The sequence below is a fragment of the Peribacillus sp. FSL E2-0218 genome (assembly GCF_037992945.1).
GTDB lineage: Bacteria > Bacillota > Bacilli > Bacillales > DSM-1321 > Peribacillus > Peribacillus simplex_B.
In genome coordinates this window covers 4,413,207-4,528,549 of the sequence record NZ_CP150304.1, presented here as the reverse complement: position 1 = coordinate 4,528,549, position 115,343 = coordinate 4,413,207, and the positions used below count along the sequence as shown (strand labels likewise).

Below are 115,343 nucleotides of genomic sequence, written 5' to 3'. Positions count from 1 at the left end.
TTTGTTATGAATACAGAGGAAGAAATCGTTCAGGCCTTTGATGATTACCGCAACGGTAAATTTTGAGGATTCACGGCGCCTGGGGCCACAACTTTAAGCACAGAAAGCAATCCTTCCATTGCCGAAGGATTGCTTTTTTTGTCTTATTTCAGCCGGGCGATGAGATCGTTCATTTTATCTAAGGTGGTTATGTTTTGGTTGCACTTCATGCTATCGAGGCAAATGTAGTTGCCTTTTTTAATGAATGTTCCCTGGATCGTTCCTTTTGTTTCGGACATGAACATCCCTATTTCCTCAAAACGGCTGCAGATGGCACAAATCCCTTTCTTGTTGGCCGGTTTGATCGTACCGTGCAGACCGGTGAAAGTATCATGATGAGGGACAATGATGAATTTCTTACCGGAGCCGCCATCATCCCAGCCCAAGTATGACAGCTCCCTTAAGTCGATATTCTCCAGCAAGGGGGCTTTTAGCTTCTTTGCTTTTGGAAATAGTTTCTTCACCGTTTTTTCGGTAACTTCTTTAAAGGGAATGACATACGGCTTGATTTGTAAGAGATAGTCCTCCGCCTGTGCGGGGTCTTTAATGGTCTCAACGGGGGCCAAAAGCTGATTTTGCTCTTCATTTATGTCGCTGAACAACTGCAATACACGCTCTTTTGAAACAGTTTTCAGAGTATTGATCACATCTCTATCGTTTGCAGTCGCGTGCCCATTGATGAGAATCTGTGTTTGTAATTTAATGAAGTTATATTGCTCGCTTCTGATAAAAGGTTCCATTGTCTCACTCTCCTGTTTCTGATGATTCCGTTGCTATTACTTTACAGAAATCGCATCCGCATGAAAAGGGGGAGAATGGCTAAGAAATATTCTCGACATATGAAAAGCACTGATATCATCATCAGTGCTAGCTTGTGACCTTATTTGGAATACACGATTTTCTTGATGGTCTCCATGGAGAGAAAATGTTCTTCGGCCAATTCAAGGATGGTACGGCCGGTTTTATATGCAGATCTAATGGCAGCATTTCGGTCATCGATCAGTTCCCTTGATCCCGAGCACGTTCCCCATTTGCGATGGGTCTTTTCGGGTTTGGGAATATATAGGGTTTCACCTTGTACGTACTTTTGAATTTCAACAATTAGCCTTTCAGGCAAAACGGCCGTTGCTTTTACATATTTCATTTCTGCCAGCCCCTTATTCTTTTTTAAGAATGAAATAAGGTGCAAAGCCAAATATCGGAAATGATTGTTGGGCGATTAGTTTAAAATGATTGAACCCCATGCAAAGTATCGCCTCCAATACTAGGCTTTGCATGAGACGTTGCAGAAGGTGGCATTAAGGTACGTATTGCCAATCTTTACACCTCCCCGTTGTTTTATTGTCATTATTATAAGATAGATAAGGTGGATTGCCAAACTTTTTCCATTGTGTAACGGGCTGATTGTTTGATAATGAGCTTCGTCCATGAAATAATTTGTACGGAAACCAAACTAACCATTATGGGGGCTGACTTTAATGAAAGTATTCGTAGTTGGGGCAAATGGGCAGATCGGTAAACACTTGGTGGACCTGTTGAATGAAAGCAGGGAGCATCGTGTACGGGCAATGATCCGGAAGGAAGAACAGAGGAAGTACTTTGAGAAAAGTGGAATCGAATCCGTGGTGGTCAGTTTGACCGGGTCGGTGGAAGAGATTGCAAATGCGGCTAAAGGCTGTGATGTTATCGTCTTTACAGCTGGATCCGGGGGAAGCACGGGGGCAGATCAAACGCTGCTGATCGATCTGGATGGTGCCGTTAAAACGATTGAGGCTGCAGAGAATTTGGGCATCAAGCGATTCATCATGGTAAGTGCTTTTCAAGCGAATAATCGGGATAACTGGAATGATGCCATCAAACCGTATTATGTCGCCAAGCATTATGCGGATCGAGCCCTGCTGCAAAGCGATTTAGTGTATACGATCATTCGGCCGGGCGGACTTGTGAACGAACCGGGAACGGGCAAAGTGACCGCAGCTGAAGGGGTGGAACGTGGGTCGATTTCACGGGAAGATGTCGCCCGGACAATTGTGGCAGCATTGACTGAAGAAAATACCTACAAGCGTTCCTTTGACTTGGTCGCCGGGGATACGGCGATCTCGGATGCATTGAGGGGAATTTAAGGGGAAAAGTGGCAGCATCTCTCAGTTGAATGATATCACTGAAAAGCAGCTTCCACATATCAGGCTGTTGACAATATAATATATTTCTTAAACCTGCATGGAATTCGTCCATGCAGGTTTTTTTATTATCGAAGGGTTCTTATTCGGTCATCATAGTGGCTTAAGAAGTAGCGATGGAACTACTTCCTTTTAGAGGGATTCAAAATTGAAACGCTCCATGCTAAAAAAGGGACGTGCCCCCACTGGTTTAAATGGTAAATTTATTATCTGAGAATGGATGATGACGAAATATAGCTATAGAGGAGGTGGATAAGTGAAAATTCTTTATTTGCATCAATATTTCAATACTGATAAAGGCAGTACTCGATCATATGAAATTGCCAAATATATGGTATCCAAAAATAATAAAGTCACCATTATTACCGGAAATGACACAGATTCTTGTGCGGGAATAAAGATCAAAACAACCAAAACCAAATATAAACAAGAATATGGGTATGGGAAAAGAATACTTTCCTTTATTCATTATATGTACAAGAGTTTTTTTATTGGGCTGAAGGAAAAGGAAGTGGATGTCGTTTTCGCATCGTCCACTCCTTTGACAATTGGATTGATAGGGATGCTGCTTGCAAAGGTGAAACGCTGCAAATTTGTTTTTGAAGTAAGGGATTTATGGCCAGATATACCCATCGAGATGGGGATCATAAAAAACAAAGGGCTGAAGAAGATTTTATTTGCGTTGGAAAGCATGATTTACTCTGCTGCCGATAAAATCATCGTGCTTTCGCCGGGCATGAAAAAAGATTTATTGAGTAAAGGGGTCAAATGGGAAAAAATTGCTACAATCACTAACTTTGCGGATATAAACTATTTTTCTCGAATTCGTTCCGAAGATAAAGAAGGAGCATTGGCTAAGTTAGGTTTGAAGGAGAAGTTCATTTGCTTATATGCAGGCACATTAGGATTCATCAATCATATCGATTATATTTTACAGCTTGCCGAAGAGACCGATGACCCCGATATTGTCTATCTAATTGTAGGGGATGGAAAGGAAAAAGAACGCTTGATTCAAGTGAAGGAGAGCAAAAAATTAAACAACGTCATTTTCTTGGATCAGGTTTCTAAACAAGAAGCGTACTTATTAATGGCCGTATCTCATATAGGTCTGTGTTTTGTACGTGATCATGAAATATTGAATAGGAACAGTCAAAATAAACTTTTTGATTTTTGGGCAGCCGGAAAACCAACATTAATAAACTATAAAGGCTGGCAGGATGAGGTCATGACAAAATATGAAGCTGGTCATGGTTTTGAATATAGTGAAAAATCAAAGATGATAGAGTATGTAAAATCAATGAAAAGTGACAAACGGATGTATCTGAAAATACAAGGGAATATCGAGCGTTTAGCCCTGAATTATGAGAAAACCAGATTGATTGCGAAACTGGAGAGAACACTGTCGGAATTGGTTGATCCTAGTCATTGAATATATTTGTCTGCTTTCACTAACGTCCATTGAAAGATCGAATTTTGGAAAAAGGAGGGTGTTCCATGGAGACTATCATAAATACAAAGCCAGTGATAACAGATTGGGTAAAACGGGAATATCTTACGAACGTTGAGCGAATTTTGGATTCTGGCAGGTTGATTTTAGGTGAGTATACTCGGAAATTCGAAGAAAGTGTCAGACAATACAGTGATTCTAAGTATGCTGTCGCAATTTCCAGTGCAACGGCAGCCATTGAAATTATTTTAAAGCATCTGGATGTTGAGGGCAAAGAAGTGATCATGCCGAGCAATACATTCATTTCTCCAGTATATGCGGTGAAAAATGCGAAAGGAAGGGTCGTTCTTTGTGACATTAATTTAGAGGATTTCAATATGGATTTAACTAGCCTGAAGAACGCCGTGACTCCTAGCACAAAAGTTGTCCTGATTACGTATATTGCCGGACGAATCCCTGATAACATCTTTGAGATTAAAGCATTTTGTGATGAGAATGATCTTTATCTGATCGAAGATGCTTCACATGCTTTTGGGGCAACCGTGAATGGATACAAGGCTGGTGCGATTGGATATGCCGGGGTGTTTTCCATGTATCCCACTAAAATTGTAACCAGTGCGACAGGCGGTGTCATTACATCGGATGATATAGATTTAATTAAATACTGTGAGCTATCAAGGCATCATGGGAATGAAAATGGTGCAGTCAATCAAGTGTTATCAGGTGACCTGCTTCTTAGTGAATTCAATGCATTGCTTGGTTATCTGCAAGTTCAGGAAGCTTTTGGGATGATCCAGGTCAGGCAGGAAATCTTTAGTTTCTATCAAGAACATTTGAAAGAGGTTTTCGGTGAACACGGTCTTTACTTCCAAGTTTCATCTGACAACGCTACATCTTCATTTTATAAAATCATCGTCATGTGCAAAAGCAAAGAGCAATGCGAAACATTTAAAAAGCATTTAAACGCGTGTCATATAAGCACAGGGCATTGTTATGGGACCCCATTACATTTACAGCCCACCTTGCTAGAAGAATATCCGCAGGCATCTCTCCCGAATGCCGATAGATTTCGTGAATCTCATTTCACGTTGCCATGCCACTTGGATTTGTCAGATGGGGATCTGAAATACATTGTAGCGAAATGTAAACAGGCAGTGGAACATGGCGGTTAAAAATAGGATTGGGGTGGTGGGGTCAGGCGCAATAAGCTGTGCCATGATCGATGCCATTAATGAAAGTTCAAATGGAGAGTTGACGGGAATATGGGGGAGGAGAGTTCATTTTGCCAAGGAGCTTGCAAAAGGAAAAGGAATTGCTAAAGTTTATGGGTCCCTGAATGAAGTGCTTGAAGATGATGAGTTGGATACTGTGTATATAGCCACTCCAAATGCTTCCCATTATGATCATGCGCTAGCAGCCATTGGGCATGGAAAGAACGTCATTGTGGAGAAGACGGCGTTCATGACAACCGATCAGGCCAATCGGGTTTTCGATGCTGCAGAAAAACAAAATGTTTTTGTGTTTGAGGCAGTAAGAACGATTTATGAACCCAACTTTCAAATTGTAAAGAATGCTATTGAAAAGTTAGGGAAAATCCATGGAGCAACCCTAAAATACCAAAACTACTCCAAGCAGTATTCGGCCTTATTAAAGGGAGAGAGAGCTCCACTTTTTGATGAAAATCATGGTGGCGGGACATTGAGGACAATTGGAATTTACCCTATTTATGCGGCAATCCAATTATTTGGTGTTCCCGTTAAAAGTTATTATTTTAAACAGCCGATCGTAAAAAATATCGATTTAGGCGGTACGTGCATTTTTGAATATGAAGATTTTAAAATAACGATGTTGATTTCAAAAATTAACTTAACGAATGATACAATATCGGAAATTTATGGAGAGAACGGAACCTTGCGTTTTCACTCGTTGTACGATATCCGCACAATAAGTTATCGCAGTATCACTAATGACATGGAAGAAACGATAAGTGAGCCCATCAGTGATAATAGTTTGCTTTATGAAATGAATCAATTTTCGGAATTCATTTTAATGAAAAATGTAGCCGCCTACATGGAAAAAAAGAAGATGACGCTTCAAGCGATATCCATTATTGAACAAGCTTTAAATGGAGGAACATGATGAAAAAAATATTGCTAGTAACAGCACACCCGGATGATGCGGAAATTAGTATGGGAGGCACCATTCGTAAGCTGTTGAACCAAGGACATCACATTATCAACATGATATTTTCCATCCCCTCGAATATCGAGGTAAGGAAACAAGAGGCAATACTGTCAGCAAGGGAATTCGGTTATGAGGTACGGTTTTCCGAGCATTGCGAGGGTAATAACGTTGAAGATATCCCTCTTCATAAATTAATAAAAGAACTCGACGATATCATCGAAAAGGTGGATCCAGACGAAGTATACACACATTGGATGAAGGACAGTCATCAAGATCATCAAAAGCTTTCAAAGGTGGTAAGAAGCTGTTTCAGGAAAAAACAATTCACCATATATGAATTCGAACAAATCAACCAGAATAATAACATCGCTGCCAATCAATTTCACCCGAATATTTATAGTGATATTACGGAATTCATGGAAGATAAAAAACGTATGATCACCATATTCCAATCACAGCTTACCGGTTATATGGGGCATTATTTAGTGAATGCGGAGCATATCGGCAGTTGGAGGGGGTCCCAAGTGAATAGTAAATACGCGGAGACCTTCCTATTAATCTTTTCAAAAGAGGTTTTATAGGTGGAAAAAAAGAAGATCGTCACCATTCACCAGCCCAATTTCCTGCCCTGGATCGGATTGATCCATAAGATATTCCAATCGGATGTTTTCATCTATTTGATAGATGTGAAATACTCCGCAAGTAATTTTCAAAATAAAACGTATATACAAGGTGCCGATGGTAAAGGGTCCAGGTTAACGGTGCCCATTCAAAAGAAGCCTGACATGTTACATGAAAAGCTAATTAGCTACCATCCGCCCAACCAAAAATGGCAAAGGAATCACTTGCAGCAAATTTCGGACGTTTATAAAAAGGCTCCGTACTTCCACGATTTTTTCCCGCTGTTGGAGGAAGCCTATCAAAAAGAACACGCTATGCTGGTCGATTTAAACGTTCAGTTACTAGAATTGATTTTACAGTATTTAACTTATGAAGGTGAAACGCACCTTTCCACTGATTTTGATACAACCGCCGGGAAAACCGAGAGATTGGTCAGCTTACTTCAGCAAACTGGAGGTACATGCTATTTGAGCGGAAAAAGCGGTAGAGCTTATCTTGACGAGGAGCTATTTCAAGCAAAAGGTATCGAAGTCATCTATCAAAACTTCAGTCATCCCGTATATGAGACCAGAAATGGGAAAGAGTGTATACAAAATTTATCGATCCTTGACTGGATGATGTACCATCCGGCCGATGAAATAAAAGAAACGTTAACGAAATGGAAACCAAGCTGATCTGAACAAGGTATCCAAGTCTATAAACTAGAGATGTGGCGTGATATGAGAATATGAAAATTAAAAATGAATTCATGAATAAGTTACTTGTATTATTAACGGGGAATTCCCTTGCACAGCTGATCATCGTTGCAAGTTCGCCCATATTAACAAGAATATATAAACCAGCAGATTTTGGGGTGTTTGCAACCTATTCATCCCTTTTGGCCATTCTCATGTCATTTGCCTCTCTTTGTTTGGAGAAGGCGATTCCTTTAGAAAAAAACCATAAGAATACGGTTCATTTAATGTACATGAGCATGTTTACGATTGCCATCGTTTGTATCTTCAATCTAGGTTTAGGCTTCCTTGATCTATCGCTATTTCGCTTATATGGTATAGAAAATTCGATCATGAATGACCTTTTGCTTTCATTTGGGCTGTTTTCTGCAGGGGTCTATCAGGTGATGACTTACTGGCTGTTAAAGGAAGATAAGTTTAAAGGGTTAACCCATTCTAAGCTGCTTCAATCGATTAGTAATGTGATCAGTCAGTTCTCACTTATTTCCATTAATCATGTGACGCCAGGCATCGGTTTAATCGCGGGAGATATGATTGGACGCGGAATTTCCCTTGCGTATATATGGAGATTATTCTTGGAAAAGATGCATTGGCCGAAAGTGGATTTTAGAAGAATGCGTTATTTGCTTAAAAAATATGAGAAATTCGCCAAATACTCCACATGGTCAACTCTCTTAAGTTCTTTATCTCTGCAAATCATCATTTTGTTATTGATGCGTTTATACGGACCTGACGTGACAGGCCATTTTTCCATGGCTATAAAAACGGTCGGTTTACCCATCAGTTTACTGGGAGCGAGTATTTCGACAGTATTCTATGCCGAAGTGTCAAAAAGCATTCCAAATGAACCAGGAAGGGTTTTGCATTTGTATAAGAGCATCATTACTAAAACGGCGATGGTCGGTTTGCCCTCAATGGCACTTTTAGCAGTGATGGCACCCGGTCTCTTTAGTTTTGTTTTTGGAGAAGAATGGCGTGTTTCTGGACAATATGTGAGGTTGTTGTCAATTATGTTGTTAGCTCAAGTGAACATTATGCCAGTTTCGCAAATCTTGTTTTTAGTCAATAAACAAAAGACTCAGCTTGTATGGGAGATTTCACGGCTGTTGTTATTATGTATTGGAGTCGTGTTCCTTTTCACTTTAGGGAAATCGGCTGAAACGGCGATACTTTATTTTAGCATTTGTATGGGGGCCAGCTACTACCTTCTTGCTCTCCTCGGCTATAGGGCGATACATTCCATAGAAGGAGAGGAAAACGCAAAAAAATGAAGCTTATCCAAATCATTTTAGTGGGATTGTACGTTTTGTTACTTGATATTTCCTACGTTCATTTCATTTCTCCTGAATATGGGTATATGGGCTTCGTTTTCCGGGGACCTCCGACCGCAGGGATGATAGCCTATTCAATGTTTTTTATCCTATTGCCTGTCCTATTCACCAAAAATGATCTGCAAAAGCCTTCAGAACTCGTTTTTTGGATTTTATATTTCATTGTGTATATACCGGTAGCTTGGGTTCCGAATTATTTATTTAGTGATATACAGCCTAAATTTATCTATACGAATACGATGTTATTTCTATGTTTACTGATCATTGGAAACGTAAATCACCTGCCGGCGTTGAAGTTTACACCCGCGCATATGAAAATGGGCCTATTAAAAGTCGTTTTCATTGTTTCACTGCTGATTTTTTTCCTTTATACCTTCATGGTTTCGGGTGGAATCAGCCTGAAGCCTCCGATAGATGCCGAGGATATTTATGATAAACGAATGATTTCACGAGTCAAGCTAACGCCTGCTGGAGGATATATCATCCAGTGGCTCGCAAAAGTATGGAACCCCCTTATCGTGGCCTTCGGTTTATGCCGGAAGAAATATAGCTATGTGTTTCTCGGCCTGGCCCTGCAATACCTTTTGTACACCACAAACGGGTTGAAATCGACGCTATTATCGACGTTTTTGTTAATTATGGTATTTATTGCGTCCCATGATAAAGGGCGGAATTTCGCCATATATTTTTGCTTGAGCCTGTGCTCGCTGCTGGGCATCAGCATTCTCCTGGATTTCATCCTTGATCAGGCTTATTTATCCAATTTATTCGCCAGAAGGATGATCATCACACCGGGTTTGCTGACAACCTATTATATCGACTTTTTTTCAACCCATCCAAAAGCGTTGCTATCGTATAACATTTTAGAAAGATTCATTGATCCTGTCTATGACAGGAGTCCGCCCTATATTATCGGTACAGAGTACTTTGGCCGGCCGCAAATGGCCGCTAATGCGAATATGTTCGCCGATGCTTTTGCTAATTTTGGTTATATTGGTTTGTTCATGTATACAGGGATTTTGTCGGTTTTATTATGGATTTATGACAGTCTTACCGAGGATGTAAAGTGGCGGCGGTTTGGAATCATCCTGTTTGTCATACCTGCCTGGTGTTTAGCGGATACTTCGCTTACCACTACGTTTGTTACAGGCGGGATGGTATTTACCTTCCTTATCATGTATGCATTGCCAGGGGCGGATACACAAAAAGGAGTTAACAAATGAAGTTATTTTATAATATTAGTTCGGTTCATCCATGGAGTGATACGAGAATATATTTTCGGCAAGCATTCACTCATGGAGGAACAGGAAAATACAAGGTCAAGCATATAGCGGTTGAAAATAATCTAATCCCGGGTAACATCCCGCCCAATATAGAGGTGGAATTGTTACCTAAACGGCCAAAGAAAAAAAGGGCGTTAAACTGGATACCATTATATAAGAAGATTAAGAAAGAGAAACCTGATGTGATTCAGTTTCACGATCCAGAGCTGCTCATTTTAATGAAAATCATAAGATGGATTCCTCACTATCGGCCCGTCATCGTATATGACATGCATGAAAATGTACCAAAGGTTCTCATGAGGAAAAAGATCCCTGGTTTTGCATTGAATATGTATCGGCAGTTGGAAAGGAAATTGCTAAAATCCTGCAGCGGCGTCGTGTTCGCAGAAAGTACGTATAAAGATGACTATCGATTCCTGACTTGTCCAACGGTCGATGTGTATAATTACCCGAAGGTCCCTTTTATGAAAGAAAATGTCACGAAAGAAGATGTGTTCACTTTCATTTATCTAGGGAGCATTTCAGCTATTCGTGGCGGGGAAACGATGCTCCATCTCGCTAAAAGGTTAGTGGAAGTAAAGAAAACATTTCACATGAAGATCATCGGAACGGGCAGTGAAGAGTATATTGGACAATTGAAAACCTTCATTCTTGATAACGACTTGGGCGAATATGTCAGTCTTGAGGGTGGAATGGCCTTTGATAAAGCGTTTGAAGCGATTCAGAGGGCACATGTAGGAATGGCATTTTTAGTTCCCAATCCGAATTTCATCGGCGGTAAAACGACAAAATGCTTTGAATATATGGCGGCAGGCATTCCCTTCCTGGTTTCTGATTTTCTGATTCAAGATGAACTGGAAAAATGGAACTGTGGCATGTCGGTCGATGTATCCGATATCGATGATGTCGTTCAAAAAGCGGTTGATTTACTGGATTCCCCTGGCATGGCAGCACACATGGGGGAACGAGGCAAGACTGCCTATAAACAAGAATACAACTGGGAAAAAGAAGAAGGAAAATTACGAACTCTGTTTGATAAATTAGAGTCATGCTCCTAGGAGGTTTAGTATGGGGTTATTTAAATGGTTAAATAAATTGAGGTTGTTTAATAACTGGGGGAGGCTCGGCGGAATTCACGGAGTGATGGTCATGTTTGTTTATCGAATAGGCAATATCATTTACTATAAAGTGAAGATTCCTGTCTTAAAGCAACTATTATGGATTTTGTACCGCATGATTGATTTGTTGATCATAAGACTGTTCATGAACTGTGAATTTCCTGCGCAATGTCGAATTGGAAAGGATTTACGATTGCCTCATGGAGCTAAAGGTATTATCATCAATCCGTTTACTAAAATAGGCGACCATGTTACAATCTTTCATCAAGTAACATTCGGCCAAAATAAAGAAAGCAGACAAGCACCTGAGGTTTGTAATCATGCCTATATTGGAGTAGGCGCTAAATTATTGGGTGGCATCCGAATTGGCACGAAATCGAAAGTGGGGGCAAATGCAGTCGTTTTGAAATCCGTTCCCGATCATTGCACGGCAGTCGGAGTACCCAGTGTAAATATAGAAAAGTAAAAGAAAAAAACCGATTTCCATAGCATATGGGGAATCGGTTTTTTTCTTTCTTGCGCTTTTTATGACTGGTCTTTTTCTTCGTGTTTGTTTTTAATAGGAAAGAGCCTTAAAATGTACAAAAAGGGGTGTAGGAACATAATGATCAATGAATTGCCAAAAGAAATCGCTAATATATTAGAAGTAAACAAGATAAATCCTGCTCAATTTGAGGAATTGATTCGGCCGGGCGGCTATTTGCCTCCGGAGATGGACTTGATGGTGGATGCCATCAGCGCCTTGAGCATGGGGAAGAACATTCTCTTGAAAGGGCCGACAGGGGCGGGGAAAACAAAGTTTGCCGAGACATTATCACATCTATTCAACCAGCCGATGTTCAGTGTCAACTGCTCGGTCGATTTGGATGCCGAAAGCTTATTGGGCTTCAAGACATTATCCTATAAAGAGGAAAAACAGGTGATAGAATTCGTTCCCGGACCTGTGATCAATTCGATGAATTACGGGCATTTTTTATACATAGATGAAATCAACATGGCGAAACCGGAAACACTGCCGCTGATCAATGGAGTGCTCGATTACAGGCGGACGATAACGAACCCCTTCACGAACGAGGTCATCACCGCAAAAGATGGCTTTAATGTGATTGCGGCGATCAATGAAGGATACGTAGGGACGGTTCCGCTGAATGAAGCGCTGAAAAATAGGTTTGTCGTCATAGAGGTTCCCTACATTGAAGGGGAACAGCTAAAGCAATTGATCGAGACCAATACAAAGCTGCAGGATCCAAGAAATATAGACTTGTTCGTCAAGCTGTCGAGTGATTTGATAAACGCTGTCAATCAAGGAAAGGTTGCCGAAGATGCCGCGTCGATCCGGGCGTTGCTTGATGCTTGTGATCTGAGTGTTCTAATCCCGCCGAAACGGGCGATCCTCCGTTCGATCGTCGATAAATTGGACGAGGAGCGGGAGCGTGAGTTTGTGAAGAATCTGGCGGACACATTATTCTAACTAGGAGAATGCCTCATGAAGTATATCCGGTTCAATGATTCAATAATCGATACGGCTCTATTTTTGCAGCTGCAGGATCTTTCGACAGTCTTATCCGGTATTCCGGATCTTGAATTCGAATACAATTATGGCTCCTTCATCGACTTGATCGAGAATAAGGTCACAGCCAGCCATTTTTGGGAAAATGGCAATAAGGAAGTGAAGGAAGCGGGCTTAAAAACGGACGTCCTCCTAAGAACGATAGGGACGCTGCATTATTCAGCCATTAAAAGCATGAAGGATTATCAGGACATGATGGCAGAAACCTCGATTCCGAAGTTTGCTGCCCAATTGTTCGCTTTATTGGAAGACATGCGCTTGGAAGAGCTGGTGAAGAAAGAAAGGCCGGGCACGAAAAGCTGGTTTTCGGTAAGGGGCACATACCTTAAACAATATTTCGAAAGTCAATTAGCGACGAATGTCACAAGAAGCTTTGCCCTGGATGAATTATACTGCCTCATCTATTTGCTGCTTCAATCAGACCGGCCAGATCCGATTTTTCCGAGAGCCAACATCCGGCAGCTGGAAGAGCTGGAGAAAATCAAACCGTACATCCATTCCGTTTTCGAAGCGAGGAAAACGGATGATATCACAAGAATTTGCGAGCAAATCATTTTTCGGGTGAACGATGAGTATCAGGATACGATGAATGAATATTTCATCTTCCCGATCGCCCATGTCGATAAGTACAAAGCGAACTCCTTATTTGATGAGCTGACGAGGAATGATGAACTGAACAACGATGATACGGAAGATGTGGATGAAGAGAAGAGCGAGTTCATTGATGAAAAATTCTCGACATGGCATCGGGAAAACAAGAATGGCGAGAGTAACTCGACCTTCCTGCAATTTGAATTGGAGCAAGGTACGAAAACAAGCCTGATGGGCGGGGGGGCACGTGAAGCGGAAGATGCCGATCAAGCATTGGCATCGATTCAAGGTTCGTCAGGGGAAAGTCAGCAAAAGGAATACAATCAGCAGGAAACGCTTGAGAAGAAGCAAACGAACGTCGGAAAAAGTGGTGAACACCCATTTGGTGAAGACAATAAAGACGTCGTCCAAGTCATCAAAGAAGCAAAAGTGCCCACTCCTGCCGAAGAAAAACGGTACCGTGAGTTTGTCGCGGATATTGAGCCATTCAAGCGGAAACTTTCGAGCACGATTGAAAAGACACTTGAAAATAAAAAGAATGCACCTAGAAAAGATTTGCTTTTTGGTCGTTTATCGCAGAAGCTGCTGCCGCTTGTACTCGATGAAAATCCAAGGGTTTTCTACAAAAAGAACCAAGATTCCAATGAATTGGATGCCGTATTTACACTACTAATCGATTGCTCGGCTTCGATGCACAACAAAATGGATGAAACGAAACGGGGCGTCGCCCTGTTCCATGAAGTGCTGAAAAAGCTAAGGATCGCCCACTCGATCGTTGGTTTTTGGGAAGACGCAAATGAGGTGAGGGAGGGCTATCAGCCGAATTACTTCCACGTGATCCAGTCCCATTCCGATTCGTTCCATTTGAACTTGGGAGCAAAAATCATGCAGCTTGAACCGGAGGAAGACAACCGTGACGGATACAGTATCAGGGTTGCGGCAATGGAATTGGAAAAAAGACGAGAAAAAAACCGTTTCTTGCTCGTGTTTTCCGACGGTGAGCCGGCAGCTAGCGATTATGACCAAAATGGAATTGTCGATACGCATCTTGCCGTATCCGAAGCCAGAAAAAAAGGAATAGAGGTCATTGGCCTGTTTTTAGCCGACGGAACGATTGAAGAAAGCGAAGAGATGACGATGAAAAACATCTATGGCAAGGAGCGCCTGATGGTTCCGAGTGTAGCTGAGTTGCCGGAACAATTTACACCGCTTTTGAAAAAACTATTACTGAAGACGATTTAATGGAAAGCTGAACGAATATCAAAACACAGTATGCCTTTTACTGTGTTTTTTTATGCGAGGAAAGTTGTGGGCAACAAGCGAATATATAGAGGGAAAACATACGAAAACGAAGGGGATTGCTTTTAGCTTGGTTTGGGTAAACCATAGGAGAGGAAGTGATCGTTTTGACGAATGTATTGTTTATGCTGCTTTATATGATAATTATTGCTCTGGTTATTGAAATATCGGTTACGCTGTTGAAGATGACTGGATTGAAGTCAAAGGTAGCCAGATTCCAAGTGATTTCCATGCTGACAGGGACTGGGTTCACAACGGACGAATCAAAATCCATCATTGATCACCCTGTGCGAAGAAAAATAAGCATGTTTTTAATTTTATTTGGTGTTTTCTCCCTTGCAGTCATTATTTCATCAATCAGTACATTACTTAGTGATGACCTGCGCTTGACTGAATTGAGCATCATCATTGGAATATTGATTGTATTGACCGTTCTTATCAAATCAAGGTTCATGAATAACCGACTTTCGGCTAAAATGAAAAGTGAAATGTACAATCACTATGAATTATGGGAACATCCGATAGAAGACATCCTATTTTTGGAAGATGATGATGTACTCATGAAGATTGATATATATGAAAAGTCTGAGTACATCGACGTCAAGGTGGCTGATATCCTATCGCAAGAAGCCGATATCAATATTTTATTTATTGAAAGCGGAGAAGTGAAACATCGGAAAGAGCTATGTGAATATAAAATTAAAATGGGCGATAATTTGTTTTTATATGGAAATAAAAAAGAAATCGAAGAAACATTTTCAAATGAAATCGAAGTGATGAAGAAGAAAAGTGCAGAGGAATGAAAATCATCCCCTTCCTTATCAGGAGGGGATTTAGTCCGTCTTCGGAGATCATCCGACCACCATCGAGCGAAATCCGTCCGTCCCCGTGCATAATCCGTCCACCATCGAGCGAAATTCGTCCGTCCGTGTGGATAATCCGCCCACCATCGAGCGAAATCCGTCCGTCCCCGTGCATAATCCGTCCACCATCGAGCGAAATTCGTCCGTCCATGTGGATAATCCGCCCACCATCGAGCGAAATTCGTCCGTCCGTGTGGATAATCCGACCACCATCGAGCGAAATTCGTCCCCGTGGATCATCCGACCACGATTAACCATTCCATTGAATGGTTTGGGCGATGATTAAAAAAGTGCCAGATAGGAGGAACCAGATAAAAAACAACGGGAGGTAGAAGCGAACCCATTTTTGCCAGGCAACTCCCGATAAGGCAAGGGTCGCCATGAAATAGCCTGATGTGGGATATAATATGTTGCCAATTCCATCTGCCAACTGATAGGCTAACACGGCTGTTTGTCTTGTAACGCCGATGATATCGGCCAATGGTGCCATGATGGGCATGGTAACCAGAGCTTGACCGCTTCCGGATGGGATTAAAAGGCTGAATAACATCTGGACAATGAACATGCCGATGGCGCTGAATACAGCGGGGAAGTCCCCTACAAGATTACCGAGGCCATGAACGATCGTGTCCATTACTTGGCCGTCCTCCATAACAACTGCGACAGCCCTTGCCACACCTACAATCATGGCGCCGACCAAGACTTCCCGGAATCCTTCGTTAAATCCTTCACAAATTTCGTTGATGTTTAACCCGGCAATCAGACCAACCACGATTCCCATTATGATGAAAAGCCCCGCCATTTCCAACATGAACCAACCTTTTGCTAAAGCGCCATATACGAGGAGAATCAAAAAGCCAAACAAGGTAATTGAAGCAATTTTCTGTTTATTATTCGCCTTATATTTTTCAGATTCGGGTTTATTCAGAAATTGCCTCCGTTTGTCCTTGTCTTCTTCCCATACAAAACTGTACACGGGATTGCCTTTAACCTTTTTAGCATAGCGCATGATGTAAGCCGTCCCCGCGCAAAGGAAAAGGATAAAAGCGATGATCCTGAGTTCGATGCCAGAATATACGGGGAGTCCTGCTATTTTCTGGCTTAAACCGGTGTTGACGGGATTAAGGAAACCTGTCATGAATCCAGCGGTCGTTGCTACTAAGGCTACTGAGACGGCAACCATGGAATCAAATCCTAAGGCAATCATAAGAGGGAGGATGACGGGAACATACACTAAGCATAATTCCTGTGTGCCGATCAAACTGCAAATAATCGAAAATACGAAAGTGAGGATGGGGATCAGCATCATGCTTTTTGATGAAAATCGCCTGGCCAATCGATCGACTCCCATTTCAATCAAACCTGTTTTACGAAGTACAGAGAAAATTCCTCCGATGATGAAGGTGAAAAAAACAACCTCTCCGGCAGCTATCAAGCCCTTTGGTATAGCTGTCATGAAATCAACAGGCGTAATAGGTGTTTGTTCAACGGTTTGATAGGAATGTGGGTTGATCGTAAGCCTGCCCTCCGGACCTGGAATTCGCTCATAAACCCCTGCTGGAATGAAATAAGTGGCGATGGCGGCAAGTGAGATAAATGCGAATAAAATGACATAAATATGCGGCATATTAAACTTCTTTTTTTTAGAATGATTGATTTCATCCATGCTGACCATTTTTTTTGTGTTTTCTAAGGCCATTCTTATTCCCCCATTATCTTTAGTGAGTGCTCGCGGATTACTGAATTCCGATGCGATGTTATATTAAGTAACGTCTTATGTAACTTTTTATTTCATAATAAATGAATGCTATAGGATTGTCATTGTTCATAGTCACTAAAATTAAGAGGGTGAATTAGATGATGTGAATAATGGGGAACAATGATGCTAGTTGTTGAAAGGATTATAGGCGATTCAATTTAAATGAACTTCATTCAACCATTCCTTTGTATAAAACAAAAAAACTGTGGATAAGCTCGAGTGTCATCGAGTTTATCCACAGTTGAATAGGAGCTATTTACTGATGCCCAAATTCCATAATCCGTATGGGTTGTAGAAGGGGTGGTCCTGCTCGTACCTGAAATCCTGAAGGCTCGTTAAGGTGAAGTCCGGTGCGTCCTGCTGGATGCTGAAGGTTTCACCGTTCGTAAAGACAGGCCGTTCACCGACATGGTAGTAATTGAAGGTGTTGAGCAGGGAAGCGGCTTCTTTCGGACTCATCGTGTTAAGTGTCACGGCATCTGGAAGTCCAAAAGATTTCATTCCGAACGAACAGTAATAATCTTCCTCGCCTATGATCGTGACGAAATGGGCATAAACCGAGAGAATATCAGGGCTTTGCTGAAGCTTTAGCCAATCTTCCTTCGAATGGGCAATGCCAGTCGTTTCAATTTTCACGGCCATTCCGCCTGCCCTCAGGATGGCAGCTCCGGCATCAATCAAATCCGCAACAGAATCAGTATCGGATGCATCGGCTAGTATATAAACGGTAAGGGTGTGTTCATTGATTTCCGCTAGTAAGCCTTCAGGGAAATTTCCTTTACTGGCATACGAAAAAGTCTCTTTTAAAGCTGGCTCATAATCCTGGATCTCCGCCTGAAACGTAATGTTTTTATCGTTATTGTGAAAAATATTCCCGGTTAACAGGTACCCTTCGCTTTTTGAAGCGACCGCCTGAATCAATTCCGCCCGGTTCTTCCATTTACCGGGTATCCCGATGATGATTTTGCTTTCCGTCATGAATATCTCTCCTTTCCAATCACTTCATACTATACCAATCTTGATAGTTTCCAAAGTATTTTATTAAGGAAGCATCAGCCAATCCAGTTACGCCCATTGATGGGGGTATCAGGACTTTTTCAAATTTATACAATTGATGTATAATATAATCTAGTAAATGTATGGTCGACCTCGATCGGGATTCTCATGGCGGATGTCCCAGCAGGCCAGATATCATCATAAGCTATTCGTATCTATTCAATGATGAAAGAGAGTGAAATATAATGGGTCGTAAATGGAATAATATTAAAGAAAAAAAAGCGTCAAAAGATGCTAATACAAGCAGGATTTATGCTAAGTTCGGCAGGGAAATTTATGTAGTGGCGAAACAAGGCGAACCTGATCCGGAATCGAATCAAGCATTGAGGGTCGTGCTTGAGCGTGCCAAAACATACAATGTCCCAAGAGCGATCATCGACCGTGCGATTGAAAAGGCAAAAGGCGGTTCGGAAGAGAGCTATGATGAACTTCGTTATGAAGGGTTCGGACCGAATGGATCGATGGTCATCGTGGACGCATTGACAAATAATGTGAACCGGACGGCATCCGATGTACGTGCCGCATTCGGGAAAAACGGCGGGAATATGGGTGTCAGCGGATCTGTTGCTTATATGTTCGATGCAACGGCAGTGATCGGGATCGAAGGTAAAACGGCCGATGATGTACTGGAATTATTGATGGAAGCGGATGTTGATGTACGCGACATCATCGAAGAAGAAGAATCGGTCATCGTTTATGCCGAGCCTGAACAATTCCATGCTGTGCAACAGGCATTCAAAGAAGCCGGCATCACGGATTTTACAGTGGCGGAGCTGACGATGCTTGCTCAAAATGACCTATCCCTTCCAGAAGATGCACAAGCGCAATTCGAAAAAATGGTCGATGCATTGGAAGATTTGGAAGATGTTCAACAAGTTTATCATAACGTAGACCTTGGGTAATGAAAGAACGGAGAGGACCTTTGCCATATGAACAAAGGTCTGCTTATTTTATATGGATGCAAAAGAGCCTGTCTCGAAAGGACAGGCTCTCAGTTTGTAGACAAAAGGGGTTCGGAATTAAAAAATTCCGAACCCCTTTTGAAATTCCTTTGAAATTTTAACCAAAGGTTACGAGATTTGGGCTCTTCGAGCCGCTATGTTAAGCCGTTTTAGGACCTTGCCATGTCCAAGTGGCCATCTTCTTTACATTCATGGCAGCGAAAGTAAGCATCGCCTGCATCGACAATTTTTTAAGTCCCCTTAAAGTAGTCCAACGCATACCATGCTTTTCTTTTGCATCTGCGAATACACGCTCAATCGTTTCTTTGCGTTTCGCATATATAGGTTTTACCTCTTGATGATGACGCAGATGATCTGCTTCTTCCACATATGCTTGCCAGATATGCCGTGTCACTACTTTTTGATGGTCTTTGCTTTCCGTACACCGTGATAAAAATGAGCATGTTGCACAAATTTGTTTGGGCGATTTGTACTCGCGATAGCCCTCTTTATTTGTTGTTGAGTACTTTAAAGTTTCTCCCGAAGGGCAAAGGTAACAATCAAAGTGTTCATCGTAAACATAGTCATGTTTGCGAAAGAATCCTTCTTTTGTACGAGGACGTGTATAGGGTAAAGCAGGTGTGATTTCTTTGTTAAATAGGTAGCTTGTAATCGCTGGTGTTTTATAAGCTGCATCTGCGGCAACTGCTTCTGGTTTTCCAACTTTCTCAATCACTTGCTCAACAAGTGGCTCCAAAATATGACTGTCATGTGTATTACCAGGTGTTACAATCGTTCCCAATACAAAACCGTTGCCGTCTGCGGCCGCATGGAATGAATAGGCAAACTGTTTTGTTCGTTCATCTTTCACATAGTAGCCACTCTCAGGATCCGTAGTACTTTCTTTAATTGCTTTGGTTTCTTCCTTATCAAATTTATCTGGTGGAAAAGGCTTCTTTCCATGGTTTTCACGATCTTGATTGATTTCTTCTTGAAGACGTCCTTGATACGCTCGTGTTTCTTTACGAACGATTTTCTTTTCAAATTTCCGTTTATTCGCACTGGCTTTCACATGTGTGGAATTCACGAAAACGTGTTCTACACTTATTACCTTTTTATTAGCAGCTGTCATTAAAATGCGACAGAAAATCTGTTCAAACAGGTCTGTATCTTTAAAGCGTCGCTCATAATTTTTTCCGAACGTAGAGAAATGAGGTACTTTATCATGGAAACCATAGCCTAAGAACCAACGGTAAGCCATATTGGTTTCAACTTCTTCAATCGTTTTACGCATGGAACGAATACCGAAGGTATATTGAATGAAAGTCAGTTTAACTAAAATAACTGGATCAATACTTGGGCGTCCTACCTCTGAGTACATATCTTTCACCAAGTCATAAATGAAAGTGAAGTCAATGGCAGCCTCCATTTTACGAACCAAATGGTTCGGTGGCACCAGTTGATCTAAAGTAATCATTTCAAGTTGATCTCGCTGAATAGAATCATGTTTAGAAAGCATCCTCATCACCTCAAGTTTTAATCCTTCAATTTTAAAACAAAAATGACTCCAGTCAAAAGTGTTCTATCTAAATGGTAAGACAAAGTTGATTGGAACGGAAGGTACGAGACTCCTGCGGGAAAAGCGCGTCTAGGGGAGACCCCGCAGGCAAAGCCGAGGAGGCTCCCCGACCGCCCGCGGAAAGCGAGTGCCTGGAGTGGAAATCAACGTCTAAATTGTACAGGCCATAAAAATAGACAAACTCGATTTTCATCGAGTTTGTCTACAGTCTGAGAGCCTGTCTCGAAAGGACAGGCTCTTTTTTTCGTTTATTCATTTACGACGATTCCGGAAAGTTCACGGTCCTTCTGTACCTTCTCCAACTCCGAAATAGTGACCATTTGATAGTCTTTGTCATGAAGCTGCTTAATGATTTTGCCGGCAGCTTCTGCGCTTGTTTGGTAAATATCATGCATCAATACGATTTTGCCATCACTGACTTTGTCCATCACTTTGTTGACGATTTTCTTTTCATCGCGGTATTTCCAATCCTCGGGATCGACATCCCAAAGTACGACCTTCAAATCATCCATGTAATCACGTACGTTGTCGTTGATCGCTCCATATGGGGGGCGGATCAGGCTTGGCTCCATGCCAGTGGCTTTATCAACAGCTTCCTGGGTGCTTTTGATTTGATCCTTGATCTTCCCCTTGTCTAAGCGTGTCAGCTGTGGATGATCCCATGAATGGTTGCCGATTTCGTTACCTTGTTCCAGCATTTTTTGCAGAACCTGTGGATAATGCTGTACACGGTTTCCGAGCACGAAAAAGGTTGCATGTGCATCATACCTGTCCAAATCATTTAAGATGGACATGGTATGACTTGGGTGCGGACCATCATCGAACGTTAAGGCAATGACCTTCTTGGCTGGATCAATCCATTCGTTTTGCACAGGCAGCTTGGCGACAATATGCTCAGGCTGCCATTCCTTTACACGATCCTCATTCAAATCTTTACTTTGATAGGAATCTAGCAAACTATCTTTGAAAAGATCCTTATTGATGGCAATCGTATGAACCTTGGTTGAGTCGTCAGTCTTAACATAGAAAACGAGCGTATCTTTCAAAATTGAAAAAGAATCAAAATTGGCTGCTGTCAGTTGGTTTTCCTTTTTAATGAGACCCTTTGAAATTCCCTCTTTTTCCCTGGAAGTCAACTCTTCAAAAACAATTTCGGATAAGACGGATAAATAATCACTATCCTTGGCAAAAATGTCTTCTATGGAGAGTTTCTTCTGGGAGGGGATATCATAAGTGAAGATTCGCGATTCGCTATACTTCTTACCTTCCACCTGTTCATATTTATCGAAGGAAATGGTAAAGGTTTGCTTACTGAAATGGAGGATCGTATAAGTGAGGTTAAGCTCTGACGCCTTTACGTCGGAGGACTTCCATTTCAATTCATAGTCCTTGATTTCGTTCTTTATGTAAGCTTCTAGTTGCTTGTCGATATTTTCTACATGTATAACGGGCCTGCTCACCGAATATCCGCCTTTCGTATCGTCCTTCACATACGTTTGGATATCCGCTTCTGGGTAATTTTTATCGTTGGTATAGGCCGAAACGGTTTTCTTTTTATCAAAAGCAAGGCTTTTGATGGCTAACCCCATCGTACCGACTACCGCTATTAAACAAAATAGAAAAATAAAGACTTTTTTATAATTTAATCTCCTCATGACGCACTCCACCTCGTTTATCATTCTACTATATAGACGCGCCAAAAGCCTTAAAAGTTTGTAAAAAATTGCATTAATTTGTATGAAAATATTTCCTTGTGAAATTTCAAACTTTTTCTACTTCATAGGCGTCTATTCTTTGTACCTAGGATACGTAATTTAAAGGTAAGGAGCTCTTTCATGCAATGAAGAATCTAGATATGAATCAATTATTAGCGGCCAGGATTACCGAACGGCAAGAAAATTTGTACAGACTTGCTTTTTACTATGTTAAGAATCAGGAGGATGCACTGGATATCGTTCAAGAATCGATCAGGAAGGCGCTTACCTCCAGCAATAAAATCAAAGACCCGGCATCCATAGATAGCTGGCTATATAAAATCATCGTCAGAACGGCATATGATCTCCTGCGGAAGAAAAAGAAGCTGACCGTCGCCGATGATGAAACGATCGAATATTTGCGCAGCGGCGAGGAAGATCACTACCCTGACCTTGATTTGCAAAAGGCGCTGGAAGGTCTTTCGCTCAAATACCGAACGATAATCGTCCTTCGTTTTTTTGAAGACCTGAAATTGGAGCAAATAGCGGAGGTTCTGGAAGAGAATGTGAGCACAATCAAAACGAGGCTGTATAAAGCACTGCAACTATTGCGGGCCAACATGACTGAACAGGGGGAAACGAAAAGATGGAAAAAGAATTAAAGGATCTGCGTGACGAGTATCTTCATATACCGATTCCCAAGGAATTGAAAGATGTCGTCCAAGCTGCCCTGAATGAAAAGCCAAGGAGGAAGCCGAGGGTTGGCAGGAACATCTTGGTTACGGCGGCTGCAGCACTTCTGATTATGACGGCATCCGTGAATATAAGTCCGGCAGCGGCGAAAGCGATGAGTGATATTCCTTATATGGAAAAAATCATTAAAGTGATTACATTCGTCGAATGGAAGGAAGAAGTCAATAATTCCTCGGCCGTCATCAGGACGCCAGCCATTTCCGGTCTGGAGAATAAAAGGCTTGAACAAAGCTTGAATGATAAATACTTATCTGAGAGCAAGGAGCTCTACAAGGAGTTCACCGATTCGATGTCAAAACTGAAGGAAGGCGAAAAGGGAAATCTTTCGGTTGAAAGCGGGTATGAAATATTGACCGACAATGAAACGATCTTATCCGTACAGCGTTATACCGATACGACCGCTGCGTCCAGTTCCACTGAAAGTCAGTTCGATACAGTCGACAAGAAAAACGAAGTGCTGCTGACATTGAACAGCCTATTCAAAGACGATCGCTATCTGCAGGTGATCAGCGAGAACCTCAAGGAACAGATGAGGCAGCAAATGGCAGCCGATCCGGATAAGGTATATTGGGTCGAAGAAGAAGAGGATCTTCCGGAATTTAAAGGCATTGATGAAAAGCAAAGCTTCTATATAAACAAGGACGGCAAACTTGTCATCGCCTTCGATAGCTTCGAAGTTGCCCCGGGATATATGGGGGCGGTCGAGTTCGTCATCCCGACCAAGGTCATATCGGAGCTGCTTGTCGGCGATCAATACATTCATTAAACTTAAGCTGAGTGTTAATATACCCATAAAAAAACGAACCAACGTTACCTGATTACAGTAACCTTGGCTCGTCTTTTTTTTGGTCGAAGTTCATCTGATCCAGTTCCAGTCTCATCTTTTCCGTCTCCAAAAGGAAGTTTTCATGTTTAAGTTTTTCGAGCTCCAATTGGTCCTTGAGCATAGACTGCTTCATTTCGGTTTGTTTTTGGAAGTGGCTTGTAATGATGGCGATTATGGGAATGGAAAAAATCATCACAACGGATATGGTACCGGTCATTTTTTTGCCTCCTCATGTTTTGATTATTTCCATTATACGGGGTAACTAGCGATTTTGGTTCAGATTTTTTTCGATCGGCCCCTTTCATTTTTGGGAGTGCAGGATAACGGTAAGCAGCTATATATGGTAATAGAGGAACGAAGTTAGGGCAATATATCATTGATGGGAGAAGTGCCTTTGTTGAAAAGGCTTACAATTTTTAGGAAGTTTGTATATAAGGGAATGGCACTACATAATTGTTTAGAAATTAATTATTTAAATATACTAAATATTTGTTTACAAAGATGAAAATAAAAGTTATTATACAATAATATAAGGGGGGCTAGGTATGGCAACGATTAATAAACAGAAAATTGTGGATAGTGTACCTCAAAAAGGTTTTTTTGGAAATCCTAAAGGATTATTCACACTTTTCTTTACTGAGTTCTGGGAGCGATTCTCCTATTATGGCATGAAGGCCATTCTTGTTTACTATATGTATTATGAAGTTTCCAAAGGGGGACTAGGCCTTGATGAAACCACGGCCCTTGCCCTTGTTTCCATATACGGGTCTTTAGTGTACATGTCCGGCATCATTGGCGGCTGGTTCGCCGATAGGATTTTCGGGACCTCGAAAGCGGTATTCTACGGGGGAATCCTGATCATGCTCGGGCATATCGTCCTTGCTGTACCAGGCAGTCTTTCCATGTTCTTTGTATCCATGGTACTTATCGTACTAGGTACTGGTTTATTGAAACCAAACGTCTCCAGCATTGTCGGTGAAATCTACGCAGAAAATGACGAACGCCGGGATTCCGGTTTCAGCATCTTCTATATGGGTATCAACATGGGTGCATTCCTTTCGCCGTTCGTTGTCGGTACGGTTGGAATGAACTACAGTTTCCACCTAGGTTTTGGACTGGCGGCAATTGGTATGCTGATCGGGCTTATCGTCTTTGTTGCCACAAAGAAAAAGAACCTTGGACTTGCTGGAACGGTTCCTGCAAATCCTTTATCACAAGATGAAAAGAAAGCGACCTTCACTAAAATTGGAATAGGTGCCTTGATCGTAGCTGTTCTCATTGGCATCAGTGCCTATGCAGGGATCTTGACGATTAAAACCTTTATTAGTCTTGTTGGTATCCTAGGAATCGTTATTCCGACGCTTTACTTCATTTTCATGTATCGCAGCCCGAAAACGACTTCCGTCGAACGGTCCCGCTTGATCGCCTATATTCCTTTGTTTATCGCAGCGGTCATGTTCTGGGCGATTCAAGAGCAAGGAGCAACCATCTTGGCAAGCTATGCAGACAAACGCACACAGCTTAATTTTGCCGGAATTGAAATAAACCCGGCCTGGTTCCAATCATTGAATCCTTTGTTCATCATTACCCTTGCACCAGTATTCGCCTGGTTATGGATTAAACTAGGAAAGCGCCAGCCGACCATTCCGCAAAAATTCTCAATAGGCTTGCTGTTCGCCGGGTTATCCTTCCTGGTGATCCTGCTTCCAGTTTATTTCAGCGGATCAGAGTCATTGGTCAACCCATTATGGCTTGTACTTAGCTATTTCCTAGTCGTGCTGGGCGAGCTTTGTTTATCGCCGGTTGGACTTTCAGCAACGACTAAATTGGCTCCGGCTGCCTTCTCGGCACAAACGATGAGCCTGTGGTTCCTGGCAAGTGCAGCAGCGCAAGCATTGAACGCGCAAATCGTCAGATTCTACACGCCGCAAACCGAAATGGCATACTTTGGCGTGATCGGTGTTGCTTCCATCATCCTTGGACTGGCCCTTCTGGCCTTATCACCAAAAATTCAAGGATACATGAAAGGCATTCGCTAATCCGATGCCAGTCGGTTTATAGGAATGAAATATGAAAAGGATGACCCTTAATCGGGTCATCTTTTTTTGTTATGAACGAACCTAGCATCCAGCTTTACGATGCAATCCGGTCTGTCTTCCTCGTTTTCCCTCAATCATCCCTATGTATACTCCCAACAATTGCGATGGCCACCATTTTCTCTTTGATATTTTCATCATGTCTTTCTCTTCCCGCGTAGCAAACACTCCAAATTCCTCATTTTACAAAAATATATAGATTTTTCCATTTATTTGTAATATTATCTTCTTTATTAAAAGGCAGTCTTTAGGAAATGGAGGCGGGCGAAATAACGAAACGAATCGTGCACATTGAAGATTCAGATGTTGCGCTGGATCAGGGGGTACTTATAGGCGGTTTTCCAGTCGATTCTGTGATATTCAGTAACATCCTTTCTGATAGATCGAAAAGAGCTTCCCGAATGATATATTCCCAGTTTGGAATCAAGACTACGATAGCATTGCCATATACCGACAAAGATTCTAAATTATTAGCCGATTATGTAAGCTTGTTATCGGAATTGAATATTGATCAAGTAATACTGAAGGTTGGAACGTGGGGGATCAATCATTCGTTCATGGATCCCGGTGGCTTCCAGCATCAGGATCAACAATCAATCGAGGGTTTACAATCATGGATTTCCGAATTCAAAGAATATCATGACATTCCGATTTATTTACATCCCATTAGACAATTATCACTGCCCCCCCAGTCATTTTATAAAAAGGTAATCACGGAGTTAAGCGGTTTACATGTTCCTTTATCCATCGATATGGGACTGGTATTATCGGATTGTAAAAATTGGGGAATGAAGTATAAAAAAGAAATCCTCGCATTGCTGAGGAGTAACCCTTCCATATCAATGTTTTGGTTAAGCGCTGTCAGGAAAGCTGGTGATGCTTTCATCCCGTGTGCTTGTGAAAGTGTGGATGATCAAATATGGGAGATGGTTGATCTTTTGATAGGTGAAGATGCTTCACTGATCTTAATGACCGACAGACTGTCCAGTGAAACCCAAATCACTTCGGATGTAGAAAAACTAATGAATGCAAAGGGAGCTGTGCCTAAACATGAATACTACGGTTAAGCCTGAGCTGGCGTTACAGGATTTGCTGGTGAAAATGAGCATCGATCCTAAGTGGAGTCCAGAAATCAAGGATGGGAAATTCCAGCGAACAGTAAAAAAAATGAATAAGGAAGAACTTCTTCAATTAAATGTAAGTGCGTTCCACTCAGAAAGAAAAGGAAGATGGTTACAGATTCTAGCCCACTTGATACCGATGTTTTCCATGGGCATTCCCTTGTTGAAGGATGAATTAAAATGCTCCAGTGACAATGAATTGATGGAAACGGATGTATTTAACGAATTCTTTTCATCTCCTTTTTTATGGAATATCGAATTCAGCATTCCTCATCCATTGGGCTATGGCAAAGGTATAGAAAAGGCGACTGCTTTCATTTACTTTCTTAGATCTTATAAGGAGATGCTTCCACTAAAACTAGTGGAACTTTTCGAATTGGAATATGCCATATTCAAAGCTTCTTATAAATTGCCTAGCAAAAATACTTCCTTTTTGGTTGGAAAGCTCTATAAGAATACTTCAGCGACTATCATGAAAACGAAATACGATGTCTTGAGTGTAATTGAGGGCTGTGCCGACTTTCATGAACTATTGCCATGCGAATCTTTTTATATCATCTCGCCATTAAATAAGACTTATAGAATAAATTCAGATTACTATCATCTTTTAGCTTCTTTTGAGGAAGGTCATGAAACGGATGACCTTACTGATGGTGAGCGGAATATAATAACTTCCGCTTTAAAACTCAGAATACTATGCGCAAACCCAGTGGATATTGAAGAACAGCTGATTGCCCCTAAACGATAGGCATCATTTGTTTAGTACATGGATATGATTTGGCGCACCAATCTATAATAAATGTTACTACATAGTGGAAAGGAGGAATATTTATGGATAAATCAATCAAAAACCAAGACTTACAAACTGATAAAAAAGAACTTTCATTGAATGAATTGCAAGAGCTTGTTGCTCCCGGTTTTCTTGAGGCGAACCCAAATGGCGGCTTGACGGATGCCGTGCTTGGCCAGTTGCTTGGACCACGTACTGATAACTAATTCAAAAGGAGGCAAGGATCATATGAAAAATACGAAGAAGAATCCCGAACTTAATTCAGATAATAAAGAACTTTCATTGAATGAATTGCAAGAACTTGTCGCTCCTGGTTTTCTTGAAGCGAATCCGAACGGCGGCTTGACGGATGCCGTATTAGGTCAGCTGCTTGGACCGCGTGTAGATAATTAAACAGTATGAAAACTAGTATGTAAATTTATTATTTTGGTGCGCCATATCATATCCATGTATGCATTTGCGTATTATCATGTTCGATTTGGAGGTATAACATGTGCGGAATATCGGGTTTTTTTGGAAGGGAAGATAATAAACCTATCTATGTAAAGACTTGTTTAAATGAAATGGAGCATCGAGGACCTGATGATTGCAGCATTGTGGAATTAGATGAAATCGTCATGGGAACAGTTAGATTGTCGATTAGGGATTCAAGTGAAAAAGCGAATCAGCCATTCGTAAGTTCCTCTGGCCGGTGGATTATCACTTTCAATGGGGAGCTAAATAATTTTCAACAATTGAGGCATGAGCTGAACCGTTGTTGGGTGACGGAATGCGATACAGAAGTCCTGGCAGAGCTTTTTGAAACGTATGGGAAAGAAGGGGTGCGGAAATTAAAGGGGATGTATGCCATCGCCGCTTTCGATACGTATACGGACAAGCTTTTCTTAGCACGTGATTTCCCTGGAATCAAGCCGTTATATTGGACAAAAACGGAAATTGGCGCATATATCTATGCTTCGGAATTCCCTGCGCTCCTTAATACGTTGAAAGCCTTGGATGAAGATTGCAATATGACGGAAGCACAAGTGTATGAATATCTCATGTACCGGGATACCCTGCTTGAACCCAATACCTTGATAAATTCCATTAAAAAGGTCTCTCCAGGGGAAATTCTCGAATTAAGTCTTGATAAAGAGGCCCTTTCAGATAAGGTGTCAGGTGTCCATGAAAAAAACGAGCCCTTAGATTTAGAAAGGCTTTTCACGAAGGCCATTACCAGCGTAATTGAACCGAAACAAAAAATGGGGATGTTTCTTTCAGGAGGAGTGGATTCTAGTACCGTATTATCAGAAATGGTATCGCAAGGAGCCGAGGTGGAGGCATTTACTCTAAGGTATGAAAAAACAGGTGAATTCTCTTATTCCGAAGTGCCCTTTAGTAAGTATGTCTGTGAATTTTTGAATGTACCCTTGCATGAAGTGATTCTAACGGAAAAAGATTTTATTGAATTGTTGCCCCAAGCGTTAGCCAACCAAGACGGATTATCGATGGATCCAACGATAGTCGCTTATTATGCTTTAGGCGAAGCGGCAGAAAAAAGAGGTCTGAAGGTTGTTATTACCGGCACCGGAAGCGATGAAATATTCGGAAGCTATGATTGGCTGCATTCCGATTCAATAGAACGGTTCGATCATTGGATGAAATCGGCCACAACCAAAAGTCTTTTAAGGATGGATGAACAAGTCTGGAAAAATATAAGTGATTCAAGTTTTCTGGAAAGAAAACATAAAATTGAAACATTTATGTCTGTTGGAGGAAATTTAGGCGATGCGATCCGGCTCTTCGGCTTTTATCATTTAGAAGCTGATGCACTGCCGCGGGTCGATCTTGGGACCATGAATTCCTCAGTGGAGTGCAGAGTGCCTTTGCTTGACCAAGATTTTGTCCAGGCTGCCCTATCCATGCCGCCCGATAAGGAAAAAAGCCTTTTTCGCAGTCTCAGTAAGAATAGAATTCCCATTGAAATACAGCAAAGGCCAAAATGCGGGTTTCCGCATCCTGTATTTATATGGATGAAGCATGGCGAATTAGGACGGGTTGCTTATGACTTTTTAAAAATAAGTCAGCTGAAAGACGTGATCAATTTTGAGGAATTAGATAAATTCCTGAATGATGGCTCAAGCCTTTTAGGTAGGAATCCTTCTGCCCGCTTATATGATGTGGGGAGCTCGTTCTGGTATATATATAGTTTTGCACTATGGTGTGAGATACATAAGGTAAGATTACCTAATTTGAAGAAGTGTAAGGAGGTATATTATGAAAACTGAAACACAACTGGAGAATGAAGTGATTTCAGGGAAAAGATTAGGGATCGGAGTGGCTTGGATAGATTCTCCGGAATATTTGGACTTTATAAATAAAGAGTTGGATCCTTCCTTCCACTATATTGAGGTGCACCTCCCATCGAATATTGATAACGTGCCATCGAATTTCGAGAAGATCGCTCATTGCAGCACGCTGCCATTGGCCGATTTACATGAACCGACAAGAAAGATAATAAAGGATGTTTTCCATCAAGCCAAGGAAATTGAAGCCCATTGGATAGGTGAGCACCTTTCAATCTTGGGAACGACGGATGGGCTTCAATTCGGTTATATTTTTGCTCCGATAAAAGATGAAGACCTGAAGGATAGAGTGATAAGAAGGATAAAAAGATATCAAGAAACCTATGGAATTCCATTTGTCATTGAATTAGGCCCCCGCTATCATGATTGGGGCGGAGTCGATGTTCTGGAGGACTATACCTTACTGAAAGAGATTTCCATTGAAGCCAATATTCCAATCATTCTCGATATTCCTCATACATGGGCAACAGCCAAAGCCTTTAATAAATCATTCGAGGAATTGTTAAGCCTCTTAAAAGGGGCCCATATTGCCGAAATTCATATCGGGGCAAGTGGCGTATCCAAAAAAGGGCAAATCTCATTTGAACAAAGTTGGAATCAGTTGGTCATTTGCCTTGAAATGTTCCCTGAAGTTAGGGGAATTACAGTCGAGCTGGGAAAAAATACGAAAACGGAAGACTATTGCAATACAATAAGGGAAGTATCTAAACGGTTCCAAAGCAGTAAATGGAGGATAAATGATGAAAACAATTGATTTTAAGAATTTATTGACTCCGGCTCCTTCGAATATTGGAAGGGATGTTCATAAACAATTACTTTCTCTCAGAAATATTAAAGCGTTAGAGCTAATCCTTCAATCAAACAAGGAGGAAAATCTAAATTGGCTGGGAAAGGCAATCGACCTGCTCAAGACCTGCGATGCAGCGGAAAGGGATCATGTCCTTAATAAGCCATATGTTTATTTATGGATTGAAAAGTATAAAAATTTCACTTCCATGGGCGAAACCGAAAAGCAAACTTGGATTTGGAAAGGATTTGTGCACATATTCTTACAATTGAACAAAAGGGTAAATCCTGTGCTGGAAAGTTTAAGGCTCAGATTTACCGTGAAACCAAAGGATATTTTTTTCTTGAAGGACATGACAGAAAATCAAGCTGCTAAAGAAATCTTGGTAATAAGCGAAAATAACGACATCACTTTTGAAGTGGAACATGTCCTGTACAGTTTCGATGTTCATACCTTTCATAAAGCATTTACCCTTCCATTCATTACGAACGAAGTTTTTTGGTTTGAGGAATATGTGAACATTGCATCCTCTGCGGAATTGCGCATGAATATGGAAATAACTGAAGTAGTGTCCGAAGACATTAATAACTCCTTTGAAGAAGCGTTGCAATTAATCAAGATCAGCTGGCCAGAAATGTTTGCCGAGATTGATGGAAACATAGAGAATATCGTATTCTTCAACCCGCCTGGTCTGCCGTTCTTTTCCGATTTTCGAGTGCATGGAACCATCTTTGCCTGCCATGTTGCAAGACCTGTGGTGAAAATTGCTGAATGGTTAATTCATGAAGCAAGCCATAATAGATTGAATACAATCATGTGCGCTAGGCCCCACATTTTTAACGATATGAAGCCAATTTACACTTCACCATGGAGAGATGAATTAAGGCCGTTATACGGTATTTATCATGGATGTTTCGTCCATTGCAGAGTATTGCATTTCTATCGGCTATTGAAGAAAAAACGGGCCACTTACAAGGGAGTATCAATGGAATCGGAAATAGAGAGAATCAGCGAAGAGCTGCAATTGGGTTTATCAACGATTGAAGAACATGCATCATTGTCTCCTGATGGTGAAGCGCTTGTACATGATATGCAAAACTTGGTTATAGCTGATTCCAAGTAAAGATTGAAACTTGAAAGTGATCGATGGTCATTACGGCATCCAAATTAGTTGGGGGTATCTTATTGCATTTATTTCATCCATTTAAGAAATACACACCATTATTAAATGAAAAAAGGTTTACTTATTTATGCTTATCGGAGTCTTTTTCTACCCTTGGGAATATGGCCCAAGGGATAGCTCTAGCAGCATATATTTTCACCTTATCACAGTCGATATTCATCTTTGGTCTATATCTCATCATTCGTTTCGCCCCGCAATTCTTACTATTTTCCATAGCTGGGAATATAGTCGATAAATATTCAAGACGGTTCACCTTAACGATCATCAATCTCTTGTTGGCTCTTTTGACATGTGTAATGGCTTTTAATGCTCATAGTACAACCATCATCCTTATTATCACGCTTCTGATTGGGATCATCGAGCTGCCTTATCATCCTGCACTGTCCTCAAGCATTCCAGCATTGGTGAAGAAAGACCAGCTAGGGCTAGCTAATGGTCTAATCGGGATATTGACAAGTATAGCCAGAGTGATCGGTTCAGCTATTGCCGCTTTCGGATTATTAAATGACACTGTAATCGGTTTATTGATTTTCAATGCGGTTACATTTTTCATTGCCGGAATGATAACATGGACGAAGCTCCCCACTGCCAATGAAGATAGTGACCGAGCCCAAATGAAGGGGACTGAGGAAAGTGACGATCTTGAGCAAAGCGGGTTAAGCACTAGCATTACCTATATCCAAAAACACTCGGTTCTAAAAAACCTGATTTTCGGCTCTTTTTTGGTTTGGGGATGTCTAAGTATCACAGATGTTTTGTTAGTGCCCTTATTGAATTCCACGATTCAAGGCGGAGAGAAGTATTACGGGATTTATCGGTTCATTGCAGCCTTAGGTATGTTAATTGGGAATTACTTGGCTGTTCCTTGGAGAGAACGATATTTATCCTTGAAAAGAACTAAATATGGATTTGTAGTCCCGTTAGTCATTTTATCATTCAGCAGTATCGGCATTGCTTTCTCCCCACTCATATTAGGTCCGATATTATATTTGTTTTTATGGATAGCGATGTTTTTGCCTTCCAATCTCTTGAATGTTGAACTTCAATCCACCCCTAATAACATTAGGGGCAAGGTCATTTCGATAGCGGATGCATTGGATGGAATTCTCTTTATCTTGTTAACGGGTCTTTTACCTTATTTATCTCATTTCATAAGCGTGAAAAAATTGCTGATAGCCGCATCGATACCCTTCGTGGTGATAAGCTTGATTTTAACCTATAGGTTTATAAAATCGGTTTATATCAATAAAAAGAATAAAGGCTTGGAGTTAACATGAGAAATGATTTTGTCACAAGGGAGCAAGGGAATTTCAGTTTTCATCTTTTGCCTTCGGAGAAGTATGTTCAAACGACGATCGCCGTGAGAATCCATTTGGATCTGGATGAGAAAATGACTACGGGTGCTGCATTACTGCCCTACATATTGCTTCATGGAAGTGAACGATTTAGAAATGACTTTATCATCCAATCAAAGCTGGATGAAGAGTATGGAGCGAAACTAGGAGTCTCCATTGATAAAAAAGGCGATAAGCAGGTTTTATGTTTATCGCTAAAGTTTTATAATCAAAAGCATAAGATGATCAAACCGGAAATTTTGACAGTGTTACTTGATTTATTAACCCAGCCATTAATTACTAAAAAATCCGTTGAACTTGAAAAAAAGCTCCACTCACGAAGAATCCAAAATGAGATTTTTAATGCGTATCATTATTCGTATAAAAAGAGTTTTCTATATTTACAAGGAAATCAACAAAAATTGTATCTCGATCAGGTAGGTTCGATAGGTGATATCGAAACGTGGAATGAGTCAAAGTTGCGGAATCTCCACCAAAAGATACTTCAAACAGCCCCCATACATGTATACGTTATCGGTGACATTGATGAAGAAGAGGTGTTGGAACAATTAAGCAGCTGTTTATGCGGAGGAGTCGAAGCATCGGAGCGTTCCATGATACCTCCAACACCCGTGCAAAGCCCTGTAAAAACATATCATTGTGAAAAATTCCAGTCCAAACATGCCATAATCACAGCATGTTCCAGTACTGGTGGGATAACCTTGAAAAGCGAAAAATACCCGGCATTGGTGGTGTTCAACCGCCTTTTAGGCGGGTTCCCACACTCGAGGTTATTCATGAATGTAAGGAACCAGCTCCAAGCAGCTTATTCGATCATAAGCATATTGGATGCAATCAATGGCCTTCTGTTCATCCAAACGGCCATTGATCCGGCTTCTGAAGAATTGGTCCTTAGGAAAATGTTTGGTGAAATGAAGTCGATAAAAGAAGGAGGCTGCACCCAAGAGGAATTGGAGGCGACAATCAAAACATTGAAAAATAGTTACAAGCTTTCTCAAGACTCCCCCGTAAGTTTAATTGATTTTCATCAAAATGGGATAATCAGCGGAAAAGTTAGGACCATGACTGAAATGATAGATTGCATCGATCGCATCGAATTACAGGACATCCAGGAAGTGGCGCAAGTTTTTAAAGGCTATTCCATTTTCACTTTAGGAGAGGGATAGGGATGAACCATGGTTATTGGTAGTCATATCGAAAAAAAGAACATAAGCGGATTGGACACTCTGTTGGTCAATAAAAAAGGTTTTCTCGAAAACTATATTCTCCTATCGGTCGGATTTGGAGGGATGGATAGCCATTTTCAGGATGGATGGAATAGGAAAATCCCCTATGGAACTGCACATTTTTTAGAGCATCTCATTATACAAAATGTGCAGTTCGACGCCATATATAGATTTGGTGAAATAGGGGCTTCTCTAAATGCCAGTACGAATTTCGAACGTACATCATTTTCCATATCCTGTACGGAACAGCTTGGATTAAATATTCAAATGATTCTAAAACTTGTCCAGTCGATTTCCATAACAAAGGACATCGTGGAAAAAGAAAAAAAAATCATCAAGCAGGAGTTTATGCAATTACATAGTAATAGAAAAAACAGCTGTTACACCCATCTATTGTCTGATTTATATGGGGGAGAAAGCGGGTTGGCACAGCCGATCATTGGCAATTCAGGAAGTATAGAATCAATGGATGCCTGCATGCTGCAGAAGTGTTTTCAAAAATTCTATTCAATAGAGAATATGAAAATCATCATCATAGGAGAATTAAATCCTGAAGAGGTCTATGACGTCATCGAACGTGCGCTTGCAAATTCCCCAGTAAAAGAAAAAGAACGTTTTTCGCCATTCATACCAGTCAAAAGAGAGAGCCTGAAAATCGAACAGATTAATAGCACTCAATCTGTCCTCTTCTGGGGGAATGCAATCACTTATGGAAATGATGCTGGGAATCCTTATAACGATATCCGTAAGGAATTCAGCATTAGAGTCGGGTTGGAAATTCTTTTCGGCAGGACCTCCGAATTTCAGCGGAAAATCCATGGCCAGGGTTTAATAGATGGAAGCATCGATGTCAAATGCGAATTTTCAAATAGATATTGCTTTTCGTTATTAAACACAATCACAAACAAGCCATCAGACGTGATGGAAGAAATCGATAAAACAAAAAAAGATATACGGAAGAGGAGTATCGGTGATGTTGAATTTCTAATTTCGAAACGAAGGATTATCGGAAGGATAATCGATGTATATGATCACCCAGCAAAGTTAGCCAATTCGATCCTCCATTATTCCATTAGAGGGATGGATTTTTCCGATGTTCTTGACGTAATGAATCTAATTACAAAAAAAGAGGTCATGGATGCCATGCATTCCCATCTGTTATAAGGAAAGGCGAGCGACAATAAATTCCTTTAAATTTGTTTAATGAGTCACTTGGAGAAGTACTGTTCATGTTGTTGGCAGTAGCCAGTTTGAATTTACCTTAGAATGAAAAAAAAAGGCTCCGTAATATAGTCATGGAAAATATATAAAGAAGTTAAGACAAATCATTCCATATAAAATCGTCAGGAGATACACATGAAACGACTGCTTGCTCTATGCATATCGCTGCAAATTGCCTTCGTCCTGCTTTACATCACGGGAATTCTTCCTGAGTTGAACGCTTATGCCGGTGCCATCGTTTGCTTGATCATTGGGTTTGCAAGTATGGTGCTCAGCTTATATTCGGCAGGCAAGAAATTCAGCTTGGGCGTTTCGTTCTTGGCATTCATCTTTTCCTTATTCATCATTTGTTTCACCATTTTCATTTATTTCCTGCCAGAAGCGGGGATGCCTCCGGTAATTCCTTTGTTTGATTGAAGCTTAATCAAGGCATAGGGAGCAGGATGGGGAATCACAAAAAACCGGAACGATGGACTTGTTCCGGTTCTTTATGGTTTTTCAATGAGTGGCTGGGAGCCATCCTTTTTCGATGGCCACTTCTTGTATCGAGCGGTAAACCGTGTCGACCATGGCATTCAATTCTTCTTCCGACATGGCCAGGATCGGCATCATCGTGATGACGGGGCCAAGTTCGCGGATGATCAGGCCATTTCCCCGTGCCTTATTGATGATTCCGGAAACGACGTTCTCTTGAAGCGAGAACGTTTCTTTCGTATGGCGGTCTTTGACGATTTCCACTCCTATCATCAGCCCGCGCTGGCGGATATCGCCGACGATGGGAAGTTCGTATAGCGCCTGCAGTTTTTTTGTAAGCTGCCTGGCTTTCTTCTGGATGTCATGTATGAGTCCGCGCTCCTCCATCAGTTCGATGTTCTTCAGCGCCAGTGCGCAGGCTAGCTGGTTACCTGTATAGGTATGGCCGTGATAAAAGGTTTTATGCTCCTCACGCTCCCCCAGGAAGGATTGGAAAATCCGATCATTCATGATGGTCGCCGCAAGCGGCATATAGCCGCCAGTGATCCCTTTGCCCATGCACATGATATCCGGGACGACATCTTCTTGCTCGCAGGCGAACATCGTACCGGTACGCCCGAATCCTACGGCCACTTCGTCACAAATCAAAAGGACATCATACTGCTTGCATAACATTTCGACTTCCTTCAAAAAGCCATCTGGATGGGTGATGATGCCTGCCGCTCCTTGAACTAACGGCTCGATGATCAATCCGGCAATTTGTGCGGCTTGCTGCTGCAGCAGCTTCTCCAGTTCATTCAGACAATGGTTTTTCACCGCTTCTTGATCTCCGTATTCGGTCATGTGATAGGCATGTGGCGAAGGGACGGAGATGCGTTCGAATAAGAGGGGCTTGAAGATCCTATGATACAGGTCCATGCCGCCCACGCTTACAGCTCCAACGGTATCTCCGTGGTATGCTTCGTCGAGGGAGACGAATTTGTTTTTATGCCGATGCTTGTTTGGATCGATATTCTGCCAATATTGATAGGCGACTTTAAGGGCGATTTCGACAGCCGCAGATCCCGTGTCAGAGTAGAAGACCTTGGATAAATGTCCGGGTGTGATCTCCGCCAGTTTTTTTGCCAGCAAGATCGAAGGAACATTGGCAGATCCGAGCAGCGTCGAGTGCGCGATTTTGTTCACTTGTGCAATAAGGGCGCCATTGAGCTCCGGCTCATTATGGCCGTGGACATTCACCCATAGGGATGCATAGCCGTCGAGATAGCGATTGCCATCCACATCAATCAGGTAGCTGCCCTCACCGCGCTCGATGATTAATGGCTTGCTTTCGCGATACGTTTTCATTTGGGTGAATGGGTGCCAGACATACTCCTTATCCCATTGCTCTAATTCGATATGGTTCATGCATGGAACACCTCTTTCAGTTGTTGGATATATCCTTGGTCGCCAAGGAGTTCAAGGATTTGGGTCCTCAAGTCTTTTCTGACATCGGCAAAAGTGGGCAGGCAGGCAAGCCGCTTGAGACCTGTCAGTTTTTCAATCGTTTCGATATTGTCGCGATGAATCAGATTCTCAGGCCGGTAATGGTTATAAGCAATCGCTTTAACGGTAACATCATGGGTGCGGGCATAGGATTGCGTCGTCACGACTTGATGAATCGCACCTAATCCACATGTCGATACGAATAGGACAGGCATCTCGCAATCCTTGATGAAATCCTTCGTCATATAGAAATCATCCTCCCGTTCAATGAGCGGTACTGCCAATCCACCTGCACCTTCGACGAGAACGATGTCATACAGGCCCTCAAGCTCACGGACCCTTTCCACGGCTTTTTTCTCATCGATTGGACTTCCCGTCAATTTAATCGCCAAATGCGGTGAGGTTTCAGGCTCAAGGGTGTAGAATCCTGGATTTTTAACACCGAGTTCTTGCTCGAACCAGGAAATGTCCGGGTATGTATGATTTTCAACATTGATTCCGGTTTGGAAAGGCTTGAAAATCGTGACGCTTATCCCCAATGTTTGAAGGGATAGGTAAAGGGCACTGGTGATGATCGTTTTCCCGATATCCGTTCCGGTTCCGGTTATAAAGTAGGCTTGGCCCATGGATGATTCAGCTCCTTAACGTTGATATATCTTGATAGGCGCGGACGTACTTGCTTGATGATGACGGCACATAGTATGCACAGCAATAAATCACCGGGTGCCGGTATGAAGAAACCATAAAGCAACGTTTGGTAAAGGGATAGCGGCGCTTCGGCCATCCACTTCATTGCTCCAAACAGCCAGACGCAGCCGACTAAGTAAATGGTCAGCAATGTCGCAACATTGGCAAGGAAAATGGAACGGATCGCCGAGAGATTGAAGCGGTTGATCAGCCATCCGTTGACATAGGCGCCAAGGATATATCCGAGCAAATAGCCGAAAGTGGGCTTGAATAGATACCCCAATCCCCCGCCCTCCGCGAACACCGGCACCCCGAGGAGTCCGATCCCGACGTAGCATAATATACTGAGTGACCCAAGCCGGGGCCCAAGCAATGCGCCTGCCAAGTAGACCGCCAGAATCTGCAGTGTGAATGGTATGTAAGGGACAGGTATTTTAACGGCGGCGCCAATTGCCGTTAACGCAGTAAAGAGGGCTACATAAGAAATCGATCTTGCTTTCAAGTCAATCATCTCCTTTTTTAAATAATGGGCAGGCAAAATGCCCACTACTAGTTTGCCTGATTGATATTTTATATGTCAACTAATTTATTATTTAGTTAACATATAAAACCTTGATGCGTAGCGATTAAAAAGGGGATAAAGGAAAATAGTGAGAATTTGTGCTTGGAAAATATAGTGGTTGTATGATATTATTCGTAAATGTGTTAACTATATTATATTTAGGTTAACATATAACCAGATTGGGAGGTTCGTTTATGATTGGACGATCGGTGAGTGATGAGGAGCATGCAGGATGATTTGGGATCAGGAACTGGCAGCATTAAAAGAAAAGGGACTATATCGGCAATTACAATCGGTTGAAACGCTGAAAGAAGATGGACAGGCTTTGGTGAATGGACGGAAAATGTTGATGTTCGCTTCCAATAATTACTTAGGACTTGCCCAAGATCAACGAGTGATGGAGGCGTCGGTACAGGCGACCGCAAGATTCGGGGCAGGCTCGACAGGCTCAAGATTGACCACTGGCCATTCCATCATCCATGGGAACCTCGAAAGAAAACTGGCACAATTCAAGCAAACGGAAGCGGCGATCGTGATGAATACGGGATATATGGCGAATATGGCCGTATTGACGACCATAGTAGGCAAGGGCGATCTCATTTTATCGGATGAAAGGAATCATGCGAGCATCATCGATGGCTGCCGTCTATCACGTGCGGAAACGGTGATATACAGCCACGCTGATTTAGCCGATTTGGAAATGAAGCTGCAGAGCAATCGGGGCTTCAAGAAAACCTTGATCGTGACCGATGGCGTCTTCTCGATGGATGGCGATATCGCTCCACTTCCTGGCATCATTGATCTTGCCGAACGTTATGGCTCCTTACTCATGGTGGATGATGCACACGCGACTGGTGTGCTGGGCAAGGATGGCAGGGGAACGTCCGAGCATTTTGGATTGAAGGGGAAGGTGGATATCGAGATGGGGACACTATCCAAAGCGATCGGAGCGGAGGGTGGGTTCATTGCCGGAAGCAAGTCGTTGATAGACTATCTCTTAAATGAAGCCAGACCATTCATTTTCTCTACCGCATTATCGCCAGGTGTAGTGGCCAGTGCATTGGCTGCGGTCGATATCATCCTGACCGAACCTGAACGCAGAGTGCGCCTTCAAAACATGAGTCGGCGGCTTTATGACGAATTAACCTCCTTAGGGTACACGGTGACAGGGGGGGATACGCCAATTATCGGCATTATTTGCGGGGAACCGGAACAAGCCACACTCCTTTCGCAGGAATTACATACGTACGGAATTTATGCACCAGCGATTCGCCCCCCGACAGTGCCGGTTGGAACTTCCCGCATTCGGCTCACCTTAATGGCCGAACACCGGGAGCCACATATCGATCACGTGATATCTGCGTTCAAAGCAATCCGCTCCACTATAAAGAGGATAGGGACATGATGGCTGCCCGCTATAAAAGTTAACGAAATGAGGAATTGGATATGGAAACATTAGCAATTGATTGGAAGGTGCTCGCCGAAAGCGTGATCAAGGGGTACAAAGTGACGGCCGAAGAGGCTTTAACCATCGTACAAGCCCCAGATGAAGAAATTCTGGAAATCTTGAATGCTGCTTACCTCATCCGCAGGCATCATTATGGGAATAAGGTCAAATTGAATATGATCATCAACACGAAATCGGGCTTATGTCCCGAAGATTGCGGCTATTGCTCACAGTCGATCGTCTCCGAGGCACCAATCGAGAAATATGCGTGGCTGACGAAAGAGAAGATTGTCGAGGGTGCGCAAGAATCAATCCGCCGTAAAGCGGGTACGTATTGCATCGTTGCTTCAGGGCGGCGTCCAACCAACAGGGAAATAGATCATGTCATTGAAGCCGTGAAGGAAATCCGCGGAACGACCGATCTTAAGATTTGCTGCTGCCTTGGCTTCCTGAATGAGGAGCATGCCGGGAAGCTGGCAGCTGCCGGGGTTCATCGCTATAATCACAACCTGAATACATCACAGGAAAACTACGGCAAAATTACATCGACGCACACCTATGAGGACAGGGTGGATACAGTCGAAGCTGTGAAGGAAGCAGGCATGTCACCATGCTCGGGTGCCATTTTCGGTATGGGGGAATCCGAAAAGGAGGCCGTGGAGATCGCCCTTTCCCTCCGCGGTCTGGATGCGGACTCGATTCCTTGTAATTTCCTCAATGCCATTGACGGTACGCCGCTTGAGGGAACGTCCGAGCTGACCCCCACTACATGCTTGAAATTGATTTCAATGATGAGATTCGTTAATCCAAGTAAAGAAATCCGTCTCGCCGGCGGTCGTGAAATCAACCTCCGTTCGATGCAGCCCATGGCCCTTTACGCGGCCAATTCCATTTTTGTCGGTGATTATTTAACGACAGCTGGTCAAGAACCGACTGCAGATTGGGGCATCATCGAAGATCTGGGGTTTGAAATTGAAGAATGTGCCCTTTAATATCGGATGATCTCACGGATAGAAAAAAGGAAGGCCGCTGATGCAGTAGCCTTCCTCTTTAAAATGTCTCGTGAATGACGGAGCCTGTCCGCGAAATATCATAATCACCTAAAGCATCGATTTCCGCTTGAAACGGAATCGAGTTTACTATCGTTTTGACGGCAGTGATGAGATCCTCGTTTGTTGACGTTTTTAATATAACAAGGTCGTAGCGTTCCGTTATCAATGGAACGAAGTCGACGCCAACCAGTTTAGCCGCTTTTTCGATTCCAACACCCACGTCCGCAGCCCCGGATGAAACGGCCGATGCGACACTTAAATGGTTGGTTTCCTCGTTTTCATAGCCTTTAAGGCTTTTAGCAGAAATCTTGTTGATCCGTAACTGCTCATCAAGGAGGATTCTTGCGCCAGACCCCCTCTCCCTATTGATGAAGGTCAGCTTGTCATGGGTTAAATCCGTCCACGAGGCGAGGTTGAAGGGATTCCCTTTTTTTACGTATAAGCCTGCCTTCCTTGAAAGGAGGTTAAGCAAAATGTAGGGATAACCAACCAAGATTTTTTTTATATAAGGAAGATTGTATTCTCCTGTATCACCATCGAACATATGCAAGCTCACGATATCGGCTTCGCCATTGTACATGGAAATCAGTCCGTTTAAGCTTCCTTTATGGGACCGCAATGCCTTATGGCCGGAATTTTTTTCGATGTACTGCCCAAGTAAATCCAGCACCATGTCCTGCCCGCTGATGACAAGGGGGGAGGCATCTTTTGCCTCGGGCGCTGAATAGGCTGGGGACTTGCTGTCGGCGATATATTTCTCCAAGTCCTTGGCATCCATCCTCATTTGCCTGCCAACGCGGAATACAGGCAGTTCCCCTTTTTTAACAAGATCATAGATCGTCAATTTAGATACTTTCAATAGCTGTGCGACTTCTTCGATTGTATAGGATAGCTCTTTGTGCATGTGCATCCCTCCCTCCACATTGTAGCTTAGTGACCTTTCAAAAGTAAATTGTCAAAGAAAGGGGGATTGATTAAAAGCCTAAATCCGTTTTATACTATTTATAACCAGTTATAATTAGATATAACTAGTTATAAATAGGGTGAAAGGAAGATTGGTTTTGAAAAAATTACATTTCTTGATTTTTGCCATCATGCTGCTTGTGCTGATCGGTACAGGCTGTTCGAATGATGAAGGGAAAAACAAGCCGCAAAAAGACGGCGATCAAGTCGAATTGACGGTTTCCGCAGCTGTTAGCTTGCAGGATGCTTTAACGGATATAAAGGCAGCTTTTGAAAAGGACCACCCAAATGTGAAGGTCCATTATAACTTTGGGGCCTCAGGAGCGCTTCAGCAACAAATTTCCCAAGGGGCACCTGTGGACCTGTTCTTCTCGGCCGCGGAAGATAAATTCGAAAAATTAGTCGATGAAGATCTGATCGATGAGAAAAATGGGATCGACTTAGTCGGCAATAAGCTGGTGCTCGTCGTTCCGAAGGATTCCGATAAGCAATTGGGATCGATCGAAGACCTCACCAAGGCAGATAAAATATCCATCGGTACGCCCGAGTCTGTACCGGCTGGGCAGTATGCCAAACAAACATTGGAAAACATGAAACTCTGGAAAGAAATTGAAGGCAAAGTCGTATACGGCAAGGATGTCAGACAAGTGCTCACATATGTGGAAACGGGAAATGTCGATGCTGGTCTCGTTTATAAAACGGATGCACTTAGCTCATCTAAAGTTAAGATGGTCGCAACGGCCAAGGAAGATCTGCACGATCCAATCATCTATCCGGCAGGATTGATCAATGACCAAAAACATGCCAAAGAAGCAAAACAATTCTATGACTACCTCCAAACGCCGGCAGCCATGAAAACCTTTGAAAAATACGGATTTGAAGATTTGAATCGATGAGCAGGTAGCCGGAAAAATCCACTCCTTCTCTAATAAGAGCCGCCAATTTGGGGGCTTTTTATTATGGCTTTTTCGTCAAAGCCGATTGGAACGGAGTATGAAACACCGCTGGAAGAACCCGCCCAAGGGAAACACTCGAGGGGGCACCGTCCCTGGGTAACTTCATCGAAACGAAACGTCTAAGACCGAACCGTCCAAACCTGTCGGCGATCAGTCGTTCTTTTTTCGAAGCTTTGAAGTGCTCTTTCAGGGCCATTTTTTTATTTTTTGGCTCGTTTATAGGAAACGGGGGATGTTTGATACGTCCCTCCTTACTTGTTATAATTAAATGAGAACGGATATTCGAGTTCGGTAAGTGTGCAGCTCATTCAATGGGGCAGATGAAGCGATATCTGAATGACAAAAGGAGGAAGAATGATGTCCAATGACGGGAAACGAAGAAGAGTGATTTTAGATTTAGCCGTTACCTTAGATGGTTTTATCGAAGGGAAAAATGGCGAAGTCGACTGGTGCATCATGGACCCTGATATGGGGTTCACGAATTTCCTGAATCAAATCGATGCCATTTTATATGGCAGGAAAAGCTACGATTTATGGGGACAGTATATTCCTGAGACGCAAGACGCTGAGGCGGAAAAAGAAATTTGGGATTTGATTCATCGGAAAGAGAAATATGTGTTTTCCAGAACACAAATGAAGTCGGATGATCAAGCAATATTCATTAATGAAAATATTTTGGAAAAAGTAAATGAATTGAAGAATAAGCCTGGTAAAGACATCTGGCTGTATGGCGGAGCCAGCCTCATTACAACCTTCATGAATTTAGGGCTTGTGGATGAGTTCAGATTATCGATCCACCCTGTTATTTTGGGAGAAGGAAAACCGATGTTCATTGATATAAAACAGAGGGTGGATTTGAAATGGGTCAATACAAGAACGTTCGCATCCGGTGTCGTGCAACTCATTTACCAGGGGAATGGCCATTAAAATAAGGATAAAGTTATTTCAAGAAGAAAGGGAAACCGTCACATAGTGGGTTTCCCATCTTTCTTATAAAAATGGATAGTGGAGGAGTCTTGAAAATCAATAGGCAACCATTCATTTTCCTGGGGCATGGTCGCGAATGGGCCGGTTGTTTTTCGTTTTGATGAAGATGTGAACCAGCTTAATCGGCAAGTATCCGATAACCCCGCCAAGCGTATTCAGGATTAAATCATCGATATCAAAACTGCCTAATACAAATAAAAGCTGAAGAACCTCATAGGTGAAACTTAAACCGAATGTGGCAAAAACGATTGATCGAAGCCGCGATATCCTTTTCGATAGTAAAGGCAGCAGGAAGCCAAAAGGTATGAACCCAACGATATTGCCGGCTATGTTTTCAATCCGGATGGATGTGTTGATATTCTCTACGAAGATGTACTGGAAAATGGTTTTAAAAGGGATGAAGTTATGGGAACCCCAATAGCGCCCATTGAAATTGATTCGAATATGATCATTGATATCGATGATCGAGATGTATTTGAACAGAATTAGCTTTGTCAGGATCAATAGATAAAGAAACATACATAATGATAAGACTGCTTTAACCAATATTTTCATGCTGGACCCCTAGAGTAATATGATTTAATACAATTCTACCCTTTATTTCAAAAAATGAAAATATAACTAGATAAAGAGATATGAGACTTTTATTTACTTAAATCAATCGTTCAAAAAGATTCAATTGAAATATTTTCCAATGATTGTTAATATTTTTATTAAGATCGACCCTTTTATTAAGGAGGGATAAAGTGGAGGAAGCGATCATGGACTATCTGCTTGCGTTTTTTTTGGTGGTTGGTTTCACATATGGTCTTTTTAGACAAATGGGGCAATGCGTCAGAATCAGGGGCGGAAAGGGCAACGGACATGCTTCTTACAGGAGAATCGTCATCGGAAACGATTTGGCATGCCTATCTTATGCGGGTTTCCTTGTTTTCTATATGTTGAATCTATTATTAGGATTACGGATGATGCCGGCTGGAATCTTCACAAGCGAGAATACTAGTTTTAGCTGTTTTAGCTTCCTAGCCCTTTTTTTAATCGCTAAATTTGGGGTTATTCCAAAAGAAGTGAAACAGGTTGAATGAAGAAGTTGGGTAACAAATACATAGTCGAGAAAAGGGGATATATGAAGAAAATTTCGCTTACCCTGCTAATGGCATGCATATCGCTCAGCTTTCTTATGAGTTTTGCCGTGCCTGGTTTCGCCAGCAAAATGAAAGGCAATATTAGCTCGATGAAAATCATGTATTCTTATAGCATCACGAAGTCATTTTCTGAAAGAACCCACGAAACGATCCAAATAACATCCGTCCCATCAGGAGAGGTAGAGACAAAGGATATCCACGTCCGCATGGATGCCAAGCTTGAGAATACTCCGCTTAATATTCAAGCGGTAGTGAGGGAGAGCCTGAATAAGCCGGAGGAATCCAACTATACATCCACATTTGCGGGACCCGCAAAAGGATTTTCTCAGAGGCATTATTATCTTACGAAGAATTATGATAAAGGAAGATACACCGTCATTCGAACGAATAAAATGACCGGAGCGGAAAAAATATATGACGGCACTTACTATGAACCAAGTGCTCAGGATCCACTCGTCAACTGGTCGCGTGATGAAAAGTGATGGGAGATTAATAAAACTCGCCCATGCCTATGAACAGGCTACCAAGCACAGACGAAAGCCAAACCTATGACCAGCATCGTTGGACGGAAAGGGAGGTTTCTATGAGAAAAGTCGAGGTCGTTGCACATAAGCAGGAGTGGGGGGGATTATTCCAGGATGAATGCGTACGTTTAAGGGACATATTCGGCGCTGAAATGATGGAAGTATCTCATATTGGCAGTACGGCCATTCCGGCCATCCACGCCAAGCCTGTCATAGATATGTTGGCAGTGGTTCGGAACATCGATCATGTCGCTGGATTTAATGAAGCGATGGGAAGGATTGGCTATAAGGCAAGGGGAGAGAATGGCATCGCTGGGCGAAGGTTTTTCAGTAAAGGCGGGGATGAGCGGTCACATCATGTGCATATGTTTCAAGCGGGTCATGAGGATGTTGCCAGGCATCTTGCTTTTCGGGATTATATGCTGGCGCACCAGGATGAAGCCGAAGCGTATAGTCAGCTCAAGCGACAGTTGGCTGCCGAATTCCCGGAGGATATCATGGGATACGTCAACGGGAAGAATGCGTTCATCAAGATGATTGATGAAAGGGCGAAACGTTGGGGATGTGACTGAGAAGTTTTTTGAAAAAGATTTTTGGAATAGGAGGTGACTGAGATGAAGTTACATCATGATACACAATACATCAGGGGCATGTACCTGAATCGGGAGTGCATTTCTTCTTATGACTTTTTCCCGCTTAATCTGCCGGTTATTAAGCATCTTCGAGAATTGGCTTTCCATCCGAATGTAACCTATGTTGTCGGGGAAAATGGCATGGGGAAGTCGACTTTGCTTGAAGGAATTGCGATTGCGTATGGCTTCAATCCAGAGGGCGGGACGTTGAATTTCAATTTTTCCAATTATGATTCGCACTCCAACTTGGACGAATACCTCCGTTTGAAAAAGGGCGTGTATAAACCGCAGGACCATTTTTTCTTTAGGGCAGAAACCTTTTATAATTTAGCCACGAATATAGAAGAACTGGACAGGGAGTCGCTTGGGCCGAAAATCATTGATTCCTACGGTGGAAAGTCGCTGCATCAACAATCACACGGTGAATCGTTTTTCGCGGCTTTCGTAGAGCGGTTTCAAGGCAATGGGGTGTATATCCTTGATGAGCCTGAGGCTGCTTTGTCACCATTAAGGCAAATGTCGATGCTCGCCAGGATCAACGAGCTTGTCAATCAAGGGTCCCAGTTCATCATTTCCACCCATTCCCCGGTCCTCATGGCGTATCCAGATGCAAACATCCTCCAAATTACAGAGTCTGGAATAAATGAAGTGGCACTGGAGGAAACAGAGCACTATTTGTTAATGAAACAGTTTTTTGAAGATAAAGATCGGCTGCTGCATCACCTGTTTCAATAAATATCGTCACATATTTTAGTCCGTCCATGGAAAATCTAGCACCATGATACCCATTTTTGCCGATCATAGGAAGGGTGAAACACATGATTTTAATTACAGGTTCGACCGGCAACGTAGGAAAGGAAGTAGTGAGGGAGCTGCAATCCGAAGGTATTCCGTTCGTAACGGCAAGCCATCGGAGCGGTCACGGTGACCGTTATTTGAACTTTGAGGATGCCTCTTCGTTTACCGGGGCTTTACAGGGAATCGACTCCGTCTTTTTGATGCGCCCTCCGCATCTTGCTGATGTTAATAAGTATTTTCGTCCGTTCATAGAAGAGGCGGTCAAGCAGAATGTGAAACACATCGTATTTCTTTCCGTGCTCGGGGCGGACAAAAACAAAATCGTCCCTCATGCCAAAATTGAAAAAGTCATCTTGGAATCCAATATCCCCTATACATTTCTGCGCCCGAGTTTCTTTATGCAGAACCTGCTTACGGAGCATGGTGAAGAATTAAGGGAGAAACATGATATATATGTTCCGGCGGGCAAAGGGAAAACGAGCTTCATTGATGTCCGTGATATAGGTGTCGCCGCCATGAAGACGTTGATACAGGAAGAGCATCGAGGGAAAGCTTATGACTTAACTGGAAACGAAGCCTTGTCGTATCAAGAGGTAGCCGAAATATTCAGTGAGATAACAGGGGAAAGCTTCACTTATTCCAATCCAAGCATTCTTGAATTCTGGAAAACATACCGAAAAAAAGGAATGAGTAATGACAAAATCGTCGTAATGGTGGGGATTTACACGACCGCGAAAATCGGTTTCGCGAAGCGGGTGACAAAAGATTTACATACTATATTGGGACATGCCCCCATTACCTTTGAACAATTTGTCAAGGATAGTGCAGACACACTGAAATAGCAGCAAAAACCCCGAGTGCCTGGCATTCGGGGTTTTTGCTGAAAAAAATAATGTTGACAGGGAAGGTGTATTACGAGTATAGTACATCTATAAAGTGTATGAACTACATAGTACATACACGCATCGCAGCTAATAAGACTTTACACAAATAGGAGGTGGTTTTATGAACGTTAATACCCGGGAACCGGTATATTTACAAGTCGTTCGTCATTTTAAAGAGCAAATAGCCATCGGCAACTTCGTGGCTGGACAGGAGATTCCCTCCCGAAGAGAGCTGGCTGCTACATTGAACATAAATCCTAATACTGCACAAAAAGCGTATAAAGAAATGGAGGAACAGGGCTTGATTCATACTGAACGTAATTTTCCCAGTCAAATCACTACGAATGAAACCGTATTACAGGCTGTGAGGCAGGAACTAATCTTGGAAGCCGTCGATTCTTTTGTCGATGCGATCCGTCCGATTAATGTGCCAGTCGATGAGTTGCTTCGTGTCGTGAAAGAAAAATACTCGGAAGAAATCAGGGAGGAGGAAGGGAAATGATCGAGGTAAAACGAGTTTCCAAAAAATATGGCCGCAAAAAAATATTGGATGGTGTGTCCTTTACCGCCAATAAAGGCGAAGTCACCTGTCTGATCGGGATAAATGGTGTCGGAAAAACGACTACACTCAAAGCGATCATGGGCTTGACACCTTATAAAGGGGAAATCCTGATCGATGGTCAACAAATGACAAAGGACAGCTATGAAAAAATCACCTTCATTCCGGACGCTCCGACGATGCTTCCGCAAATGACGGTCAAACAGGCAATGGTGTTCATGGAGGATTTCTATCATTCATGGAATCAGGAAAGGGCCCTGCAATTACTTGAATTCTTCAAGCTGAAAGAAGAAAGCCGCATTTCGGAATTGTCCAAAGGAAATACAGCTAAGCTTAACTTGATGCTCGGGCTGTCCCTTGACGTGGATTATGTCCTGATGGATGAACCGTTTTCGGGAATCGATATATTCAGCCGCGAGCAGATCGCCAATGTTTTTGCGAGCCATCTCATTGAGGACAGGGGCGTCATCATCACGACCCATGAAATCGGTGATATCGAGCATCTGATCGACAAGGTCATCTTATTGGATAACGGGACGGTGCTTAAGGAATTCAATACGGAAGAAATGCGTGAAGAAGAAGGGAAATCGGTAGTCGACGTAATGAGAGAGGTGTATCAAGCATGATGCGTTATATAAAGCTAGTCAATTTCGAAATCAACCGTTTTAGTAAAATTTATCTTACTCTATTGCTGATCACCGTCCTTTCGCAGTTTGCCGGGGTGCTGATCGTAACCAAGAGCCTTATTAATGATGCCAAGGAAACCATGCTGCAGGAAAAGCTAACGGAAGCCGCTTACCTTAGTCAATATGGCGGCATTGATTTTACCCATATCGCCAATACCCTTTGGTTTCTAGGCCCGATCGCGTTAAGCGCCGTTGCTCTTATTTTTTACATTTTTTTAATCTGGTATCGTGATTGGTTTGGCAAGAATACGTTCATCTATCGCCTCTTGATGTTACCGACATCCAGATTATCACTCTATCTTTCCAAAGCTACGGCCATCTTCCTGATGGTATTGGGACTGATCGCCTGGCAGATGATCCTTTTACCGCTGGAAAATGCGCTATTCAATTCAAGCGTGCCAGAATCGTTGTTAGTCATGGAAAGGTCAATCTTCTCCATAGCGAAGGCAAATGAGGTATTGACGCTGATCATGCCAACCACCTTCAAAGATTTCCTGTTTTCCTATTGCATTGGCCTTATGGTCATGTCGGTGCTATTCACCGCAATCATGTTTGAACGAAGCTTCCGCATGAAAGGCATTCTATTAGGTCTGGTGTATGGCGGTGTTGCCGCTGTGCTGTTTTTAACTCCTGTTTTCATACATGAAAGTGGAACCTTCCATTTCTATTCGAATGAATTATTCGGTCTTCTGCTCACATTGGGAATCATCGTGACAGGGTTATCGATTTGGCTTGGTTCATGGTTATTGAAGAACCGCGTAACCGTATAAAAACAAACAAAAAAGGAGAGTGAACAAGGTGAAACGTTATTTATGCAGCATCATCATCAGCTTGGTTGTCCTCTTAAGCATCGGGACTTATTATGTGAAAGTAGCTTCCTCCGCTTCAAGCTTGCCGACGTATACATTCAAGACAAGTGAAGGCAGCGTTAAAGAGCTTGCTCCGGTTAGAGTAAATGCTTCACTTGGAAATGGAGGATTTTATGAACCATTGAGCATTGAATCCAATCGAACCATATATGACAGTGATAGGTCCTTCTGGTCTGACAGAAATGATGCTCAAATTGAACGATTGATAAAGGAACATCGTTCATTCATGCGCGGGAAGGACATCATCGATTCCTTTTATGAAGACGATGATTTCCTCGCTTACGCATCCGTGAATAGCGAATATACGAAGAGCGGGAAAATGAAAGCGGAGTTCGATATCGGTTTATTGGAGAAGAAAGGCGAAGATGAAACGACCTTCCGCATCGACGTTCTCGATCAAGAGAGAGTAATGAATACCGAAGTCAGGGATGTGCAGCTGATCCATTCGAAGCTGCAGGTATTGACGATGAATGATATGAACTCGAACGATGATAAGCAAACGAAAGAGATTCATCTGTATACAATCGATTTAGCCAAGAAAAAGGTTGTGAGCGACAGAACCCTTGCCTCCGAAACCTTTACGTACCCAAATCAAGTGGACTTTGAAATGCCGGTGAATACATCACCTTCAAAGCCAAGTAATATGGTATTATTTTCTCTCATTAAAGGCGTAAATCATGAGGAACGTGATTATGAGGTTAAACTAAAGGAAAGCAAGCTGTACTCTTACCAGTATGATACGGAAAAATTAACAACGATTAAGGGTGCCAAGAAAGAATCGCTCAATTTTGACATCGCAAGATCCGGTTATACCGATGGAAAAAACCTATACACACTTGATGCCACATCCGGCAAGTATCATCTGAAGACATTTAACTTAAGCAGTGAAGCGTTAACGAATGACATGGAACTGGATTTAGCGGTTAATAAAAAAGCACAAAGCTACGTTGAAGTTAAGAACGGGCGTGTGTACATCCTATTAGGCAACGAAGTGGATCAATACGTTATAACAAATAAACCTGCCCAGCTGCTGATTGCCGATTTAAAGACCGGAAAGACTTTATATGAAGGTGAAACGGTCAGGCATGCAGCCGATAAAAAGAACGAACAAAAAATTGGGTTTTCCATAAATAACCTGGAAGTTAAATGATGAAGCGAAAGGTCCCCTCATTAATGAAGGGACCTTTACTTTTGGACTCGATCTGATCAGGCAAAATGGATGTACCCCGCTTACCCAGAGGCGGTCCGTGAACATTCTCTGCATCTAAGATGAACGTATAAAAAAGGGCTGGGAATGAAATCATTCCCAGCCCTTTAGTCTTAAGCTGAAGCGATTGTTGCTCTTGCTGCACGTTCTTTCCGGCCATGCAGGAAGAAGTACAGGACGGAAGTGGCGATGACCGCGACGCCTAGAATGACATAGAGCGTGCTGTAGCCTGTGATTGGAATGATGAAACCAAGAATATATGGGCCGAACCCAAGACCTGCATCAAGCATGATAAAGAAGGTCGAGGTCGCCATTCCCATACGGTGAGGCGGTGTCAGTTTAACCGCAATCGCCTGCGAGCTTGATTGCATATTACCGAAGCCAAGTCCGATGAGGAAGCCAGCCGCCAATAAAGTGAAGCTATTGGTCGTAATGCTTAGAAGCAGCAAACCTGCACCAAATATCATGAAAGCCGGATACATGATGAAGTTCGCTCCTCTCCGGTCCATTAACGGTCCAGAGAAAGGACGTGATACTAATACAGCCACAGCATAAATGACAAAGAAGAAGCTTGCCGTATTGACCAGGTCGATTTCAATGGCGTAAAAACTGATGAAAGAAAGGACGCTGGAATAGCAGAATGCCAATATTAAAGTGATCAATGAGATGGGCAGTGCTTTTGGTTCGATAAAGTTGGAGAGCTTGAACCCTTTGCTTTCTGCCGCTTTTGCAGTTCCTTTCAAAGCCGGTACATACAGGAAGAATGCTGTGACCAGACTGATAAGCCCTAAGGCCAGGCAGAAACTGAAAATCACTTGGAAGCTTGTGTGCTGAGCCATATATAGACCGATGAAGGGTCCGATTGCCGTTGCAAGTGTCGCGCTCATGCTGTAATAGCCGATGCCCTCGCCTTTACGTGTTGCCGGAATGATTTGGGCGACGATCGTTCCCGTCGCGGTACTGGCCATGCCCATCGCCATCCCATGGATCAGGCGGTTAACAAGCAGGAAGCCGATTCCGAGATCGACAAAATATAGAATGGTCGTCAACGTAAAAAAGATCAACCCGATGAATAACGTTTTCTTACGGCCGATTGAATCGATGAAACGGCCAATGAACAAGCGTCCGATCAATGTCCCGATTATGAAGATACCTGATATGAGTCCAGCTTGGCTTGTAGATGCATTCAATTCATTTACAGCATAGATGGCAAGTGTCACCATCAATAAATAAAAGATTAATGTTATGAAAAAATTAATGGATGAGACGATGATGAAATCTTTCGTCCATAGGTTTGGTCTGGATTGTTCCATTTTATGATCTCCTTACTTTAAGATGTTATTTCTTATTTCACCCATGATGCGTATCGCTGCGAGTTGTTCCTCTTCAGTGATTCCTTCCAGGATGTCCTGTTCATATTGGTCGATCGTTACACGGACTTCGTTGTATATCTTTGTGCCGAGCTCCGTAAGCCGCATCCTTTTCTCGCGCCGATCCTTGCTTGGTACATGCTCGACATACCCCAATTCCTCCAAGCGGGTGATGGTCCTCGTAATCGTGGGCTTTTCAACGCTTTGATAATTGGCAAGCTCCACAAGCGTTGCCGATTCATAATTGAATAAGAAATGTAATATGGACCATTGCGCCCTGTGTAAATCATGCTTGCCCAGCTGGATATTAAGATTATTTTCAAACGGACGGTACAGCAGTAAAAGTTGCTGGAAGAATTTTTGGTAAGTCTTTATAGGAAACACCTCTTTTATCATTATATAGTTACCTTGAGTAATTGTTACCCTGAGTAACTATAATAGCAGAATTAATCTATTATGTCCAATCGGATTGGTATTATTTAAGCAAACAGGGTTATTTATCAGGGAAAGAGGGAAAATAGGAACGGGAGTTGATATGGGACATGTATAAATCGATCATTGCACTGGTTGCCTCAGCAACCATGCTGACTGCTTGCAATAGTGACCTGGCGAATGACCAGGAGAAACCAAAGGAAAATGAACAGCAAAAGGAAACGAAAGCGGGCCCTGAAAAAAATAAATGGTCCTCCTTGCCCGAATACGACGAAATCATCGAGCAGATCGGCGATAAAGACTATACACTCAATAAGGAAACGGATAACGATGATAAACGTGTATTCCTGATTGAACTAAACGGGGAAAAACAATATAAAACCATTTTTATCAAAAGAACCAATCGACTGAAAATCATCGAAATAAATGGCAACGGTGAAGTCTATGATAAAATCATCCAATAAAAACCATTCCGACTTTAAAAAAAGGCCACATTAAATCAATTCAACCGGAAATAAATGGTCCATCTATGCGTATAAATCGACCGAATGTGAAGATAATCCGTCCGTTAGGGGGAAGAATTCGACCCAACTGGAAATTTTACCTAGTCGGCGCGACCGGATTCGAGTATAGTGAATGCAACCGACTAGAGGGGAGTGGTACGAGTCACTCCTCTTTTTGATGGTTTAATGGGAGGGATGACATTGTCGGAGGGGTTCATTCATCATATTGAGCTTTACGTTTCAGATTTGAGACGGTCCATTGGTTTCTGGGGCTGGTTTTTGGAGGAAATGGGTTATGAGCCATATCAGGAGTGGGAGAGCGGGAAGAGCTGGCGATTAGCGGACATGTATATTGTTTTTGTTCAAGCGAAGGAGAGGTATTTGGATGTTCCCTATCATAGGGGAAGGGTCGGTCTTAACCATCTTGCCTTTCATGCTTCGTCTCGTCAGCAGGTTGATGAGATGACGATGAAATTGAGGGAGAGGGGAGTACCCGTCCTGTATGCGGACAAGCATCCGTTTGCCGGCGGAGGGGATCATTATGCGGTATATTTCGAAGATCCTGATAGGATGAAGGTCGAACTCGTCGGCCCTTGACTGCTTTGAACGGCGGCGGGAAGCAGGTTATCCATCAAAAATTGGCATAGCTGTACCGGGATAGATGCTCATCACCTTCGGGTTCAGGACGATAAAAGGCGTCGATTAAGATAAAGGCACCGGCGACCTGGGCCCAGCTGCCAAGCAAGAGGATTTGCTCCCCTATCCGGCGTTTTTCATTTAGAATGAAGATGTTTCCGATCGACTCAAAAAAAGAACCTGCTGCAATCAAGGCATTTCCTTTCAATTCAAGGGAACGTGAAATGGAATCCTCCGAAAGAAAGGCACCGAACGCTTCAAAAGCGGCTCCTAGACCTTGGATGCCGCTGCCGAGAGCATCCGTTTTCGTCCCCTCCTCATCAGAGCCATTCAGCTGCATATTGATTCCCACTGCATTTGCGGTGTTACCCGCAGCCTCAAGCCAAGCGCCTAAAATGAAATAGGTTTCGGAAATTTCATTTTCCGGCTCCAACATTTTCGTTCGTCCGATGGCTTGCAGGGAATTTGCGAAGGCTTCAATGCCATTCCCTTTTAATACCAAGTCCTTTCCAAGGTTTGTTCCGGTTAACGTTTGCTGGGTTTGCCCGATTGCACCAGTGAGTGTGCCGATGCCCAGTAACCATGCTCCTGAAATAAGGAGGTCATCTCCATGAGTGATCATATCTCTAACGCTCCTTAAAAGTGGTTACATTATAATATTCAGGAGGCAGTGTTTGTTTACATATTGCTTGAACACACGATGCGGGCTCCGATTATATGAAAATGAACCAATTATTGGTATAATGTCAGCTGGAGGAGATGGAATTGACTATTAACTATTTTACACAAATGATAATTGCTGCATTTTTCTTTATGCTTTTTTCATTTTGTGCCTGGTATGAGGGCAGCGAAATACTGGATAACTCATGGGAATGGAAGCATTCAACGTATTTTTCGGAACACGTAATCGATGCCGATGATATTTCGGATTTGGACCATTTCGTTTATGCCGCTAAATTCAGGCCGTTATTTCCGGTGCTTATGATTTTGACCGCTTCGTACATCATCATCCTGACGGGCCATCGTCTTTTCAAAAAAAGCATAACAAAAAAAGCTGTATTTCTGTCCGGCTTCGGAGCTCTATTTTTGTTTGCAAGCGGTATTGTTTCCAATTCGCCGACCATAGGGGGGGGTATCTTTCAAGCCATATTTTTGATAGGCGGAATGCTCTTGATTCTTGCGGCGGCCCTATGTTACTTTTGGTTGCCAAGAGGGTTCAAGACAGAAAGATAAGGTTTCCTGGCTGCCAAGAGAGGCAGCTTTTTATTTGCCAGCAAACGAGTGGGATGGACACAAATTAACGGAAAATAATAGCCCTTCACGCGAAATTCTTAGTTTGAACTCCACGTACATCTCAATTATAGTTAAGTCTGAATGAAGGGGATGGGTGGTCCTTTCCTCGTCATTCATGAAAAAAGTGAAAAGGTGATACTATGCCAGGCAAATTCAAAATTGAACAGCCCAAGATCGAAAAAGAGTTACCCCAAGGAAACTTTCAGGAAATCTATTATAAAGATGATCCATATCTTGATGCCTGTATCATCACCAATTGTACGATTGATCGCGAAAAAATCGACAAAATCGTATTATCACAGGTGGTTTTTAAAAATGTGACATTCAGTGATGTATCGTTCAGGAATATTGAGCTGACGGATGTAATTTTTGATCATTGCGACTTGACCAATGCCGATTTCATGGCTGGTTCGATTCATCGTGTCGAATTCAAGGATTCGAAATTACTGGGAATAAACCTGTCCGATGCCAGTTTAGGAAATGTCCAATTCGATAGCTGCAACTTGAATTTAAGTGCCTTCGGTTATGCATCATTAAAACAAGTGAAATTCGATCATTGCTCATTGGAAAGCGCAGATTTTTACGAGTGTAAATTCAAGAAAGTGATGTTCGATGCCTGCAGTTTAAATGAAGTGAATTTTTCCCGGACGCCACTTAAAGGAATCGACCTTAGCAGTTCCACCTTCCAAAGGCTGACCGTATCCTTGGAGGATCTAAACGGCTGCGAGGTTTCCCCGGATCAAGCGATAGGCTTTGCTTCCATGCTCGGACTGAAAATCAAAGAGTGACCTATAATGGGGCATTTATATGAAATCAGAGGATCGCCAATTTGGTGGTCTTTTTTTTGCGGGGTGCGGCCATATATATATTATTTATGTAAATAAATCATGCAGAATGTTTCCGCAAATCAAGGTTTGCTTTACAATATTTGTTAGGTGGGTTGAAGGGGGTCAACGATGATTATCAATAAGGTCACTTTATACAGTCATGTCTTGGATGAAATGCGGGATTTTTATGTAGGTGAGTTAGGGTTCGAGTTACACTCACAAACCGATGATGGTTTTGCCATTAAGGTGGGGGAGAGTGTGCTGGAGATGAAAAACTATCATCTCCAAGATAAGCCCTTCTATCATTTTGCCATAAACATTCCGACGAATTTATTTACCTCGGCAAAAAAATGGGCAAAGTCCAAGGTAGAGTTAATGAAGGAAGATGGTGTGGACGAAGTTCATTTTAGCCTTTCAGATGCCCATGCCTTTTATTTTTTGGACCCATCAGGCAACATCGTCGAGTTCATATCCCGGTATGCCGTATCACCTGAATCCCAGTCAAAGACTTTCTGCGCACGAGAATCTTTGTGCATTAGCGAAATAAACCTTACGACAGATGAAGTGGGGGGATATCGGGAATAAGTTGATGGGCTTAGGGCTTCCGGTAAGGAAGGGTGAATCGATAAATGAAGGCGGATTGAATTTTATAGGGCAGCATGAGGAAGGTTCGTTTTTACTGTTGGGTCCTAGGAATAGGCGCTGGTTTTTTTCGGATAGGGTGTCGGAATCCTTTCCGCTTTCGGTGGTCATTGATGATCAGCTGACCATTTCATTGGATGATGAAGGAAAGATGAAGGTTGAATCAGGTGTAACCGGCCAAGGAGGGCGATCGTTATATGTCAGAAAAGATTTGGAATGAGGTAGATTTATATTTTAGTAATAAGCTCCATACGACGGATCAGATCATGGATTCGATATTGAAAGCGAATGCTGAAGCGGGGCTGCCAGCGATCGATGTATCTCCAAACCAAGGGAAATTCCTTCATCTGTTAGCGAGACTCACTGGAGCGAAAAGCATCTTGGAAATCGGGACCCTTGGCGGCTATAGCAGTGTGTGGCTCGCTCGTGCTTTGCCGGAAAATGGCCGGTTGATAACGCTGGAATATGAGGCGAGGCACGCAAAAGTGGCTGAAGCGAATATCAAGCATGCAGGATTGGCCGATAAAATCAAGATTATCGTGGGGGCGGCGCTGGATACCTTGCCAAAGCTTAAAGAAAAGGGATTATCCAGCTTTGACCTCATTTTTATCGATGCCGATAAGTCCAATAATCCCGAGTATCTTAAATGGGCGCTGGAACTTTCCCGGCCGGGGACCGTGATCATCACCGATAATGTCATCCGTGATGGAAAAGTGCTCGCCCCGGATAGCGATGATCCGAATGTGAGGGGAATCCGTACATTCGTAGATAAGCTATCACAAGAACCAAGAATTGATTCCACGGTGATGCAAACGGTCGGAATGAAGGGGTATGATGGGTTTGTGATCGGGGTTGTAAAAGAGTGAAATGCATGCACAGGGGAAATGAGAAAAGGAAATCACATGTGTGAAACGTACATCATAATTCAGGGAGCCGGCCATGAAAAAATGAGTAAGCATAGTGATCGGAATCGGAGTGATCATCATCGGGATCATCTTCTTGGCAGCGGGGGTGTCTCAAACCACTCAGACGCCAAAGGAAGAGATGGCCGCTAAAAGGGCATTTCCGCAGCATGCAATTTATCAATCAGGAACGATAAAACCTGACCATATATCACAAGAGGAGCTGGACGATGCGGTCGGGGATTTTTATGAAACTTGGAAAAATCACTATCTCAAACAGCCAGCCGATAAACAAGATGAATATTATATCTATTACAACGATAAAGGATATGCAGAACCCAAAAACGCCGTGACCGTTTCGGAGGCCCATGGCTATGGAATGATGATGACGGCCATCATGGCAGGCAACGAGGATAAGCGGTATTTCGATGGACTTTACCGATTTTATAAAGCGCATAAAAGCGATAATGACCCTTCGTTGATGGCGTGGCAGCAAGTGAAAGATAAAACCGGGAAAATCATCAATACGCCAGGAGATGCCGACTCGGCAACCGATGGCGATATGGATATCGCTTATTCGCTGCTGTTGGCTGATCGTCAGTGGGGAAGCGATGGGAACATCGACTATCTTGCCCAGGCAAAAGACATCATGGAGGCGATCATGGCGCATGAAATCAACCGGTCGAAGTCGCTGATCAAATTGGGCGACTGGGCCGGGGATGATGATGAGGTATACGGAAAAGCCACACGTTCTTCCGATTTTCTTCTCAATCACTTGAAGGTATTCGAGGAGGAAACAGGGAATCATGACTGGGCGGCTGTAACGAATAAGGCGCATGAGATCATGCATACGATTTATGAAGAACAAAGTCGCGATACGGGTCTGATGCCGGATTTCATTGTCCTATCCACAGATGGATATCAGCCTGCACAAGCGGACTTTTTAGAAGGGGAGAATGATGGCGATTACAGCTGGAATAGCAGCAGGACTCCATGGCGCTATACGGTTGATTATTTGCTGACCGGCGATGATAGGTCGCTGCCGCAATTAAAGAAGATGAATGAATGGATCAGAGCGGAAACGGAGGGAGACCCTAACAATATTCAATCCGGCTATACGCTAAGCGGAAAAACAGTGGAGGAAGGCAATAGTACAAGCTTCGTTGCCCCACTCATGGTGAGTGCCATGATCGATTCGTCCAACCAGCAATGGATCAACGATTTGTGGGATCGGACCATACAGTCAAAAGAAGACGATGACTATTTTGCCAATACGATAAAATTACAGGCAATGATTGTGGTGTCAGGGAACTGGTGGGCACCATAATCGGGCAATTGATGAAAAGGGAGTTGGATGACCAATGGAAAAAGTGACACCATTCTTGATGTTCCAGGGAAATGCGGAAGAAGCGATGAATTATTACACCGCTTTGATCGAAGAGTCCGAAATAACAAGCATGACGCGGTATGGAGCCAATGAGCCAGGTGCAGAGGGAAGCGTCACGCAAGCCACCTTCACCTTAAAGGGTCAGGAGTTCATGTGCATCGATAGTAATGTGGAGCATCAATTTACGTTTACACCTTCGTTTTCAATCTTCCTTACATGTGATGGTGAAGAAGAAATAGACAGGCTTTATTCGGGTTTATCCGAAGGCGGACAAGTGCTGATGCCATTGGGTGATTATTCCTTTAGCAAGAAGTTCGGATGGATATCCGATAAATTTGGTGTCTCCTGGCAGCTGACCCTTCCTTTGGAATGAACAGGAAACCACCACTAACGGCAGCGTGTAGAAATTTTCCGAGTGTAGGCCGAATTATATGAAATGTAGGACGAAATAATTGGGTGTGGGACGAATTATATGTAGTGTGGGCCGAATTAATGGGCGTGCAGGCCGAATTATATGAGATGAAGGTCGAATTATATAAGTTGAAGGCTGAATGAATGGGCATGCAGGCCGAATTATATGGGTTGCATGCCTTACGCATATAGGCCGGATTATCAACGCCGTGACACAGGTGGGAGCATTTGATTGATGGTTCAGGAGAAACCGTTTGTGCTCCGGAGGAATTAATTATATAGTAATCGTTGAGTACATTCGTCTTGGAGTAAAAACGGTGATAAGAAAAGGCGCGGAGGAGAAATCATGAAAACTATTGGCACAGAACAAGAATACCGTGAACAAATCAAACAAGAGGGGCTGACGGTCGGAATTTTTACGACTACGTGGTGTCCAGATTGTAAACGCTTGGATATGTTCATCGATGAAATCACACAAGAACATCAAGACAAACAGTGGTTCACGATCGACCGTGACGAGTTCCCCGAGATTTCCGAGGAGCAAACGGTGATGGGAATTCCATCGCTATTAGTGTTTAAAAATGGTGAGAAGGTTGCACATCTGCACAGTGCAAATGCAAAAACTCCAGAGGCGGTCAACGAGTTTTTAAATGAACTGTAAATGTCTCTGACAAAGGAAACCCCGCGTGATATCGTCATGCGGGGTTTCCTTTTGCCTTTCTGTATTTCCTCGGTACTGTCCAAAAAGAAAAGACTTGTAAATTTTTCTATAAAATATCTTGATTTTTAAGTTGAAACGCGGTTTAATAATAGATACGAAATATCCATTATGGATATTGGATGTCCACTTATGTATAAAGAGGTGAAAGGAATTGCAATTAACAAAAGGGGTGGAGCAAGCGATATGCATCATTGTCATACTCTCGACTCAGGATAAAAGAGTGCCACTTTCATCTAATGAGATCAGCAGAAGGTTAGAAGTTTCGCCTTCGTATTTGAAAAAGATCATCCGGAAATTGGTCGTGAAGCAAATCATCACTTCCGTACCAGGAAATAATGGCGGTCTCTCTCTTGCCAAAAGTGTAGATGAGATAAAAAACATCGAAATAATTGAAGCGATGGAAGGCCCGATCGCGATGTTTCCGGATACAGGACTTATTGAAAAAGCGTTTAAAGACGGCGAGTATGCGGAAAAGGGAGTGGATGTTCTTCGCCGGATGTTTACTCAGGCGGATGAACTTCTGATGGAGTTCTTTTCTAGTCAAACGGTGGCAGATCTGTTAAGAGAAAGCTTTGGTACAAAAGAACTTCCGACCCTGAATTGGAACTCGGCGTCATTGAATGAATTAAAGTGTGAAGAGACAGGTGATAAAAATTGAATATGCTTAAACAAGAATGGAAGCTTTTCCTAACGAATAAAAAACTGGTGGGTGTCGCCATTGTTTTACTATTCGTTCCGATTATTTATGGAGGATTATTTCTTAGTTCCGCCTGGAACCCGTACGGCAAAACAGGTAATTTGCCTGTAGCCGTCGTGAATAATGATGTGAAGGCAGAATATGAAGGGAAGACCTTGACGGTCGGCGATGAGCTTGTCGATCGGTTAAAGGACAACGACGATCTGGAATGGCATTTCGTTTCGGAAGAACAGGCGAAAAAAGGATTCAAGGATGGTACGTATTATATGGTCGTGACGATTCCGCGTGATTTTTCGAAAAATGCGTCAACCGTTATGGATAAGAAGCCTAAGAAAATGAATTTAACGTATGATGCGAATCCTGGACGCAGTTTCGTTTCTGAAACGGTCGGGACTAAGGCAACGAATAATTTGAAAACGGAGATTGCTGAAAGTGTCACAAAAGAATATGCGGAAGCGATTTTCTCGCAGCTCGGAGAAATCGGGGATGGTTTCAGTGAAGCAGCGGATGGGGCATCGAAATTGGATGACGGCGCCGAAAAGCTTCATGATGGAAACAAAGCAGTGACAGACAATCTGAATAAATTAGCGTCCAGTACATTAACGTTCAAGGACGGGGCGAATAAGCTTCAAATTGGCGTTGGCAAGTTTTTGGACGGTGTTCATAAACTGGAAGGCGGCGCAACGGAATTAAACAAAGGGATAGCCCAATATACGAATGGAGTCGGGCAGCTCCAAACAGGTGTTAATGAACTAGCATCGGGTACAGGAGAGTTAACGAACAACAGTGAGGCGTTGATGCAAGGCTCTTCACAGCTTTCGAATGGATTGGCCAAAGTGGTCCCGGGAGCCCAAAGCTTGAATAATGGCTTAGCGGAAGCACAAACCGGCAGTGCCAGTCTGAATGATGGCTTGAATCTATTATCGGAAAATGCAAGTCAACTGACGGATCAATCGACAGGCATTCCAAAGTTGGCGGAAGGCCAAAGGAGCTTGAATGATGGAATTACCAAGCTGTCGGAGGGAAGTCAGGCGTTGAATGATGGTTTGAAAAAACTGGATGGCCAATTGCCTGCTCGTGAACAGCTAAGTCAGCTTACACAAGGACTGGCAATCATCCAAAGCGGCGTCAATAAATTGCAAGAAGCGATCCCGGCAGGAAGCAGCACGTCCGGCACCGTTTCAAGCATCAAGAAGGATCTTGAGAACAGCCAAGCAGCACTAACGCAGCTTCAATCATCCATTGCGAGCAACGGACAAAGCACAATCGATGCCGTCAAAGGAACGGAAGCTTACAAAGGCATGACAAGTGAACAGCAATCCGAATTACTCGGGGCGATTCAAAACGAAGCGCAGATCCAAGCAGGATCCCAAAAGGAAATTGCATCGGCGCTTGCAGGCAGCATATCCGATTTATCTGCACAATTAACGAACCATGTGATGCCAGTTTTGAATGGTTTAGGTCAGCTGCCGGAACAAGTGGCAGCCTTGAATAGTGCTGTGAATAAAGTCAATCCGAACGCGGTTTCAGCGTTGAATGGATACACGGCCATAAAGGATTCACTGGAAAATCAGTTCATTCCGGGTGCATCGCAATTAAATACAGGTCTGTCGGAAGCGGTTAATGGCAGCAATCAATTAACGGAAGCAACCGATAGCCTAAATGAACGAACACCGGAACTGGTGAATGGCATCAATCAGCTGGCACAAGGCGGTTCGTCGTTGAATAATGGCCTCTCGAAACTAACTGAGGGTTCTGGTCAATTGGTAAATGGCGTCTCCCAGCTCCAAACAGGCTCGGCAGCCTTTGGAAGTGGTTTAGAAAAGTATACGTTCGGCGTTAAAAAGGTAGGCGAAGGGGCGAGCAAACTGGCCGATGGCGCCAACGAACTGAATGCCAACTCAGCCGCCTTGAACAATGGTTCATCTGCACTTGTTGAAGGTACGGAACAATTGGCAAGCAATCTGCCGACATTAAGCAATGGTGTCATCCAGCTTGCTGATGGTGCAGGTAAGATTAATGAAGGTTCATCGAAACTAGCAAAAGGGTCAAATAAACTGGGAGATGGCATCTCCTCACTGAAAGATGGAACGAAAGAGCTTTCGCAAAAATTAAGCGATGGTGCGGAAGAAATAAACAGTAATGAAACATCAGAAGCTAATTACAGCATGATTGCTGAACCAACAAAGGTTAAAGAACAAAAAATCAGCAAGGTACCGAATTATGGCCATGCCCTGGCTCCTTATGTATTGTCTTTAGGATTATTCGTAGGTGCGATTGCCTTCAACATGGGCTTCCCGACAGGCATGCCGTCCACACGGCCTACATCGGGGGTGGCATGGTGGTTCAGTAAATTCACCGTGCTATTCATTCAAGCAACGATTTCGGCATTAGTTCTTGATGCAATCATGATCTGGGGAATGGATTTACAGGTCGAGAGCTTGGGGCAATTCATCATCGTTTCAATCTTGACCTCCCTGACCTACATGTTCCTTGTAACCTTCCTGACCGTAGCCTTTGGAAATCCTGGTCGCTTACTAGCGATGATTTTCCTTGTATTACAGATAGGTGCAAGCGGGGGAATGTTCCCTGTCGAGCTAATGAATAACTTCTACAGGGCGGTTCATCCGTTCATTCCGATGACGTATTCCGTCATGGGCTTCCGTCAATCGATGAGCGCGAGCCTTGGAGCGGATGCATTGACCTCCAGTTATCTTTTCCTTACTGGGTGCATCATTGTATTTAACCTGCTCTTGTTGCTCACTTTGGTTATTCGCAAGCGCAAAGAACAAACGATCGAAGTTGAAGCATAATAATAAATGAGAAAGCCCCCGGAGCCATTGTGCCGGGGGCTTTAATTTCCTATCTATTCTTCGACCTTCAGTCCCTTTTCCTCGGGATTTTCAACCACATGCTTAAGGATGGAGAGTTTGTTATCCCAGAATCGGTCATAAAATGAAAGCCATTCCTTCAATTCGTTTAAGGGCTCGGGCTGAAGCCGAAAGCGTTTCTCTCTTCCTACCTTCCGCCCGCTGACCAATTCAGCTTCGGATAGAATATGAAGATGCTTGGCAATCGCCGTACGGCTCATCGGAAAATGAGAGGTGATGGCCGAAATGGGTAATTCCCCTCCAGCAAGCAATTGCAGGACTTTTCTGCGGGTGGGGTCGGCCACAGCTTGGAATACATCATATTTTTCTGCGGAAGAGGTCACTTAGCCCTCAACAGCCTTTTTAAGTCGTTCATTAACGATTTGATCCCACCCATGCGCCATTCTATCGCGGACAACCGAGCTTTTTTCATTCGCTTTCGGAAGAATCGATCCAGGCTGCTTCCACCCGCCATGGATCAGGGTGAATTCAGTTTTGCCATCCTGCTCTTTTAAATGGAATGAAACGATCCAACCGTCAGTATCCCACGAGAAAGAGAGGCGATGTGGGGCATCTATCTCCAATACCTTACATGGAGAGGGGCCAAACGGTGATTGTACATGGAACTCATGTCCCACTTTCGGCTGAAAATCATTCGGCATGAACCATGAAGCGATCCCCTCGGCAGTCGATACTGTATCCCAAACCTTTTGGATCGGTGCTTCAATAATGACGGTCTTCTTGACATCCTCTAAAGTATGCTGCTTTTCCATAGTGACTCTCCCTTTTAACTGTAATGTGAAACCATTTGGTTTTTCTTTAATGATTATATAAAACCATTTGGTTTCATGTCAACGGTTTTCACTGGAGCGATCTTTCCTGGTTTTATTCATTCCCTATTTTTTCAATTTGTTCCGATAAGCTCGTTATTTGATCGATGGTTTGCATGATTTCCGATTCTTCCAATGCTTTAGGATCGATTTGTCCTTTTTCAATATTATTCAGGTATAATTCAATGCCATCTGACAGCTGCTGATTTGAAGCAACGATTTTTTCATGGATGGTTTCGGCGATTTGAGGCGGCTCAATTGCATTGAATTCTTCAATCTCCGTTTGCAGCTGCTGCAGCTCTTTTTCAAGGCTTTGCCTTGCTTCGGTATTCGTGACGGCATCTTGGGCCAATGCAGGTAGCTCATTGGCAAATCCCTTAACGGTATTCACATACTCCGTCGCATTATCTGCATATTCCAAGGATGAATGGACTTCCCCCAAAAGCGAGCACCCGCTTAAGGCAAGGATGGAAAGAAAAGCGATCGCGATTATTTTTTTCATAAGTGCCTCCTGTGTGATTTTATTCGGATTGATTAAATGGGTAAGAATCTTTTTTTATAAATCGCTGCAATCGAATTCAATATGAAACCGGGAATTCGTTTCGGGAAAAATGACTTTGAATAGAAAAGGTGAAAGGCGCTTTTCAAATCATGCCACTGATTGCAGGATTTAACCTGCTTGAACCTTGCTACATCGATGATTTTCACCTTTTTTTCGGAAGTGATGAAGATGTTCCTTAAATGGATATCCGAAGGGTTCAATCCTTCTTTTCTTGCTAATTGCAAAGCATGGTCAATTTCCTCGATATTTTCTTCTGTTATCGGGATCCCTAACGTCAAACATTCAAAAAGGGTGTTGCCTTCGATATGATCGATGACCAGAAAATTCAGTCCGGCAGCATATAGAGTTGGGTAATAATCAATGGATTGAACGGTTCGATATATTTCGGCTTCCACTTTAGCTGTTTGAATTTGGTCCGGGAAAAAAACCTTTAGCGCTTTATTGGTGGAATGTATCCGGAATACATAAGCGCTGCGGCCCTTGCCGATAAGAGTTAGGGATGGGTCGGCATCAAGCAATGAATACTTCTTATCATCGGAAATCTTGACGCTTGCTGCTAAATCATTATAGTTCTGCATACTGTTCACCTCTAATGTGCAAATTTCAAATCAAAAAAGACGGTATGACCGATTATTGGTCATACCGTCTTTTAAAAACCAAAAGACCTCACCAAATAATCGGCAAGGTCTTGCAAACAACTGGAATCAGTTGCCAATAAAGCCGAGGATAAAATCCTGTATTGACGACTTTATTGTATAGCTACTCCCCTTAACAGAAGGATTCTTATAAATTTATTTATAGTAATTATATAGTTTATGGGCTTCACCCGTCAAATATGAGGAATGATGGGGTGACCTCGCAACTTTATTCAATGCATATGGCCTATCACGTAATTAATTATTCTAGTATATCATTATGCGCGGCATTAAGCCACGGGTTACCTTTTGTAACATCAATATATTTCAAATATTACTGGAAAGTTACTTAAATGTCTTTTAGTTTACTAATATGTTAAAACCTAAGCAATTACCCGGTGGTTCCAAAGAATTGTGTTATATTTTCAATGAATAAGTACATATACCTATATTATTATATCAGTATTAACCGATATTTAAATAAATGTTAAAAATATAATGCTTTAGTAGGGAGAATGATATGAAGAAATTAATTATACCAACTTTCTGTTTTGCAGTATTGTCGACAGTTGCATTCGAAGAAAAAATATCTGCAGCTCCACTACATGCAGAACAGACCAATGTAGATACAGGCGTCATGTATGTAAATGTAAATTCCGGTTCACTCAATATGAGGAAATCGGGAGCGGAAAGTGCGAGTATAGTTGCCAAGCTTTCAAAAGGCACGCCGGTAACGATTTATTCGGAATCCAAGGGTTGGACGAAGATCAAAGCCAATGGTAAGGAGGGGTATGTCAGTACTAAGTATTTATCGGCAACGAAGCCAGGGGCTTTAACTAGGACCACCGTAACGGTAAAGACGGTGACGAAATATGTGAATGTCAGCACGGGTTCCCTCCATATGCGGAAAAGCGGGACCGAAAGCGCAGCCGTAGTTACGAAGCTGACGCGTGGCACCCAGGTTACGGTTTATTCGGAATCCAAGGGTTGGGCGAAAGTAAAAGCTAATGGTAAAGAGGGTTACGTCAATGCCAAGTATCTCTCGGCAACGAAACCGAACCAGGCAGCCCAATCTTCCGTCACAAGTAAGACGGCAACAAAATATGTGAATGTCAGCACGGGTTCCCTCCATATGCGGAAAAGCGGGACCGAAAGTGCAGCCGTAGTAGCGAAGCTGACCAGGGGCACCCAGGTAACGGTCTATTCGGAATCCAAAGGATGGGCAAAGATCAAAGCCAATGGAAAAGATGGTTATGTCAATGCCAAGTATCTTTCGGCAACGAAGCCAGATCAGGTAACCAAAGCCGCCGTAACTGGAAAAACGGCGACGAAATATGTGACGGCAAGCACGCTCAATATGCGAAAAGGCGGTAACGTGAGCTCCAGCATCGTCACCATGCTTTCAAAAGGGACACAGGTGACGGTTTATTCGGAATCGAAAGGTTGGGCCAAGGTCAAGGTCAATGGAAAAGACGGGTATGTCAGCACCAAATATTTGTCGGCAACGAAGCCAGCGACAGGATCGGCAGAAACCACCCAAAAAACGACGACGAAATACGTGACGGCAAGCACGCTCAATATGCGTAAAAGCGGGTCGGATAGTTCAAGCATTGTCGCGAGGCTTTCAAAAGGGACGAAAGTGACCGTTTATTCGGAATCGAAAGGTTGGGCGAAGGTCAAAGCCAATGGAAAGGACGGGTATGTCAACACCAAATATGTATCCGCGACAAAGCCGGGAACCGCTCCCAAACCGACTGCCCCTGAAAAAACGACGACGAAATACGTGACGGCAAGCACGCTCAATATGCGTAAAAGCGGGTCGGATAGTTCAAGCATTGTCGCGAGGCTTTCAAAAGGGACGAAAGTGACCGTTTATTCGGAATCCAAAGGATGGGCCAAGGTCAAAGCCAATGGAAAGGACGGATATGTCAGCACCAAATATGTATCGGCGACAAAACCGGCAACCGCTCCCAAACCGACTGCCCCTGAAAAAACGACGACGAAATACGTGACGGCAAGCACGCTGAATATGCGAAAAAGCGGCAGTGAAACCGCAAGCATCATCGCCAAGCTCTCAAAGGGAACCGAGGTAAAGGTCTATTCGGAATCCAAAGGATGGGCGAAGGTCAAGGCCAATGGAAAGGACGGCCATGTCAGCACCAAATATTTAACGGCGACAAAACCGGTAACGGACTCCAAGCCGGCGGTCCCTGAAAAAACGACGACGAAATATGTAAACGTGAACTCAGGGACACTCAATATGCGGAATAAGCCATCAGAAGACGCTTCGGTCATCGTGAAATTGGCAAGGGGTGTAGAGGTGGAAGTCATCTCGGAAGCAGATGGCTGGTCCAAGGTTAAAGCGTATGGCGGAGAAGGTTACGTCAGCACGCAATATCTATCAACAACGAAACCTGGTTCCACACCGGAAAAACCCGGACAGAATCCAGGCGGTGAAGTAACGACCATCACCAAATATGTAAATGTGAATGATGGCTCCAGTTTGAATATGCGTTCAAGCGCATCGACGTCCGCTTCTATCATAGCTACGCTAGTAGATAAAACGGCCGTAACCGTGTATTCGGAAGCAGATGGCTGGTCAAGGATCACGGCTAACGGAAAAACGGGTTATGTGAGCACGAAATATTTAACTGAAAAGGCACCGGATGTTCCAGGGAATCCGAATGACTCGGTCATCAAGATCGAAAAAGAGTACAATCTTACAATGGATAAGATGGTGCAAATTCAAATGGCGGCAAATGCGCAAACAGATAAAGCGTACAAAACCTACATACGTGAGGATGGCTTGTCTCTCGTAAATTCAACCAAAGGCACCGTCAAAGGCTCCGGTTGGCGCGTAAGGGGCGGAGCTGGCCCCAATTATTGGGTGGTCGGGGATGTAAGCAATAATCAATCGCTGACGATTAAATCAAAAGTCAAAGGCTCTGACGGGTACTACTGGTATGAGGTGAGCTATAACAAGACATGGGTGAATGCTAGTCCGGAAGACATAGAATATAACCTGAATCCCAAAAATTTCGTCAATGACCCAGTTCATTCTTACCAGTTCGTCAAGCTCTCCCAAGTTACCAATATGAATGTCTCCGAAGTGAATGATAGAATCCTTTCAGGCAAAGGCATACTGCAAGGACAAGCTGCGACCTTCACTTCCGCAGGGGTAAAGTATGGAGTCAATGAGATTTATTTGATTTCGCATGCCTTGCTGGAGACAGGGAATGGCACGTCACCGTTGGCAACAGGAGTGAAGGTGAACGGGAAAACGGTCTATAATATGTATGGAGTGGGAGCTTATGACGGTACAGCTGTCAGCAGCGGTGCTCAATATGCCTATAATGCCGGCTGGTTCACGCCGGAAGCGGCCATTATCGGCGGCGCCGAATTCATCGCCAAAGGCTACATCTCCGCAGGGCAGGATACGCTTTACAAAATGAGGTGGAACCCTACGGCAGCAGAGAAGTATGGCTATGCGTCACACCAGTATGCCACTGATATTGGCTGGGCAACCAAGCAAGTGAAACAGATTTATAATCTATATAGTTTATTAGATTCCTATAAATTGACGATTGAAATTCCTAAATATAAATAAACGATCTTCATAAAAAAACACATGAGTCGACCTCATGTGTTTTTGCTTTTAAATTGAAAGCCCGGAAATCCTCATTTGGAATTGCTTTGCTTATCCTTTTCGATGATCTCCTTGACGACATCCTCGATCGTGACCGCGCCCAATGCTTTTTCCAAGGCAAGTTCAGCGACTGAAAAGAGCGGCTCTATCGCGTCCTGTATATTTCTTCCAACAGGGCATGCCGGGTTAGGTTTTTCATGAATGCCAAATAGTTCTTTATCCTGCATCACATTAACGGCATGATAAACATTGAGCAAAGTAATCTCGGACAGCTCCTTTGCCAATGTAGCTCCCGCGATGCCAGGCCTGACATTCACCAAGCCTGCAGTCTTGAGCATGCCGGTAATTTTCCTGATTAAGGCGGGGTTCGTGTTGACACTCTTTGCAATATAATCAGATGTGTTAACGCATTCCTTGTTTATTTCTAAAAGAGATAATATATGGATTCCTACGGAAAAGCGGGTACTGATGGACATCTGGTTCTCTCCTTTAAAATCTCGATTCCTATATAGTATAAATTATTTAACATGTAATTCAAGTAGTTACAAGTTATAATGATATTCAATCACGTCCGCTGCCATAAATAAAAGGTATGTTAAATTGACAAACCATCATGGTGAAACTTATATTATACCGTGTAAATCAATCAGTTACAGGTACGCGGCAAATGGAAAGGGGGAACTGAAATCAGCCTTAATGGAGTCCAAGGGACCTGTATAAGGAATTTTAAACAACTATAATAGCTATGGAGGTTCATGATGTCTAATAAAAAAAATAAGAAACAAAAACAATCATCTGCATTCACGTTTTGGATCATTGGGTTGGTGGCTGTAATCATTATCGGGTTCATATTCTTGGCTAACGGGAAAGAAGAGGATACGGCCGCTTATGAAATCGATTATAAATCACAGCCTTATTTAGGAGATAAATCAGCCCCTGTGCAAATTGTTGAATTTGGTGATTATAAATGTCCAGTGTGTAAAACATTCGAGGAGAAATTCTTTCCATCGATCAAAAGTGAGTTGGTCGATACAGGAAAAGCGCAATTTTATTTCATGAATTATTCGTTCATTAATGTCGATTCCACTAGATCCGCTAAATTTGCGGAGAGCGTTTATCAGGAATTAGGAAATGAAACCTTCTGGAAGTTCCATGAGCTATTATTCAGTAAGCAGCCCGATGATCATAAATATGAAAAAGAAGACATATTCACCGATGAATTCTTAGAAGATACATTGAAGGAAATCGCAAATGAAGCTGATGTGAAAAAAGTGGTCACCTCCTTTAAAGCAGGCAAATCCGAAGATCACTGGAACAAAGATATGAAGACTGCCGAAGAATTAGCCGTAACCGGCACACCTTCCCTATTCGTCAATGGCAAGAAGTTTGAGGGGAACACGATAGATGATCTAAAGAAAATGGTTGATGAAGCTGCGAAGGAGAAATAGTCGATGAACAAATCGCTATTATTTGCTTGGATAGTATCCATCATGGCCACTGCGGGAAGTCTCTACTTTAGTGAAATCCTGCATTATGTACCTTGTACCTTTTGCTGGTACCAACGAATCTTGATGTACCCACTCGTCCTATTATTAGGCCGGGCCTTTTATGAACAAGACCTGAAAATCCACCGATACATCCTCCCCCTGTCCATCTTGGGGATGCTGGTATCGGGGTATCACTATTGCCTGCAAAAGATCCCCGCCCTGCAGCAATTCGAAATGTGCCAAAGCGGTGTCCCATGCTCAGTCGACTATATAAATTGGCTAGGGTTCATCACGATTCCATTTTTGGCCTTTATCGCATTCACGCTCATCACCATATGTATGGGAGTGCTAATGAACACAAATCGGAAAAACGAAACAGCAGCATGAAAACCGCACCATTCCTTGTGGAAATATCTCCACAGGAAATGGTGTTTTTTTATTGAGAAAATACGAACCGGAATAACCATAAATCGCCGAAACTGGCGAGTATATCAACGGAATCCGCAATTATATTGCCGAACATATTTCAAACTAGCATTTGACAAAGGAGTAACCTGTAACTTATATTATTACTTGTAACAAAAATGATTACATTTAAATTATTTCAACCAATCATAGGAGGAATCTACATTGAAAATAGCGATCATAGGTGCAAGCGGAAAAGCAGGAAGCATGATTTTAAATGAGGCGAAGACTAGAGGACATGAAGTTACGGCGGTGGTCAGGGATGAAGCCAAAGTTCAGGATCAAACGGTATCCATTTTGGTCAAAGACATACTCGACATCCAAGCGGACGATTTGAAGCAGTTCGATGTGGTTGTGAATGCTTTTGGTGCAGCTCCAGGGAAAGAACATTTGCATGTGGAGGCAGGGAACATCCTGATCGATGCCCTCAAAGGCGCGCCTAAAACTAAATTGATCGTTGTCGGCGGTGCTGGAAGCCTTTTCGTCGACGAGGAGAAAACGACACGTGTTCTGGATACGCCTGAATTTCCTAAAGAGTACTTTGCCACGGCGTATAATCAATCCAAGAACCTGGAAAGATTGCAGCAGGCAAGCGGCATCCAGTGGACATTCATCAGTCCTTCCGCCTTCTTCGATCCGCAAGGGACGAGAACAGGTCAGTATGAACTTGGCAAAGACAACCTGCTCGTAAACTCAAAAGGCGAGAGTTATGTAAGTTATGCCGACTTCGCCATTGCGGTACTTGACGAAATGGAAACTCCGCAGCACACCAATCAACGCTTCACCGTTGTCGGCGAAGCGAAATAATATAAAACGGACTTGGCGTCGCGTCCCTGTCTCCCGATATATGCTTGACATGAGACAGAGGCGATGCCCAAGTTCACCCTAACCATTGATGGAACCTCCCCATTTCAAGCTTTCATTTCATGAACAAAGTAGACGTAAGAATCCGAACTAGACTTCCGTTAATTCGTCCCGCACCCCCACAACAATTCGTCCTATATCACACGAATTCTTCCTTTTCTCCTGGCCGTCCGCAGTTTTTATGTTGAAAATATTGACTGTTGTCCATTTATTGCTGATAATATAGCGAAGAAAGTCCTATGTACGGCTTTTTTTTATGTGGTGGTTTTTAGTAGAATTATCTGGTTTTTCCAATAGGAAACTAGAAAGAAAGAAGGACTGTGTGAAGATGGATTGGAAACGTTCCTACAACTCATGGGTGAATTTCGAAGGCCTTGATGAGGAAATGAAGTCATTACTTACAATGATTAAAGATGATGAGAAGAAAGTTGAAGATGCGTTTTATAAGAACTTGGAATTCGGCACAGGCGGCATGCGCGGGGAAATCGGTGCAGGCACGAATCGGATGAATTTATATACGGTTCGCAAAGCGACATTGGGATTGGCGCATTATCTCCTGGAAATCGGAGATGAAGCAAAAGACAGGGGCGTGGCAATCGCGTATGATTCACGCTTTAAATCGCCTGAATTTGCCATGGAGGCAGCGAAGACCTTGGCTACTGCAGGGATAAAGGCGTATCTATTTGATGAGCTAAGACCGACTCCAGAGCTATCCTTTGCCGTTCGTGAGCTGAATGCTTATGCTGGGATCGTGATCACGGCTAGCCATAATCCACCCGAATACAATGGCTATAAGGTATATGGGCCAGATGGCGCGCAACTTCCGCCGGCCACGGCTGATAAAGTCATTGGATTCGTCAATGCGATCGAAGATGAATTGACGATATCGGTGAAGGATGAAGAGACCTTAAAAGCGCAGGGGCTGATCGAGATGATCGGTGAAGAAATCGATGCCGCTTATAATGAAAATTTACTTACTGTCCCGGAAAACAAGGACATAAGTGAGCAAGTCGATGTGACGGTCGTATTCACGCCGCTTCATGGGACGGCAAATAAATCGGTGAGGCGGGCTTTGCAGGATCTGGGATACGACAAGGTACATGTCGTAAAAGAGCAGGAATTGCCTGATCCCAATTTCTCGACAGTCAAATCTCCGAATCCTGAAGAGCATGCCGCATTTGAAATGGCGATCGATTTGGGCAATAAGGTATCTGCCGACCTGTTGATCGCTACCGATCCCGATGCAGATCGACTCGGAATCGCAGTTAAAAATAAAGCTGGCGAATATGTGGTGCTTACAGGCAATCAAACGGGTGCGCTCATATTGGATTACCTCTTAAGGGAAAAGCAAGCAAAAGGGACGTTACCCGAAAATGGCGTGGTCTTAAAAACGATCGTGACTTCGGAAATCGGCCGTACGATCGCAAAGGAATATGGGTTGGAGACCGTAGATGTATTGACCGGTTTTAAATTCATCGCCGAAAAAATCAACGATTATCGGGAAAACGGCCAGCATACCTTCCTATTCGGTTATGAAGAAAGCTATGGCTATTTAATCAAGGATTTTGCTAGGGATAAAGATGCGATCCAGGCAGCCATCCTTGCGGTTGAGGTTTGTGCTTACTATAAAAAGCAGGGCATGGATGTATATGAAGGGCTGATCCAAATCTTTGAAAAGTACGGATATTACTTGGAGGGGCTTCAATCGTTGACCTTAAAGGGAATCGAAGGCGCCGGGCAAATCCAGGGGATTCTCGATCAATTCCGTCAAGATCCTCCCAAGCACATTGCCGGAAAAGCGGTAGTGGTCCAGGAGGATTATCAAAGCGGCTTGAAGCTGACGATGGACGCTGATACCGAGGAAGTGATTGATTTACCCAAATCAAATGTAATCAAGTATTTCCTTGAGGATGGTACATGGGTTTGCCTACGTCCTTCCGGGACGGAACCGAAAATCAAATTCTACTTCGGCATCCAAGGAGAAAAAATGGAAGAAGCCGAGTTGAAACTGAAGCAGGTAATGAATGCCTTCATGGCGAAAATTAACGGAATCATTAACGGAGCGTAATGCAGCCATATTACTGAACAAAATGAGGCCTTTTCCCGATATCCGTTCGGGGAAAGGCCATTTGGCATGCTGGAGCAAACCCGACCGGATCGGGATATTATTGTAAAGACGGATGTTAATTTTGAAGAAATTGGTATATAATAGGTTGATGTGAAAGTGGTTATATTTGACTGAAACATTTACAAAAAGCGAGACTATGTTACTATGAATAATGTATATGGTAAACTAGTTATCATATGGACTGGTGAAAAAGTTATTACGAAGGAGTTACAAAAGAATGAAAAAAGTTAAAAAGGCGATAATACCTGCAGCGGGATTGGGAACTAGATTCTTGCCAGCTACGAAGGCGATGCCTAAAGAAATGCTTCCGATAGTGGACAAGCCAACTATTCAATATATCATAGAAGAAGCCGTGAAATCGGGAATCGAAGATATTATCATTGTTACAGGGAAGAACAAACGGGCGATTGAAGACCACTTCGATAATGCCTACGAACTAGAGAACAACCTGCGCGAAAAAGGAAAATTCGATTTATTGGAGAAAGTGCAATATCCCTCCAATCTAGCCAATATCCATTACATTAGGCAAAAAGAACCTAAAGGGCTTGGGCATGCTGTATGGTGCGCACGTAACTTTATTGGCGATGAACCATTCGCCGTCCTTTTAGGTGATGACATCGTACAAAGTGAAGTGCCTTCATTGCGTCAATTAATCAATGAATATGATGCAACGGGCTCGTCCATCATTGGCGTTCAGCCCGTGGATGAGAAAGAAACGCATAGGTATGGCGTCATTGACCCGGTTACCCAGGAAGGCAGAAGGTACGAAGTGAATCGTTTCGTTGAAAAACCGAAACAAGGAACGGCGCCTTCCAATTTAGCGATCATGGGAAGATATATTTTAACCCCGGAAATATTCGATTTCTTGGAAACGCAAGAAACAGGAGCTGGCGGCGAAATCCAGTTGACGGATGCGATCCAAAAATTGAATGAAATCCAAAAAGTATTCGCCTACGATTTCGAGGGTAAACGCTATGATGTCGGAGTGGTGGATGGCTTTGTGAAAACGACCATCGAATTTGCGCTGCAACGCCCTGAATTGAGAGATGACATCATCAAGGAAATGGAAAATATACTAAAAATGCATAAGGCAGCAACCAAATAAATTTATTTATATGGATCCAGGAGGGAAAAGCCAGCTATGATAGGCTTTTTCCCCTTGTCCATAAAAGCCCTTGGGATTACTATACATTGAGTATACAGAATAATCAGTTATATGGTAGCTTACCATGAAGAAGAATCGAACCGGTCCATTGGGAATCCGTGGGCAGTTTGGTTTGCTATGGAATGCCTCACCTCACCTTTTATTGAAGAGGCAGTCCGTACAAGATTCAGTCAATCGGTTGCGGATCTTTATTATTTTTTGAAAATTTAGTTTATTAATTCGGATGTTGAATGACAATTCATAAAAGGGGTTGCCTGTTTAGTGAATAAGAAGGTATGGAAAAGAAAAGCTGACTTCCTTATACAACCTGTTACGAATTTCTTCTTAAGGGAAAATCATAAGCGTGTCATCAGATATGCGAATTATTATGAACAATTGCCTGTGAAAAAGAACACCATTTTATACGAGAGTCGCGATGGAAATAGTATAACCGACAGTCCGTATGCGATGTTTGCCTTTATGATAGCGAACCAAGACTTCAAGGATTATAGGCATATATGGTCGATTCAGGATTTTGACGCCCTCTCTGATGTGATTGCGAAATATAAGGATATGCCTAACGTTACATTTGTCCGGCGGAATTCAAAGGAATATTTAAAATGCCTGGCGACAAGTGAGTATTTAATCAATAATTCGACATTCCAATCTTTTTTCATTCCGAAAAAAGATCAAGTTTATATTAACACCTGGCACGGCACCCCTCTTAAGAGTATGGGCTTCGATATACCGGGTAACCCCTCCGCTTCTCAAAACGTTGTCAGGAATTTCTTAAGTGCGGATTACCTTTTAAGCCCCAATCCCCATACGACGAACATGTATACGAAAAGCTATAAGCTGAACGGCTTGTACAAAGGGGAAATCATCGAAGAAGGGTATCCGCGGATAGATTTGACCCTGAATACGGATCCGGAAGAGTATAAGGAATATGTAAGGACACTTGGTCTGGCCCTCCATGATGGCAAGGAGACTATTTTATATGCACCTACATGGAAGGGAACGAACCTTGCCAAAGTGGATAACGATATCCTCCAGATCATTGCCGATATGCATCATCTAGGAACTCAAGTCGGCGAACAATATAATATTTTGATCAAGGTGCACCCTTTTCTTTATAAAGAAGCCGCCAAGCGTGCGGATATCAAGGACAGATTAGTTCCAGATCATGTTGATACGAATGAACTGCTCGCTGCAGTCGACCTGCTTATCACGGATTACTCCAGCATTTTCTTCGATTACCTTGTAACCAACAAGCCGATTCTTTTCTACACCTGGGATATGGACGTATATTCAGAGCAAAGGGGACAGTATCTGAAAAATGACGAACTTCCTGGACCGATGCTTTTCAACGCAAAGGAATTGGCGCAGGCCATCAAGGATATTGAACAGGTGAAAAAGAGCTATGCGGATAAATATCTTAAAATGCAGCAGCAATTCACGAATCATGAGGATGGCCACGTAACGGAGAGAATTGTCCGTCATATATTCAATCACTCTACGAAACACCTAAACACCATTGCCGGTCTAGATTCCTCAAAGGAAAAAATCCTGATCTATCCAGGTGGTATGAGAGATAACGGGATCACATCCTCCTTCATCAATTTAATGAACAATATTGATTATGATAAATATGATGTCACCTGCTTTACCGCGACTCCCCACTCCCAGGAAGCTTTGAAAAACTTGAATAAAGTAAATAAGAATGTGCGTTTTCTCTTTAAACCTGGCTTGCCTGTATATAAATTGGGGGAAGTGTACAAGGATAAATTCATTCATAACAGGGGGGAAAGAGGGGCACTGGGGAAAAAGCTATATCCAGAAGCTGCATATATCAGGGAACATGCCCGTCTATTCGGGAAAACCCAGTTTGATTATGTCATTGATTTTAGTGGATATAGCCATTATTGGGCAAAGCTCCTTCTTGCGGCAGATTCAAAAAAGAAAGTTTGTTATATGCATAATGACTTGCTCTCCGATAGTGAGCGGGTAATCAATGGGCGGAGGCCACACCGGATTAACCTCAGAGGGCTATTTTCCGTCTATCACCGGTTCGATAAGCTCGTCAGCGTATCGGAAGGGACCATGGAATTGAACCGAAAGAACCTACTGCAGTATGCAGACTATGATACATTCGATTATGTCATGAATTCCATCAATCCTGAGAAAATCCTTCAAATCACTCCCGAAGAAACGGAGTCTGTCATAAATGACGAAGGTTCTTCGATTACGACAGAGAATTTCAAGGCAAGAGCGATATTGAGGGGTATCCGGACTCATCATGCCTGGAATACCCTCCCCGGAAGTGCGAAGGCGTTTCAATTTCCTTTGGAAGAGCGACTTGAAGATGCCGAAATCATGATTTCGAGAAAGGCCAACGGTAATGAAGCTACCTTTTATAAATTCAGCTTCAATAATCAAATCATTGGCTGGATCAACGAAGAGGCTGTAGAGTTTTTGCCTGACAGCATCATTTACGAAAAGGAACTCGATAAAATCGCGAAGCTTGTAAGGCCAGGAGGAAACTTCATCTGGTCGCTGCCATACAAGGTTGAAGGGACCTACAAAGTCTCGGGCAGCCATGATTTTAAAGGGATACTCGTAAATATCGATAAGGAAGTAAAAACCCAACATTCGATTTATAGCAGAATATCAATAAACCAGACGGAAATCGGCTGGGTGGATAATTCAGCCTTATCGATACTGGAACAGTGCACGATCACTGGAAACACGAGTGAAAGGGATAAACTGCAAATCATGTTGAAACGAAAGTATATGCAGGGGAAAAACTATAAAAAACATAAAAAATTCCTTGATAAGATTGATGATCGGACGCTCAAGGAAGTAAATACGAGTGCATACAAGTATGGAAAAATAACGAAACCGGAGGACCACACCATCTGGACGAAGGCTTATCCGAATTACAAGACCAAAAGGGTAGCCAAGGCAATCGAATTCGAGGGGCAAACCGTGAAAATCACCAAATATAACCGAACAAGAAAAGGGGGCTATTACCTTTTCGAGATGGATCATAAGAAAATTGGCTGGTTAAATACCAGTGCCTTTGAAATGATAGACGAGCCCGTCGTATTAAAGGAACGGGAAGTGCATGGTACGGCGGAAATCAAGCTAGGAAATTATCATATCTTTGATAAACCGTATGGATTATTGGACGCCATGGTCGTTCCAGCAGGGCCGACCTTAAATGGGTGCCTCGTTGAATTCGATAAAGAAGCGGTAACCCAGCTTGGGACGTATAAACACTTGGTGAAGGACGGGAAATCGCTGGGCTGGCTGGATAAACAGGCGTTAATCGTGCAGGAAGTCCATGGATTGGAAGTGAATGATCACTTCGTCCCTTATCCTGATGAAAAGGATTATAATTTTGTCAATATGGGGAGGCTGTCTCCTGAAAAAGGACAGGATAACTTGATTCGTGCCTTCGCGAGTTTCCATGAGAAGCACAAAAACAGCAAGCTGTATATTTTAGGTCAAGGTCCTTTAAGGGGAGATTTACAGTTCATCATTGATGAACTGGGGCTGAATCATTCGATCCATCTATTAGGTCAGCTCGAAAATCCCTTTTCATTCATGGAAAAATGTGATTGCTTCGTTCTGTCATCACATTATGAAGGCCAGCCTATGGTTTTACTCGAGGCAATGACGTTAGGGATGAAGATCCTGGCTACAGATATAGTCGCGAACCGTACCGTTCTGGAAAACGGTAAATATGGAGTGCTTGTTGAAAATAGCATAAGTGGACTTGAAAAAGGGTTATCGATGATGGCTAATGATGCGGATTCCGGAATGGAAAAATTTGATTATCACCAATATAATGAATTAGCCATGGAAACCTTCAAGAAATGCCTATAAAATATAAGCAGGTACTTCTCGCCAATTCAGGCAGATAAATCCTAACCAGATGTAAGTGCAAAGAAGGCAGTTCGAAAGGGGAAATGTAATGTGATTTTGGTCGTTGGCGGTGCAGGTTATATCGGAAGTCATCTTGTAAAGGAATTAGTAAATGAAAAAGAGGTTGTCATCCTCGATAATCTTTCAACAGGTTTCCGTTCATTGGTTGATTCGAAGGCCATTTTGGTGGAAGGGAATTTAGGGGACGAAACGGTATTGAATGAAATATTCAATACATATCCCATAGAAGCGGTCATGCATTTTGCAGCCAATAGCTTGGTGGGAGAATCGGTTCAAGACCCATATAAATACTATGAAAATAATGTGGGGGCAACCCTTACATTATTGCATACCATGCTCAAGCATGATGTGAAGAATTTCATTTTTTCATCCACTGCCGCTACTTATGGGATACCAAATGTAGATATGATCGATGAGGATCAGCCAACTGATCCCATCAACCCATACGGCCGCTCGAAATTGATGGTGGAGCAAATCTTGGGGGACTTTGCACAAGCATATGGCCTGCGCTATGTTGTTTTGCGATATTTCAATGCAGCCGGGGCCCATGAATCGGCGGAAATCGGTGAGAGCCATGATCCGGAAACACATCTGATTCCGATCATTCTGCAGCATTTATTAGGTCAGCGTGAGAAGATTTCCGTGTTTGGTACGGACTATGATACACAGGATGGTACATGCATTCGCGACTATATTCATGTAACCGATTTAGCTAAAGCCCATATTATTGCGCTTCAAGCTCTTTTGTCGGGAAAAAAGAATACGGCCACCTATAACCTGGGGAACGGAAAAGGGTTTTCGGTTAAAGATGTGATCGACACATGCGAAAAAGTCACAGGCGTGAAACCGAACATTGAATATGCAGACCGCCGCCCTGGAGACCCAGCCCGACTCGTCGCTTCCGCTGCTAAAATATATGAAGACCTAGGCTGGAAAGCAGCCATAGATTTGGAAGAAATCATTGAAAGTGCGTGGAAATGGCATAAATCCCAAGTGAACTAAACGATTAAAGGGTTTCGGATCGCATTCCGAAACCCTTTTGCTTTTAGATTTGAGGTTTTGTCTTTTGTCCGTTCCTTTCCACTCCAGGCTCTTAGCTTTCCAGAGACGGTCCGTGAGCCTCCCGGGCTTCCGGCTTGCCCGATCTTACGGCATTTTAGCTATATGGAAGGGAATGATCGTTCATGTAGCCGCCCTCGCGATGATGTTGTTTTTCCTTGGTCAAAACAACACATTTGGGTACTCTCCCTTACGATTGGTTATTTATCGAAGCGATGAAGAACATGATGTCTCCTGAAATCTCTCAAATCGTAAAACCCCTGTGCCAAGAAGATTCAAGTCCTGGTACAGGGGTATAATCAATCAGTCACCCATGCTCATCCCTTTTAACACGACCGCAGTCAGAAACACGGTCACGCAAATGATTGAGGTGGATACGACAATCGCAATCGGTAAAGTCATTGTAAATCGCTCCTTCCAATGATGGTTGCCCCGCTAAGATCAACCTTTGCCCCGTATAAAAAGTTGTAAGTAAGTTTGTCCATGGAGGCTCCAGTAAAGTCGATTTTCTTTAAATCGGACATTCTGAATTGAACACTGATGAGAGTGGCATCGCGAAATGATGCTTTTTTCAATGAAGAGCCCTCGAAAATGGTTTGGTTGAATGATTCGCCATCAAAAATGAGCCCCGATAGGTTGCAGCCTTTAAAATGGGTTTTATTATAAGTATTGTTTTTGAAGGTGACGCCTTTTAAATTGGCACTTTTAAATAAGGTACTTGTTAAGTTGACGTTTTCAAAGATGCAATGACTTAAGTTACTGCCTTTGAATGTACTGCCTGTCAGATCGGAATGGCTGAAATCAGAGCGGCTTAAATCGCAGGAATTGAATTTTCCATCATGGACGGAAACGGAGCGAAAGTCGGAATCCAATAAGCGTTGTTTAGAATAATCCATCTTTATCGCCTCTTCAAGCTCATTATATTGAAGGTTGAGGGCATCGACGAGCTCCGATACCTCACCTATGGAGTCAACGGTTAACTCATACGCCTCATCTTCGCTTGCGCCCTTCCTTTTATGATCATTATATTTTTCGAGCAGGTTTTGCAGCAGTTCTTCTTCCAACTCTTTAGCCGTTCTGGCGTTTTGATACGGTGCGAAAATGCCATGAACATGTGCATGCAGTTTTTCAATCACATTTACTCATCCTTTCTTACAGCAGGCTTTCAAGGATTCGCTTAGCCTGCTCCCAGTCATTTTTATTTTGCCGATATGTGTCTTCCCCGAGAGGAGTGATTTTATAATATTTCCTTCTGCCGCCTTGGGTGGCGTCTCCCCAATAAGAGAGGATGCATCCGTCTTTTTCCAGACGTTTTAAGCTGGAATACATCGTTGCTTCCTTTATTTCATATTGCTCATTTGAACTCACATATATCAGTTTGCTGATCTCGTAACCATACTTATCGCCACTTTGCAGGAGTTTTAGAATCATTGTATCCACATGTCCGCGAAGCAGGTCTGAGGAAAGTTTGCGTTGAATCAAATCCTCACCTCCTTTTGTATATCCTATAGCATATTACTATGACAGTCAAGGTACTTTGCGCAAAAGGCAATCCTGCATGATGGGACGCTTACAAATTAATGGAAAGGAGATGTATTGATAGGTGAAAATTATTAGGAAAAATACTATAATTGGAAAAAGATACCTAATTTAAAAATGAAGGCTAACTTGCATTTGATTTCAGAGGAGTGAAGTTCATGAAATACCCATCAAAAAAGGATTGGTGGATGTACGTCGTTTTTCTCGGGATCTTCCTGGCCATTCTTTCACCGGTGGTCATGGCTGAAGATTTTTCCAGTCTATGGGCGGCCATTCCCATCATCTGTTTACTGCTATGGATTTGGTTCACAACGTATTATGTCATTGAGGATAAGACCTTGCTCGTTCGGTCGGCATTCATCCGGAAGACGATATCCATCGATGATATCCAGGCGATTGATAGGTCGTTCAATCCGTTATCGTCACCGGCGCTTTCACTGGATCGTATAAAAATATCCTATGGCCCCCATCAGTACATTCTCATTTCCCCCTTGCATCGTGAAATGTTCATTGAAGAATTGTTGAAGCGGAATCCTTCTATACGAACCAGTCTGAAGAGGTAATCGTGAACGGATTGATCCAAGGGGAAAAGCTGGTTAGGGTTATGGAAAACGGAAGAAGTGAACCTCCATCAGCATGTCGCCCTGCAGGTCGTTAGGGTTGATATGGAGGATGCTCGAAGAAAAGGGAATGCAGATAAAAACCGCTTTTGGATTTCCACCTGTTTGCCTCATGCACCACCCGCACACGGAGCGGTTTATTTCCAAGCCCTGATGGAGTTTGATGAAGAATTCGAAAGGATGACTTTGGAAGCTTGGAAGGACCGTACGCTGCATCCATATCAAAAAAAAATATGGAGTTAACCGGGAGGAGAGCTGAAGTTGTCTGAGACGATTACAAACTATGAAGATATATTGAATATGCTCGACTCGCTTTTACGGGAGCCAACTGCATTTTGGAATGGTTTTTACGAAGATCGTGAAAAGGGAATCCCTTTTTTCGAAAACCTTCCTGATGAAAATCTAGTAACGTATTTTGATGAGGGTCTGCTTGGTCCAGGGCAGGTTCTTGAGCTAGGCTGCGGCCCTGGAAGAAATGCCATTTACCTGGCTGAAAGGGGCTGTTCCGTCGATGCGGTGGACTTGTCACAAGAAGCCCTGAAATGGGGGATGGAACGAGCGGCAGAAAAGGATGTGCATGTGAACTTCATTCAAAGGAACCTATTCGACATCGAGATCGTGGAAGGAAAATATGATATCGTGTATGATTCTGGCTGTTTTCACCATATAGCCCCGCACCGAAGGCTGAAATATCTGGAGATGGTCAAGAAAGCGCTAAAACCTAAAGGGGCCTATTCGATTACCTGTTTTGTAGAAGGCGGCGAATTGGGTGGTGCCGCCATTTCGGATTGGGAGGTTTATAGGCAACGAAGCCTTATGGGAGGATTGGGCTTTACGGAAGAAAAGCTTAGGACCATTTTCAAGGATTTCGAAGTTGCGGAAATACGTAAAATGAAGAAAACGGATGAAGCATTTGGAATGCAAGGCCTCTGGACGGGTTTGTTCATGAAAAGGTGATGTTCTAAAAGAAATGGCTGCGAAAGCGGGATCTGGGAGCAGATCCTTTTTTTGAGTGCAAGTGGATTTGTTAACTAAAAATAAAAATGGTAAACTATTAAAATGAATTGATGCGAACGAATAATGTCCCAAACAATAGAAAAAATTTCAATGTTCATCCTTTTTTCGAAAAAATCAGTAGTTGTATGGTTTCAAAAACAGCAGGGAAGGTATAGGGGAAGAGGACTGCCAACTCGCGGTACCAGCAGACTTGAGACCAATTGAAATGAGTTCTTATAATAAATAAATAGGTGGAGACGTTTATGCATAGAAATAGAGAACTATATTCCTTTTTATTAAATAAAGCAAAGCAACTGACTGAAGATTGGTATGCAACCTTGAATAAAAACGATACGGCGGGGGTATACAGTTCTCCTGATCCCCAAGTTATCGAAAAACTGAAGCAGCAAAACTATCAATTTCATTTACATTTCTTTCAAATCTTCACGTTAGAAGAAAGCCAGTTCTTTAATGAGCTAGACGAATGGATTGAAGATATCGGTCAGGATGAGGAACATTTAAATACGCCCATCTATTACATATTGAGGGAATTTTTCCGGACACAAAAACAATATTTGGATTATATCGAGCAGTTTGCGGCATTGCATGAAGAGGAATATACCCAAGCGGAAATCAACTCCTGGTATAAGATCGTGGTTAGGGTGTTCAGTGAAGTGATGGAAAGGTTCACTGAGGCAAACCATAGATATGCCAACAAAATCATGAAAGCCCAGCAGCAAATGATCGATGAATTGAGCTCGCCCATCATTTCTCTTAATGATCATACAGCGTTACTCCCGCTGATTGGTGATATCGACACAGCGAGGGGCATGTCCTTGCTAGAGACCACGTTACAACAGTGTGCCGAAAAAAATGTCTCAAGACTGTTCCTTGATTTATCAGGCGTCCATTCCATAGATGGTGCATCCGCACATCAGCTGTCACAATTGATCGAATCCTTGCATCTCATCGGCATCCATACGACCCTTTCAGGACTTAGGCCGGAAATAGCGATGAAAGCAGTCAAGCTTCAACTGCCTTTTGAAAAGGTGACGGTCAAATCGACTTTAGCCCAAGCGATCCATACGATAAAATGATACATACATAAGCGCGGGGATGCTAGCTTTTAAAGAAACTTCGGAGTGCCGCCAAATGGCGGTCTTTTTGAATGATAGGATGTTAATACTGAAACCACATTTGATAGATACGCGCAAGATGGGAAACAATAATAGAGGGTGAAAGCTATCATTCCTCATGGATTCCATGACATAAACAGTCAGTGGATCATTCAATATTGGCAAAGACGGCTAGATCTTCTTTATTGCCAACGACTAGAAGCATATCTTTTTCATGAATATCCTGATCCGGTGATGGTGCTATGATGATTTCTCCATTACTGACGATGGCAATGACGCTGATATTATATGTTGCACGTAAATCGAGCTCTCTGAGGCTTTTTCCCTTCATGCTCATGGGGAGGATGATTTCCTCGATATTGTATTCTTTAGAGAGCTCTATATAGTTCAGCATGTTAGGGGAGAGAAGCTGATTCGCGACCCGTTCCCCCATATCCCTCTCAGGATAGATGACCCAGTCGGCACCGATTTTCGAGAGCACCTGGCCGTGATTTTTATTAAGGGCTTTGGCAATGACTTTTTTGACCCCAAGCTCTTTTAAAAGCAAGGTAGTTAAAATGCTCGATTGCATGTCATTTCCGATGGCTACGATGACACAATCGAAATTACGGATTCCGATCGATTTCAATGTCTCTGCTTCGGTTGTATCCGCAATGACTGCATGGGTAACGCTCAATTCCGCATTCTCGACACTTTCCTCATTGATATCAATCCCCAAAACCTCTTGGCCGGCCGTATATAATCTATGTGCCACACTGGTTCCGAATCTGCCTAATCCGATTACGGCATATTGTCGTTTGCCCATCTTCTACACGCCTCCTTTTATGATTAACCAATCATGATTTTCCCTTTTGGCCGACGGAACGGATCTGGTTTGCGCCGCATGGCGATAGCAAAGGCCAAAGTCAAAGGGCCCACACGGCCTGCAAACATCGTAAAAATGATGAGCATCCGGCCAAGCGGTGATAATTCTGGGGTCAAGCCCATTGAAAGTCCCACGGTGGCGAATGCTGAAGTGGCTTCGAACAAAATCATCAAGAAGTCACTTCCGCTTTCCGTGATGGCCAGCAGAATGGAGATGCTTGAAACCATGAATACGCCAATGAATGAAACGGATAATGCTTTGAAAATCGTTTCACTCACAATACGGTGACGGAATAAGACCACATCATCCTTTCCTTTAATCTGTGACCAAACCGTTCCGATAAGCGTCGCCAATGTAGTTGTTTTAATCCCGCCGCCAGTCGATCCGGGAGAAGCCCCAACGAACATCAAGAAAATGATGAGCAGCAAGGTAGGCTGAGTCAAATCAGGAATATCCAACGTATTAGAGCCTGCCGTCCTTGGTGAAACCGACTGAAATAAAGACGATAGCGTTTTACCCATCAAGGATAAAGGCTGCAATGTTTTGGCGTTGCCGAACTCGAATATAAAGATTAAAATTGCGCCGGCAATCGTAAGGATCAAGCTTGTCGTTAGAACGACCTTCGTATGTACGGATAAACGCTGGATATCACGATATTCGTATAGTTCATTCATCACGATGAAACCTATTCCGCCAAACGTGATGAGGAAGACGACCGTAAGGGTTATGAATGGATCCGATACATAGGGGGTTAAACTCCTGAATTCCCCCATTAAATCAAAGCCGGCATTATTGAAATTCGATATGGAATGAAAAACCCCATAATAAATCGCTTTGCCGATTGGCATGTCAAATGAGAAGCGAATCGATAAGATAAGGGCGCCCATGCCTTCAATGATGGCGGTGAAAATCAAAAGTCGTCTCACTAACCTGACTACACCTGCCATGGATAGATTATTTAAGGACTCCTGCAAAAGTAACCTGCCTTTTAAGGAAATTTTCTTGCCTAAAAGGAAAAAGAAAAACGTCGCAAATGACATGAATCCTAAGCCGCCTATTTGAATCAGTGTCAAGATGACCAACTCGCCAAAAGTGGTGAAAGTCGATCCCGTATCCACTACGACAAGCCCTGTTACACAAGTAGCGGATGTTGCGGTGAAAAGAGCATCCAGAAAAGAAAGACCATGCCCGCTTTCAGTGGAAATCGGCAAGGTCAATAAATAGGACCCGATCAGTATCAGGATGCCAAACCCGAGTACAAGTATTTTTGGCGGATCCAATAAATTTTTTGCTTTTATCAAATTGATCATCCCTGCCTATGATAATGTAATGTGTAACATTATATGAATATATGAACCATCAATCTTTCATTCCGAAGCTTTTAGAGCATAATAAAAAGACCTGCGAAAAACCTCGAACGGCTAATTTGACACAAATAACGTGCAAAAAAGCTTCCGAATTAGGCGGTCTTATGACCTCCTTCGCTTTAGCCGACGAAGTTAGCTGACGGGTAGGATGGCGAAAGAGCTGATCTCATCCCTTCTGCAAGGCAGAATTAACCCCAAATGATTGGGTCCTCCGTACTCAAATCCTTTGAGTTTTGGCCGAATTATATTAAATGGATAAAACGTATTCTACTCCCATCATTTAGCAGTTGTAAACCCCTAAATTGTAAAAAAATATTTCTTTAACAAAACTGAAAATTAACATTTCATTTACATTTTGAAAACGTATTGACAAATATTAGTTAGCACATTATGATAGGTTCGATTCATTCAAAAAATAAAATTCAGACAATATATATAATCGTTATTTTGGGGAAATCCTAAATAAAATCAAACACACTTTACAAAGAAGGCGGGCAAGGCAATTATGGAGAAGACGTTCAATCGATATGTTATCAATGCTACAGGCAAGGGCGGCCAGACATACTTAACACAATGCCAGGATAAAGATGCACTAAGGAAATGGATAGCCGATCATGAGGATCAAATCATCATGAATGAATTAAGAATAACCGACAAGAAAAAGAATCCTTTGTTAAAATTCTTTTCCCAAAGGTGAAAATCGTCCATTTCTTCTGCGGCAATATAACTTGAACGAGCCGAAAAATCCATATCTTGTTTCGCTTTCAAACTCATTGCCGATCAATGGGTTTTTTTGCGTTGGAATCATTTACATGTCGGAATGGATAATGTTAAAATTTAGGGAAAAAGGACTTCGTTGTAATACCGGATAGGGAGGCCATTCAGCCGGGCATGACAACCAGGGGTGGGGAATAGATGAGATTCAAACATGTAATGTCATCATGGAAGTATCCTTCCATTTTATTGTGCGGAATCGGGATTTCGAACTTCGGCGCATGGGTGTATTTCATCGCCCTCAATTTAATCGTTCTTGATTTGACCAAGTCTCCCTTAGCAGTCGCTGGTTTATATATGGTGAAACCGTTGGCGGTATTGTTGACCAATGTTTGGGCTGGCAGCGTCATCGATCGGAGAAATAAGCGGAATATGATGGTCACACTTGATCTATTCCGGGCGACATTCATCGCTTTGCTGGCATTGACTTCCTCCATTTGGGCGATCTATTCGCTCGTATTGGTGATCAATATGGCAGAGGCCGTGTTTGGTACAACATCAAGGACGTATATAACAAAATTAATACCAATCGAACAAAGAAAACGATTCAACTCATTGCGAAGCTTGATCGATTCAGGGGCTTTTTTGATTGGACCAGCGATAGCGGGTCTCCTTTTCATAATCGGCACCCCCGTCGCTGCCATCTATATCAATGCTCTAGCCTTAGTATTATCAGGCGTGATCACGCTATTCATGCCAGATCTTGAAAAGGATGATTCCTTTAGCCTTATCGATCGCCACCTATCCTGGGCCATCGTGAAAAAGGATTGGGGCATCGTCCTCGATTACAGCCGGAAAGCCTCATATGTGATGCTCATATATTTCTTGTTCAGCTGCATGGTCGTAATGGAAACGGCCATGGACTCCCAAGAAGCAGCATTTGCCAAAAGCGTGCTTTCTTTGTCGGACAGCGATTACGGATTCCTCGTAAGCATCGCCGGGGCGGGTATCATTGCCGGAGCAATCATAAATGCATTATTCATCAGTAAAGTGCGGATATCCTATCTGATTGGCCTGGGTTCCGTATGTGTTTCGATCGGTTATATGATTTATGCCGTGTCGACTTCGTTTTCAATCGCGGCCACGGGATTTTTCCTTATTGCCTTTTCATTGGCTTTTGCTAATACTGGCTTTCAAACTTTTTATCAGAATAATATCCCGGCGGACATCATGGGGAGGGTGGGCAGCATGTTCGGTTTGTTGGAAGCATTATTGATCATTATGACAACAGTGATTGTCGGTGCTTCTGCCCATTTCCTTTCGATTCGGTTCGTCGTGATTGCAGGTTCCGTGATGCTTCTTGCGTTTTCGATTTTATTATGTGTACTCAGTATGAAGCCAGTGAAAAGCAGGTATTATTCCAGTGAAGGGGGAATGGCGGAGAAAAAGGTGTAAGCGACCTTTCCGAAAAGGCATGCGGTGAACATGCCTTATATCCATTTCATTTAATGAATGTGCGTAATTGGCTGATGAAATTCAAGATTTGAAAATGTATCTTTGCCATTTCCTCCACTGGCTGTTCCTCGCAATTTTCCAGCCATTCCTGGATCACCCCTAAAATCGCCGATGTCAAAAAGGCGTGCATATATGTTCGAAATGCTTCATTGAGAGCCGCAGGATGCTGGCTGATCAATCGATCCAAAAGGACATCACCGAAAACACGCTTTATTTTTTTCGCAAAAGAAGGATCGCCCTGATCACCAAGAATCGCCCTCAAGGGTTGGGCATGCTCACCGATGAATTGGAAAATCGCGACGAAAGGCGGATATAGCTGTTGCTGATGAAGGGCAAGGAGTGCCTCTTTCGGTAAAATCGCCGTAATGCGTGCTTGAAGTTCATCCAGCAAGTCTTGCTGTAATTGATCCATCAACGCATATTTATCTGCATAATGAAGATAGAAGGTGCCTCGATTGATGTTCGCACGCTCTGCAATCTTCTTTACCGACACATGCGTAAATCCTTCTGCTTCAACGAGTGCAATGAAGTGATGCTGGATATGCGCCTTCGTTTTTTGTATCATTTCCTCATGAATCGATGCCATCTGAATATCTCCCTCACTTCACTGAACATTTTTCAAAATCTGTTCATTGTATTGAAACTCATGCTACCTTAGAATGATGATACATTCAACACCGTGTTAATTAAAGTGGAAGGGAGTGCGTCCAATGAAACATGCGATTATCATGGAAGGTATTGCCAAAGGCTTTCAACATAAAAGGGTCATTCAGCCCTTGGACCTCACGATAGAAAAAAGTGGAATATTCGGCTTGTTAGGTCCTTCAGGATGCGGTAAGACGACCTTGATCAAAATGATTGTCGGCCTGATTAAGCCGGATGCCGGGAGCGTCACGGTTCTCGATCATAAGGTGCCAAATGAAACATTGTTGATGGAAATCGGCTATATGGCACAATCCGATGCTTTGTATACTGAGCTGACTGGTGCTGAAAACCTTGAGTTTTTTGCGAAGCTATATCGGTTATCGAAAAAGGAAAGAAGCGAGCGGATCCGATATGCAGCTGAAATCGTCGGATTAACGAATGATTTGAACACTCGGATTGCCCATTATTCCGGGGGGATGAAGCGCCGTTTGTCCTTGGCGATCGCCCTCATCCAAAATCCCGAAATCCTCATTTTGGATGAACCGACGGTGGGGATCGATCCTATGCTAAAACGAAACATTTGGCAGGAGCTGGAGCGGTTAAGAGATGAAGAGCACAAGACGATCGTGATAACGACGCATGTCATGGATGAGGCAGAACGATGCGATGAACTGGCGATGCTGCGTGAGGGAGCTATCATTGCATCGGGAACGCCTGCCGCATTAAAAGGACAATTTGCGGCGGAAACGCTTGATGATGTATTTTTAAAGATTGGAGGCGGACGGTAATGCGGATTTCCTCTCTCGTGACGCGAATCATCCAGCAGCTGCGCCGTGATCGAAGGACCCTAGCTTTATTTTTCCTCGCCCCCTTGCTCATCTTAACGCTCATGTACTTCATTTTTGGCACAGAAGCGAGTGAGTTGAAAATCGTCGTAACCGGCAGTGATCAAAGCACGGTCGCTGGATTGGGACAGGCCGATTTTCAAGTAAAGGCAGCTGAGGAGTTTTCAAGGAAACGAATGATTGAAACCAAAACGGATGGCTGGTTACACGTTGAACATGGAAAAATGGAGCTTACGCTGTTGAACGACGAACCAGCACGGGCAAAAGCCGTCCAAATGCAGCTGATGCTGGGACTGCAAGGACATACAAGCAAAATGCCTTCCATTGAATCGCAATATGTGTACGGAGATGAAAATACAAAGGGCTTTGACACCTTCAGTCCGATGCTCGTGAGCTTTTTCGTTTTTTTCTTCGTGTTTTTGATAGCGGGAATCGCGCTTTTGAAGGAGCGAACAAGCGGAACGCTGGAGCGGCTGCTGGCCACGCCGATCAAGCGGCATGAAATCGTCGCCGGCTATGTGATCGGCTATGGTTCATTTGCCCTCATTCAGACGATCATCGTCGTCCTCTATGCCGTCAACGTACTGGATATCGTGCTCGTGGGCTCCATATGGCTCGTGTTATTGACGAATATACTTGTCGCACTCGTGGCCTTATCGCTTGGCACGCTGCTGTCCAGTTTCGCCACCTCCGAATTCCAAATGGTGCAATTCATCCCGCTCGTCATCGTGCCGCAGATTTTCTTCACAGGGATATTCCCCTTGGATGGCATGGCGGACTGGCTGCAAAAAATCGGCAAAATCATGCCGCTTTATTACGCATCGGATGCCATGAACGGCATCATGTATAAAGGTTTTTCTTTCGCTGATGTATTCCTGGATCTTATCGTACTCGTGGCATTTTCGGCCGTGTTCATAACGATCAATATCATTAGCTTGAAAAGATACCGTTCCTTATGAATGAGTGCAATGGTTGTCCCGAAAGGATAAAATCAGCCAAAAGAAGCAAAAAAAATTCAAGAATGCATTTAAATCAGCATTCTTGATTTTAAAGAAGGGGCGTCAAAAAGTCGAAATCGGCCTAATTGACGCCCTTTTTAGCCTAAACATTTTTATTTTCTTTCAGTCTTTGTTGTTGTTTACCATCAATGACACAAAACAAAATAAGGCTATAAAAAATAGAAGTGCGGGAAAAGTATAAAATGTTGCATTGTATTTAATAGAAGAATCAACCTTTAAACCATATAAATAAATAAATAGTATAAAAGAAACGGATAATGCTAGAGTACCGGTTAATAATTTCATTATTTTACCTCCACTTGGTTAATTTGTATTATTTTTTAAAAAATGTATAATGATATTATACAGAAAATATAGGAAAAAAGGGGAGATTTAAAAATGAGAATTTATAACCAAAAGTTTTACATTCGACTTCTTAGTCTTTTCAGTCTATTTATTTTATTAATCGGATCTTTGAACCTATCAAAAGTTTCTGCAGATAAAGGAGCCGATTCTGTTTTTGATATTGAAGAAGCCAATGTAGGATTAACAGTTGATACTCCGTATAGGTTAACAAAAGACGATGGGACTTTAGTGTTTTTTGATACAGTAGAAGATTATAATGCCTATTTAGATAACCAAATGATTAAAATTGTTCCTAGATGCGCAACGTGCAATAAAACTACAACTACTACTATTACTACTAATACAACAAAAGAAAAATGGGTGAACTATCATCCTCTTACAAATGCTTGGATTAAAGCTAGCAGTTATACTATTTCTCGTGGGAAATCTTATACTATTTCAGGTTCTTATAGTTATAGTGGTTATAATGTGGGGGTTAGTGTATCTCATAATACATCAGTTTCTGCTACCATCCCAGCTAATTCAAAAAAATATAGTAGATTAGGTGTTTGGTCAGACATTACTTTCAAAAGATTTAAGCATGTAGTAAAAAGCCCTACTGGAAAGGTTATAAATACGTATTATTCAAATACCGCATATGCTGTAGGTGCTCCTTATATTAAAGTGAAATATAAATAAAACACGATATATTTTTATTAATCAATGGAAAATAAAACAGTATATCTATTCAGGGGCTGTCCCAAAAGTCAGGAATAAGACTTCTAGGGGGCAACCTTTTTCATTTAAGGACTTTTTTCGCATGTTTCCTCCATGCTCATATTTTCTTGACCATGACTCTTTCATTGTTGAAATCTGCTTCGCCATTGAAGGCAAAGCCGAATTTCCTATACAAGTGAGAAGCAGCCTGATTCTCTTCGACTATGCTCAAATAGACCTCGGGGCAATCATACTCCATGGTTAACCGTTCGATCAAAGCCTCGAGCAGGATTGTTCCAAGGCCCTGGCCCTGATGCTTTGCGTCAATGAAAAAACGGTCGAGCCAAACTCGGCCATGCTCCCCTTCGCCAGGGAAAAAACCATACATCGCAAAACCGACCAAGGTATCTTCCGTATAAAGACCGACTGGCCTGTAATATTTACATTCCCGTGCATCTTTCAAACATTGCTCGGTCGTTTCGATAAATGTTCTTTGCTTTTCATGGATGTGCAGCTTCAAAATCTCCGCTCTATTTTCGTTCGTGACTTCTTTAATATGGACTGTCATATAATTTCCTTCCTCAATTCGCTCCGGTTTATCCGTTTTGTTATGATGATATACTAATACCCTAAGGTATCTGGTTACCATATAGTCAAGAGGAGAGATCAAAATGTCCGAGTTAAATATAGGAAAATATTTCACAACCGGTGAATTCGCCAAATTATGCAATGTAAAGAAACAAACGCTCATCCATTATGATGAAATTGGGCTTCTGACTCCCGACATTAAAAACGACAAAGGGTATCGATATTATTCCTATCAACAATTTGAAGTTTTTTCTGTCATTTCATTATTAAAGGAATTCAATATGCCATTGAAGGAGATTAAGTGGTTTCTTACCAACCGGTCACCTCTGGAACTGATCGAGCTTTTCAAAGAAAAGTCGCTGGAATTGGAAAAAAAGATAAGAAATCTTCATCGTATGCAGAAAATCATCGAAACGAAAATCTCTCTCACTGAAAAAGCGCTATGTATGGATGACTCGCAAATCACCTTGAGACTCGAGGAGGAAGAACAGCTTTTTCTCAGTGAATCCATCCTGAACTCTTCTGATGCCGAATTCTTGAAAGCGACTTCGGACTTCATCGATTTCTGCAATGACAATGAATTTTACACCGGATTCCCTATCGGGGCGATGATAAGCAGAGAAAGAATCCTCGACGGAGATCATGATAATTATTCGTTTCTTTACACGAAAGTAAATGATGCACATCATACCCCTGCCTTCCATGCCAAACCGAAGGGACTTTATATCGTTGCCTACCATAAGGGAAGCTATGAAAATATTTCCGAAACTTATAAAAGAATCGTCCGCTTCATGGAACATGAAAACTTGAACATCAAATCGTTTGCCTACGAAGAATACATCCTGGATGAAGTCTCGGTAAAGGGATATGAAAATTACCTGACCCAGATCATGGTGGAAGTCGAATAAGGGAGCGCTTTTAACCCGGCATCACACGATTGAGACGTTTGTTGACGGTTTGTGGAAGATGCCCTAGGATAAAAAGATAGGTATGATTTGGAAGGAGGATGAACGCATATGTCGCTAAAATCGGTCCTGCTTTCCTTGTTTCTGTCGCAAGCGTTATTTTTTTGCGGTCTGCCTTTGTTTCTTAAGCTTTCCTTATATTTGAATCCTTTGGCAATCCTGGTTGTCTGGTTTTGTATCCTCATGCTCGTTTCGTTCGCCGTTGTTTATTTTCGCAGAGAAGTGATCACCGTCCGGCGTTTTTTATGGCAGGCCGCATTTGTCGGCTACAGTACATCACTATCGGTTTTGCTGTTTTTTCGGCCAACAGGTCAGGTCTATTCCTATAATATGATTCCATTTTCCACCATTCTATCTTATGCATCGAACAAAATGGATGGGTTTGTGTCATTTTATAACCTTAGTGCCAATGTGGGACTCTTCATTCCGTTTGGGCTGTATTTGTTGTCCAGGGAAGGGAAAGAGCCGACCGCCTTAACGAAATTCCTTTATCCGTTCACCTTGATTTTCATCATCGAGATCAGTCAGTTCGTTCTGCGGCGCGGAAGCTTGGATGTGGATGACCTTATCCTGAACATGAGCGGTGTTTACTTGGGATACCTCCTATATCCCCTTTTCTCCAGGGTGGTTAAGATCCTGCCTGGGAAGGGAAGATGCTGGTGACGAAGTGTTCCAAGTTATATAAATAGGTTGTATGAAAGGGTGTTTTTCATGTATCGCACGTTGGAAGAATTAACGGACCATCCCGTGTTTCATTATTTTGCAGAGATTTCGAAAATCCCGAGAGGTTCGGGAAATGAAAAAGCGATCAGTGATTATCTGGTTCGTTTTGCGAAGGAAAGGGGCCTAGAGGCAATCCAGGATGAAGCCCTGAATGTCATCATTAAAAAGCCGGCGGCACCTGGGTATGAAAGCGCTCCTGCCATCATCATCCAGGGACATATGGATATGGTATGCGAAAAGAATAAGGGGACCCTTCACGATTTTGAGAACGATCCCCTCCAATTACGGATTATCGGCGACATGCTCTATGCGACGGATACCACTCTAGGTGCTGATAACGGCATTGCGGTTGCTTATGCATTAGCTCTTCTGGATGCGAATGATATCCCGCATCCTGCGCTTGAAATCGTGATAACGACCGAAGAAGAAACGACGATGAACGGGGCCCTTGCCGTTGATGCAGCTCACTTCAAGGGAAAAATGCTGATCAATATCGATTCGGAGGAAGACGGAAAGCTGCTCGTCAGCAGTGCAGGGGGAATCCGCGTCAGACAGATCCTCCCGATCACATGGGAAGCCGCCCCTAACGATGCAGTTCCCTATAGTATCAGGATTAAAGGGCTGAAGGGCGGACATTCAGGTATATCGATCGATAAGGAAAGAGGCAATGCCAATAAACTGTTGGGAAGAATATTACAGGATTTAATGATGGAATTCCCATGCTTTATTGAGCAAATGAGCGGGGGGCTAAAAGGGAATGCGATCCCTCGTGAAGCAGAGGCAATGGTACGGTTTCATGTTGAGGATGAGCAGAAGGTAAAGGAGAAAATCCAGCAATGGGACGAAACGTTTAAAAATGAAAGGCAATCCTCCGATCCTGAAGTGTCGATAAAGTTTGACCGGAGCTTCTCCGTTTCTGACACCGTTTTTTCCAAGGAGACGGCGGCTAAAGCCATTTCCTCCCTATTGATCATCCCCCATGGCGTACAAGGAATGAGCATGGGCATAAAGGGATTGGTCGAGAGCTCGACGAATCTAGGGGTCGTTACTGCCAATGAGGCCGAATTGACATTCGAAAGTGAAATCAGAAGCTCGATCAAAAGCATCAAATACCATATGGTCACCCAGGCAAAGGCCATCGCGGACATGCTCGGCTGCGACCTACTGATTGATGCGGATTATCCGGAATGGCCTTATAATCCTGATTCGAAACTCAAGAAATTATTTGAAGCAGCATATCAAGACAAGTATGATGCGGAGATTGAAATCATCGCTGTCCATGCAGGAATTGAATGCGGGGTGTTCATCGATAAGATACCAGGATTGGATGCCGTTGCGATCGGGCCGGATATATTTTCCGTCCATACACCTGATGAACATCTCAGCATCCCCTCGACGATAAATAACTGGGAATACTTCCTATACACATTAAAAAGGATGAAGGACCTTTAGGCTTGTATATAAAAAAAGGAATGGAGATCTGGTTATGAATCTGAAGATATTCATGATAGCGGCGGTAGCCATCATCTTATGGGGATCTGCTTTTGCGGCCATTCGTGCAAGCCTCCATGGCGGTTACTCCGCAGGGCATTTAGTGCTGATTCGTTTTCTTATAGCATCAGGCGTTTTCATCCTTTATGCTCTATGGCCTGCGAGCAAATTCCGTTTACCGCGAAAAGAGGACGCGATAAAAATAGTGATCTTGGGCTGGATCGGCATCAGTCTCTATCAATTGGGTGTAACATTCGGTGAAGAAACCGTTTCAGCGGGGACGGCAGCGATGCTCGTTGCCTCTGCCCCCATTTTTACGGCGGTAATCGCTGCCATGGTCTTAAAGGAGCGTCTAGGTTTGTTTGGCTGGGCCGGGTTAGTGATAGGTTTTGTCGGAATCTTCCTTATTACGTTGGGAACGGCCCGTTCAAGCTTCCATATTTCTAACGGAGCTTTTTTAGTATTATTCGCATCCGTTGCCACTTCGGTTTTTTTTGTTTTTCAAAAACCATTATTGCTTCGTTACAAGCCGATTGAATTGACGGCGTATTTTACATGGGCAGGTACATTGCCTTTTTTCATCTTTTCTCCAGGCCTTATACATACAGTTCAAGAAGCGACACTGGAAGCGAATGTCTCTGCTCTCTATATCGGCATTTTTCCGGGAGCCGTCGCTTATGTCTCTTGGGCCATCGCCCTATCATTAGGGAAAGCCAGCTCCGTTTCGAGCATGATGTATATTGAACCGGCATTTGCTATTATCGTTGCTTGGATCTGGCTCCAGGAGCTTCCGAGTGTCCTTTCCACAATAGGCGGACTGGTTGCGGTTTCGAGTGTCGTCATCATCAATGGATTTGGAAAAAAGACAGACCAAGCACTAAAAAATAGTGCCTGAAAAACAGGTCATGGATTTTTGGAAACATGTACGGTGTGAATATTCACACCGTTTTTTTGACTTTCATGAAAATCCTGAAGATTTTGAGAGGTAATGGTAGAATGGAACAATAAACATATTATTCAGACAATGGGTGTTCCGATAAGGAGGAAAAACGATGGACCAAGTCACTAGCATCATTACGCTTAACAACATTAACTGGCGGAGAAAAGGGACAACGATTTTGAATGAAGTGTCGTGGGAGGTTCGGCCAGGAGAGCATTGGGCCCTTCTAGGACTTAATGGATCAGGGAAAACATCCCTGCTGAAGATGATTATAGGGTATCAATGGCCAAGCAGCGGTCAAGTGTCCGTGTTGGGACATATTTTTGGCAAAACGAATATACCCGAGCTGCGGAAGTCCATTGGCTGGGTAAGTTCTTCCCTGGATCAAGAGTATCAAGCAAGGGCAAATGATTCGGCCCTCGAAGTCGTCATAAGCGGCAAGTTCGCTTCGATCGGAATATATGACAAGATCACGGACGTTGATCGCAACAAGGCGATGGAACTGCTCGAGCAATTCAGGATCAAGCCTTTGGCCGATCAACTCATCCATACGCTCTCTCAAGGTGAAAAAAGAAAAGTGATGCTTGCAAGGGCCCTAATGTCTTCACCGAAGCTGCTGGTGCTGGATGAACCATGCAATGGACTGGATATTCACGCTAAGGAAGAATTATTGGCAGCGATCGAAAAAATGGCGAACTCCCCAGTCGCTCCAACGATCCTATATGTTACCCACCATATTGAAGAAATCGTCCCATCGCTCACACATGCGTTATTGATCAATTCCGGCACCGTAGTGGCTAAAGGTGAAAAAATGGAGGTCTTAACGGAGCCTATATTGGAAAGGACCTTTCAAGTCCCCGTCACGGTGAAATGGGAGAACGAGCGTCCCTGGATCCGGATCAAATCCTTATTAACCCAAGGCTGAGCTTGCAGTTTCAAGAGTACTAGTGTCCAAGTTTTAGAGAGTATGTGCAGGCATCTTTATTATTTAATCGTATTGCCACCATCCATTACGATATTTTCACCAGTAATTAGATTTGTCGCCTCGCTGGCTAGGAATAAGGCAATGGCTGCCACTTCTTCGGGATATCCAAAGCGTCCAAGCGGAATTTCTTTTTTCGCTTGTTCCCCTTTTTCTCCAGCCCAAGCCTTTTTCCCTAATTCAGTCAAAATAACGGTAGGTGAAATAGCGTTTACTTTAATGTCAAATTGAGCCCATTCATAAGCAAGCACTTTCGTCATTCCAAGAATGGCCGCTTTACTTGCAGCATAAGCTACATGATTATCCAATGCAATAAGTGCTGCCTGAGAAGCTAAGTTGATTATCTTCCCGCCTTTTCCTCGTTCAATCATTAAATGGCCGACCTTCTGGCACATTTTAAATGAACCAGTTAAGTTAACCTCCATCGTTTTTTGCCAGTACTCATCAGAAATATTTTCGGCATCATCGAGTAAAGCAATACCAGCACAATTGACTAGAATATCAATCTTGCCGAAGTGTGCTTTAACTTTCTGAATGGCTTGGTCCATACTTTCGTTACTAGTGATATCGCATTGCACGCCGATGGAATCTTTCACACTCCATTCCTTAGCTATATCTGCCACAAAATCTTTTTGATCAAAAATAGCGACTTTTGCCCCCTTTTCTATGTATAATTCCGCTATAGCTTTTCCAATTCCGCTTGCTCCGCCTGTAACAATAGCAACTTTGTCTGTAATATTGAAGTTTTTATCATATCCTTGAAAATCCATAAAATAGAGCTCCCTTTCATCGTATATTTTTGACAACGCTTTCATTATTGAATGCTGAATTAACTGTTTTCAGTTTATTACAAATGCAATTGATTATTCAATAGTTTTTTTCATTTATTTTTATATTTTTTCATTATTTATCGTTTGTTATTGGATTTGATGGCCCGTAAATAAGACAGAAAAAAACTTGGTAATGATCCCACCCCAAGCTCATGCATGTAGCTCTCATTTTTTATTTAAAGCCCTCGTTATTTCTGTAAGGCCTTATTATAGCCCGCCATCTAAACCGTCAATTTTCACGCCTCTACTCCATTCACGGTCGATTTTCAATCCCTTATTTGTAATGGATATGGTTAATTCTCCTTCCTTCTCATAAACCTTAGATGAGTTCCCGTCATAAACTTTAAATTTCGTTGTATAAAAATAATCTATTGTGCCATCATCATTTTTGCTTTGTTCTTCAAGGGTCACATCTTTTACTTCAATACTTTTGTTAAGCTGCTTGGATACCAATTCCGGTATCTGATATTTACGGTTATCGATCTCCGCCTTATATTGTTCGTCTGTTAAAAATACTTTCATATTTTTTGCAATTTCATCAAAAGTAGGGGGATCGGATGCATCTTTAATGGTATATAGCTCTGTACTATACCCTTTAAATAATTTTTCTGCATCCTCCAGACTGACCTTTTCCCCCTCATTAATAGGTATCCCTTCCTTCACCGCATCCTTGCTACAAGCAACTACACCATTAAACAAAACAAATAAAAACAATAAACTAAGAATTTTCTTTATGATAGCCACCTCATTTCCTTTCAATGTCCTTACACTCTACATATTGAAGCAAATCGTTTCATTGAACGTTCATTATCATTAATTTTAACATAAATATCCATCTTGTATTTACACTACATATCAGGGAACAACCCCATCACCTCTTTGAAAATAACAGTGCTTGTGACAGCGGGTGAAGCTGAACCCTTGTTGAACCTAGCCGCACCTGATCAAGGAATCGGTGCTCATGTTTCCAAAAGCATTTTTTTAAAAAAGTGTCATTATTTAACACATTTATACTAGAACGCTTGTTCTGTATGTGTTATTATAATAAAAACAAAAGATCTTATCGCTGCAAATGACTAGATTCGCATTGATAATGAAAGGTCGGTTGTATCCGCGGGCCTCACACGGTTGTACCGCTGAGCCGAACCAATCAAAATCCTTCATTTAACAAAGGGTTCTTACAGCCCCCTCTTCAGTTCATTAAGTAAAACCATTCAGCTTCAGCCAGCATCCACATGACAAAAGTAAAACTCTGTCGCTTTAGAAGAAGCCCTTCCATCATTGATCCCCAATCAACAAGTGGGTCAATAGAACGCCAAACAGAAATTCATCTTGTCGATTATTTGCGAATTCAGGGGTAAAGTCCAACGGTCAAATGAATCAATCTTCATACTATTAGCCTGTTTAATAATTTTATTGGGATAACTTCAGCCGAAGAATAGGTATGATGTATGAAAAGTAATGATAATATTCTGTTAATATTTCGTGTGATATTGTAAATTTGTTTTAAAATTGGATTATTTTGTTGTAATATAGGATATACACGAATCTTTACAGGAAAAAAGTAGGGGGATTTGTGTAAATGATGAAGTTTTTTCAGATATAATTTTTTGAAAAGCGTGCCAATTCAAGGGCCGTGTTAACAAATTATTATGTCAGTATAGAACTTATGGGAGGATATACTCTAATGGGGAAAAAGAAAATCGTGAAAATCGCATCTGCTGCGATGATGGCTGCGACAACGATCGTGGCAGTAGCACCGGCACCATCAGACGCCGCCACTAGCCTGAATGCAAAAATCAAAGCAGCTAAGGCCACCATCAAAAAACCATTCGATACCTATTTCTACTCTTCTAAACTCGCTTCCGTGTCCACTGTCGAGAAACAAATCAAGTCAGCCAAGCAAGCTAAAAAAGACATCAACTCTTCAATTAAAAAATCACTATTAAGCAAAAAAGAAAAAGAAGCCAAATACAAAGAAATCGAAGCTTATGATAAATATATCACCCGATCAGAGGGCTATGTAAAAGGATATAAAGACGCTGAAAAAGCGAAAGCGGCTCATGATAAGACGATCAATTCCCTTACGAACGCGGTCATTGCCAAGAAATCCAATGATATCAGAGATCAATACAACGCACTTGATAAAGCCGTGAAAAAGGCAGACAAGGCCATAAAGGATACGGTGTACGGTGCGAAGATCGAAAAGCTTTTATACGATAAATTCACAAAGTCGGCAAAAACGGCTTTGGATGGTGACCTTAAAGTGCCGTTTTACTATGAAAAAGCTGAGTACTGGGTGAAAAAAGGCGATTTGAAAACGGCAGACCAACGGATGAAAACCGTTTCGGCACAGCTGAAAAAGGTCAGTAAAACATCCAAACTCGGCAAGGGCATCCATGCTTACGTAAAAGAAGTAACCGCTAAGTATGATGCTGCGGTATACGCAGAAAAGAAAAAGGAAGTCGCCAAAAAAGTGAATGCCTATATAACTCTTGCCAACGGGGAGCTTAAAACGAAAGAACAGATAGACGCGGCTAAAAAAGCCAAGGCCGCCATCAATTTAAGTGGAATCAAGGATGCCGATCGCAAGGAATTCGAGGCGAAGATCACCCTGGCGGATAAAAAGGTTGCGGCTGCCGAAGAGGCTTTAAAGCCGAAGGCGATCACGCTTTCCTTGATGCACACGAATGACACGCATGCCCACTTGGACAATGTGGCCAAAAGGGTGACGGCTGTTAAGGAAGTGCGTCAAGAAAAACCCCAAGCGTTGTTGGTGGATGCCGGGGACGTATTTTCGGGAACTCTCTATTTCAATGAATTCAAGGGACAAGCAGATCTTCAATTCATGAATCTCATGAAATATGACATCATGACCTTTGGAAATCACGAATTTGACTTGGGTTCAAGTGCGGAAGGGCATCAAGCTTTGGCCGATTTCGTCAAAGGGGCACAATTCCCATTTGTCAGTTCGAATGTGGATTTCTCCAAAGATAATAAGTTTAAGGGACTCTTCTCTGACTTGATTTCAAGTAAACCGGAGCAAGGGAAGATTTACAATGGAATCGTGAAGGAAGTGGACGGTCAAAAGGTCGGGTTCTTCGGGCTTACGACGGAAGAAACGAAAGATATTTCAAGTCCTGGAAGCATCCAGTTCGAAAACTATCTAGAAGAAGCCGAAAAAGCGGTCAAGGCATTCGAGGGCATGGGTGTGAATAAAATCGTCGCCATCTCCCATATTGGCTATGACGACAATGCAGCTTACGACAACGATCTTACATTGGCCGCAAGCGTAAAAGGGATCGATGTGATCGTGGGCGGCCATAGCCATACGCAATTGGATAACCCTGTCGTTATCGACAAGGATGCAAAAGGGAACGAGAAGGATCCTACTGTCATCGTTCAGGGCTATCAGTATAGTGACTTTTTGGGAACGGTCGATGTGAACTTCGATAAGGACGGCAAGATTGACGGCCATGCAGGCAAGCTGATCAAGCTTGCCGATAAACAGGAAGATGCCGAAGCGGCTAAAGTGCTTGAAACATACTCCTCGAAGATTAAGGAGCTGAAGGAAACGAAGACAGGGGCAACCGCCGTGAATGCTTTGGAAACCCCTCGTGATGGAGGCGTCGAAACGAAGCCGAGTGTACGTAAAAATGAAACGGAACTAGGTAACTTGATTACGGATGGCATGCTTAGCAAAGCGAAAGAATTCAATAATGCTGCAGTCATCGCGTTCCAAAATGGCGGAGGGATCCGGGCCGGCATCGATCAAGGCGAAATCACGCTAGGGGAAATCCTGACCGTTTTACCATTTGGCAATACGCTGGCGACGATGAAGCTGACTGGTGCCGAAATCACGGAGGCATTAGAGCATAGTGTCAGCCTTGCACCTAAGGAAAATGGCGGTTTCCTCCATGTAGCCGGAATGAAATTCAGCTACGACAGCTCGAAGCCGGCAGGCAGCCGTGTGAACAAGGTTGAGGTGTTGGGCCAAGATGGAACATACTCCGAATTGGAGGCAGCGAAGCAATATGTCGTGGCGACCAACGCTTTTACAGCCAAGGGCGGAGATGGCTTCACCGTTTTCAAGAAGGCTTATGAAGAAGGACGGGTGACGGATATCGGGCTCGCCGATTGGGAAAATTTACGCGATTATGTAAGCGGACTGAAAAACATCTCTCCAAGCATGGAAGGACGGATTAAAGACGTGGCTGGAAACCCTGCTGATCCAACCGTAGTATCTGCTAAGGACTTTGGGGGAAGTGCTGATGCACCGAAGATCCATAACGGCGATGTGGTTGTGGACATTACGGATATCGACTCTTTGAAGGATGCGGAAGTTAAAGGCAATCTTACATTGACGGGTACTCCTGCGGATGACTTCACTTTTTCGAATGTTACGGTCGAGGGCGATCTGGACGTAGCAGTTGTTCAAGGTAAAAACGTGAACATGAGCGGCATCACCGTGAAGGGCGAAATCATTTTTTAATTCGCATGAAACAGATATACGTAAAAAGTCGGAGGGGTTGAGATCTTGAAGAAGAGTGGGATGAGCAAGCTTTTCCTTGCCATATTGTTTGTGCTATCAACGGTTTTGCCATACGCCGCCGTTGCAAACGCGGAAGGGACGACGATAACGGTGGCGGAAGCCATTACCAATAACAGCGGGACGGCAACCGTGAAGGGATACATTGTCGGAGTCGCAAAAAACGGGACAAGCTATCAGCAGGCACCGCCTTTTACTGAAGGGACGAATATTGGGATAGCGGACAGCCGGGATGAAACGGATGTAAAGAAAATCATGCCCGTTCAGCTTCCAGCCGGAAGCATCCGCACGGCATTGAATCTAGTCGATCATCCGGAATTGTTGAAGGCACAAGTGACGATTACCGGGAAATTGGAAAAATATTTTTCCGTACCTGGTCTGAAATCGCCGACCGCATACACCATCATCACGGATGGCGGAACTCCTCCTGAACAGCCAGATGTGAAGGTTCTGGATTCCATTGCCGAAGCCCGCACGAATACCGAAGATGTTGTGCAGGTGGATGGCGTGGTGACCACAGGGCTGGGATATTGGGGTGGTAAAGGATTTTATATCCAAGATGAGACCGCTGGGCTATATGTGTATGGTTCTTCATGGCCTAAGGATGTGAAGCAAGGGGATAAGGTTCGTTTAATTGGCAAGGTTTCGGCTTATAACAAGGAATTGCAAATGCAGCCGACTTCCTTGGATATCATTTCTTCCGGGAATGAGCTTCCGAGGATCCAAAAGCTGGACGCAACTGGCGTCAATGGGGACACACAAGGGGAGCTGGTCACCCTTGAAAACGTGACCATTACAGGATTGGCTGCATCGGGAACATACGGAACATTCGAATTTCTGGCGAAGGATGCAAACGGAAACACGGTGATTGTCCGTCATGATAACCGCAACGGTTCGACTTATGACGATTTCCTGAAAAGCTTTAAAGACGGCGATGTCATTTCCGTTACCGGAATCGCCTCACAATTTAATGACATATACCAACTGAAGCCGCGTGGCCTTGAAGATTATGAACTAATCAACAAACCGGCCGTTTACACGGATATTTTCCCTGGAACGGTGAGTGAACATACGAAGGTAATACTTAATACCGGCTGGAAAGATGCGAAGATTCATTATACGCTCGATGGCTCAGAACCGACTTCAGCAAGCACGGTTTACACAGAGCCCATCATCTTGACGAAAGATACGGTCATAAAGGCAATGGCCGTTAACGACAAAACGTCTGAGGTTTTCTCATTTGCCTATACCGTCACGAAAACCAATGAAGTGAAAATCCGTGAAATCCAGGGGATGGATCATTATTCATCGTACGAGAATCAACTCGTCTCTGGTGTCGAGGGTGTCGTCACGTATGTAAAAGATGCGAATAACTTCTACATGCAGGATCCGAATCCGGATCAGGACGTAACGACTTCGGAGGGAATTCTTGTATACAATAAAGCGCATGGTCTGAAAGCGGGAGATCATATCAAGGTGGCAGGTAAGGTCGTTGAATGGTATATCGAGGGGTATGCCGAGAGGAAAACGACAGATTTGCCAACAACGGAGTTGACGAACACGACCGTTGAAAAGCTCGGCACAGTGACTGTACCGAAACCGATCGTCATCGGCAAAGACGTCACTCCGCCTGCGGAAAACATAGATGATGATAGATTGACAGAATTCAATCCAGGCGAAGATGGCATTGATTTCTACGAGAGCTTGGAGGGTATGCTTGTCCAGGTATCCAATCCAAAAGTGGTTGCTCCACAAGACTATGGTGAATTGGTCGTGGTTCCTGGGAATATGGAAACGACGACTGCTGTTGGAGGCGTGAAAATTACGGAAACGGACTACAATCCAGAACGGATCATCTTGGATATAGATGATGAAAAATTCGTGGCCAAAACCGGTGATTCCTTTGAAGGATCGGTTACGGGTGTACTCAGTTATGGATTCAGCAACTACCGGGTGCTGACGGATAAAAATCAGCTGCCGACATTAAAGGATGGCGGCACGGCCCGGGAAGTGACAGCGTTAGAGAAGGATTCCGATAAATTATCGATTGCTTCCTATAATATCGAGAATTTCTCGACGCAAACGGCTAACGCGAAAGTGGAAACAATCGCAACATCCATCATTACAAATCTTAAGCAGCCCGATATCATCGGCGTTACCGAGATGCAGGATAATGATGGGGAAACGGACAGCGGGACAACGGATTCTGCACAAAGTGCCAAGAAGCTAACGGACAAAATCAAAGCATTGGGCGGACCGGACTATCAATTCATTGATATCGCTCCAGAAGATAGACGCGATGGCGGAGCGCCAGGCGGGAATATCCGTGTCGGCTTCTTATATAATGCCGACCGTGTCAAGTTAACGGAGGGAACGAAAGGGTCGGCGACGCAGTCGGTAGCCTTCAAGGATGGAAAGCTTACCTTGAACCCTGGACGGATCGAGCCTGCTGATCCTGCCTTCGCTTCAAGCCGGAAGCCGTTGGCCGCTCAATTCGAATTCAAAGGCGAAAGTGTCGTGGTAGTCGCCAATCATTTCAATTCAAAGGGCGGCGACCAGCCATTATTCGGAAAGAATCAGCCTCCTGTGCTTTCAAGCGAGACGCAAAGGCTTAAGATTGCTTCCATCGTCAACGGATTTGTCAGTGATATCAAGGCACAGAATGCCAAGGCGAATATCGTCTTGCTTGGCGATTTCAACGATTATGAATTTTCGGCACCGCTTAAAACATTAAAGGGTAAAGACTTAACGAATATGATCGAGAAAGTCCCTTTTGAGAAACGTTATTCATACACCTATCAAGGGAATTCCCAAGTATTGGACCATATTCTCGTCTCGAATAATATGGCCGCCGCGACGAAAGTCGATATTGTCCATATTAACTCATCCTTCATGGAAGTGCATGGACGGGCAAGCGATCATGATCCTGTATTGATTCAAACCGCTTTATCCGGATCGGGCGGAGTTGAACCGGTTACGCCAGATAAAACGTATCATCTGCAAAACGTTAAAACAAAAAAACTTACGATTGCATCCCCTAGTGTTTTGGTGGATCTGGACGAAGCATCCAAAATTGATGAAGGCATCATGTTAAAGAGTTCCTATGCAGTATTCAAAGGCTTGGGGCTCAAAAATGCAGCAGTCACGATCAAGCCGGATAAGGAAGGCGCAGTCATTGATTTTGGCGGCATGGCGGTGAAGGAAGTCATCATCGATAATGCTCATGTAAAAGAAATCCGCGGCGCTGAGAATGTCCAGAAGTGGTCAGTAACCGAAGGCGTCGACACAAAGAATATCAAGTTTTTCGATTCGAAAGGGGAAGCCATCGCTTCCCCTTTTGGGATTAAAGAAAATCAAGCGCCAGTCGTGACGAAACGTTTGGAAAACGTTAATGTGCAACTAGGGTCTAAGGTAACGATCGATCTGGATGAACATTTTACAGACCCCGATGGCGATCCACTGACCTTTTCATCGACGCTTGGTATGGTTGCCGGCTCCACGTTAACTCTCCCTACGAATGAGGCGGGGACAACCATTGTGGCAGTCAAGGCCGAAGACAAACAGTCGGAAGCGGTTGCCCGTTTCACGTTGAACGTCTCGGATGACTCGACGCTTGAAGCTTATTATGAAAAGGCGGCAGGAAAAACAGGGACGGAATTGAAGGCTGTGCTGCACTCCATCATCAAGGGACATACGATGGTGTCTTATGATCAAGTATGGAATGCTCTTAAGGAAACGGATGAAGATCCGCAAAACAGCAATCATGTCCTTTTGCTGTACTCTGGAAAATCGATTGCCAAGAACGCCAATGGCGGCAATGTTGGGCAATGGAACCGTGAACATGTTTGGGCAAAATCCCACGGTGATTTTGGAACAAGCAAAGGCCCAGGGACCGACCTGCACCATCTCCGTCCCGCCGATGTGACGGTGAATGGCAAACGGGGCCACCTCGATTTCGACGATGGCGGCCAAACGTACAATGGCTGTGAATGCAAATTCGATGCAGATTCATGGGAACCGCCAAACCATGTGAAAGGCGATATCGCCCGGATGCTGTTTTACATGGCCGTCCGTTATGAAGGGGACGGGGAGCTGGATCTGGAATTATCCGATTCGGTCAATACGTATCCGAAACCGCTCCATGGAAAGCTTTCGACACTACTGAAATGGAATGAACTCGATCCAGTCGACGATTTCGAAAGCCATCGCAATCATGTCATTTATGGCTGGCAGCATAACCGCAATCCATTCATCGATCACCCTGAATGGGCGTCCAAGATTTGGGGTGCCGTGAATTCGAAGGATGAGAAAAAGGCTAGCTAGTATTTTTAAGTTATTGGAGGAGCAGCTGGCATGTACACAGCTGCTCCTTTTGCCCTCCCATGTTCCAATGGGATAGGCTTTGATCTTCAATGCCAAAAAGATCAAAAGGGTATCGATCGAATCAATGGTTCTCTCCTTATTTAAAATGAGAATGGGAAGAACCGTAAAAGAGATTTTCGAGCATTGCTAAATTATGTAAAAATACTGAAAAATTAATCTTTATTTTTATTTTCTTAATAAGAAATTTTGTTAGGTATGCAGTCTAATATATGGTAAGATGAAATATGCAATGAAAGGGTTTACATTTCTAGGAAAAATAAAGATATTTTAATATAATAAAGAGGTTGTCCGTTTCGACAGCTTAATAGATGCTCGGCTTTAATGGAGGCTTTGGCAGAAGCGGTTACGCCGCCAGTCCATGAATGAAGAACAAAAAGCGGCATAAACAATGTCGGTTTAGTGCCAGAAAAGGAGCGGTACACAATGAAATACAGATCTGCATTTGATATAATCGGTCCCGTGATGATCGGACCTTCCAGTTCACATACAGCAGGAGCTGCCAGAATAGGCAGAGTGGCAAGGACATTATTCGGGAAGCAACCTAATAAAGCCATCATTTCTTTGTACGGTTCTTTTGCAAAAACCTACAGGGGACACGGCACGGATGTTGCTGTCGTTGGCGGGATATTGGATTTCGATACCGATGATGAAAGGATCCCTTCCTCCTTAACCATTGCGGAAGAAGCGGGCATGGAGGTTACCTTTACAATCGAGGATACGGTGATGGACCATCCCAATACAGTCAAGATCAGGCTATTCGATGAAGAGAAGGAATTGGAGCTTGTTGGAATCTCCATAGGCGGGGGTACAATCGAAATAACGGAGCTGAATACATTTAAGCTTAAATTGTCAGGCGAAAATCCAGCCATTCTGGTTGTGCACAACGATGTGTTCGGGATCATATCCTCCGTTTCAACCGTGTTGGCCAATCACGAAATTAACATCGGTCATATGGAAGTTTCACGAAAAGAAAAAGGCCAGATGGCCCTCATGGTGATCGAAGTGGATCAGAAGATCAAGCTTGAAATCATGAAAGAGCTTGAGGGATTGGAAAACGTTTTGCAAGTCATTAAAATGGTCGAATAAAGAAAATTCAAGAATGTTGGTATAGATGTGGAGGTAGAGATATGTTCCGGAATGTAGCAGAGTTGGTTGAACTAGCTGAAAGTAAGAATGTTAAAATCGCAGAGATCATGATTTTGCAAGAAATGGAGTTCTCAGGCTTGTCGAGGGAGCAAATCATTGAAAAAATGGACAGGAATCTGACGGTCATGGAACAAGCGGTCGAAAGAGGACTTAAGGGAGTGCAATCCGTTACAGGCCTAACTGGCGGAGATGCGGTCCTGTTGCAAAATTATATGAAGACGGGCAGGGCTCTCGCAGGCAATCTGCTCTTGGATGCCGTCAGCAAAGCTGTTGCCACGAACGAGGTGAATGCAGCGATGGGAATGATTTGTGCCACTCCCACTGCGGGGTCTGCAGGTGTGGTTCCCGGTACCTTATTTGCTGTGAAGGAAAAGTTGAATCCGACGAGGGCAGAAATGATCGAATTTCTCTTCACCTCGGCAGCGTTCGGTTTTGTCGTTGCGAACAACGCCTCGATTTCAGGGGCAGCTGGAGGCTGTCAAGCAGAAGTCGGTTCGGCAAGCGGAATGGCGGCAGCTGCGATTGTGGAGCTAGCCGGAGGTACGCCTAGTCAATCTGCAGAGGCGATGGCGATTACATTGAAAAATATGCTTGGCCTTGTTTGCGATCCCGTGGCTGGTTTAGTTGAGGTTCCTTGCGTGAAACGTAACGCGATGGGAGCATCTAACGCGATAACGGCAGCAGACATGGCACTGGCAGGCATAACGAGCCGCATTCCATGCGACGAAGTGATCGATGCGATGTATAAAATTGGGCAGACCATGCCAGTCGCCCTTCGCGAAACGGCAGAGGGAGGCCTTGCGGCTACTCCGACAGGCCGGAGATTGGCAGAGGAAATATTCGGGTCCTATAAATAATTATCCAACCCCCATTAACGACAGTCGTGGTTCGTGGGGGTTTTTTACATTGTTTACCTGTATAAGCCATGCATCACAAAAATCAAAAAAAGGAAAATAGAGGAAATTAGAGCGATTCGGCGTTTCCATGCTCCGTGAGCTGAACTGGCGGCCGAGAATCTGGATTATCAATGAATATGAAGGCTGAGTCACTTTGTCAGTTATCGGGCGGAATGATAAGATGAAAACGAAATTTAAACTGGAAAGGATTGATTCTTCATCAATTTTCTCGAATTAACGTACACGTCGGCAATGGAAAAAGCAATGTTTCAGGCTCATGGGATCGGTTATGCACTATATGCTCAAAAATTGGAGCAACGGATAATGGTTGAACAAGAACGGGAACTGGATCATCTACTAAGCAGGCGTATATCTGAGGGAATGAGAGCCAATCTTTTTTTGGGAAATTAAGAGCGAGTGCCAAAAAGCGAATAAGCGAACGAGAGGGCAATCTGAGGATTGCTCTTTTTGTTTTGTTATGGAATAAGGAAGGAAAAGAGGAATACCCATATCCTTCAACGAATTTCACTATAAAGGATACAGATGAGGGGGTTCGATATGCTGATAAGGGAGGCAACGGTCGCCGATGCAGAAGGGATAGCGATCGTACATGTAGACAGTTGGAGAACGACTTATAAAAATATCATTCCGAACGATTTTTTAGCGAAACTGTCCTACCACAAAAGAAAGGCTTCATGGATAGAGAATATATCGAATGAAGGGAATCACGTTTACTTAGCAGAAAATGGCGATGGAAGGATTGTCGGGTTCATTAATGGCGGAAAAAGGGCAAAAAATCCGGTTGCAGATTCCGGTGACTTAACCGCCATATATATCCTCGAAGAATTTCAAGGAATGGGCATAGGCAAAAAGCTTCTGAAGCAACTGTTTTTGAAATTGGAAGAGCTGGGATTTCATTCGATTTTGGTCGAAGTGCTCGATCGAAACAAATCCCGATTTTTTTATGAAGCATTTGGAGCAAAGGTGATTAAGTCGGAACCCATCAAAATAGCCGGCGAAGCATTAACGCTTTTGGTTTACGAATGGAAGGACACGGCCCAGGTATTGGATGCCAAGAATGTACGTGAAAGCGGAGGGAATTGAATTGGAGAAAAGGGAATTAAGAATCACTGCATTACCGGGATATGAAGGAGAAATTGGGCGGTGGCTCTGGTGTTTGGAAGATGTACGCCGTACGATCCTATCGCAATTAACCGGCGTCAGCCAAGCTATAATCGATACGAAGACGGCTGAACGGCAAACGATTGGCTCGCTGCTTTATCACATTGCATTGGTCGAGGCGGATTGGTTATACGAAGAAGTGCTTGTCAGGGAATGGGACCCGGAAATACTTGCCCTGTTTCCGGCAGACAGCCGTTCAGCGGATGGCTCCCTGACCCATATGGAGGGACAAACTGTAGAAGAACACGTGGACCGCCTGAACCGGGTACGCAAAGTTTTCCTCTCATATTTCCAAACAATGGACCTGGATGACTGGCGTAAACCAAGAATACTTGAAAAATATGACGTCACACCTGAATGGGTCGTTTACCATTTGATTGAACACGAATCCCATCACCGCGGACAAATCTTTCAACAACTGAGGCAATTACGGAACGAAATAAAAAGTTAACGACCGATCAAACTGGCGATAATCCGTCCGAGTGGAGTGAGAATTCGCCCCAGCGCGCGAGACCCCGTCCCGGCACGAAAAATTCAGCCAACAGCAAAACAAGAATAAAAACAAAAATAATCTGTCCAGGATCCTGGACAGATTATTTTGCTGTTTTTTTATTAGTCGATTTGATGGTTGTGGCTCGGGCGTATGAGGCTGCTGGCGTAACCGACGAGTCCTCCTACGATGGCCGGGATGATCCATCCTAGTCCTTCCCCATATAAAGGAAGGATTGCATTAAAGAAAGTATCGATGAATGAAATGTGAATGCCAGCTCCGCTTAATCCATCAAATAAGCTGACGATGAAGGTCAGCAGTAAGCTGCCTTGATACACTTCCGGTTTCCCTTTGAATAGAGAATGGAAGAATGTTAAGAAAATCAATACGATGGCCAACGGGTAAATGGCTGTCATCACAGGTACGGAAATGGCAATGAGCTGGGTCAGGCCGATATTGGCAACTATTGCACTGAAGACCGATAAGCTGATCGCAATGGTTTTGTATGGCAGATTCGGGAATAGTTTATGGAAGTATGTCGAGCAAGACGTTATCAGTCCTACACTTGTCGTTATACAGGCTACCGTAATCATTAGTCCCAATAGGATTCCGCCGTACGCCCCAAAGTAGTAATCCGATACTTTGGCCAAGACGATCCCTCCGTTGTCCAGATGTCCCAGCTTTTCTACGCTGGAAGCTCCCATATAGGAAAGGGCCGTATAAATCGTTGCAAGGATGATGGCAGCAATGGCGGTTGCTTTTCCGCAAACGATCATGATTTGTTTTTTTGTTGTGGCGCCTTTTGCTTTGATGGCATTAATGATGATGATACCAAAAACAAAGGATGCAAGTGTATCCATCGTTAAATACCCTTCTTTGAATCCATTGAAAAATGGTTGAATGGTATAGTTACTGGCAGGTGCTTGAAAGTCCCCGATTGGATGAACGAATGCGACCACCACGAGAATTCCAATGAACGTTAACTTGATCGGTGTCAAAACTTTCCCCACAATTTCGACAATTTTCGCAGGATTGAGCGAAAGAAGACACGTTACCGTGAAAAAGATGATGGTGAAGATGATTAAAGGCAGTGGTCCTGGATTTTCGGGTAAGAAAGGTTTCACACCGATTTCAAAGGATACGTTACCTGTTCGTGGTATTGCGAATAGCGGCCCGATCGCTAAATATAGAACGGTTGTGAAGACAATCCCAAACACCGGATGTACGCGACTCGCTAGCGACTGTAAATCATCTTTTCCTGAAAAGCCAAGCGCCATTACACCGAGTAAAGGCAGTCCGACTCCCGTTACCAAGAACCCGGCATTGGCAATCCAGACATTCATTCCTGCCGATTGACCAAGCATTGGCGGGAAGATTAAATTTCCTGCCCCAAAGAATAAAGCGAACAGCATGAAACCGATCACTACTATGAATGAAGATGGCACTTTATTAGACACATTAAAACCTCCATGAATTTACCCATAATTTACTATTTTAAAAAATAATTAAATTTTCTAAAAATTGTAGACAAACTAATATTTAAGACCATTTCGTATTATATCTAAATAAAATTGATATTTCAATATATTTTTTGAATTTTATTGCCAAATCTTTTGCCCAGGTCTCCGTTTCCAGCTTTCCTTATCTTATTTTGAGCATCTAAAAGCAACTCATACCATTAAGTTGCAATCAATCATGAACGATAGGTAATCATTGCACATAAATTAAAAGGATATCATTTTGGGACGTTTATTGGAGGGATTGGGTCATGATTAGTTTTAAACCGTTTCATGGAATCGTCACCATGGTCAGTGATTTTCCAACCGGGCAAAATGGTGAGCGGGAGGGCTGCTATAAATTAGTATCGGTGGAAGATAGGGGGACATCCGTGAATTTCGTCGTGTCACCCCGCACGTACTTCGTCGACCAGGCAATGGTGTCGGTAGGTGATCGGGTAACTGGATATTATGATGAAAATGCGGCTGTTCCTCTTATTTACCCGCCGCAATATCGGGCACTTATCATGGTGAAGGATCGTCCATATCAAAATGTGAAGGTGGATTATTTTAACGACCAGCTGGAGAGCCGGGATGGTCAATTGCGATTGAATCTTTCCTCGTTCACGCAAATCGTTTTACAAAACGGGCAACCTTTTTCGAGATCTCCTGAAAACCGAAATCTCATTGTCATCTATGGACCTGCCACCAAAAGCATCCCTGCCCAAACCACGCCATATCGAATCATCGTTTGGTGTTAAGGAAAAAGAAACGACCGGAAGCATCAGGCTTGCGGTCGTTTGAGGCTTGTTAAGAAGACATCGTGATGCCGCCGTTGATATGGATGCACTGTCCTGTTATATAAGCTCCTTCATCAGATGCGAGCAGTACATAGGCCCCGGCGTGATCTGCCGGCTGCCCAGGGCGGCCAAGCGGTGCCTCCGTGCCAAATTCCGCTACGCTTTGTTCGTCGAACGTCGCCGGTATGAGCGGAGTCCAGATTGGGCCTGGG

General features: G+C 43.1%; 114 protein-coding genes, 1 pseudogene and 1 riboswitch (2 of these 116 cut by a window edge). Of the genes and pseudogenes, 83 read left to right on the top strand and 32 right to left on the bottom strand.

Translation table 11 applies throughout. The features are described 5' to 3' along the window. Positions 1-66, top strand: partial view of a pirin-like C-terminal cupin domain-containing protein gene (locus tag MHI53_RS21835; protein WP_061142042.1) — the end only. It extends 774 nt beyond the left edge of the window; 66 of the gene's 840 nt are visible here — the last part of the coding sequence; the start codon falls outside the window, past its left edge; its stop codon occupies positions 64-66. A 77-nt stretch (positions 67-143) separates the two neighbouring features. On the opposite strand, the gene MHI53_RS21830 is transcribed toward MHI53_RS21835, so the two are convergent. Continuing rightward, positions 144-779 carry a FusB/FusC family EF-G-binding protein gene (locus tag MHI53_RS21830; RefSeq protein ID WP_340372289.1) on the bottom strand — a complete coding sequence of 212 codons (636 nt, stop codon included), beginning with the start codon at positions 777-779 and terminating at the stop codon, positions 144-146. 140 nt (positions 780-919) lie between these two features. Further along, on the bottom strand, positions 920-1,183 hold the full coding sequence (locus MHI53_RS21825) for a CD3324 family protein (protein ID WP_061142040.1): 264 nt from the start codon (positions 1,181-1,183) through the stop codon (positions 920-922). A gap of 334 nt (positions 1,184-1,517) precedes the next feature. Between MHI53_RS21825 and MHI53_RS21820 the strand changes: the two genes are divergently transcribed. The 13 genes from MHI53_RS21820 (at position 1,518) to MHI53_RS21760 (ending at position 15,200) form a co-directional block, all read left to right on the top strand. Further along, complete coding sequence (locus MHI53_RS21820; RefSeq protein ID WP_061142039.1) at positions 1,518-2,162, top strand: SDR family oxidoreductase; 645 nt, start codon at positions 1,518-1,520, stop codon at positions 2,160-2,162. A gap of 313 nt (positions 2,163-2,475) precedes the next feature. Next, positions 2,476-3,648, top strand: coding sequence for a glycosyltransferase family 4 protein (locus tag MHI53_RS21815; protein ID WP_340372288.1), 1,173 nt, complete (start codon positions 2,476-2,478; stop codon positions 3,646-3,648). Positions 3,649-3,713: 65 nt separating this feature from the next. Beyond that, positions 3,714-4,838, top strand: coding sequence for a DegT/DnrJ/EryC1/StrS family aminotransferase (locus MHI53_RS21810; RefSeq protein WP_340372287.1), 1,125 nt, complete (start codon positions 3,714-3,716; stop codon positions 4,836-4,838). Continuing rightward, positions 4,828-5,805, top strand: a complete 978-nt coding sequence (locus MHI53_RS21805; protein WP_340372286.1) for a Gfo/Idh/MocA family oxidoreductase — start codon at positions 4,828-4,830, stop codon at positions 5,803-5,805. Before MHI53_RS21810 ends, MHI53_RS21805 begins: the two co-directional genes overlap by 11 nt. After that, positions 5,805-6,431, top strand: a complete 627-nt coding sequence (locus MHI53_RS21800) for a PIG-L deacetylase family protein (protein WP_061142035.1) — start codon at positions 5,805-5,807, stop codon at positions 6,429-6,431. The genes MHI53_RS21805 and MHI53_RS21800 overlap by 1 nt, the downstream gene beginning before the upstream one ends. Next, entirely contained in the window at positions 6,432-7,145 is a 714-nt protein-coding gene (locus MHI53_RS21795) for a WbqC family protein (RefSeq protein WP_340372285.1), read from the top strand. Positions 7,146-7,198: 53 nt separating this feature from the next. After that, the gene (locus MHI53_RS21790; RefSeq protein WP_340372284.1) at positions 7,199-8,476 is read left to right on the top strand and encodes an oligosaccharide flippase family protein; all 1,278 of its coding nucleotides are present in this window, start codon (positions 7,199-7,201) and stop codon (positions 8,474-8,476) included. After that, positions 8,473-9,759, top strand: a complete 1,287-nt coding sequence (locus tag MHI53_RS21785) for a hypothetical protein (protein WP_340372283.1) — start codon at positions 8,473-8,475, stop codon at positions 9,757-9,759. The genes MHI53_RS21790 and MHI53_RS21785 overlap by 4 nt, the downstream gene beginning before the upstream one ends. Next, positions 9,756-10,877, top strand: coding sequence for a glycosyltransferase (locus MHI53_RS21780; protein WP_340372282.1), 1,122 nt, complete (start codon positions 9,756-9,758; stop codon positions 10,875-10,877). Before MHI53_RS21785 ends, MHI53_RS21780 begins: the two co-directional genes overlap by 4 nt. Positions 10,878-10,887: 10 nt before the next feature. Beyond that, positions 10,888-11,403 (top strand): serine acetyltransferase, encoded by a 516-nt coding sequence (locus tag MHI53_RS21775; RefSeq protein ID WP_340372281.1) that lies wholly within the window; start codon positions 10,888-10,890, stop codon positions 11,401-11,403. 138 nt (positions 11,404-11,541) lie between these two features. Next, positions 11,542-12,408 (top strand): MoxR family ATPase, encoded by an 867-nt coding sequence (locus tag MHI53_RS21770; RefSeq protein WP_340372280.1) that lies wholly within the window; start codon positions 11,542-11,544, stop codon positions 12,406-12,408. A 15-nt stretch (positions 12,409-12,423) separates the two neighbouring features. Further along, a complete protein-coding gene (locus tag MHI53_RS21765; RefSeq protein WP_340372279.1) occupies positions 12,424-14,340 on the top strand; it encodes a VWA domain-containing protein in 1,917 nt (638 codons plus the stop codon). Between the two features lie 164 nt (positions 14,341-14,504). Next, positions 14,505-15,200, top strand: coding sequence for a hypothetical protein (locus MHI53_RS21760; RefSeq protein ID WP_260320177.1), 696 nt, complete (start codon positions 14,505-14,507; stop codon positions 15,198-15,200). 48 nt (positions 15,201-15,248) lie between these two features. On the opposite strand, the gene MHI53_RS21755 is transcribed toward MHI53_RS21760, so the two are convergent. From MHI53_RS21755 to MHI53_RS21745, 3 genes are all read right to left on the bottom strand, one after another. Next, positions 15,249-15,473 carry a hypothetical protein gene (locus tag MHI53_RS21755; RefSeq protein ID WP_340372278.1) on the bottom strand — a complete coding sequence of 75 codons (225 nt, stop codon included), beginning with the start codon at positions 15,471-15,473 and terminating at the stop codon, positions 15,249-15,251. Between the two features lie 37 nt (positions 15,474-15,510). Continuing rightward, positions 15,511-16,959: an SLC13 family permease gene (locus tag MHI53_RS21750; protein ID WP_340372277.1), complete on the bottom strand. Its 1,449-nt coding sequence runs from the start codon at positions 16,957-16,959 to the stop codon at positions 15,511-15,513. A gap of 312 nt (positions 16,960-17,271) precedes the next feature. Further along, complete coding sequence (locus MHI53_RS21745; RefSeq protein ID WP_340372276.1) at positions 17,272-17,997, bottom strand: DUF4261 domain-containing protein; 726 nt, start codon at positions 17,995-17,997, stop codon at positions 17,272-17,274. Between the two features lie 263 nt (positions 17,998-18,260). Between MHI53_RS21745 and MHI53_RS21740 the strand changes: the two genes are divergently transcribed. Next, a complete protein-coding gene (locus tag MHI53_RS21740; RefSeq protein WP_340372275.1) occupies positions 18,261-18,977 on the top strand; it encodes a YebC/PmpR family DNA-binding transcriptional regulator in 717 nt (238 codons plus the stop codon). Between the two features lie 199 nt (positions 18,978-19,176). Here the strand turns inward: MHI53_RS21740 and MHI53_RS21735 are convergent, their stop codons facing one another. After that, positions 19,177-20,535, bottom strand: coding sequence for an IS1182 family transposase (locus tag MHI53_RS21735; protein WP_340372274.1), 1,359 nt, complete (start codon positions 20,533-20,535; stop codon positions 19,177-19,179). Between the two features lie 308 nt (positions 20,536-20,843). After that, positions 20,844-22,250 carry a polysaccharide deacetylase family protein gene (locus MHI53_RS21730; protein WP_061142024.1) on the bottom strand — a complete coding sequence of 469 codons (1,407 nt, stop codon included), beginning with the start codon at positions 22,248-22,250 and terminating at the stop codon, positions 20,844-20,846. 185 nt (positions 22,251-22,435) lie between these two features. Here MHI53_RS21730 and MHI53_RS21725 point away from each other — a divergent pair, with 185 nt between their 5' ends. Next, positions 22,436-22,951 carry a sigma-70 family RNA polymerase sigma factor gene (locus MHI53_RS21725; protein ID WP_061142023.1) on the top strand — a complete coding sequence of 172 codons (516 nt, stop codon included), beginning with the start codon at positions 22,436-22,438 and terminating at the stop codon, positions 22,949-22,951. Next, positions 22,936-23,808, top strand: coding sequence for an anti-sigma-V factor rsiV (locus MHI53_RS21720; RefSeq protein WP_061142022.1), 873 nt, complete (start codon positions 22,936-22,938; stop codon positions 23,806-23,808). Before MHI53_RS21725 ends, MHI53_RS21720 begins: the two co-directional genes overlap by 16 nt. 52 nt (positions 23,809-23,860) lie before the next feature. Here the strand turns inward: MHI53_RS21720 and MHI53_RS21715 are convergent, their stop codons facing one another. Next, positions 23,861-24,085, bottom strand: coding sequence for a hypothetical protein (locus MHI53_RS21715; RefSeq protein ID WP_340372273.1), 225 nt, complete (start codon positions 24,083-24,085; stop codon positions 23,861-23,863). Between the two features lie 328 nt (positions 24,086-24,413). On the opposite strand from MHI53_RS21715, the gene MHI53_RS21710 reads away from it, so the two are divergent. From MHI53_RS21710 to MHI53_RS21655, 12 genes are all read left to right on the top strand, one after another. Continuing rightward, a complete protein-coding gene (locus tag MHI53_RS21710; RefSeq protein ID WP_061142020.1) occupies positions 24,414-25,907 on the top strand; it encodes a peptide MFS transporter in 1,494 nt (497 codons plus the stop codon). A 458-nt stretch (positions 25,908-26,365) separates the two neighbouring features. After that, entirely contained in the window at positions 26,366-27,031 is a 666-nt protein-coding gene (locus MHI53_RS21705; protein ID WP_340372272.1) for a hypothetical protein, read from the top strand. Next, entirely contained in the window at positions 27,015-27,833 is an 819-nt protein-coding gene (locus MHI53_RS21700) for a hypothetical protein (protein WP_340372271.1), read from the top strand. Before MHI53_RS21705 ends, MHI53_RS21700 begins: the two co-directional genes overlap by 17 nt. A gap of 83 nt (positions 27,834-27,916) precedes the next feature. Next, positions 27,917-28,081, top strand: coding sequence for a hypothetical protein (locus MHI53_RS21695; protein WP_155645490.1), 165 nt, complete (start codon positions 27,917-27,919; stop codon positions 28,079-28,081). Positions 28,082-28,103: 22 nt separating this feature from the next. Next, complete coding sequence (locus MHI53_RS21690; RefSeq protein WP_155645491.1) at positions 28,104-28,268, top strand: hypothetical protein; 165 nt, start codon at positions 28,104-28,106, stop codon at positions 28,266-28,268. Positions 28,269-28,366: 98 nt separating this feature from the next. Continuing rightward, the gene (asnB, locus tag MHI53_RS21685; protein ID WP_340372270.1) at positions 28,367-30,142 is read left to right on the top strand and encodes an asparagine synthase (glutamine-hydrolyzing); all 1,776 of its coding nucleotides are present in this window, start codon (positions 28,367-28,369) and stop codon (positions 30,140-30,142) included. Continuing rightward, positions 30,132-30,974 (top strand): DUF692 family multinuclear iron-containing protein, encoded by an 843-nt coding sequence (locus MHI53_RS21680; RefSeq protein ID WP_340372269.1) that lies wholly within the window; start codon positions 30,132-30,134, stop codon positions 30,972-30,974. The genes asnB and MHI53_RS21680 overlap by 11 nt, the downstream gene beginning before the upstream one ends. Beyond that, positions 30,961-32,130 (top strand): HEXXH motif-containing putative peptide modification protein, encoded by a 1,170-nt coding sequence (locus MHI53_RS21675; protein WP_340372268.1) that lies wholly within the window; start codon positions 30,961-30,963, stop codon positions 32,128-32,130. The genes MHI53_RS21680 and MHI53_RS21675 overlap by 14 nt, the downstream gene beginning before the upstream one ends. A gap of 62 nt (positions 32,131-32,192) precedes the next feature. Continuing rightward, the gene (locus tag MHI53_RS21670) at positions 32,193-33,467 is read left to right on the top strand and encodes an MFS transporter (protein ID WP_061142667.1); all 1,275 of its coding nucleotides are present in this window, start codon (positions 32,193-32,195) and stop codon (positions 33,465-33,467) included. Beyond that, the gene (locus tag MHI53_RS21665; RefSeq protein WP_340372267.1) at positions 33,464-34,711 is read left to right on the top strand and encodes an insulinase family protein; all 1,248 of its coding nucleotides are present in this window, start codon (positions 33,464-33,466) and stop codon (positions 34,709-34,711) included. The genes MHI53_RS21670 and MHI53_RS21665 overlap by 4 nt, the downstream gene beginning before the upstream one ends. 9 nt (positions 34,712-34,720) lie before the next feature. Beyond that, positions 34,721-35,935, top strand: a complete 1,215-nt coding sequence (locus tag MHI53_RS21660; protein WP_340372266.1) for a pitrilysin family protein — start codon at positions 34,721-34,723, stop codon at positions 35,933-35,935. Positions 35,936-36,127: 192 nt separating this feature from the next. Beyond that, positions 36,128-36,409, top strand: coding sequence for a hypothetical protein (locus tag MHI53_RS21655; RefSeq protein WP_061142670.1), 282 nt, complete (start codon positions 36,128-36,130; stop codon positions 36,407-36,409). Between the two features lie 81 nt (positions 36,410-36,490). Here MHI53_RS21655 and bioA read toward each other — a convergent pair whose 3' ends face one another. Genes bioA through MHI53_RS21640 form a run of 3 tightly spaced genes read right to left on the bottom strand, consistent with a single transcriptional unit; the run spans position 36,491 to position 39,140 of the window. Continuing rightward, positions 36,491-37,873: an adenosylmethionine--8-amino-7-oxononanoate transaminase gene (gene bioA, locus MHI53_RS21650; RefSeq protein ID WP_340372265.1), complete on the bottom strand. Its 1,383-nt coding sequence runs from the start codon at positions 37,871-37,873 to the stop codon at positions 36,491-36,493. Continuing rightward, on the bottom strand, positions 37,870-38,577 hold the full coding sequence (gene bioD, locus MHI53_RS21645) for a dethiobiotin synthase (protein WP_340372264.1): 708 nt from the start codon (positions 38,575-38,577) through the stop codon (positions 37,870-37,872). The genes bioA and bioD overlap by 4 nt, the downstream gene beginning before the upstream one ends. After that, the gene (locus MHI53_RS21640) at positions 38,556-39,140 is read right to left on the bottom strand and encodes a biotin transporter BioY (protein ID WP_340372263.1); all 585 of its coding nucleotides are present in this window, start codon (positions 39,138-39,140) and stop codon (positions 38,556-38,558) included. Before MHI53_RS21640 ends, bioD begins: the two co-directional genes overlap by 22 nt. A 292-nt stretch (positions 39,141-39,432) precedes the next feature. On the opposite strand from MHI53_RS21640, the gene bioF reads away from it, so the two are divergent. Together bioF and bioB are read left to right on the top strand one after the other, a co-directional pair. Next, a complete protein-coding gene (gene bioF, locus MHI53_RS21635) occupies positions 39,433-40,605 on the top strand; it encodes an 8-amino-7-oxononanoate synthase (protein ID WP_340372262.1) in 1,173 nt (390 codons plus the stop codon). A gap of 41 nt (positions 40,606-40,646) precedes the next feature. Further along, entirely contained in the window at positions 40,647-41,639 is a 993-nt protein-coding gene (bioB, locus tag MHI53_RS21630) for a biotin synthase BioB (RefSeq protein ID WP_340372261.1), read from the top strand. A 58-nt stretch (positions 41,640-41,697) separates the two neighbouring features. Here the strand turns inward: bioB and MHI53_RS21625 are convergent, their stop codons facing one another. After that, positions 41,698-42,603 carry a helix-turn-helix transcriptional regulator gene (locus tag MHI53_RS21625; protein WP_061142676.1) on the bottom strand — a complete coding sequence of 302 codons (906 nt, stop codon included), beginning with the start codon at positions 42,601-42,603 and terminating at the stop codon, positions 41,698-41,700. A 157-nt stretch (positions 42,604-42,760) separates the two neighbouring features. Between MHI53_RS21625 and modA the strand changes: the two genes are divergently transcribed. Further along, the gene (gene modA, locus MHI53_RS21620; RefSeq protein WP_340372260.1) at positions 42,761-43,558 is read left to right on the top strand and encodes a molybdate ABC transporter substrate-binding protein; all 798 of its coding nucleotides are present in this window, start codon (positions 42,761-42,763) and stop codon (positions 43,556-43,558) included. Positions 43,559-43,975: 417 nt separating this feature from the next. Next, positions 43,976-44,545 carry a dihydrofolate reductase family protein gene (locus MHI53_RS21615; RefSeq protein WP_061142679.1) on the top strand — a complete coding sequence of 190 codons (570 nt, stop codon included), beginning with the start codon at positions 43,976-43,978 and terminating at the stop codon, positions 44,543-44,545. Between the two features lie 111 nt (positions 44,546-44,656). Here MHI53_RS21615 and MHI53_RS21610 read toward each other — a convergent pair whose 3' ends face one another. Beyond that, positions 44,657-45,160 carry a VanZ family protein gene (locus MHI53_RS21610; protein ID WP_061142680.1) on the bottom strand — a complete coding sequence of 168 codons (504 nt, stop codon included), beginning with the start codon at positions 45,158-45,160 and terminating at the stop codon, positions 44,657-44,659. A gap of 191 nt (positions 45,161-45,351) precedes the next feature. Between MHI53_RS21610 and MHI53_RS21605 the strand changes: the two genes are divergently transcribed. The 9 genes from MHI53_RS21605 to MHI53_RS21565 all read left to right on the top strand — a co-directional run bounded on the left by MHI53_RS21605 (position 45,352) and on the right by MHI53_RS21565 (position 51,852). Continuing rightward, entirely contained in the window at positions 45,352-45,690 is a 339-nt protein-coding gene (locus MHI53_RS21605) for a hypothetical protein (protein ID WP_340372259.1), read from the top strand. Positions 45,691-45,731: 41 nt separating this feature from the next. Further along, positions 45,732-46,232: a hypothetical protein gene (locus MHI53_RS21600; protein ID WP_340372258.1), complete on the top strand. Its 501-nt coding sequence runs from the start codon at positions 45,732-45,734 to the stop codon at positions 46,230-46,232. Between the two features lie 101 nt (positions 46,233-46,333). Then, on the top strand, positions 46,334-46,846 hold the full coding sequence (locus MHI53_RS21595; RefSeq protein ID WP_340372257.1) for a GrpB family protein: 513 nt from the start codon (positions 46,334-46,336) through the stop codon (positions 46,844-46,846). 42 nt (positions 46,847-46,888) lie between these two features. Next, on the top strand, positions 46,889-47,641 hold the full coding sequence (locus MHI53_RS21590) for an AAA family ATPase (RefSeq protein ID WP_340372256.1): 753 nt from the start codon (positions 46,889-46,891) through the stop codon (positions 47,639-47,641). A gap of 83 nt (positions 47,642-47,724) precedes the next feature. Further along, complete coding sequence (locus MHI53_RS21585; RefSeq protein ID WP_340372255.1) at positions 47,725-48,546, top strand: SDR family oxidoreductase; 822 nt, start codon at positions 47,725-47,727, stop codon at positions 48,544-48,546. A gap of 163 nt (positions 48,547-48,709) precedes the next feature. Next, the gene (locus tag MHI53_RS21580) at positions 48,710-49,090 is read left to right on the top strand and encodes a GntR family transcriptional regulator (protein ID WP_061142688.1); all 381 of its coding nucleotides are present in this window, start codon (positions 48,710-48,712) and stop codon (positions 49,088-49,090) included. Then, positions 49,087-49,773 carry an ABC transporter ATP-binding protein gene (locus tag MHI53_RS21575; protein WP_061142689.1) on the top strand — a complete coding sequence of 229 codons (687 nt, stop codon included), beginning with the start codon at positions 49,087-49,089 and terminating at the stop codon, positions 49,771-49,773. The genes MHI53_RS21580 and MHI53_RS21575 overlap by 4 nt, the downstream gene beginning before the upstream one ends. Then, complete coding sequence (locus MHI53_RS21570) at positions 49,770-50,603, top strand: hypothetical protein (protein WP_340372254.1); 834 nt, start codon at positions 49,770-49,772, stop codon at positions 50,601-50,603. The genes MHI53_RS21575 and MHI53_RS21570 overlap by 4 nt, the downstream gene beginning before the upstream one ends. A 28-nt stretch (positions 50,604-50,631) precedes the next feature. Beyond that, positions 50,632-51,852 (top strand): hypothetical protein, encoded by a 1,221-nt coding sequence (locus MHI53_RS21565; protein ID WP_340372253.1) that lies wholly within the window; start codon positions 50,632-50,634, stop codon positions 51,850-51,852. Positions 51,853-52,022: 170 nt separating this feature from the next. On the opposite strand, the gene MHI53_RS21560 is transcribed toward MHI53_RS21565, so the two are convergent. Beyond that, a complete protein-coding gene (locus MHI53_RS21560) occupies positions 52,023-53,222 on the bottom strand; it encodes an MFS transporter (protein WP_061142692.1) in 1,200 nt (399 codons plus the stop codon). Between the two features lie 12 nt (positions 53,223-53,234). Beyond that, positions 53,235-53,675: a MarR family transcriptional regulator gene (locus tag MHI53_RS21555; RefSeq protein ID WP_061142693.1), complete on the bottom strand. Its 441-nt coding sequence runs from the start codon at positions 53,673-53,675 to the stop codon at positions 53,235-53,237. A gap of 146 nt (positions 53,676-53,821) precedes the next feature. Between MHI53_RS21555 and MHI53_RS21550 the strand changes: the two genes are divergently transcribed. After that, positions 53,822-54,175: a hypothetical protein gene (locus tag MHI53_RS21550; RefSeq protein ID WP_061142694.1), complete on the top strand. Its 354-nt coding sequence runs from the start codon at positions 53,822-53,824 to the stop codon at positions 54,173-54,175. 240 nt (positions 54,176-54,415) lie between these two features. Further along, complete coding sequence (locus tag MHI53_RS21545; RefSeq protein WP_061142695.1) at positions 54,416-54,811, top strand: VOC family protein; 396 nt, start codon at positions 54,416-54,418, stop codon at positions 54,809-54,811. A 34-nt stretch (positions 54,812-54,845) separates the two neighbouring features. Here the strand turns inward: MHI53_RS21545 and MHI53_RS21540 are convergent, their stop codons facing one another. Further along, positions 54,846-55,472 (bottom strand): hypothetical protein, encoded by a 627-nt coding sequence (locus MHI53_RS21540; RefSeq protein WP_340372252.1) that lies wholly within the window; start codon positions 55,470-55,472, stop codon positions 54,846-54,848. A gap of 143 nt (positions 55,473-55,615) precedes the next feature. Here MHI53_RS21540 and MHI53_RS21535 point away from each other — a divergent pair, with 143 nt between their 5' ends. From MHI53_RS21535 to MHI53_RS21490, 10 genes and pseudogenes are all read left to right on the top strand, one after another. Further along, on the top strand, positions 55,616-56,083 hold the full coding sequence (locus MHI53_RS21535) for a DUF4306 domain-containing protein (RefSeq protein ID WP_340372251.1): 468 nt from the start codon (positions 55,616-55,618) through the stop codon (positions 56,081-56,083). 200 nt (positions 56,084-56,283) lie between these two features. After that, positions 56,284-56,931: a pentapeptide repeat-containing protein gene (locus MHI53_RS21530; protein WP_340372250.1), complete on the top strand. Its 648-nt coding sequence runs from the start codon at positions 56,284-56,286 to the stop codon at positions 56,929-56,931. Between the two features lie 168 nt (positions 56,932-57,099). Next, positions 57,100-57,555 carry a VOC family protein gene (locus MHI53_RS21525; protein ID WP_340372249.1) on the top strand — a complete coding sequence of 152 codons (456 nt, stop codon included), beginning with the start codon at positions 57,100-57,102 and terminating at the stop codon, positions 57,553-57,555. Between the two features lie 4 nt (positions 57,556-57,559). After that, a complete protein-coding gene (locus MHI53_RS21520; protein WP_340372248.1) occupies positions 57,560-57,832 on the top strand; it encodes a hypothetical protein in 273 nt (90 codons plus the stop codon). Further along, complete coding sequence (locus MHI53_RS21515; protein ID WP_340372247.1) at positions 57,810-58,478, top strand: O-methyltransferase; 669 nt, start codon at positions 57,810-57,812, stop codon at positions 58,476-58,478. Before MHI53_RS21520 ends, MHI53_RS21515 begins: the two co-directional genes overlap by 23 nt. A 94-nt stretch (positions 58,479-58,572) precedes the next feature. Continuing rightward, a complete protein-coding gene (locus MHI53_RS21510) occupies positions 58,573-59,841 on the top strand; it encodes a glycosyl hydrolase family 8 (RefSeq protein ID WP_340372246.1) in 1,269 nt (422 codons plus the stop codon). A 34-nt stretch (positions 59,842-59,875) separates the two neighbouring features. Next, positions 59,876-60,274 (top strand): VOC family protein, encoded by a 399-nt coding sequence (locus MHI53_RS21505; RefSeq protein ID WP_340372245.1) that lies wholly within the window; start codon positions 59,876-59,878, stop codon positions 60,272-60,274. Between the two features lie 369 nt (positions 60,275-60,643). Then, a pseudogene (locus tag MHI53_RS21500) lies at positions 60,644-60,973 on the top strand (thioredoxin family protein); the annotation flags it as partial. 211 nt (positions 60,974-61,184) lie between these two features. Next, positions 61,185-61,691, top strand: coding sequence for an Rrf2 family transcriptional regulator (locus MHI53_RS21495; protein ID WP_061142703.1), 507 nt, complete (start codon positions 61,185-61,187; stop codon positions 61,689-61,691). Positions 61,692-61,693: 2 nt separating this feature from the next. Beyond that, positions 61,694-64,543 (top strand): YhgE/Pip domain-containing protein, encoded by a 2,850-nt coding sequence (locus MHI53_RS21490; protein WP_340373716.1) that lies wholly within the window; start codon positions 61,694-61,696, stop codon positions 64,541-64,543. Between the two features lie 53 nt (positions 64,544-64,596). Here the strand turns inward: MHI53_RS21490 and MHI53_RS21485 are convergent, their stop codons facing one another. The 4 genes from MHI53_RS21485 to MHI53_RS21470 form a co-directional block, all read right to left on the bottom strand. Then, positions 64,597-64,944, bottom strand: a complete 348-nt coding sequence (locus MHI53_RS21485) for a metalloregulator ArsR/SmtB family transcription factor (protein ID WP_340372244.1) — start codon at positions 64,942-64,944, stop codon at positions 64,597-64,599. Continuing rightward, on the bottom strand, positions 64,945-65,373 hold the full coding sequence (locus tag MHI53_RS21480; protein WP_340372243.1) for an SRPBCC domain-containing protein: 429 nt from the start codon (positions 65,371-65,373) through the stop codon (positions 64,945-64,947). Between the two features lie 112 nt (positions 65,374-65,485). Then, complete coding sequence (locus tag MHI53_RS21475; RefSeq protein WP_340372242.1) at positions 65,486-65,932, bottom strand: DUF6376 family protein; 447 nt, start codon at positions 65,930-65,932, stop codon at positions 65,486-65,488. A gap of 32 nt (positions 65,933-65,964) precedes the next feature. Beyond that, a complete protein-coding gene (locus tag MHI53_RS21470) occupies positions 65,965-66,570 on the bottom strand; it encodes a protein kinase family protein (RefSeq protein WP_061142708.1) in 606 nt (201 codons plus the stop codon). Between the two features lie 577 nt (positions 66,571-67,147). Between MHI53_RS21470 and MHI53_RS21465 the strand changes: the two genes are divergently transcribed. After that, positions 67,148-70,234 carry an SH3 domain-containing protein gene (locus MHI53_RS21465; RefSeq protein WP_340372241.1) on the top strand — a complete coding sequence of 1,029 codons (3,087 nt, stop codon included), beginning with the start codon at positions 67,148-67,150 and terminating at the stop codon, positions 70,232-70,234. A gap of 71 nt (positions 70,235-70,305) precedes the next feature. Here the strand turns inward: MHI53_RS21465 and MHI53_RS21460 are convergent, their stop codons facing one another. Then, complete coding sequence (locus MHI53_RS21460) at positions 70,306-70,749, bottom strand: Rrf2 family transcriptional regulator (protein WP_340372240.1); 444 nt, start codon at positions 70,747-70,749, stop codon at positions 70,306-70,308. Positions 70,750-71,031: 282 nt separating this feature from the next. Here MHI53_RS21460 and MHI53_RS21455 point away from each other — a divergent pair, with 282 nt between their 5' ends. From MHI53_RS21455 to galE, 7 genes are all read left to right on the top strand, one after another. Beyond that, positions 71,032-71,721 (top strand): DsbA family protein, encoded by a 690-nt coding sequence (locus MHI53_RS21455; protein WP_260320204.1) that lies wholly within the window; start codon positions 71,032-71,034, stop codon positions 71,719-71,721. 3 nt (positions 71,722-71,724) lie between these two features. After that, positions 71,725-72,147, top strand: coding sequence for a disulfide oxidoreductase (locus tag MHI53_RS21450; RefSeq protein WP_061142711.1), 423 nt, complete (start codon positions 71,725-71,727; stop codon positions 72,145-72,147). Between the two features lie 243 nt (positions 72,148-72,390). Next, positions 72,391-73,032 (top strand): NAD(P)-dependent oxidoreductase, encoded by a 642-nt coding sequence (locus MHI53_RS21445; RefSeq protein ID WP_340372239.1) that lies wholly within the window; start codon positions 72,391-72,393, stop codon positions 73,030-73,032. Between the two features lie 385 nt (positions 73,033-73,417). Continuing rightward, positions 73,418-75,157 (top strand): phospho-sugar mutase, encoded by a 1,740-nt coding sequence (locus MHI53_RS21440; RefSeq protein WP_061142713.1) that lies wholly within the window; start codon positions 73,418-73,420, stop codon positions 75,155-75,157. A gap of 277 nt (positions 75,158-75,434) precedes the next feature. Beyond that, a complete protein-coding gene (gene galU, locus MHI53_RS21435) occupies positions 75,435-76,322 on the top strand; it encodes a UTP--glucose-1-phosphate uridylyltransferase GalU (RefSeq protein WP_061142714.1) in 888 nt (295 codons plus the stop codon). Positions 76,323-76,643: 321 nt separating this feature from the next. Beyond that, positions 76,644-80,249, top strand: coding sequence for a CDP-glycerol glycerophosphotransferase family protein (locus MHI53_RS21430; RefSeq protein WP_340372238.1), 3,606 nt, complete (start codon positions 76,644-76,646; stop codon positions 80,247-80,249). Between the two features lie 90 nt (positions 80,250-80,339). After that, entirely contained in the window at positions 80,340-81,311 is a 972-nt protein-coding gene (gene galE / locus MHI53_RS21425) for a UDP-glucose 4-epimerase GalE (protein WP_061142716.1), read from the top strand. 455 nt (positions 81,312-81,766) lie between these two features. Here the strand turns inward: galE and MHI53_RS21420 are convergent, their stop codons facing one another. Beyond that, complete coding sequence (locus tag MHI53_RS21420) at positions 81,767-82,504, bottom strand: pentapeptide repeat-containing protein (RefSeq protein WP_061142717.1); 738 nt, start codon at positions 82,502-82,504, stop codon at positions 81,767-81,769. Between the two features lie 16 nt (positions 82,505-82,520). Continuing rightward, positions 82,521-82,850, bottom strand: a complete 330-nt coding sequence (locus MHI53_RS21415; RefSeq protein WP_061142718.1) for a PadR family transcriptional regulator — start codon at positions 82,848-82,850, stop codon at positions 82,521-82,523. A gap of 215 nt (positions 82,851-83,065) precedes the next feature. Here MHI53_RS21415 and MHI53_RS21410 point away from each other — a divergent pair, with 215 nt between their 5' ends. The 3 genes from MHI53_RS21410 to MHI53_RS21400 all read left to right on the top strand — a co-directional run bounded on the left by MHI53_RS21410 (position 83,066) and on the right by MHI53_RS21400 (position 85,620). Then, a complete protein-coding gene (locus MHI53_RS21410) occupies positions 83,066-83,470 on the top strand; it encodes a PH domain-containing protein (protein WP_061142719.1) in 405 nt (134 codons plus the stop codon). Positions 83,471-83,788: 318 nt separating this feature from the next. Continuing rightward, the gene (locus MHI53_RS21405; protein WP_061142721.1) at positions 83,789-84,484 is read left to right on the top strand and encodes a class I SAM-dependent methyltransferase; all 696 of its coding nucleotides are present in this window, start codon (positions 83,789-83,791) and stop codon (positions 84,482-84,484) included. Between the two features lie 302 nt (positions 84,485-84,786). Beyond that, the gene (locus MHI53_RS21400) at positions 84,787-85,620 is read left to right on the top strand and encodes an STAS domain-containing protein (protein ID WP_061142722.1); all 834 of its coding nucleotides are present in this window, start codon (positions 84,787-84,789) and stop codon (positions 85,618-85,620) included. 187 nt (positions 85,621-85,807) lie between these two features. Here MHI53_RS21400 and MHI53_RS21395 read toward each other — a convergent pair whose 3' ends face one another. Both MHI53_RS21395 and MHI53_RS21390 read right to left on the bottom strand, forming a co-directional pair. Then, the gene (locus MHI53_RS21395) at positions 85,808-86,464 is read right to left on the bottom strand and encodes a TrkA family potassium uptake protein (protein ID WP_340372237.1); all 657 of its coding nucleotides are present in this window, start codon (positions 86,462-86,464) and stop codon (positions 85,808-85,810) included. A 23-nt stretch (positions 86,465-86,487) separates the two neighbouring features. Further along, on the bottom strand, positions 86,488-87,834 hold the full coding sequence (locus MHI53_RS21390; RefSeq protein WP_340372236.1) for a TrkH family potassium uptake protein: 1,347 nt from the start codon (positions 87,832-87,834) through the stop codon (positions 86,488-86,490). 163 nt (positions 87,835-87,997) lie between these two features. After that, positions 87,998-88,140, bottom strand: a riboswitch (cyclic di-AMP (ydaO/yuaA leader). 256 nt (positions 88,141-88,396) lie between these two features. Between MHI53_RS21390 and MHI53_RS21385 the strand changes: the two genes are divergently transcribed. Then, positions 88,397-88,588 carry a hypothetical protein gene (locus MHI53_RS21385; RefSeq protein ID WP_061142725.1) on the top strand — a complete coding sequence of 64 codons (192 nt, stop codon included), beginning with the start codon at positions 88,397-88,399 and terminating at the stop codon, positions 88,586-88,588. Between the two features lie 218 nt (positions 88,589-88,806). Next, on the top strand, positions 88,807-90,060 hold the full coding sequence (locus tag MHI53_RS21380; RefSeq protein WP_340372235.1) for an MFS transporter: 1,254 nt from the start codon (positions 88,807-88,809) through the stop codon (positions 90,058-90,060). A 46-nt stretch (positions 90,061-90,106) separates the two neighbouring features. On the opposite strand, the gene MHI53_RS21375 is transcribed toward MHI53_RS21380, so the two are convergent. Next, on the bottom strand, positions 90,107-90,706 hold the full coding sequence (locus MHI53_RS21375) for a TetR/AcrR family transcriptional regulator C-terminal domain-containing protein (protein WP_340372234.1): 600 nt from the start codon (positions 90,704-90,706) through the stop codon (positions 90,107-90,109). A gap of 124 nt (positions 90,707-90,830) precedes the next feature. Between MHI53_RS21375 and MHI53_RS21370 the strand changes: the two genes are divergently transcribed. Both MHI53_RS21370 and MHI53_RS21365 read left to right on the top strand, forming a co-directional pair. Then, positions 90,831-91,553, top strand: coding sequence for an ABC transporter ATP-binding protein (locus MHI53_RS21370; protein ID WP_340372233.1), 723 nt, complete (start codon positions 90,831-90,833; stop codon positions 91,551-91,553). Continuing rightward, positions 91,553-92,569, top strand: a complete 1,017-nt coding sequence (locus MHI53_RS21365) for an ABC transporter permease (protein ID WP_340372232.1) — start codon at positions 91,553-91,555, stop codon at positions 92,567-92,569. The genes MHI53_RS21370 and MHI53_RS21365 overlap by 1 nt, the downstream gene beginning before the upstream one ends. Positions 92,570-92,731: 162 nt before the next feature. Here the strand turns inward: MHI53_RS21365 and MHI53_RS21360 are convergent, their stop codons facing one another. Further along, complete coding sequence (locus MHI53_RS21360; protein ID WP_100532893.1) at positions 92,732-92,914, bottom strand: hypothetical protein; 183 nt, start codon at positions 92,912-92,914, stop codon at positions 92,732-92,734. Between the two features lie 93 nt (positions 92,915-93,007). On the opposite strand from MHI53_RS21360, the gene MHI53_RS21355 reads away from it, so the two are divergent. Then, positions 93,008-93,652, top strand: coding sequence for a hypothetical protein (locus MHI53_RS21355; RefSeq protein WP_340372231.1), 645 nt, complete (start codon positions 93,008-93,010; stop codon positions 93,650-93,652). 136 nt (positions 93,653-93,788) lie between these two features. On the opposite strand, the gene MHI53_RS21350 is transcribed toward MHI53_RS21355, so the two are convergent. Further along, positions 93,789-94,238, bottom strand: coding sequence for a GNAT family N-acetyltransferase (locus MHI53_RS21350; protein ID WP_061142730.1), 450 nt, complete (start codon positions 94,236-94,238; stop codon positions 93,789-93,791). Positions 94,239-94,341: 103 nt separating this feature from the next. Here MHI53_RS21350 and MHI53_RS21345 point away from each other — a divergent pair, with 103 nt between their 5' ends. From MHI53_RS21345 to MHI53_RS21325, 5 genes are all read left to right on the top strand, one after another. Further along, positions 94,342-95,166 (top strand): MerR family DNA-binding transcriptional regulator, encoded by an 825-nt coding sequence (locus MHI53_RS21345; protein WP_340372230.1) that lies wholly within the window; start codon positions 94,342-94,344, stop codon positions 95,164-95,166. Between the two features lie 108 nt (positions 95,167-95,274). Continuing rightward, positions 95,275-95,886 carry a VanZ family protein gene (locus tag MHI53_RS21340; RefSeq protein WP_340372229.1) on the top strand — a complete coding sequence of 204 codons (612 nt, stop codon included), beginning with the start codon at positions 95,275-95,277 and terminating at the stop codon, positions 95,884-95,886. 48 nt (positions 95,887-95,934) lie between these two features. Beyond that, positions 95,935-97,398 carry an aminoacyl-histidine dipeptidase gene (locus MHI53_RS21335; protein WP_340372228.1) on the top strand — a complete coding sequence of 488 codons (1,464 nt, stop codon included), beginning with the start codon at positions 95,935-95,937 and terminating at the stop codon, positions 97,396-97,398. A 34-nt stretch (positions 97,399-97,432) separates the two neighbouring features. Then, the gene (locus MHI53_RS21330; RefSeq protein WP_340372227.1) at positions 97,433-98,332 is read left to right on the top strand and encodes a DMT family transporter; all 900 of its coding nucleotides are present in this window, start codon (positions 97,433-97,435) and stop codon (positions 98,330-98,332) included. A 157-nt stretch (positions 98,333-98,489) separates the two neighbouring features. Beyond that, on the top strand, positions 98,490-99,302 hold the full coding sequence (locus MHI53_RS21325; protein WP_061142735.1) for an ABC transporter ATP-binding protein: 813 nt from the start codon (positions 98,490-98,492) through the stop codon (positions 99,300-99,302). 59 nt (positions 99,303-99,361) lie between these two features. Here MHI53_RS21325 and MHI53_RS21320 read toward each other — a convergent pair whose 3' ends face one another. Both MHI53_RS21320 and MHI53_RS21315 read right to left on the bottom strand, forming a co-directional pair. Next, positions 99,362-100,129: an SDR family oxidoreductase gene (locus tag MHI53_RS21320; RefSeq protein ID WP_061142736.1), complete on the bottom strand. Its 768-nt coding sequence runs from the start codon at positions 100,127-100,129 to the stop codon at positions 99,362-99,364. Positions 100,130-100,396: 267 nt separating this feature from the next. Beyond that, complete coding sequence (locus tag MHI53_RS21315) at positions 100,397-100,933, bottom strand: hypothetical protein (protein WP_340372226.1); 537 nt, start codon at positions 100,931-100,933, stop codon at positions 100,397-100,399. Positions 100,934-101,876: 943 nt separating this feature from the next. On the opposite strand from MHI53_RS21315, the gene MHI53_RS21310 reads away from it, so the two are divergent. The 7 genes from MHI53_RS21310 to MHI53_RS21280 all read left to right on the top strand — a co-directional run bounded on the left by MHI53_RS21310 (position 101,877) and on the right by MHI53_RS21280 (position 112,796). Next, entirely contained in the window at positions 101,877-104,681 is a 2,805-nt protein-coding gene (locus tag MHI53_RS21310; RefSeq protein WP_340372225.1) for a 5'-nucleotidase C-terminal domain-containing protein, read from the top strand. A gap of 45 nt (positions 104,682-104,726) precedes the next feature. Next, positions 104,727-109,061: an endonuclease gene (locus tag MHI53_RS21305; protein WP_340372224.1), complete on the top strand. Its 4,335-nt coding sequence runs from the start codon at positions 104,727-104,729 to the stop codon at positions 109,059-109,061. A gap of 483 nt (positions 109,062-109,544) precedes the next feature. After that, complete coding sequence (sdaAB, locus tag MHI53_RS21300) at positions 109,545-110,207, top strand: L-serine ammonia-lyase, iron-sulfur-dependent subunit beta (protein ID WP_061142738.1); 663 nt, start codon at positions 109,545-109,547, stop codon at positions 110,205-110,207. 41 nt (positions 110,208-110,248) lie between these two features. After that, positions 110,249-111,124: an L-serine ammonia-lyase, iron-sulfur-dependent, subunit alpha gene (gene sdaAA / locus MHI53_RS21295; protein ID WP_061142739.1), complete on the top strand. Its 876-nt coding sequence runs from the start codon at positions 110,249-110,251 to the stop codon at positions 111,122-111,124. A gap of 291 nt (positions 111,125-111,415) precedes the next feature. After that, on the top strand, positions 111,416-111,574 hold the full coding sequence (locus tag MHI53_RS21290; protein ID WP_260320206.1) for a hypothetical protein: 159 nt from the start codon (positions 111,416-111,418) through the stop codon (positions 111,572-111,574). A gap of 147 nt (positions 111,575-111,721) precedes the next feature. Then, positions 111,722-112,267: a GNAT family N-acetyltransferase gene (locus tag MHI53_RS21285; RefSeq protein ID WP_340372223.1), complete on the top strand. Its 546-nt coding sequence runs from the start codon at positions 111,722-111,724 to the stop codon at positions 112,265-112,267. Beyond that, positions 112,242-112,796 carry a DinB family protein gene (locus MHI53_RS21280; RefSeq protein WP_340372222.1) on the top strand — a complete coding sequence of 185 codons (555 nt, stop codon included), beginning with the start codon at positions 112,242-112,244 and terminating at the stop codon, positions 112,794-112,796. Before MHI53_RS21285 ends, MHI53_RS21280 begins: the two co-directional genes overlap by 26 nt. 161 nt (positions 112,797-112,957) lie before the next feature. Here MHI53_RS21280 and brnQ read toward each other — a convergent pair whose 3' ends face one another. Then, positions 112,958-114,292 (bottom strand): branched-chain amino acid transport system II carrier protein, encoded by a 1,335-nt coding sequence (gene brnQ, locus MHI53_RS21275; RefSeq protein ID WP_061142740.1) that lies wholly within the window; start codon positions 114,290-114,292, stop codon positions 112,958-112,960. A gap of 311 nt (positions 114,293-114,603) precedes the next feature. Between brnQ and MHI53_RS21270 the strand changes: the two genes are divergently transcribed. After that, positions 114,604-115,092, top strand: coding sequence for a hypothetical protein (locus tag MHI53_RS21270; protein WP_340372221.1), 489 nt, complete (start codon positions 114,604-114,606; stop codon positions 115,090-115,092). Positions 115,093-115,141: 49 nt separating this feature from the next. Here MHI53_RS21270 and MHI53_RS21265 read toward each other — a convergent pair whose 3' ends face one another. Further along, a protein-coding gene (locus MHI53_RS21265) for an SDR family oxidoreductase (protein ID WP_061142742.1) crosses the window boundary here: on the bottom strand, positions 115,142-115,343 show its 3' end. 665 nt of this gene lie beyond the right edge of the window; the window shows 202 of its 867 coding nt (coding positions 666-867); its start codon lies off the right edge, out of view — the gene reads right to left on this strand; the stop codon is at positions 115,142-115,144.

Bases quoted from the DNA above. Each gene is read 5' to 3' on its own strand.
- MHI53_RS21755 (WP_340372278.1), bottom strand. From the start codon at position 15,473: ATGGTGGTCGGATTATCCACACGGACGGACGAATTTCGCTCGATGGTG.
- MHI53_RS21575 (WP_061142689.1), top strand. From the start codon at position 49,087: ATGATCGAGGTAAAACGAGTTTCCAAAAAATATGGCCGCAAAAAAATA.
- MHI53_RS21470 (WP_061142708.1), bottom strand. From the start codon at position 66,570: ATGCAGAACTATAATGATTTAGCAGCAAGCGTCAAGATTTCCGATGAT.
- MHI53_RS21550 (WP_061142694.1), top strand. From the start codon at position 53,822: ATGTATAAATCGATCATTGCACTGGTTGCCTCAGCAACCATGCTGACT.
- MHI53_RS21710 (WP_061142020.1), top strand. From the start codon at position 24,414: ATGGCAACGATTAATAAACAGAAAATTGTGGATAGTGTACCTCAAAAA.
- MHI53_RS21600 (WP_340372258.1), top strand. From the start codon at position 45,732: ATGAAGAAAATTTCGCTTACCCTGCTAATGGCATGCATATCGCTCAGC.
- sdaAA (WP_061142739.1), top strand. From the start codon at position 110,249: ATGTTCCGGAATGTAGCAGAGTTGGTTGAACTAGCTGAAAGTAAGAAT.
- MHI53_RS21725 (WP_061142023.1), top strand. From the start codon at position 22,436: ATGAAGAATCTAGATATGAATCAATTATTAGCGGCCAGGATTACCGAA.
- MHI53_RS21375 (WP_340372234.1), bottom strand. From the start codon at position 90,706: ATGGCATCGATTCATGAGGAAATGATACAAAAAACGAAGGCGCATATC.
- MHI53_RS21775 (WP_340372281.1), top strand. From the start codon at position 10,888: ATGGGGTTATTTAAATGGTTAAATAAATTGAGGTTGTTTAATAACTGG.
- MHI53_RS21730 (WP_061142024.1), bottom strand. From the start codon at position 22,250: ATGAGGAGATTAAATTATAAAAAAGTCTTTATTTTTCTATTTTGTTTA.
- MHI53_RS21480 (WP_340372243.1), bottom strand. From the start codon at position 65,373: ATGGAAAAGCAGCATACTTTAGAGGATGTCAAGAAGACCGTCATTATT.
- MHI53_RS21525 (WP_340372249.1), top strand. From the start codon at position 57,100: ATGATTATCAATAAGGTCACTTTATACAGTCATGTCTTGGATGAAATG.
- MHI53_RS21475 (WP_340372242.1), bottom strand. From the start codon at position 65,932: ATGAAAAAAATAATCGCGATCGCTTTTCTTTCCATCCTTGCCTTAAGC.
- MHI53_RS21395 (WP_340372237.1), bottom strand. From the start codon at position 86,464: ATGGGCAAACGACAATATGCCGTAATCGGATTAGGCAGATTCGGAACC.
- MHI53_RS21785 (WP_340372283.1), top strand. From the start codon at position 8,473: ATGAAGCTTATCCAAATCATTTTAGTGGGATTGTACGTTTTGTTACTT.
- MHI53_RS21520 (WP_340372248.1), top strand. From the start codon at position 57,560: ATGGGCTTAGGGCTTCCGGTAAGGAAGGGTGAATCGATAAATGAAGGC.
- MHI53_RS21570 (WP_340372254.1), top strand. From the start codon at position 49,770: ATGATGCGTTATATAAAGCTAGTCAATTTCGAAATCAACCGTTTTAGT.
- MHI53_RS21270 (WP_340372221.1), top strand. From the start codon at position 114,604: ATGATTAGTTTTAAACCGTTTCATGGAATCGTCACCATGGTCAGTGAT.
- MHI53_RS21515 (WP_340372247.1), top strand. From the start codon at position 57,810: ATGTCAGAAAAGATTTGGAATGAGGTAGATTTATATTTTAGTAATAAG.
- MHI53_RS21320 (WP_061142736.1), bottom strand. From the start codon at position 100,129: ATGGATTTTCAAGGATATGATAAAAACTTCAATATTACAGACAAAGTT.
- asnB (WP_340372270.1), top strand. From the start codon at position 28,367: ATGTGCGGAATATCGGGTTTTTTTGGAAGGGAAGATAATAAACCTATC.
- MHI53_RS21615 (WP_061142679.1), top strand. From the start codon at position 43,976: ATGTCCAATGACGGGAAACGAAGAAGAGTGATTTTAGATTTAGCCGTT.
- MHI53_RS21530 (WP_340372250.1), top strand. From the start codon at position 56,284: ATGCCAGGCAAATTCAAAATTGAACAGCCCAAGATCGAAAAAGAGTTA.
- MHI53_RS21410 (WP_061142719.1), top strand. From the start codon at position 83,066: ATGAAATACCCATCAAAAAAGGATTGGTGGATGTACGTCGTTTTTCTC.
- MHI53_RS21715 (WP_340372273.1), bottom strand. From the start codon at position 24,085: ATGACCGGTACCATATCCGTTGTGATGATTTTTTCCATTCCCATAATC.
- MHI53_RS21805 (WP_340372286.1), top strand. From the start codon at position 4,828: ATGGCGGTTAAAAATAGGATTGGGGTGGTGGGGTCAGGCGCAATAAGC.
- MHI53_RS21280 (WP_340372222.1), top strand. From the start codon at position 112,242: ATGTACGTGAAAGCGGAGGGAATTGAATTGGAGAAAAGGGAATTAAGA.
- MHI53_RS21750 (WP_340372277.1), bottom strand. From the start codon at position 16,959: ATGGCCTTAGAAAACACAAAAAAAATGGTCAGCATGGATGAAATCAAT.
- MHI53_RS21490 (WP_340373716.1), top strand. From the start codon at position 61,694: ATGCTTAAACAAGAATGGAAGCTTTTCCTAACGAATAAAAAACTGGTG.
- MHI53_RS21595 (WP_340372257.1), top strand. From the start codon at position 46,334: ATGAGAAAAGTCGAGGTCGTTGCACATAAGCAGGAGTGGGGGGGATTA.
- MHI53_RS21820 (WP_061142039.1), top strand. From the start codon at position 1,518: ATGAAAGTATTCGTAGTTGGGGCAAATGGGCAGATCGGTAAACACTTG.
- MHI53_RS21360 (WP_100532893.1), bottom strand. From the start codon at position 92,914: ATGAAATTATTAACCGGTACTCTAGCATTATCCGTTTCTTTTATACTA.
- bioA (WP_340372265.1), bottom strand. From the start codon at position 37,873: ATGAACCATATCGAATTAGAGCAATGGGATAAGGAGTATGTCTGGCAC.
- MHI53_RS21505 (WP_340372245.1), top strand. From the start codon at position 59,876: ATGGAAAAAGTGACACCATTCTTGATGTTCCAGGGAAATGCGGAAGAA.
- MHI53_RS21400 (WP_061142722.1), top strand. From the start codon at position 84,787: ATGCATAGAAATAGAGAACTATATTCCTTTTTATTAAATAAAGCAAAG.
- MHI53_RS21325 (WP_061142735.1), top strand. From the start codon at position 98,490: ATGGACCAAGTCACTAGCATCATTACGCTTAACAACATTAACTGGCGG.
- MHI53_RS21740 (WP_340372275.1), top strand. From the start codon at position 18,261: ATGGGTCGTAAATGGAATAATATTAAAGAAAAAAAAGCGTCAAAAGAT.
- MHI53_RS21690 (WP_155645491.1), top strand. From the start codon at position 28,104: ATGAAAAATACGAAGAAGAATCCCGAACTTAATTCAGATAATAAAGAA.
- MHI53_RS21680 (WP_340372269.1), top strand. From the start codon at position 30,132: ATGAAAACTGAAACACAACTGGAGAATGAAGTGATTTCAGGGAAAAGA.
- MHI53_RS21285 (WP_340372223.1), top strand. From the start codon at position 111,722: ATGCTGATAAGGGAGGCAACGGTCGCCGATGCAGAAGGGATAGCGATC.
- MHI53_RS21660 (WP_340372266.1), top strand. From the start codon at position 34,721: ATGGTTATTGGTAGTCATATCGAAAAAAAGAACATAAGCGGATTGGAC.
- MHI53_RS21810 (WP_340372287.1), top strand. From the start codon at position 3,714: ATGGAGACTATCATAAATACAAAGCCAGTGATAACAGATTGGGTAAAA.
- MHI53_RS21700 (WP_340372271.1), top strand. From the start codon at position 27,015: ATGAATACTACGGTTAAGCCTGAGCTGGCGTTACAGGATTTGCTGGTG.
- MHI53_RS21720 (WP_061142022.1), top strand. From the start codon at position 22,936: ATGGAAAAAGAATTAAAGGATCTGCGTGACGAGTATCTTCATATACCG.
- MHI53_RS21310 (WP_340372225.1), top strand. From the start codon at position 101,877: ATGGGGAAAAAGAAAATCGTGAAAATCGCATCTGCTGCGATGATGGCT.
- MHI53_RS21455 (WP_260320204.1), top strand. From the start codon at position 71,032: ATGTCTAATAAAAAAAATAAGAAACAAAAACAATCATCTGCATTCACG.
- MHI53_RS21665 (WP_340372267.1), top strand. From the start codon at position 33,464: ATGAGAAATGATTTTGTCACAAGGGAGCAAGGGAATTTCAGTTTTCAT.
- bioD (WP_340372264.1), bottom strand. From the start codon at position 38,577: ATGGGCCAAGCCTACTTTATAACCGGAACCGGAACGGATATCGGGAAA.
- MHI53_RS21380 (WP_340372235.1), top strand. From the start codon at position 88,807: ATGAGATTCAAACATGTAATGTCATCATGGAAGTATCCTTCCATTTTA.
- MHI53_RS21460 (WP_340372240.1), bottom strand. From the start codon at position 70,749: ATGTCCATCAGTACCCGCTTTTCCGTAGGAATCCATATATTATCTCTT.
- bioF (WP_340372262.1), top strand. From the start codon at position 39,433: ATGATTTGGGATCAGGAACTGGCAGCATTAAAAGAAAAGGGACTATAT.
- MHI53_RS21790 (WP_340372284.1), top strand. From the start codon at position 7,199: ATGAAAATTAAAAATGAATTCATGAATAAGTTACTTGTATTATTAACG.
- MHI53_RS21735 (WP_340372274.1), bottom strand. From the start codon at position 20,535: ATGCTTTCTAAACATGATTCTATTCAGCGAGATCAACTTGAAATGATT.
- MHI53_RS21390 (WP_340372236.1), bottom strand. From the start codon at position 87,834: ATGATCAATTTGATAAAAGCAAAAAATTTATTGGATCCGCCAAAAATA.
- MHI53_RS21800 (WP_061142035.1), top strand. From the start codon at position 5,805: ATGAAAAAAATATTGCTAGTAACAGCACACCCGGATGATGCGGAAATT.
- MHI53_RS21780 (WP_340372282.1), top strand. From the start codon at position 9,756: ATGAAGTTATTTTATAATATTAGTTCGGTTCATCCATGGAGTGATACG.
- MHI53_RS21705 (WP_340372272.1), top strand. From the start codon at position 26,366: ATGATATATTCCCAGTTTGGAATCAAGACTACGATAGCATTGCCATAT.
- MHI53_RS21540 (WP_340372252.1), bottom strand. From the start codon at position 55,472: ATGATCACTCATGGAGATGACCTCCTTATTTCAGGAGCATGGTTACTG.
- MHI53_RS21765 (WP_340372279.1), top strand. From the start codon at position 12,424: ATGAAGTATATCCGGTTCAATGATTCAATAATCGATACGGCTCTATTT.
- galU (WP_061142714.1), top strand. From the start codon at position 75,435: ATGAAAAAAGTTAAAAAGGCGATAATACCTGCAGCGGGATTGGGAACT.
- MHI53_RS21695 (WP_155645490.1), top strand. From the start codon at position 27,917: ATGGATAAATCAATCAAAAACCAAGACTTACAAACTGATAAAAAAGAA.
- MHI53_RS21560 (WP_061142692.1), bottom strand. From the start codon at position 53,222: ATGGAACAATCCAGACCAAACCTATGGACGAAAGATTTCATCATCGTC.
- MHI53_RS21655 (WP_061142670.1), top strand. From the start codon at position 36,128: ATGAAACGACTGCTTGCTCTATGCATATCGCTGCAAATTGCCTTCGTC.
- MHI53_RS21335 (WP_340372228.1), top strand. From the start codon at position 95,935: ATGTATCGCACGTTGGAAGAATTAACGGACCATCCCGTGTTTCATTAT.
- bioB (WP_340372261.1), top strand. From the start codon at position 40,647: ATGGAAACATTAGCAATTGATTGGAAGGTGCTCGCCGAAAGCGTGATC.
- MHI53_RS21345 (WP_340372230.1), top strand. From the start codon at position 94,342: ATGTCCGAGTTAAATATAGGAAAATATTTCACAACCGGTGAATTCGCC.
- MHI53_RS21440 (WP_061142713.1), top strand. From the start codon at position 73,418: ATGGATTGGAAACGTTCCTACAACTCATGGGTGAATTTCGAAGGCCTT.
- MHI53_RS21350 (WP_061142730.1), bottom strand. From the start codon at position 94,238: ATGACAGTCCATATTAAAGAAGTCACGAACGAAAATAGAGCGGAGATT.
- MHI53_RS21555 (WP_061142693.1), bottom strand. From the start codon at position 53,675: ATGATAAAAGAGGTGTTTCCTATAAAGACTTACCAAAAATTCTTCCAG.
- MHI53_RS21370 (WP_340372233.1), top strand. From the start codon at position 90,831: ATGAAACATGCGATTATCATGGAAGGTATTGCCAAAGGCTTTCAACAT.
- MHI53_RS21355 (WP_340372231.1), top strand. From the start codon at position 93,008: ATGAGAATTTATAACCAAAAGTTTTACATTCGACTTCTTAGTCTTTTC.
- MHI53_RS21580 (WP_061142688.1), top strand. From the start codon at position 48,710: ATGAACGTTAATACCCGGGAACCGGTATATTTACAAGTCGTTCGTCAT.
- MHI53_RS21340 (WP_340372229.1), top strand. From the start codon at position 95,275: ATGTCGCTAAAATCGGTCCTGCTTTCCTTGTTTCTGTCGCAAGCGTTA.
- sdaAB (WP_061142738.1), top strand. From the start codon at position 109,545: ATGAAATACAGATCTGCATTTGATATAATCGGTCCCGTGATGATCGGA.
- MHI53_RS21585 (WP_340372255.1), top strand. From the start codon at position 47,725: ATGATTTTAATTACAGGTTCGACCGGCAACGTAGGAAAGGAAGTAGTG.
- MHI53_RS21770 (WP_340372280.1), top strand. From the start codon at position 11,542: ATGATCAATGAATTGCCAAAAGAAATCGCTAATATATTAGAAGTAAAC.
- MHI53_RS21825 (WP_061142040.1), bottom strand. From the start codon at position 1,183: ATGAAATATGTAAAAGCAACGGCCGTTTTGCCTGAAAGGCTAATTGTT.
- MHI53_RS21590 (WP_340372256.1), top strand. From the start codon at position 46,889: ATGAAGTTACATCATGATACACAATACATCAGGGGCATGTACCTGAAT.
- MHI53_RS21330 (WP_340372227.1), top strand. From the start codon at position 97,433: ATGAATCTGAAGATATTCATGATAGCGGCGGTAGCCATCATCTTATGG.
- MHI53_RS21745 (WP_340372276.1), bottom strand. From the start codon at position 17,997: ATGACGGAAAGCAAAATCATCATCGGGATACCCGGTAAATGGAAGAAC.
- MHI53_RS21385 (WP_061142725.1), top strand. From the start codon at position 88,397: ATGGAGAAGACGTTCAATCGATATGTTATCAATGCTACAGGCAAGGGC.
- MHI53_RS21675 (WP_340372268.1), top strand. From the start codon at position 30,961: ATGAAAACAATTGATTTTAAGAATTTATTGACTCCGGCTCCTTCGAAT.
- MHI53_RS21365 (WP_340372232.1), top strand. From the start codon at position 91,553: ATGCGGATTTCCTCTCTCGTGACGCGAATCATCCAGCAGCTGCGCCGT.
- MHI53_RS21450 (WP_061142711.1), top strand. From the start codon at position 71,725: ATGAACAAATCGCTATTATTTGCTTGGATAGTATCCATCATGGCCACT.
- MHI53_RS21625 (WP_061142676.1), bottom strand. From the start codon at position 42,603: ATGCACAAAGAGCTATCCTATACAATCGAAGAAGTCGCACAGCTATTG.
- MHI53_RS21830 (WP_340372289.1), bottom strand. From the start codon at position 779: ATGGAACCTTTTATCAGAAGCGAGCAATATAACTTCATTAAATTACAA.
- MHI53_RS21290 (WP_260320206.1), top strand. From the start codon at position 111,416: ATGGAAAAAGCAATGTTTCAGGCTCATGGGATCGGTTATGCACTATAT.
- MHI53_RS21465 (WP_340372241.1), top strand. From the start codon at position 67,148: ATGAAGAAATTAATTATACCAACTTTCTGTTTTGCAGTATTGTCGACA.
- MHI53_RS21610 (WP_061142680.1), bottom strand. From the start codon at position 45,160: ATGAAAATATTGGTTAAAGCAGTCTTATCATTATGTATGTTTCTTTAT.